This window comes from Sphingomonas sp. SORGH_AS_0438 (assembly GCF_031453475.1).
Taxonomy (GTDB): Bacteria; Pseudomonadota; Alphaproteobacteria; order Sphingomonadales; family Sphingomonadaceae; genus Sphingomonas.
The window spans coordinates 2,500,814-2,616,156 of record NZ_JAVIZS010000001.1; the positions used below are offsets into that span (position 1 = coordinate 2,500,814).

Sequence of the window (115,343 nt, forward strand, 5' to 3'; positions counted from 1 at the left end):
AAGGTGGTGCTGGTCTGCGGATAGGTGTTGAGCAGATAGGCCAGCTTCATCGCGTCGTCTCCGAACCCCGATGGCGCCGGCCACCCCTCATGTGCGATCGGCCGCCGGCAACGTCACTTATGGGGCGGCTGACCATGATCATGCCGGCACCGTTACAGAAGCGGGTCACGATCGCCAACCGCCAGATTGGTGCGACGCACCATAAAAGCGACCGGGGCGATCATGGTGCCGCCGGACGCCCAAAGGCCAATGCCGCCCGGCGCTTAGGCGTCTGGTCGAGCGGCTGGCCGGCATATTCGCGGATGCCCCAGGCACCGCCGCCGCCCGCCGGACCGGTCGCGCTGTACAGCACCATCAGGTCGCCGACCTTCGCCTTCCACGCCGCGATATAGTCGCGGTACAGCCGCTCCATCTCCGGCGAACGATTGACCTGCTGGACCCGCTCGCCGCCGCCCGGCGTGAAGTCGGTGACATGCTGCCCGGCCTCATAGGTGATCAGCCGCTTGCCACGGCCCCGCACCAGGTCGAGCGTCTTCCAGGCCTGTGCCAGCACGTTCGCCTGTCCCCGGCGCAGCGACGCCAGGCGTTCGGGCAGCGGCGCCGTCAACGCCTCCCCCTTGTCGTATAGGAAATAGGGCGCGATCGCCACCGCATCGATCGCGTCGGGCAGCCCGGGATACGCCAGGATCTGCTCGGTGACCCAGGGATTGACCGCCTGCGATCCGGCGACCCGGACCAGCGCCGCCGGCCGGTCGGCGAAGACCGTCGACCATATCCGCATCGTCGCGATCGTCTTCTGGCTGTACCGCTTCAACAGCGCCTGGAAGCCGTTGCTGTCGAGTCCGGTGGCGAGCCCCTCCTTCTGAATCTGGTGCGCCAGCGGGAAGGCATAGTTCCATGGCTCGTTCGCCAGCTCGACATAGGCGCGGTGCCCCGCCGGCAGCCGGTCATGGACCAGCTTCGCCATCCGGGTGACGTAGTCCGCATCCGCGTTCCAGGGGATGGTGAACCACGGGTCGGCATCCGCCGCCTTGGCCAGCGCCAGCATATGTTCCAGCGCGACGCCCCGCGACCGGCTGGTCTGGTCGATGCTGTCGGGCAGCACCCGGTCGGCCCAGGTCACCGTCTCCGGATTGGGATTGGCGGCCGACCAGTCGAGGAAGCGTATCACGCCGAACGGCTTCATGCTCTCGATGAGCTGCGGCGCGAAGACCTGGTCGCGCGGTGCGCTCTTCTCCCGGCAATCCAGGTCGCGCACCGGATCGGTCGCGCTCATGTTCGACAGGTTCACCCAGTTCCGGCTGTTACCCTCCGGCGGCGGGGCGGCGGGCCAGTCGAAGGTCAGGCTGTGGTTGCCGCGGAAGAAGTTCTTGGGATGGCCGCCCACGCCCACATCGCCGGTGCCCGTCCAGGTGCAGCGGATCGTCACCGACCGGCCGGTGAAGACCGCCGATGGCGGGGTCATGATCCGGGCATAGCTCTTGCCGGCCGGCACCTGGAGGACCATGCCCTGGCGATCGAGCGCGCTGTCCGGCAACTCCTGCCATTTGTCGCCGGTATCGACCCAGCGGCTGCCGGTCAGCAGGTTCATGAACGTATATTCGTTGGAATAATAATGGGCGGACGCCGGGTTGATGCCCAGCTCGAACCGCGCGCCCTTGGCCCGGACCCGAATCGGCACCGGCATGCGGCTGGGCCTGACAAGCCGTCGGACCGGTGGCGAACAGCGCCAGGCTCAGCCATGCGTAACGATAGGACTTGGTCATCCAGCATCTCCTGCCGGCGGCCCTGTGCGGTCCGCCCTGGCGATTGGCCCCTTGCGAGTCCTGCCTTCCCCGGAGAACCGGGGATCAATGGATGTGGAACAGCATCCGGATCACCCATTGTCCCACCCATCCGGTCGCGATGCCACCCGCCCCGGAGAGCAGGATCAGCAATTCGCGCGGTATGTCCAGCAACCGGTGGCGCGCCAGCGCGGTCCACCCGAATATCTGCGCCATCAACTCGATCGTGCCGACCACCCAGATCACGCCGATCGGCCCGGCATAATGATAGGCCAGGGCTCCGCCCAGCACGAGATAGCCGAGCCGGGCGACATTGGCGGTGAAGGTGTAACGCTGATGGCCGGTGGCGATCATCACCTCGTTGATCGACGAGCTGCTCATCATGAAGAAGCTGGAGATCGCCAGGATGCCCAGATAATGGCCCGCCTGCAGATAGCGGGGATCGTACAGCAGCTCGACGAGCAGCTGCGACACGCCGATCAGCCCGCCGACCGCGAAGCCGTAGAGCAGGGCCGGCTTCATCCGGGTCGCGTAGAATTCGGTCCGCATCCGCTCCGGCGCGCGGCGCGCGACCTCGGCCAGGCGGGGATAGAGGACGCGGCCGACATAGCCGCTGACCAGTCCCACCGGCGCCGCCGCCAGTCCCGATGCCAGCATGTAGAGGCCGAACATCGCCAGCGGGAAGGTCTTGGACAGGACGATCTTGTCCGCCTGGCCGATCACCAGCGTCAGCATCGTCGATCCGGTGATGAAGCGCGAGAATTTCCACATCTCGCGCACCCGCTCGCGGCTGTAGCGCCAACGCCGTGCCGAATCGGGGAACATCGCATAGCTGAGCCACATGGACAGGATCAGCGTCATGTTGTTGGCGATGATGATCGCCCAATAGTTGCGGAAGATCAGAGCCATGCCGATCGTCGCGGTCATGGTGAAGATCTGGGTGCCGATGTCGATCGCGCTCAACCGCTTGAGCTGGCGATTGCGCACCGCCGTCACGGTGCTGAGCGCGCTGCACCCCTCGAAGAAGAAGAGCAGCCCGCCGACCGCGATCGGCCAGTGCAGCTCCGGCTTGCCGAGGAACTGGGAGATCGGCCCCGCCAGCAGGAACACGCCCGTCGTCAGGAGCAGCGACCGGATCATCCGGAGCGTCCACACCTCGTCCAGGAAGGTCCGCTCGTTGCTACGTTCGTGCCGCACGACGAAGGCGACGATGCCGATATCGGACAACAGGCCGAAGGTGACCGCCACCGACGAGATGACGCCGATCACGCCGAACGCCTCCGCGCTCAGCATCCGCGTCAGGATCATCGACCCGACGACGCGAATCATGTTCTGGATCAGCATCGTGCCGACGACGATGGCGGTATCGCCGGCAATCATCTTGCGCGCGGCGTCGATCGCCCCGGCCGGCGACAGGCGGGGGATGAAGGCGGGGATCAGGAAGGAACGCACGGCTACGCCGCTACGCGCTTCGGCCGGCAATGGCCAGCGCATAGCTGTCCTGCCAGCGGCTTAACAGGTCGCGCCAGCGGAAGCCCAATGCCTCCGCCTTGGCGCGTGCGCGTGCCGACATCCGGTCGGCCGCCTCGGGATCGGTGGCGAGATGCGTCATCCCGTCGGCCAGCGCGGCGACCACCGCCGGCTCGCCGCCATCGGGCGCGACCAGCACCGCCTCGCCCTTGCTCAACAGTTCGCGTGGCCCGGCCCAGTCGAGGCACAGGATCGGCAGGCCCAGCGTCATCGCCTCCTGATAGGCGATGCCGTTCGCCTCGGCGAGCGCCGGCTGGAGCAGTCCGCGATACGCGCCCAGCCGGTCGTACATCGCCGGCCCCGGCGTCATCCAGCCGTGGAAGGTCACCCGCGCCGCCACGCCCAGATCGGCCGCCAGCCGTTCCAGCGCGCCGCGCTCCTCGCCATCACCGATGATGTCGAGCGTGACGCGCGGATCGCTCGCCGCCACCGCGCGGATCGCCAGGTCGCAGCCCTTATAGCCGACCAGCCGGCCAACATGGACGAAGCGGAAATTCTCACCCTGCTGGCGGAAGCGCGCACGATCGACCAGCGCGTCGGGAATACCCGAATCGAGCGTCGGCACAAACCGCCGGGGCGAACAGCCGGCCAGCCGCAGCGACCGCGCGGTGCGATCGCCCCCCGCGACCAGCAGCGTCGCGCGATGCTTGCCCCGGAAGACCCGGCCCAGCGTCCATTGCAGCGCCGCGATCACCGCCTGCTTGGCCCCGCTGGCGCGGGGATCGCGCGCGGCGAAGGCGGGCGGATAGGAGACGTTGCCGTTGAGCGGCCCGATCACCACCGGGAAGCCGGGAAAGCGGAAATAGGGCAGGACCGGCGAGATGGGCGAGGTGAAATGCACCAGGTCGGGGCGGAAGCGCGCCGCCACCGCCTGCGCCAGCCGATGCAGCTGCCAGGCATTGAGCAGCGCGAGCAACGGCCCCGCCTTCATCCGGAACAGGCGAACCTGGAGCGGCGTGTCCTCGACATAGTCGATCGCGAGCTCGGGATAGTCGCGCGCCATTTCGTCGCGGACCCGGGCATGGGCGACCTGGCGCACCTCATGCCCGAGCGCGCGCAGCTCCAGATGGATCTGCAACGCCTTCAACCCCTCGCCGCCCATGCGGCGCGAGATATTGGGCGCGACGAGCAGGATGCGTCGCCGCGCGCCGGACGCCGCCGCCGCCGGACCGGTCATCAGTTATAATAGTCCGAGTAGCCGCTGCCCTTGCCATAGCCATAGCCGTAGTCGCCGCCGGCAAAGCCCTTGATATAGCGGTTCAGGACCGTGCCGAAGCAGCGCACCGATCCCAGCAGCCGGCGCGAGTCGCGCACCTGCTTGGCGGTGGTGACGCCATCCTCGACGACCATGATATAACCGTCGATCATCTCGCTGACGATCATGCTGTCGTCATTGGCGAAGACCGGCGGCAGGTCGCACAGCACCACCGCCTGGCCCGGGATCGCGCGCATCGACGCGATCAGCCCCTGCAACCGCGCGCTGGCGAGCAGTTCGGACGAATGCACCCGTGCCTCAGCGGTGGGATAGAGGGTCAGCCGCTCGCCCTCGATACCCCAGGCGATGGAGGCGAGGTCGTCGACCTCGCCCGCCAGATATTCGGTCATGCCCTGCCGGACCGGGATGTTGAACCGTTCCGCGACCGAACCGCGCCGCAGGTCGAGATCGACCAGCACCGTCTGCAATTCGGGCAGCCGCGCCAGCGAGGCCGCCAGGTTGCTGGCGACGAAGGTCTTGCCGACCTGCGGCGTCGCGGAGGTGATGCCGATCACGCGCACCCCCTCGCCCACCAGCCGCGCGATCTGGGTGCGCAGCAGGTTGAACGGACGCGAACGCTGGTCGCGGCTGCGGAACCCCACGATCGCCTCGCCCAACTGGTCGGCCGGGATCATGTGCCGGGGCGTGACCGGCAGCGGCGAGGTCGTGGCGTTCGGGCTGGCACTGGCCAGGGGAACCGCCCCGGCGGCCGGAGACTGATAGTTCATCTGCTGTCCTTTAGCCCGTTAGCCGGCCATGACGGCCGGGTCGGCCGCCCGCTTGCGCCGGTGGAACCAGCGACGCTTCGACTGGGTCGAGTCCGAATCATCCCCGTCCATGTCCGGTGCGGGACGCCGGCCGGCGATCTGCGGGATGATGACCATCGGCGGCTCGCCCGTCACCGACTGGAGCGAGGCGACGCCGCGGATCGGCCGCATGATGAACTCGAGCACCAGGGCGATGCCCAGGCCGAGCGCCGCGCCGGCGACGATGCCGCCCAGCGCCAGCAACGGGCGGTTGGGCCAGGTCGGCCGGTCGGGCGCGACCGGGGGATCGATCACGCTCAACCGTTCGCCGCGCTGCTGCTCGGTGATCCGGGCACTGCCGCGCGCATTGATCAGATTGGTCTGCACCGTCTGGTAGTTGGTGCGCAGCCCGTCGGCCTTGGCCTGGAGCTGGGCGATCTGCTCGTTGACCGCCGGCGCCTTGGCCTGCGCATTGGCGAGCGCGGAGGTGCGCGCCGAATCATTGCTCATCGCCGCCTGGAGGCTGCTGATCGCCGCCGCGTTCGAGGCGATCTGGCTGCGGATCGCCGAATCGGTGTTCGACCGGGCGACACTGGCCGCGGCGAACTTGCGCGCCTCGGCCAGCCGCTGCCGCGCCGCCAGCACGTCCGGATGGGTATCCGAATAGACCGCCTGCGCCGCGGCCAGCTGCGCTTCCGCCGCCTGCACCGAGGGATCGCGGTCGGTGGCGTTGGCCTGCAGCTTCAACTGCGCCTGGAGCTGGGCATTCTCCCGCTGCAACCCCGCGATCTGTGCCTGATAGCCGCCGCCCGCACCGCCGCCCAGCATCATCATGCCGCCGGTCGACAGGGCCATGCCGTTGGCGGCCTTGATCGCCTCGATCTGCCGCTCGATCGCGTTGATCTGGCCGACCAGCCCGTTCGCCTGGTCCTGCAGGAACTCGACCGTGCCGGTCGCCGCCTGCGAGGTCTGGGCCGCATCCAGCTTCACCAGCCGCTCGACGAAGTCCTGCGCGACGACCTGGGCCTTTTGCGGGTCCGGATAGTCGAAGGTCAGGCTGAAGGCGATCGTATTGGTGCCGCCGGGGCCGGTCTGGATATCGGCGCTGACCGGCGACAGATTGGTCGCCTTGCGCATCTTGTCGATGACCTCGGACAGCGGCTTGGACGCGCGCTCATCGGGATAGAGATTGTTGTTCTCGATCAGCTCGATCAGGTCCGGCCGGCTGAGCACCTGCTGACGGATCTTGGCGATGCGCTGGTCGATCAGGCTGGTATTCTGCTGCTGCCCGACAAGCTGCGCGGGCAGTTCGGGCGATTCGACCAGCAAGGTCGCGGAGGATCGGTAGCGCGCCGGCAGCAGCACCGCCGCCGCCAGACCGACGATCGTGCAGAGCACGGTCGGCACGATGATCCACCACCGCCGCTGCCACAGGATGGAGGGCAGATAGGCGATCAGGTCGCCGCCGCCCTCGCTGCCGTCGGTGTCGGCGGAGTAACCCGAATATGCGTCGTTCATCGTTGTCCGCCCAAGGATAGGGTGAGACCCAGCCGCCCGAAGACGCTGTCACCGCCGGTGCTGCCACCGGCGGTTCGGAAGCCACTGGAGATGTGGCGATAGCCGGCCGAGGCCAGTGCCGACAGGTGGCGCCCCAACTGACGCTGGTAGCTGCCGTCGACCGAGGTGAAGTCCTGATTGGCCGGCAACACGCCCTCCGACAGGGCCGGCGTGCCGTTGGCGACGTGATTGTACCGCGCCGACGCCGAGACGGTCGACACCTCGCTCAACCGATAGCCCAATGTGGCGCCGGCCGTGGTCTGGGTGCGAACGCCGCCAAAGCCGGTCACGCTCGGCTCGCGCGAGGCGAAGAGACAGACATTGCCGCGTTCCGAATAGGTCCGGCACAGGGTGCCTTCCGCGGATACGGTCACCGAGGTGCCGCTGATCCGGTCGTGCACGATCGCGCCGCCCACCGCCGCGTTGAGCGTCCAGCGCGGCGACAGCGTGCGGTTATAGGTCAGGCGCGGCGTGAAGAAGGAGGAGGAGAAGCCGCGATCATAGTCGACGAACGTGGCCGACACCTGCACGCCGACCGACGACAGCTCGTTGATCGAGCGGCTGAACCCGGCATTCGCGCCATATTGCGTGAAATTGCCGAGCAGGATCGACTGGCGCTGCTCGCCCGGATAGGTCGAGCGCGAGGCGTTGACGCCGCCGAAGAGGCTGGTCCGCTCGCTGAGGAGATAGGAGGCGCTGGCGGAGGTGGAGAGCGTCTTGCGCCGCTGGCGCAGACCGATCAGGCCGATATCGCCGTCCACCGGGATCGTCACCACCGGCGCGGTGCCGATCGGCGCCGACACCACCGGCAGGCTGCCCGAACCGCTCGCGCCCGAACCGATACCCGAACCGGCCGCGCCGCCTGTGACCGGCACGACCTGGCCGATCGGCGCGAAATTGCCCGCACCGCCCAGGACCGAACTGTCATAGCTGGCGGCCACGTCGATGCCGGTCCGCGCGTCGAACTGCTTGTGGCCGTTCGCCGAGGCCTGATAGCCGTTGTTGCTGCCGTAGCGGGTGAAGAAATCCTGGCGGTTGTACGACCCCGCGATCACCGCCCGGTCGACACCATCGACGAAGGTGATCGACGGCATGACGTTCAAGGTCGTCGAGGCGCTGCCCTTCGCGCCACCGGCCCCCAGGAAAGGATTGCTGTCATAACCCACGCCGCCCGCCACGGTCAGCGCGGGGACCGTCCGGACCTGTGCGGCGACGCCGAGCGGCGCGACCGCCGCGCCGGTGGCGGCGACCAGCCAGAAGGACCGACGAATCACGGAACGACGACCGTGTCGCCGGCCTGGAGCACGGGCAGGCCCGCCAGATCGCGCTGGCTGGGATTGCCGCGCAGCGCGTCGGTCAGCCGCAGGCGGATCGGGGTCAGACCGCCGCCCTGCTTGCGCATGATCACCACGTCGTTGGTCTGCGCGAACTCGCTGGGACCGCCGGCAAGGCCGATCGCCTCCAGCACGTTGACATATTTACCCGGCGCGAAGGTGCCGGGCGAGCGCACCTTGCCCATCACCGAGAAGCTGAAGCCGCTGGGCGCGGTGATCGACACGGTCACCTGGGGCACCTGCTCGCGGAACTGGCTGGCGAGCCCGCGGGTGATCACCTGCTCCAGCTCGCTCGGCAGCTTGCCCGCCGCCTCGACCCGGCCGACCAGCGGGTAGGAGAAGCTGCCGTCGGGCAGCACCTTGACCACGCGGCGCAGGCGATCCTCGCCCCAGACATAGACTTCCAGCTCGTCGCCCGGATTGATCCGATAGGGAGCCGCCGTGCCGCTCTGCGCCGCCGCCGCCTTGCCCGCTTGCGCCAGTGCCGCCGTGCCGCCCGTGGTCGACGCAAGCGCCAGCACGAGCGCGCCAGACGCCCGCAACATCACCATCCTCATCGCGATCCCCTTCGACGCTTGTACCGGTACGGGCTTGCCTTACCCGCTCGACCGGGGAAAAGCCATATGGGACGGTGGATTGGGCTGACATGGCCCGGATAGGGACATATGCGCGATCTGACAGCTTTCAGAAAGAATTCAGCGCTATGGCCGCGCTTGCGCCGCCCGGGACGGCGGCGGACCGCGACGCCGGTGCTGGCGCTCGCACTGGCGCTGGCGGGGTGCCAATCCGCCAACGAACGCGCCGCCGCCGCCCAGGCCCAGGCGCAGCAGCTGGCTGCGATGGGCGATTATCGCGGGGCGCAGATCCAGTTCGACAAGGCAGTGCAATTGCGCGACAATTCGCCCGATCTGTGGATCGCGCGCGCGCGCAACCAGATCCAGCTCGGCAATTACAACGGTGCCTTCGCCTCGTTCCGCGCCGCGCTTGACCAGGATCGATCGAACCGCGAGGCGATCGACGCGCTGGCGCAGCTGTCGCTCGCCAGCAACGCGCTGGACGATGCGGGTCGCTATGCCGACCAGTTGCTCGCCATCGACCCCGGCAGCCTGAACGGCCGGTTGGTGCGGGCCACGGTGGCCCTGCGGCGCGGTCGGCTCGACGCGGCGGAGCAGATGAGCAAGGCGCTGCTCTCCGAACAGCCCGACCAGGAGGTGGTGCGCGTGCTGGCCAGCCGCATCGCCGAGCAGCGCGGCGACCTGAAGCAGGCGGTGGCGCTGATCGCGCCGATCTTCGCGCAAGGCGGCGGCAGCCCCGACCTGCGCCGACAGCTCGCCTCGCTCTACCAGCGCGGCTACGACACCCGCGCGCTGCTGGGCGTCGCCCGGCGCGAAGCGGACGCGCGCGCGACCGATCGCGACGCGCAGATCGCGCTGGCGCGGGTGCGGGTGCTGCTGGGACAGGACGACGCCGCCGCCACGACGCTGGCCACGCTCTACAAGTCCGATGCCGACGACGCGTTGCGCGACGCCACCGTGACGATGCTCGCCGACACCGACGTCGCGCCGGCCCGGCTGGCGGCGGCGCTGACGCGGATTTCCGCCCCCTCGCCCGCGCTGATGCTCGCGGTCGCCGAATATGCGGTCCGGCGGGAGGATTGGGCGACCGCGCGCCGGCTGCTGGCCACCTATGCCGGACAGGCGCCGACCGCCGCCACCACCGATGCGCAGGGGGCGCTGGCGGCGGCGCTCGCCGGATCGGGCGATGCGGCGAACGCCACCCGCCTGGCCAATGCGGTGCTGGCGTTCGACGAGGACCAGCCCATGGCCCTGACCGCGCGCGCCACCGCCGCCCTGGCGGGGGGGGACACGAATGCCGCGCTTCGCGACGCGCGCGTGATCATGCGCGACGATCCCGAATCGCCCTATGCCTATGCGCTCCTCGCCCGCATCTACCGCGCGCAGGGCGACACGCTGCTGGCGGACCGGACGCTGGCCGATGGCGCGCGGGCGGCGGTGGACGATTCGACGATGCTGCGGCTCTATGCGACGATGCTGGCCCAGCGCGACCGACTGGACGAGGCCTTGTCGCTGGCCCGCGCCTTCACCCTACGCAATCCGATGTCCGCCTCCGCCTGGGCGACCCGGCAGCGCCTGTGTCGCGCCGGGGGCGACGGCCCCTGCACGGCGCGAAGCACCGCCATCCTCGCCCGGCTGCACGGGCAGAGCGTATCGGTCCCGCCACCCCCGCCGGAGGAGACGACCGGCTCGCCGGATTATTCCGCGCCCCTATCCGACGACGGAGATTCGACACCATGACCCGGACCCGATTCATCGGCGTGGATTATGATCCGCTGACGCTGGACGACCTGCTCGAGCAGTTCGGCCAGCGCCCGGCCGAGGCCCGCTTCGCCTATCTGGTCACGCCCAATGTCGACCATGTCGTGCGCCTGCACGACCCGATGCCCGATGGCGATGCGGTCTGGGCCGCCTATCGCGGGGCGGAATGGTGCGTGTGCGACAGTCGCATCCTCGCCGCCCTCGCCCGGCGGCAGGGGATCACCCTGCCGGTCGCGCCCGGCAGCGACCTGACCGCCATGATCCTGGAGCGGCTGTGCCGGCCGGGTGACCGGATCGCAATCATCGGTGGCCGGGCGGAGACGGCCGAGCGGTTGCGGACGCGCTATCCGACGCTCGACATCGTCCATCATGCGCCGCCCATGGGGCTGCGCCGCAATGCCGCCGCGCTGGAGGCCGCCGCGCAATTCGCCGCCGGGACGGGCGCACGCTTCCTGTTCCTGTCGGTCGGCTCGCCGCAGCAGGAGCTGCTCGCCGCCCGCATCGCCGCACAGCCGGGCGCGACCGGCATCGGCCTGTGCGTCGGCGCGGCGATCGAATTCGTGGTCGGCGAGCAGACCCGCGCGCCCGAACTCGTGCAGCGCCTGCATCTGGAATGGGCGCACCGGCTGCTCGGCAATCCGCGCCGGATGTGGCGGCGCTATCTGGTCGAGGGGCCGCGCATCTTCCTGCTCGCGCGTCGCCACCGGTCGCGCGGCTGAACGAAAAAGGGGCGCGCCACGCGGCACGCCCCTTTTCCCGTCGTCGCGGGCGAAGCTTACTTCTTCGCCGCGCCGCCCTTGGCATCGGCGGGGGCGAAGCCCGGCTGATATTCGATCTTCGCGGCGGCGCGGGCCTGCTCGACCTGCTTCTTGGCGATGTCCGACACGGCCTGGCGGCGGATCGCCTCGGCCGCGATGCGACGGGCCTGGTCGCCATTGATCGGCTGGACCTGCGGCGCGCCCAGGACGCTGACGATCACGCGGCCATTGGCGGCGAGAACGAACGGCTCGCCGGCGGGCAGGCGCTTGATCTGCGCCAGCAGCTCCGGCGGCGTCGCGGCGGTGTCGAGCTGGCCCTTCTGGCGGGCGAACTGGATGCCCATCTGGGTCAGGCGCGCGGCCACCGCGTCGAGCGTATGGTCGGCCTCCAGCGCCTTCAGGCGCGACGCGTCCTCAGGCTGGGCGAAGACGATCTGGTCGGCCGGGTAGATGGTGCGGCTGGCGAACATGTCGGGATGCGCGGCGATATAGGCGTCGATATCGGTCTGGCTGGGCACCGGCACGTTCTTCGTCACCTGGTTGCCGAGCATCGAGATCATCAGCTCGTCGTTCATCCGGCGCTGGCGCTGGAGGAATTCGGGATCCTTGTCGATGCCGCGATCATGCGCCTGCTGGACCATCAGCTTGCGGTTGATCAGGTTCTGGAGCGCGGCGGCGCGCAGCGCGGTCTTGTCGCCGCCCTGGGGGGCGTTCTGCAGCTCGCTGTTGAGTTCGGACAGCGAGACTTCCTCGCCATTCACCACCGCCACGACCTGACCGGTCGCGGCGCGCTTGCACCCGGAGATCGAGACGGCGGCCGTCGCCAGCAGCGCGACCGTGATCATTTTGGAACGCATAACCTTCTTCCACTCCCCACCATCGTCCACTAACCGGGACGAAGCCTAGAAAATCTTACTGCAATGCCTGTACAGGCCGATTCGACGATTTGGAAGGAACGCCTAGATGCAGACTATCTACGATTGGGTTACGGTGGCGTTCTTCGCGGGCCTGGTCGTGCTGCTGCTCCAGCGCTCGATCGGACCAGAGGAATCCCAGGATTCCATGTATCATTATATCGCCCCGGCGCTGGGCTGTGCGGTGACCAATTGGCTGGGCAATAACGGTTACGACATCTTCGCCGTTCTCGTCTTCGTCGCCGCCCTCGCCTATACCTGGTATTTCCTGAAGCCCTTCGCGCGCGCCTGATCGAGGCGCGACCGGCCGGCCCGTCGCCCCGGGCCGGCCGCCGATCAATGCGGGCCGATCAGCATCTTGCGACCGGCGGGGCCGACCGTCTTCACCATCGTCTGGACGAAATGCGTCAGCGCCGCGACCGCTTCCTCGCGATCCTCGGCGATGACCGAGACGCGCGCGAGCAGGCCGTCGGGGATGTAGCCCTGTAGATTGGCCTTGGCCATGAACAGCCGCTGGTCGAACCAGCGGATCGGCATGTTCGGCCCGACGCGCGTCCAGTAGAAGACATATTCCCGCCGCGCGCCGCGATCCGCGACCAGGAAACGGCCATGGATCGCGAAGGACGGGTTGATCGGGATCGCCATCGCCTCATTGTCGAGGATGGTGAATCCGGCCGCCGGATAGCAGACCTCCGGCCGGTGGACCTGGAGCCGCCCTTCCTGCACGCTGCTATAGGCCAGCACCATCATCACCTGCGGACCGTTATCCTCCGCATAGATGCGGGTCAGCAACTGCTCGTAGAGGAAGCGCGACAGCTGGTCCTGCGGCGGCAGCACCAGGCCCGACGCGGTGACATAGGTCCAGGGCCCCACCTTGTCCGGGAAGAGCGCCGCGAACGACTTGTCGGTCATGCGCGCCACGCTGCGCCGGGGAACGTAGAGCTCCGACACCGCGACCGTCGCGCCCAGCGCCAGGCCGATCATCATCTTGCGGCGCGAGATCGGGTCGCCCTCGCGCACCGGCACCGCATTGGGCGCGGACTCCGGTCGAGCGACGGCGGGATCGAAGGGCGGCGTGGCGGCGCTGCTCATGCGGTCATCCAGCCCATGCGGGTGCCGATCATCGTCAATACCTTGTCGATCAGGAAGATGGTGAGCACCGACACCACGAACATGAACAGGCCGGCCGCTTCGTGCAGGAAGCCCTGCGCCACCGCTTCACCCGCATAATAGGTGAGCAGCACCAGGATCATCACGCGCAGGAAATTGGCGAAGACCGCGATCGGGAAGATCATCATGATCAGCAGCAGCGTATAGCGCCAGCTCGCATTGTGGCGGAGATAGACGTAGAAGCTGCCGATCGCGGTCAGGCTGATCAGCGAGTTAAGCCCGGCGCAGGCGGCGGCGATCAGCAGTTCGAACTGGCCGATATAGATGCTGACGCCCGAGGTCGCGACCGGCAGGCCGAGATTCGAGAGCAGCCCGACCACCGCCTTGGAGATGCCGAGCTTCACCGGCTGGGTCGCGATGTCGACGAAGGTGTCGGGGATCGGGATCAGGAAGATCGAGTAGAGGATCGGGAACCACAGCACGCCCAGCGTGCGCGCGCCGCCGACCGCATAGAGCACCGCGACCACCGCCAGATAGGCGGCGAGCCCGCGCACCTCCATCAGCCCGGTCACGCGCGCGGCGATATAGAGGAGCAGCGGCGGCGCCAGCGCCAGCGCCGCCGCCCAGGCCTTGGGCGGCACCGCGACGATCGCGGCGCGGCGGGCGCTGCGGGCGAAGATCCAGATCGCGGTGGCGAAGACGATCGGCGCATGCGCGGCCTGATCGGTGCCCCAGCCGCGCGACGCGACGTCGTACAGCGTCGGCGCGACCAGCGCGATGATCCCGAGCCAGAAGATCGGATTGCGGCGGAAGCGGTTCCAGACCAGCGTCGCAAAGGCGAGCAGGTCCGGATTCTGCCGGACGGGCGTGGCGCGCTTGCCTGTGGTGGTCGGGGCGGGCGCGGCGTCCCCGTCGTCGACGGGGGTGACCGGCATGGCGTGTGGCGACGAACTCAGATTCATAATCCCGGCAATCATGACCCAGCAAAAGTTAAGGGCGTCATTATGATCCGGAAGCGCCGGCGCGATCGATCGGGCGGGATGCTGTCCTGCCCACTGCCCACCGGCGTCGCCATCCTTCCCCTTGGGGGTCAATCTCTAAGGTCGCGGCCGCACCTTGGCAATGGCCGGCCCGTGCCCGGCCTGTCCCGTTCCGGCAGGGATCAAATCAATCTTCATCAATGGGTAACCATGATACCGACCGCTTCCTTTACGGCCGGTCGCGCATGGTCGGGCCATGCCGCTGCTCGTATCCCTGCGCCTGATTCCCCTGGTCGCCGCCGCGCTGGCGGGTGGGATATCCCCGGCGGGCGGCGTGGCGTCGAGGGGGCAGGCGCCATCCCAGGCCCTGCCGGCCGTGCGGGTCGCGCAGGATCGCGATGGCCTGTTCCGCCTCACCATAGCGGCCAATGGCACGGCGGTGCGCTTCGTCGTCGACACCGGGGCGAACGTCGTCGTGCTGACGCCGGAGGATGCCAGGCGGATCGGCGCGCAACCCCTGGCCGATACCGGCCAGCGTCTGCGCACGGCCGTCGGCGACTCGGCAATGGTCGAGGCGCGGATCGAGGAGCTGGTGATCGCCGGCCGCCGCCTGGGCCCGGTCCGCGCGGTGATCGCACCGGGCGCGCCCAGCTCGCTGCTGGGGCAGAATGTGCTGGGACAGATCGAATCGGTGACGCTGCGCGGCGATCGGCTGGAGCTTCGCTGAGCCGCCGACCGGTGTTCGGCTGCAAACACGCCAGTGGTCAAGCGAAGGCGTGTCGCCATGACCGCCGGACCATCACATGCGGGAGGCCGAGCGGATTATTTCTACGAGTCTCCCGCGCCTCCGATCGGGGGCGCGGTCCGGGCGGATCGGTCGGGCGGTCGCCCTGCCCTCAGCCGAACAGCAACCGACCGGCCGCGACGACCGCGATCCACGGCAGGGCCAGGCCGGTCAGGATGATGACGCCCCGGAACTTGCGCACGCTCTGCTCGAAGGCGTCGAGCGGCGGCGTCTCGTCGGCGGCATAGCGGATCATCTCCGGCGGGCCGAACGCGGCCGCGACCACCGTGCTCGGCGAGGATTGCAGCGCCAGCGGGTGCGAGGCGAGCGGCACGTCGAACCGGCAGCCATAGCGATCGCCCGCACGGCGCACGACCTGCGCGCTCTGCCGGCCGATCCCGGCGATGCCGAGCGACACCGACGCGCCGATCGGCAGATAGTCCGCGCAGGACATGCGGAAGCCGGTGACCGACAGCTGGTCGACCACCACGTCCAGCGGTCGCTGGTCCTGCCCGCGCAACGTCGCGTCGAGCTGGACCTCATGCCGTTCGGCGGTCCGGTTATCGTCTTCGCGGTACAGTTTCGCGGTCAGTGCCATCGCACGCCCTTTCCTACTAGGCCTGCAGCATTAGCCGCAGGCTGGTTAGGGCGCCGTAAAGCGCAAAGGTGAATCCGGCGGTAACCAGGACCGCCGGACTCCTTACATCAGGGCAGGGTCGGCTGCGCGACCGGCACCACCGGCAGCCACACCGCGCTCGCCCCGCCCGCGCCGCGCTGGATCGTCACCGTCGCCGCCTTATAGTCGGCCGGCTTGGCTAGGAAGATATTGGGCACATAGGTCTGTGGATTGCGGTCGTAGAGCGGGAAGAGCGACGACTGCACCTGCACCATGATCCGGTGCCCCGGCTGGAACACATGGTTCACCGTCGGCAGGCGGAAGCGATAGCGCTGGACCTTGTTGGCGGGGATCGGCGACGGCTTGGCGAAGCTGTCGCGGTAGCGGCCGCGGAAGATGTCGAGGCTGATCGGCAGTTCATAGCCGCCCTTCTTCGGATCGTCCGGCATGGTGTCGGGATAGACGTCGATCAGCTTGACCACGAAGTCGCCGTCCGTGCCCGTCGTCTTGGCGAAGACATCGGCGAACGGCGCGCCCGAGACCCGCAGCGGCTGGGTCAGCACCGGGGTCTGATAGGTCATCACGTCGGTCCGCCCGTCGACGCCGCGCTGGTCGCTGACCAGCCACGCGCCCCAACGGCCATCACCGAAATTCACCGGGCGCGGCAGATGCGGCACCGGCTTGGCGGGATCGGAGACATAGGAATCGCCGCCCGATGCCGCCGGCTCGAACCCCAGCCCGCCATTGGCCTGGAGATAAAGCGGCTTGAGCGGCGCCTCGCAGCCCGACTCGCAGGCCAGCGGCCAGTTGGCCAGCTTGTCCCAATGATTCTCGCCGGTATTGTAGATCAGCGCCTGGGGCGGGGTGAAGCGCGGCTGGCCGTCGCGCAGATACTGGTCGAAGAAGGGGAAGAGATATTTCTCGCGCCACTCCGTCGCGGTATCGCCGTTCCACTTGAAGTCGCCCAGCGACGAGCCGTCATAATTGGCCTGGCTGTGCCGCCACGGCCCCATGACCAGGAAGTTGTTGCCCAGCTTGCCCTTGGCCTTCAGCGCCTCCCAGGCGGTGATGGTGCCGTACATGTCCTCCTGGTCCCACAGCCCCTGCTCCCACATGGTCGGGACGTTGGAGGGATTGGCGGCGAGCAGCTTGTCGAGCGCCTGGCCCTGCCAATAGGCGTCATAGGCGGGATGCGAGACGAACCGGTCCCAAAAGGGCAGTTGATCGTACCCCGACCGCTTCGCCCAGTCGCCGGCCGACCCGGCGCGCAGGAACTGGGTATAGTCGTCATAGATGCCCGAGGGGGGCTCCTCGCCCGCGCCCTTGTAGCCGGTCTGCGACCCGATCCAGCCGATATTCGCCTGGCGGAAGGCGCCATAGTGGAACCAGTCGTCGCCGATCCAGCCATCGATCATCGGGCTTTCGGGCGCGGCGGCCTTGAGCGCGGGATGCGGGTGGAGCAGCGCCATCGCCACGGTAAACCCCTCATAGGAGGAGCCGACCATGCCGACGCGACCGTTGGACTCAGGCAGGTTGGCCTTCTTCACCAGCCAGTCGATCGTGTCATAGGCGTCGGTGGTGTGATCCACCTTGGTCGGGTTGAGCGGGCCGACCACCGGCCGGGTGACGACATATTCGCCCTCCGACCCGTATTTGCCGCGAATGTCCTGGAACACGCGGATATAGCCGTGGCGGACGAAGACCTCGTCGCCCTGCGGCAGCGTGGCGAGCATCGACGGGCTGTCGGCGCGCGAGGCGCGGCCGCTGGCATTATAGGGGGTGCGGGTCAGCAGGATCGGCGCGTCGGTCGCGCCCTTGGGGATGACGATGACGGTGTGCAGCTTCACACCGTCGCGCATCGGGATCATCACCTCGCGCTTCACATAGTCGTAGCGATCGGTCGGCGGCGTGAACTTCGCGGGGATGTCGCCATGGGCGGGCCAGCCGATCGCGCCGCCCTGGCCGGTCGCGGGCGACTGCTGCGCCGGCGCGGCGGCGGCGATCAATATCGTGGAGAGGCAAAGCAGCGAACGAAAGCGCATCGAACCGTCCCTTTGGGAAGACATTATGCCCTATTTGTGCCGGGCACCGGGACCCGTGGCAATGGGGTGTCGCGGATGATGTGATAAAATATCATTGGTCGCTCGGAGTGGTGGCTGGAATCCGTCCCCGCATGCGACGATGCGCAGCGCATGACCGAGCGTCGCATTCTCCCGATATCCTGTTCCCCGGCGAAGTCCGGGGCCCAGGTGGAAAGGCGGATGTAACGGAGCGCTGCGCGTTGTCACCAGCGTCCCCCAACTGGGCCCCGGCCTTCGCCGGGGATCAGAAAGGGCCAAGGACCTCAAAACCGCCAGATCATGTCCCGGCCAACCCGCCCCGAGCCATCGTTGCCCGCCGCATAGGGGCGAGCCGCATCGGCCATCGCCGCCCTATTCCGCCAGGTTCGCGAACATCCAGTCGTGGAACAGCCGCACCGGCTTGGTCTGGAAGGCGCGGGGGCGGCAGACGAACCAGTGGCTGTACGGGCTGGTCACCTCGATCTCCGGGAACAGCCGCACCAGCCGGGGATCATTGGCATGGTTATAGTGGCTGGCATGCATGAAGGCGACGCCCAGTCCCTGCGCCGCCGCCTCCAGCATCAGGCCGCCCGAATCGAACAGGTCGATCGCCTGCGGCTTGATGACGCCCAGCCCCGCCGCCACGCTCCACGCCCCCATCGTGTCGGGCATTTCGCGGTGCAGCAGGGCCGTCATCGATTCGAGCTGGCGGGGATGGGTGAGCGGGCGCGGCCCCTCCAGCAAGGCGCGCTGGCCGATGACATAGACCGAATTGCGGTCGAGCAGCTTGGAATAGAGTGCCGGATCGATGTCGCGCGCCAGCGCCACCACCGCGTCCAGCCCCTCGCCCAGCCGCGACACGCCATGCCCCGCCGTGTCGATGTCGAGATGGAGTTCGGGATGCGCCCGGCGCAACTCGCCCAGCTTCGGGAACAGCCGTTGCGCCGCGAACAGCGGCAGCACGCCCAGCCGCAGCCGCACCAGCTCCTTGCCCGCGGTCATCGCCTCGACCGCGTCGGACAATTGGTCGAGCACCGGCGCGATCTGGATCAGCAGCCGCTCGCCATCCTCGTTCAGCACCATCGCCTGGTGGCGGCGCGCAAACAGCGGCTTGGAGAGGAAGCGTTCCAGCGATTGGACACGCCGGCTGAGCGCGGGCGCGGACAGCGCCAGTTCCTCGGCGGCGGCCTTGATCGAGCCCAGGCGTGCGACCTGGACGAAGGCCTCGATCGACCCGAGTGGTGGCAACCTGCGCATAACCCTCTCTTATTCCGTTACCGATACCAACGATTGCCGATTTTGCAATTCTACCGTCTCTTTTCGCACTTGCAACATGGACGGTCGCAGCGCAAAAAGACCGTGCCTTTCAGGCATCCTCTCCTAAAAACTTTCACGAGCCGTGTCGTCTGACGCGGCTCTTTTTTTGCGTCCACGCCCTCTCGCAGGGGCGGAACCGGCTTCCTACCTTGCGCGCTTGCCCCGCAAATGGCGCGTGAAAGGATGATGATGGCCGATAGTGAGACCCCCGCGCGCAGGATCCAGGTCGCCAACAGCCGCCCCGAAGATTCGGGCCGCGGCCTGGCGCATCTGCCGCGCTCGCTGATGGCGACGCTGGGGGTGGGCGAAGGCGACGTCATCGAGATCGTCGGCAAGCAGTCGACCCCCGCCCGCGCGGTCGGCCCCTATCCCGAGGATGAGGGGCTGGAGCTGCTGCGCATCGACGGCCTGCAACGCGCCAATGCGGGTGTCGGCTCGGGCGATTTCGTCGAGGTCCGCAAGATCGAGTCGAAGCCGGCGACCCGCGTCGTCTTCGCACCGGCGCAGCAGAATCTGCGGTTGCAGGGCTCGTCCCAGGCGCTGAAGCGGACCTTTATCGGCCGCCCCTTCTGCCAGGGCGATGTGGTCGCGACCGCCGGCCATCAGCGGGTCGGCAACATGCCGCCGGGCGTGCAGCAGTTCATGAACGCGCCGGCCTATGCGCTGCAGGAAATCCGCCTCGTCGTGGTGTCGGCCAGCCCCAAGGGCGTCGTCCATATCGACGAGCATACCGAGATCGAGCTGCGCCCCGAATATCAGGAGCCGCAACAGACCCGCCGCGCCGACGTCACCTATGACGATATCGGCGGCATGGCGTCGACGATCGATCAGTTGCGCGAGATGGTCGAGCTGCCGCTCCGCTATCCCGAGTTGTTCGAGCGGCTGGGCGTCGAGCCGCCCAAGGGCGTGCTGCTCCATGGGCCGCCGGGCACCGGCAAGACGCGGCTGGCCCGCGCCGTCGCCAATGAATCGGATGCGCAGTTCTTCCTGATCAACGGCCCCGAGATCATGGGGTCCGCCTATGGCGAGTCCGAATCGCGGCTGCGCGAGATCTTTGAGGAAGCGAGCAAGGCCGCGCCCTCGATCGTCTTCATCGACGAGATCGACTCGATCGCACCCAAGCGCGGTCAGGTGCAGGGCGAGGCGGAGAAGCGGCTGGTCGCGCAGCTCCTGACGCTGATGGACGGGCTGGAGGCGCGCGCCAATCTGGTGGTGATCGCCGCGACCAACCGGCCCGAGGCGATCGACGAAGCACTGCGCCGGCCCGGCCGTTTCGACCGCGAGATCATCGTCGGCGTGCCCGACGAGCGCGGGCGGCGCGAGATTCTAGGCATCCATGCGCGCGGCATGCCGCTGGGCGACAAGGTCGATCTGGACGAGCTGGCGCGCACCACCTTCGGGTTCGTCGGCGCGGACCTGGCGGCGCTGGCGCGCGAGGCGGCGATCGAGGCGGTGCGCCGGATCATGCCCCGGCTCAACCTGGAGGAGCGGACCATCCCCGCCGAGGTGCTCGACACCCTGTCGGTCACGCGCGAGGATTTCCTGGAGGCGCTGAAGCGCGTCCAGCCCTCGGCGATGCGCGAAGTGATGGTGCAGGCGCCGACCACCCGCTGGGAGGATGTCGGGGGCCTCGACGCGGCGCAGGAGCGGCTGAAGGAAGGCGTGGAGCTGCCGCTGAAGGACCCGGACGCGTTCCGCCGCATCGGCATCCGCGCGGCCAAGGGCTTCCTGCTCTACGGCCCGCCCGGCACCGGCAAGACCCTGCTCGCCAAGGCGGTGGCGCGCGAGGCGCAGGCGAATTTCATCGCCACCAAGTCCTCCGACCTGCTGTCCAAATGGTATGGCGAGAGCGAGCAGCAGATCACCCGCCTGTTCGCCCGCGCCCGGCAGGTCGCGCCGACCGTGATCTTCATCGACGAACTCGACTCGCTGGTGCCGGCGCGTGGCGGCGGGTTGGGCGAGCCGCAGGTGACCGAGCGCGTGGTCAACACCATCCTGGCAGAGATGGACGGGCTGGAGGAGCTCCAGTCGGTGGTGGTGATCGGCGCGACCAACCGGCCGAACCTGATCGATCCGGCGCTGCTGCGGCCGGGGCGGTTCGACGAGCTGATCTATGTCGGCGTGCCGAGCGAGGCGGGTCGACGCCGCATCCTCGACATCCAGACCCAGAAGATGCCGCTGGCGGCGGATGTGGACCTGGACGTGGTGGCGCGGCGGACCGACCGGTTCACCGGCGCCGACCTGGGCGATGTGGTACGCCGCGCCGGCCTGGTGGCGCTGCGTCGATCGATCGGCGCACATCAGGTCGACATGAGCGACTTCGAGCAGGCCCTGACCGAGAGTCGCGCCAGCGTGACGCCGGAGATGGAGCGCGATTACGAACAGATCGCCGCCCGGCTGAAGCAGGATGCCGCCGCGATCCAGCCGATCGGCTTCGCCTTTCCCGACCGGGCGGGGTGATCGGACCGTCGAGACCTCCCCGTGCCCTGGCCATGGCCGGGCACGGGGATGGGTCCGGCGCTGTTGCGGCCGCTTGGCCGCCGCCGCGACCTCTCGGCCGAAGCGGGCCAGATCGGTAGCAGCGGTGCGCGGCTCGGCCATTCCCTTGCGATCTCATTGCGGGTAAGACGCACGCAGCGCTTGCTCCATGTCCGCGCGTTTGCTTACTCGCCGATACGGATAGGCCCCGTCATCGGTTTGAACATGCGCCGTTCCGGCAGCGCCGGCAAAGCCGCATGGACCGGCGTGCCAAGCTCCAACACGGCATCGAACCGCGCATCCGGATCGGCCGTCGGCACCAGTCCCGGCTTCGCCGCCTTGGCACGGCCGCCTGAATGACTGCCGCAACCGTCCTGCTCACACGTCCAGCTCGAGCCGCCATTATAGCCGACATCGACCGTCATCGTCGCGCCGCGTGGCATCAGCGAACCCGCCGTGTGGATCGTCATCCCCGGCCGCTCCACCGGCTTGCGCATCATGTGAACATTGCCCGCCAAAGCGATCAGCAATCCGTCGGGGCCGAGTGGAACCGCCTGCCAATTGCGCGCCATGATCGCGTCGCGGGCGATTCCCTGGGGCTTATCCTTGCCGACATCGCTGCAGACGACGCCACGGATCAGTCCCGCCTGCTTCAGGACCCGCAACCGCTCGAACAGGGTGAGGAAGGCCGTACTGCTGCGCCCGTCCTGCCACGTATCATGCCAGATCGGCAGGGTCAGCAGCACCGCCCGTGCCTTGGCATCGCCATTGGAAGCGAGGAAGGCATCGACCACCGGCTGATCATCCGACGAATATTCCACCGCGACCGTGACCGGCCGTCCGCTTCGCGCCGCTGCGCAGACCAGATCGGCAAAGGCGGCCGGCGTCTCCGCCGTGCCGTGGATCTCCCCGATCAGCAGATAGCGTATCGAGGGTCGCCACAGGGCCTCCGCGCCGGGCGGGACCGGGCATGATCCCACCGCACTTGCTGCCGCCAGAGCCAGTGCCGCCGCCATCAGCATCCGAACCTCCCCCAAGACCCAGTGGATGGCGTGACGCTATCACATTGCCAGCGCCATCCACAGCGCCATCGCCACCATCATGACATTCTCGGTCAGCGACACGAATCCCAGCGGGACATTGCCGCTGCCGCCGACACAGGCGCATTTCAGTTCGCGCCCGTCGATATAGACCGCCTTCACCACCGACACCGCGCCGATGCCGCCGATCGCCAGCGCCACCGGGATCGACAGCCAGGGCCATAGCCGCGCCAGCATCAGCGCCCCCGCGCCCAGCTCCAGCAGCGGATAGACATAGCCATAGGAAAGCCAGCGTCGCGCCAGCAGGTCATAGCCGAGGAACATGGTCGCGAACCGCTCGACATCCTGCAACTTGAGCATCGCCAGCAGCATCATCGTCACCGCGACGAACCGTTCCGCGCCGAGCGGGCCGATCGGCGACGCGCCGGTCAGGCCGTTGATCGCCAGCGCGATCAGCGCCGCCACCGCGAACACCGCCAGCACCGGGCGATAGCTGGTGGCGTTCGGATCGCGCACCGTCAGGCCGAAATGCCGACGCAGATCGTCATAGCCGCCGATCCGCCGGCCATCGATGAAGATTTGCGGGGTCGTCTTCACATCGTGGTGCGCCTTGAACGCCTCCTGCTCGGCCCGGCTGGTCAGCCAATGATCGTCGACCGCATAGCCCCTGCGGCGCAGCAGCGCGCGCGCCTTCAGCCCGAACGGGCAGACATGGGTCGGCATCACCATGCGATAGAGGGTGGCGACGGGGCGATCATTCGGCGTGGCGGGCATCAATCCGGTCCTTGGCTGGCACTGGCTCCGCCATCATATGGGGTGCGTACCATGGTACGGAGTCAAGCATGACCATCGGCGAACTCGCCCGCGCCGCCGGGCTGGGGGTGGAGACCATCCGCTTCTATCAGCGTCGCGGCCTGATCGGCACGCCCGCGCGGATCGGCGCAGGGCTGACCCAGGGCGTGCGCCGTTATGACGCGGCGCATCTACGGGCCTTGCGCTTCATCCGCTCGGCGCAGGCGGCGGGCTTCACGCTGGAGGAGATCGGCGAACTCCTGCGTCTGGACGCGACGCACGACCGCCCCCGGGCCCGCGCGCTGGCTGCCGACCGTCTCGCCGCGCTCGATCGCCGGATCGCCGAACTGGAGGCCGCCCGCGCCGCGCTGCGCCGGTTGGCGAAGGCCTGTGCGGTGAGCGAGGACGGCCCCTGCCCGATCCTCACCGCCTTCGACTGACGCCAAGGGTCAGGCGGCGGTCAAATCCAGCGTCTCGACACCGCCGACCGGAACACGGCGCTCAATCAGGCTGCCCACCGGCACTTGATAGCGCTGCCGCAAGGTCACGCGTTCGACCCGGTACATGCCGAACGCCCCCTTTCCACCCGGTGCCGGCGCGAAGCTGCTATAGACCCGCCCTTCCACCTGGCGGACGATCGATCGCGCCCAGGATTCCGCCCGCATGCCACGCAGGATTTCGACTTCATCGGTCCGCCCATCCGGCCGGATCCAGAAGCCGACATCCACCCATTGCACGCTGCTGACATCACTCGACAGGACCGGGATCGGGGTCACCAGTTGAAACCGGCTGGCCGCATTGTTCACGGTGGCGAGGTCCGTGAAGTCATAGGTGGGATTGACCACCAGCAAGGGCGTCTTGCGATAGCCTGCGCCGATGCTCTTGGACCGTCGCAGCATCTCTTCGTCGCTCAGGCTGGATGCGTCGAGCCGGAAGCGCATGATCTGGATCACGTCCGGCAGATCGCCAGTCCTGGCGGCGGGACGCGCGGCGATCTCGTCCAGCATCGCCCGTGCGGCCGTGCGATGGCCCATGGTCGCGGTCAGCCACGCCACCCGGATGGCGGCGACGGCGGCCATCTCCGCCTGACCGGCGCGCTCCGCCTGTTGCTCGGCCGCCTGGTAGGACAGCTTCGCCTGTCGATAGTCGCGCAGCTTGAACCACATATCGCTGAGCGCCATTATCTTTGCGATCACCGCCGGATCATCGGCGGGCAGATGATCGCGCAATATCCGGACCTGCTGCCGGGTGCCGCGGCGGAAGCCACTCTCGTCGCCCTCATGCAGCGAGACGGTGGCATAGGCCTCGTAGAGCGAGGAGACGAGCTTGGGGCTGGTCGCCTCATGCCGCCGATTGCGATCGATGGCGCGCGTCAGCAACAGCTTGGCCTTCAGATACTCCCCGTCGCGAAACAGCGTCTCGGCCGAAGCGATGGAGACCTGCGCATCCCGGCGCACCGTACACTGGCCTGCCTCGCATTGCCGGAGCGCCTGGGACAGGCGTTCGCCCTGAACCACGATGGCAGGTGCCTGGACCTGAGCGAGCAGCAGCAACAGGATCATTGGCCTATCTCCATGCAGCGGTCCGTCAAGCGTAACGGTATAATCTCACCCTATGGTTTCCGGCGCGATGGCACCAGTTCGGATAGGTGGTAGGTTCACAATGGACACGATTTCCGGCCCTCACGCGCGTCCGACAATCAGAAGGCGGTCCGGCCGATCACATTGCCCGCCGGGCCATAGCGGCAGACGACATAGTCGAAGGACGCGCTGCTCGCCATCGCGCAGCCGAGCGCGGTGGTCGAGCGCCAGACGATCTGGCTGTAATGGCCGACATCTTGCCAATGGCCGGTGATGCTGAACATCGGCGTGGGCTGGTTCACGAACAGCCGCGCCTCGTCCGTCCAGGCCGTCGCCATAGCGGCATAGTCATAGGCTCCGCGTGATCCGACCCACAGATTCTCGCCCTGCCCCCGCCGCATCGATGGTGGCGAGTGGCGGAAGACATCGGTCCGGGCCATATCCTCGGCATAGCTTCGCGCCGCGTCGGCGAGCGTCGCGTCCCAGGCGAGCGGCGGCACGCCGACCCGCGCCCGGGTCGCATTGTGCATCGCCAGCATCGTGCCGCGCAGGGGATCGTCGGCCAATGGCGCGACCGGCTGGACCGGGGCGGGCGGCGCGAGCTCCGCCGCCCAAGCGGCCGGAGCGATGGCGAAATCCAGGCTCGCCCATGCGAGCCCCGACATGATCAAATGCGAACGCACGACTTCCCCCAGCCTCCTGGCGGCCCCATAGCGGTGCAAGATGAACATTTTCCGAACGTATACGATGTCCGACGATCTCGCCCTCTATGTCCATTGGCCTTTCTGCGTCTCGAAATGCCCCTATTGCGACTTCAACAGCCATGTCCGCGCGAGCGTGGACGAGGCGGCGTGGCAGGACGCGCTGCTCGCCGACCTGGCCTATGAGGCGCAGGCGCTGCCGGGGCGGCGGATCGGATCGATCTTCTTCGGCGGCGGCACGCCTTCGCTGATGCCGCCCGCCACGGTCGCCGCCGTGCTGGCGGCGGCGGAGCGGCATTGGGGCTTCGCGCCGGATGTCGAGATCACGCTGGAGGCCAATCCCTCCTCGGTCGAGGCCGCCCGCTTCGCCGACATCGCCGCCGCCGGGGTCAATCGCGTATCGCTGGGTCTCCAGGCGCTGGACGACGAGGCGCTCCGCTTCCTGGGCCGCGCGCATGGCGTGGCGGAGGGTCTGCGCGCGGTGGAAACGGCGCAATCCGTCTTCGCGCGGGTCAGCATCGACCTGATCTACGCCCGGCCCGGCCATCGCCTCGCGGATTGGGAAGCGGAGCTGACGCGCGGCATCGCGCTCGGCACCGAGCATCTGTCGCTCTACCAGTTGACCATCGAGCCGGGCACGCGCTTCGCGACCGAGGCGCAGGCGGGGCGGCTGGTGATCCCCGATGGCGACACCGCCGCCGACCTGTTCGAGGCGACCCGCGCCATGACCGCCGCAGCCGGCCTGCCCGCCTATGAGACATCCAATCACGCCCGCCCCGGCGCGGAGAGCCGCCACAACCTGACTTATTGGCGGTACGGCGATTATGCCGGCGTCGGGCCGGGCGCGCATGGCCGGCGCGGCGGGCTGGCCACGGTGCGGCACAAGAAGCCGGAGAATTTCCTGAGCGCGGTCGCCCGCAACGGCCATGGCGCGCAGAGCGAGACCCCGCTCACCCCGCATGAACGCGCGACCGAGGCGCTGGTCATGGGCCTCCGCCTGCGCGAGGGGATCGACACGGCGCGGGTCGCGGCGCTGGCCGGCGGCACCGCGCCGATCGACGCGCGCGCGGTGGCGCGTCTCTCCGCCCAGGGACTGGTGGCGACGGAACCCGGCCGGTTGCGCGTGACCGAAGCGGGCGCGCTGCTGCTCGACGCGATCCTGACCGAGCTGGTCAGCGACGGCTGAGGTCGCGCGACGCTCCATGTCCGCGCCCTATCCCCCGAAGCCGGCCGGCGCGGGGGAGACGACGATGCTGCCGCCCGGGCGCACCTCCTGCACCTCCAGCGCGCGTTCGGCGACGCCGTCGCGGCCGAAGCGGAACGCGCCGTCGATCCCGGCGAACCCGTCCGGATCGCGCAGCTTCGCCTCCGGGAAGGGCCGGCCGGTCGCCCAGTCGCGCGAGATGCGCACGGTTAGCAGCACCGCGTCATAGCCGAGGCTCGACAGGCGATAGGGGGAGGCGCCGTAGCGCGCCCGGTACTTGATCGCATATTGGCGATAGAGCGTGTTCGACACCGAGGCATACCAAGCCCCGGCCAGCGCGGTCTTCGCCGCCAGGCCGTTTTCCGAATTCCACAATTCGGTGCCGAGCAGGTGCGTGCCCGCCCCGCTCGCGCGCTTGACGACGGGCGCGGCGACCGCCGCTACCGGGGCGCTGTCGGCGATCATCACCGCGTCATAGGGGGCCTTGGCGACCAGCCGCTGCGCCGCCGCGCCGACCGCCCCGGCCGCGCGGCCATAGGTTTGGAGCGAGACGACCTGCCCGCCCGCCCCCTCGACCGCGCGCAGGAAGGCGGTAGAGGCGCGCTCGCCATAGAGGCCGTTGGGCACCAGCCCCGCGAAGCTGGTGACGCCGCGCTCATGCGCATAATCGACGACGCGCGCGATCGACTGGGCCGGGACATAGCCCATCACATAGGTGCCCGGCCCCGCCACGCTGGTGTCGTTGGAGAAGGACAGCACCGGCACGCCCGCCGCGCGCGCGATCGGCGCGACCGCGCGGGCATTGTCGGCCAGCAGCGGCCCCAGGATCAGTTGCGCGCCCTCGGCGATCGCGCGGCTCGCCGCCGCCGCCGCGCCGCCGGCCGTGTCGTAATTGGTGATGCGGACCGACTTGGCCTGGGTGTCCAGCAGCGCCAGCATCGTCGCATTGGCGATCGAGCGGCCGACACCGGCATTGGCCCCGCTCAGCGGCACCAGCAGCGCGACGCGATTGCGCGCCTCGTCGCGCGGCAAGCCCGGCTCCACCCCGGCCGGGGGACGGACGACGGGCGCGGTCGCCTGGGGCGGCGGCGCGGGCGGTTCGACCCCGCGCGGCACCACCGTCGAACAGGCGCCGAGCAACGCCGCGGCGGCCAGCGCGAACCAGCGCCCGACACGCCCCCGTTGCAGCGACCCCGTCGCCTCTGCCATGTGCATCCCCATGTCTCCTCTTGAACCCGGACTCTACATCGTCGCGACGCCGATCGGCAATCTCGGCGACCTAAGCCCCCGTGCGGCCGACATTCTTTCGCGTGCCGACGTCATCGCCGTGGAGGACAGCCGCGTCACCGCCGGCCTCCTCCGCCATATCGGTGCGAAGCGCCCGATGGTTCCCTACCACGACCATAATGCCGAAGGGGTCCGACCCGGATTGATCGCGCGGATGGCGACGGAGGCGGTGGCTTTGGTGTCGGATGCGGGCACGCCGCTGATCTCCGATCCCGGCTACAAGCTGGTCCGCGACGCGCGCGCGGCCGGCCATGCGGTGGTGACGATTCCCGGCCCGTGCGCGGCGGTGGCGGCCCTGACGCTCGCCGGCCTGCCGACCGACCGCTTCCTGTTCCTGGGCTTCCTGCCACCCAAGGAGAAGGCGCGCGCCGATGCCATTGCCGAGGTGGCGGCGGTGCGGGCGACATTGGTCCTCTACGAATCCGGCCCGCGCCTGGGCGCTTGCCTGGCGACGCTGGCGGCGGTGCTGGGCGATCGCGAGGCGGCCGTGACGCGCGAGATCAGCAAGCGGTTCGAGGAGGCGGTGACGGGCACGCTGACGACGCTCGCCGACCGCTATGCCGACGCCCCGCCCCGGGGCGAGATCGTCATCGTCGTCGCGCCCCCCGGCGAGGCCCCGCCCGCCAGCGCGGAGGAAGGCGACACGGCGCTGGCCGAAGCCCTCACCCGCCTCCCCGCCGCCAAGGCCGCCGGCGAGGTGGCGAAGCGCCTGGGGCTGGACCGCAAGGCGCTGTATGCGCGAGCGCTGGCGATGAAGGCGGAGGGGTGAGGATGAGGAGCGCCCCCCCACAGAGCAATGACGCGGCGGCGCTATCCGCGCTGAGTGACGAGAGGATAGGGTTCCAGAAATGATCGACTATGTAAAACCATACGGATCGAGCGTTTATTCAGCGCCCCCTTGCAGCAACCTCATCAGCCATATCCATCTGGTTGTCATTTCGTAAACCGGACTCGACCCCGATACGATTTGGCATCGGTTGATTCTGGCTCACCTTCCATTTCCCTTCGATCCTCTCGATTGGGACTTCCAGTCCAATTATACCTTTCATCTGACTTGCAATGAAGTCTGCGGGAGCATCATCCAAGCTCCACGGATCGGCCCTCCCGCGCTCATGCGTCGATGTCAGTTCATCAATCTGGTCCCGCAGCCAATCTCGGCACTCGACCATCACCGGTGTGCCACGCACCTGCACGGTGACGTAATTCCAAGTCGGCACAACTTTCCCATGCTCTCTCTTGGTCGCGTACCATGAGGGGCTGATATAAGCCTGTGGCCCTTGGAAGATCGCCAATATCGGTGATCCCTCTTCAAGGTGCGCCACCTGCTCGTTCGCTTTGGCTAAATGTGCCCGTAGCATAATAGACGTTGGCTCAACCCGGAGTGTGAATGGTATGAGGTTAGCCATCAAACCCGACTTTCCATAGGTGACAAGCGTTCCAAGCGGATACGCCCGGATCGCTTCGTAAAGCACATCAGGACGGTTTTCACGAAAGACAGGAGGGCGGTACATAGACACTCCACATACGGCACGTGCTGGACACATTCTATGCCGCGCTTGTGCCGATCCGGCATTCCCTGAAACGCATTTTCGATGGGACGAAGCTCCGGATTGCTTAGCCAACCTCTACCTGTCTCTTGCGTCTTCCCGATTGATCGTTTCCGAAACGCCATAAAGCGGATGGAGAAACCAGACGGGATGCTTAGCCAGATCGTTCGGCTCTCACCGCAACTGGGGTACGCGCCGTTAAGCTGACGCGCGCGACCGTGCCTCTTGCCACCCGCCCCGCACCCCGCCACCCTGCACGCCATGCTCCGCCCTTCCCGCCCCCGGACCGCCGCGCACCGCCAGAAGGCCGAGTCCGCCGGCCGGCGGGGCGAGCGGCTGGCGGGGTGGTGGTTGCGGCTGAAGGGCTGGCAGGTGCTGGACCGCCGGGTCCGGACACCGGCCGGCGAGGTCGATCTGGTCGCGCGCCGGGGTTCGCTCGTCGCCTTCATCGAAGTGAAGACGCGCGCGACCGCCGCCGATCTCGACTGGGCGATCGACGAGCGCCGGCTGGCGCGGGTTGCGGCGGCGGCGGAGCTGCTGATGCCGCGCTATGCGGGGCCGGGCGACGATATCCGCGTCGACGTGCTGCTGCTCGCCCCCGGTTGCCGGCCGCGTCATATCGAGAATGCCTGGATCGGCGGCTGAGACGCGCCTACATCCCGCCGCCACAGCCCCAAGCCCGATCGGAGTGCCCATGTCCCTTTCCGTCGCGGTCCAGATGGACCCGCTCGCCGGCATCAACATCGCCGGTGACTCCAGCTTCGCGCTGATGCTGTCGGCCCAGGCGCGCGGGCATCGCCTGTTCCATTACGGGCCGGAGGATCTCAACTGGTCCGACGGGCGGCTGACGGCGCGCGCGCATCCGGTGACGGTGCAGCGGGTGGCGGGCGATCATTTCCGCTTCGACGCGCCCGTCCGCCTCGACCTGGGGGCCGAGGTCGACGTCATCCTGATGCGCCAGGACCCGCCCTTCGACCTGGGCTATATCACCGCGACGCACCTGCTGGAGCGGATCGCGGAGCAGACCCTGGTCGTCAACGATCCGCACAGCGTCCGCAACGCGCCCGAAAAGGTGTTCGTGCTGGACTATGCGCATTTCATGCCGCCGACGCTCATCACCCGCTCGCTGGAGGAGGCGCGCGCCTTCCTGGCGACGCATGGCGAGATCGTGGTCAAGCCGCTGCACGGCAATGGTGGCAAGGCGATCTTCCGTGTCGGTGCGGACGGGGCGAACCTGTCGGCGCTGATCGAGGTGTTCAACCAGACCTGGCGCGAACCGCACATGATCCAGGCCTTCCTGCCCGCCGTGGCCAAGGGCGACAAGCGAATCGTCCTGGTTGATGGCGAGGTGGCGGGCGCGATCAACCGCCTGCCCGGCGAAGGCGAGATCCGCTCCAACCTGGCGGTCGGCGGATCGGCGGAGAAGACCGAGCTGACCGACCGCGAGCGGGCCATCTGCGCGGAACTGGGGCCGGAGCTGAAGCGGCGCGGGCTGCTGTTCGTCGGCATCGACGTGATCGGCGGCGAGTGGCTGACCGAGATCAACGTCACCTCGCCGACCGGCATTGTCGCGATCGAGACGTTCGACGGCACCGATGTCGCTGGCATGATCTGGGACAGCATCGAAGCCAAGGTCGCCGCCCGGCGTTGAGTCGGGCATGACCGACTTCATCCTCGAATGGATCGCGCGCGGCGGCTATCTGGGCATCGTCGCCCTGATGGCGCTGGAGAATATCTTTCCGCCCATCCCCTCCGAGGTGATCATGGGGCTGGGCGGGATGGCGGTGGCGCGGGGGCAGATGCAGCTCGGCTGGCTGCTGCTCGCCGGCACGGTCGGGTCCGTGATCGGCAATTACTTCTGGTACGCGCTCGGCCGGAAGTTCGGCTATCGGGGGTTGAAGCCGTTCGTCGACCGTTGGGGGCGCTGGCTGACCGTCGACTGGCAGGATGTGGAGGCGATCACCCGCTTCTTCCACGATCGCGGCGGCTGGGTGATCTTCGTGTTCCGCTTCATGCCCAGCTTCCGCACGATCATCTCGCTGCCCGCCGGCATGGCGAAGATGCCGCGCTGGCGCTTCCTGGTCGCGACCAGCGCCGGGACGACGATCTGGAACATCATCCTGGCGGGCGCGGGCATCCTGCTCGACCGCAATTTCGAGCAGCTCGACCGCTATGTCGGACCGCTGGCGATCGCGACGATGGTCGCGGTGCTCGGCTATTATCTCTACCGGGTCGTCACCTGGAAACCGCGCGAGGAATAGGGGTCAGGTCACGCTGAGCCGAAGCGTAAAGAGAAGAATGGGTCCGCGCCTCCGCGGGGGAGCACCGTCTTCCCTTCGCAGCTTGGCGCGAACCGAAACACCGTAGAGCAGGACGACATCGAGCGGACCCAAGCCGTCATTGCGAGCGCAGCGAAGCAATCCACAGCCGCGCGCGTGACGCCCTGGATTGCTTCGCTGCGCTCGCAATGACGTTTCCAGGTCCAGTCATGTCATCGGGCTCTAGGCCCGAGGATGCGCATGGCGGTACACGTCGAGCAGATGCGCCGCGTCCACCGCCGTGTAGATTTGCGTCGACGACAGGCTGGCATGGCCCAGCAGTTCCTGGAGCGACCGCAGGTCCGCCCCGCGTCCCAGCAGGTGCGTCGCGAAACTGTGACGCAGCGCGTGCGGCGTCGTCCGCTCCCCGAGCGACAGCCGCGCCCGCGCGCCCCGGATCGCGCGGCGGATCAGCGTCGGCGACAGCGGGCCACCGCGCAGGCCCCGGAACAGCGCCGCATCCTTCGCCATCGCCCAGGGACATTGCGCGACATAGGCGTCGATCGCGCCCTTCACTTGCGCGAGCAGCGGCACGATCCGCGTCCGGCCGCCCTTGCCCTGCACCGTCAGCGTCTCGCCGAGCGGCAGGACGCGGCCGGTCAGCGCCATCGCCTCGCCGATCCGCAGGCCCGCGCCATAGAGCAGCAGCAGCAACGCCCAGTCGCGCGCCGCCATCCACGGCTCCAGCGCCTCGTCCGCCACCTCCTCCGCCAGCGCCAGCACATCGGCGGGCGCGACCGGGCGCGGCACCGATCGGGGCGCGCGCGGCGCGCGCAGCCGCGGCGGCTCGATCTCCGCCCATTCCAGGAACCCGCGCACCGCCGACAATTCGCGCGCGGCGGAGGCGTTGGTCAGCCCCTCCCCCCGTCGCGCGGCCAGATAGGCGCGCAGGTCGGCGCTGGTCAGCGCGGCCAGCCGGGTCGAGGTCACCGGTTCGCCCCAATGGTCGCGCAGGAAGGCGAGCAGCCGGTCGGCGGTGGCATGATAGGCGCGCACCGTATGCGTGGAGCGGCGGCGCACATCGGCGAGATGCGCGGCCCAGCGGGCGGCGAGCGGATGCGGGAGCGCGGGGGTCACCCGCCGCTTGTGCCAGTCCGCCGGCCGCCGCGCCAGCGCGGCGGCTTTCCGATCCGCGCCAAAACCCCCATATGGCCGGCGACATGTCCCGTGCCCGCGTCCTCCTGCTCAATGCCGCCCTGGGTCCGCTCGATTACCGCGTGCCGCATGGCATGGCGGTCGAGCCCGGTTCGATCGTCGTCGCGCCGCTCGGGCCCCGCCAGTTGCTCGGCGTGGTGTGGGAGCCGGAGCGGATGCCGTCCGAGGGCGAGGTCGGCGACAATCGCCTGCGCCCGCTGCTCGCCGCCGCGCCGGTGCCGCCGCTGGGCGATTCGCTGCGCCGGCTGGTGGAGTGGACCGCCGACTATTACCTCGCGCCCCCCGCCGCCGTGCTGCGCATGTGCCTGTCCTCCACCTCCGCGCTGGAGGGCGCGCGCAGCGTCACCGAATATCGCGCCACGGGCGAGATGCCCCCGCGCCTGACCCCGCAGCGCGAACAGGCGCTGGAGCGGATCGCCGACCGCCAGGGCCTGATCCGCGAACTGGCGACGATCGCGGAAGTGTCCGACGCGGTGATTCGCGGCCTGGTCAAGACGGGGGCGATCGAGGCGGTCGAGGTAGATATCGACAGCCCCTATCCCCGACCGGACCCCGATCACGGCGCACCGACCCTGTCCGATGACCAGCGCGCCGTCGCGGACGTGCTGGTCGCCAATGTCGATGCCCGCGCCTTCCAGCCGACCCTGCTCGACGGCGTCACCGGATCGGGCAAGACCGAGGTGTATTTCGAGGCGGTGGCGGAGGCGATCCGGCAGGGCCGGCAGACCATCGTCCTGCTGCCCGAGATCGCGCTGACCGAGCCGTTCCTCAAGCGGTTCCACGACCGGTTCGGCTGCGAGCCGGTGGCGTGGCACAGCGGCCTGCGCTCGACCCAGCGCCGCCGCGCCTGGCGCGCCATCGCCAGCGGCGAGGCGCTGGTGACCGTCGGGGCCCGCTCGGCCCTCTACCTCCCCTATCGCAATCTCGGCCTGATCGTCGTCGACGAGGCGCATGAGACGAGCTTCAAGCAGGAGGAGGGCGTGCATTACCACGCGCGCGACGTGGCGGTGATGCGCGGCCTGTTCGAGCGATGCCCGGTGATCCTCGCCTCCGCCACCCCGGCGATCGAGACGCGCCAGCAGGTCGAGCTGGGCCGCTATGCCGAACTGAAGCTGCCCGGCCGCTACGGCGTCGCCGAGATGCCGACGATCGAGGCGATCGACCTGCTCAGCCAGCCGCCCGAGCGCGGCCGATGGCTCGCCCCCAAGCTGGTCGCGGCGATGAAGGACCGGATGGAGAAGCGCGAACAGTCGCTGCTCTATCTCAACCGGCGCGGCTATGCGCCGCTGACGCTGTGCCGCAATTGCGGCCACCGCTTCCAATGTCCCAACTGCACCGCCTGGATGGTCGAGCATCGGCTGGTGCGCCGCCTGGCCTGCCACCATTGCGGCCATGTCATGCCGACGCCGCGCGCCTGCCCCGAATGCCAGGCGGAGGAATCGCTGGTCGCCTGCGGTCCCGGCGTCGAGCGGATCGCCGACGAGGTCACCGCCCTGTTCCCGGAGGCGAAGGTGGCGGTGGTCACCTCCGACACCATCTGGTCGCCGGCAAAGGCGGCGGAGTTCGTCGGGCGGATGGAGGCGGGCGATATCGACATCGTCGTCGGCACCCAGCTCGTCACCAAGGGCTATCACTTCCCCAACCTGACCCTGGTCGGCGTGGTCGACGCCGATCTGGGGCTGGAGGGCGGGGACCTGCGCGCCGCCGAGCGGACCTTCCAGCAGATCCGCCAGGTGTCGGGCCGCGCCGGGCGCGGAGCCAAGCCGGGCCATGTCTATATCCAGACGCACAGCCCCTCGGCCCAGGTGATGCAGGCGCTGGTGACGGGCGATTCGGATGCCTTCTACGCGGCGGAGACGGAGGCCCGGCGCGATGCCGGCGCGCCCCCCTTCGGCCGCTATGCCGCGATCATCGTCAGCTCGGAGGATCAGGCCTGTGCGCAGGAAACCGCCCGGCTGGTCGGGCGCAGCGCGCCGCAGGTGGAGGGGATGATGGTCTATGGCCCCGCGCCCGCGCCACTGGCGATGTTGCGCGGCCGCCACCGTTTCCGCCTGCTGGTCCATGCCCGCCGCGCGCTCGACGTGCAGGACGTGATCCGCGACTGGCTGGGTAAGCTCGACTGGTCGCCCAAGGCGCGGGTGACCGTCGACGTGGACCCCTATAGTTTCCTGTAAGGCGTCGCTCTCCGGCCGGGGCCGGAGCGCAGGGACCTACCGCCCCGTCAGCGTCACCCCGCCGGTGATCCCCGACGCCGCCCCCGGCGCCGCCTCGACCAGCAGCACGACGCGCCGCTCGCCCGTGCCGGCCGGCAAGGGCCCCTCGAACGGCGCGGGGGCGGCGGCGTCCTTCACCGCCACCTTGCGGCCGTCGACCCAGAGTTCGGCGCGGCCCGTCACCTCGGCGAAGCGCAACATGCCGCCCTCCGCCGCCGTGCGCCGCCACGGCGTCACCGTGCCGCGATAGAGCCGCCAGCGCCCCGCCGGATCGGCCGGCACCGCCAGGCTGCCGCGCTGAAACGCCCAGCTGTTATTGTCGCCATCCGCCGGGGCGAGGTCGGTCGCCGGCCGTTCGGCAAAGGCCGCCGAGCGTCGCCATTCGCGCAAGGCCTGGGCCGCCGGGGTGACCGGCACCTGCGCGCGCGGCGGCACCGCCAGCCGGTCGATCACCAGCCGCGCCGGCTTCAGCCCGTCCGCCTCGGCGCGCATCACGATCCGGCCACGTCCGGCCTCCGCTTGCAGGATCGCCTGCGCCAGGCCGTTGAACAGCGACCGCGCGCCGCCCTTTTCCGATTCATGGCTATTGGGATCGCCATTGCCGACGCCGATGATGGTCGCGCCCTCGACCGTGAATCGGGTCGGCAGGTTGGCGGTCGGCACGTGCCGGCCCCGCGCGTCGACCGCGTCGATCGTGACCGGCTGCACATCCTCGTCATCACCGGCCATCACCGTCCGCGCCGGGGTCAGGCGCAGCGCGACCGGCGGCCCCGACGTCTCCTGCGCCGCGCGCGCGACCTCCCGGCCGCCGCTCAGCGCCACCGCCTCGATCCGGCCGGGGGCATAGGGGACGGTCCAGACATTGCCCATCAGCCGGTCGACCGCCTGTGTGCCCAGGTCGCGGCCATTCAGGCGCAACCGCACCTGCTCGGCATTGCTGGCGACGAAGACTCGGATCGGCTGTCCCTCCTTCCCCGCCCAGTTCCAGTGCGGCGCTAGCCCGACCACCGGCGCATCGTCGGTCCAGGCGGCGCGGTGGATGTCGAACGCGGTCTTGGGGAAGCCGCACAGGTCGAGGATACCGAAGAAGCTGGAGATGGTCGGCCAGGCATAGGGCGTCGGCTCGCCATGATAGTCGAAACCGGTCCAGACGAAGCCGCCCGCCACGAACGGCCGGTCCATGATCGCCTTCCAGGTCGCGCGGTGCGTGCCGCCCCAGGAGGCGGCCTCGTCGTCATAGGAGGTGATGACGTGCTTCGCCGGGTCGCTGGCATAGGCGCCGCGCGTCTCGAACGCGCTGGTATCCTCCGAACTGGTCAGCGGCCGCTTCGGGTAGACGCGGTGGAACTTGTCGTAATCGCCCTGGTAATAGTTGAACCCGGTGACATCGACCACGCTCGACACATTGACCGGATCGAAGAAGCTGCCGTTCATCGCCGCCGTCACCGGCCGGCTGTCGTCCAGCTGGTGGACGGCATGGGCCATGCGCCGCACCATCTCCGCGCCCGCCTCGGTCCCCTGCATCGGTTCCTCGTTGAACACCGACCACAGGATGATGCTGGGATGGTTGCGGTCGCGCCGCACCATCCATTCCAGCTGCGCCGTCGTCTCCGGCGCGGGATTGAACTGGCGGTTCTCGTCCATCACCAGGAAGCCCATGCGGTCGCACAGGTCGAGGAACTCGGCCGCGGGCGCATTGTGCGAGCAGCGGATCGCGTTGCAGCCCATCGCCTTCAGCCGTTCCAGCCGCCAGCGGATCAGCGCATCGGGCACCGCCACGCCGACCCCGGCATGGTCCTGGTGCAGGCAGACCCCCTTCAGCTTCACCGATCGGCCGTTGAGGAAGAAGCCCTTTTCCGCATCGAAGCGGAGCGTGCGGAAGCCGATCGGGATGCGCCGCTCGTCGACGCCCATACCGTCCGCGATCACGCGGGTGACGACGCGGTAGAGGGTCGGCCGCTCGACCGACCAGAGCGTCGGCGTGCCGGCCGCCAGCGTCATGGTGGCGACCGCCTCGTCCAGCGCCGCGACCGTCGCCACGGTCGCGGCGGTGGCGAGGCTGCGGCCGTCGGGGGCGAACAGCTCCGCCTCGACCCGCACCGTCCGGGCCTCGCGCGCGACGCTGGACAGGGTGACCGCGACCGGCACCCGCCACTGCCCGTCCGCGCCCTGGCGGGGATCGCAATGCACGCCATCGGTCGCGATCGCGACGGGCGCGCGGCGGATCAGCCAGACATGGCGATAGAGGCCGGCGCCCTCATACCACCAGCCCTCCATCGCCTCCGCATCGACGCGCACGGCGATGACGTTCATCTCGTCGCCGAAGCGCGCGAACGGCGTCAGGTCGATGTTGATGCTGTTATAGCCGGACCAGTTATGCGCGACCAGGCTGCCATTGACCCAGATGGTGGCATGGGTGGCGATGGCGTCGAACTGCAACTCGATCCGCTTACCGCGATCCGCCGGATCCAGCCACAGCGTGCGGCGATACCAGCCGATCCCGCGCGGGCGATATCCCTGCGAGACATTGGCGGTTTCCACGAAGGGCTGGAACGAGGCCCAGTCGTGCGGCACGCGCACCGCCTGCCAGTCCGAATCGTCATAGGCCATCGCCGCCGCACCCGGCGCATTGCCCGCCTTGGCGAGCAGATAGGTCGCCTCGTGCGTCGTCGCGGGCGGCGGGACGATGTCGCCCGGATGGAAGAGCCAGCCGCGCTCCAGCAGGGTCCGGTCCGGGTCCTGCACCGCCAGCGCCTCGGGCAGCTCGCGGGACGGGGCCGGCATCGGCAGCGCGCCACCCTCCCCCATCGCCGGACCGCCCGGGGCGGCATCGCCGCGCCCCGCCAGGGTGAGAGCCCCCAGACCAGCACTGGCCGACAGAAGCTGCCGTCGATTCATGGCGTTACATCCCCCGGACGTTATAAATCATATATCCGATAATTCGGCCACGAAGTCATAGGCGTCGCCACGATAATAGGAACGGGTAAATTCGGCGGCTCGGCCATCTTTCAGGAATCCGCGCCGTTCGATCAGCAGGCCGGGCTGGCCATTGTCGACGCCCAGCATCTTGGCATGATCGGGGCCGAAGGGCACGGCGCGCAAGCGCTGCAAGGCCCGCACCGGGCGGCATCCGGACTTCTCCAGCGCGCTGTAGAGCGACTCCCCGACCGCGCCGACCGAGGGCAGGCAATAGCCCGCGATGGTCGAGAATTCGAGCGCCATGGGCTGGTCGTCGGCATAGCGGATGCGCTGGAACCGGAACACCGGCGCGCCCGGCGACAGGCCCAGCGCCATCGATTCCTCGGGCGAGACGGTGCCCGCCGCGCGCGAGATCCAACTGCTCGACGCCGACTTGCCGCGCGCCGCCATGTCCTCGGAAAAGGAGGAGAGTTTGGAGAAGCTCTTCTCCACCCGTCCCGCGACGAAGGTGCCGGCCCCGCGTCGGCGGGTGAGCAGCCCGTCCTCGACCAGCCCCTCGATCGCCTTGCGCACGGTGATGCGCGAAATGCCATATTCAGTCGCCAGGTCGCGTTCGGCGGGGATCGCCTCGCCCTGGGTCAGGACGTTGTTGCCGATCGCGTCGCGGATCAGCTGTTGGAGCTGGAGATAGAGCGGCGAAGGGTGATCCTCGCGAATCTGCCCGACCTGATCGGAGAATGCCATGCGTGTTCCAGTCCTTGCCATGTCGCCCGGCGACATCGTCGGACCCGCGCCACCGCCCCTCGAACGGCCGGTATGCTACAAGCGCGTCGGAACGGCAGCTTTGTCAAGACCTTTCCGGACCGATCCCGTGCCACCCGAGAATCGGACGATGCACAAATGCCGGGCTGACCTGTGTTGCGATCGTGAACCGGTTACAGTCCTTCGATGATATCAATGCGATACCGCGCACTCTCGTCGCAATCGTTACCGCCGGGCCGGCCCCTTGCAGATAATATCCTTACAAAACATTACTTTAGACCATTGCCGCACCCCTGTAATACAACCGTAATTTCGGATGGCGGAGTGGATACATATTGGTTATGTTACCGGCCGCACCCAATGGACCGACGCGACGATCGGCCGGGGGCGCGACCATCCGCCAGTCGCGGATGATGCAGGGCTTTTGGGGGGAGCGGCGCGACTGGCGCATCTCCGGATTTGGGGAATGCTATGCGCTTTCGGCATCTGATCTTGGTCACCACCGCCATGGCGGGCTTCGCGGGCACGGCCCATGCGCAGCAGACGCCGCCGCCCGAGACGTCCGCGAACAGCGAGACGCCGAGCGAGGCGAGCGACGACATCGTCGTCACCGGCATTCGCGGCAGCCTGCGCGAGGCGATCAACGTCAAGCGCCAGGCGAACGCCGTGGTCGACGTCATCACTTCCGAGGATGTGGGCAAGTTCCCCGACCGCAACGTCGCCGAATCGCTGTCGCACATCCCCGGCGTCAGCATCGACCGTCGCTTCGGCGAGGGCGAGAAGGTCGCGATCCTGGGCACCGATCCGGCGCTCAACCGCATGTTGCTCGACGGCCATGCGCTGGCCTCCGCCGATTGGGGCGGCAACGACAACGACCCCAGCAGCCGCACGTTCAACTATTCGCTGCTCGCGCCCGAGCTGGTCGACCGCCTCGAAGTGTACAAGTCGCCCGAGCCGCGGATCGAAGAAGGCAGCCTGGGCGGCACGGTGATCGTGCGCACCCGCCGGCCGCTCGACCTGCCGGCCAACTCGATCTTCGCCTCGGGCGGCTATTCGTACAACGACCGTTCGGAAAAGGGCAATGTCCGCGCGTCGGGCCTCTACAGCTGGAAGAACCGGAGCGAGACGTTCGGCATCCTGGGCGCGGTCACCTATGACAAGCAGAACCTGACCCGCGCGGGCGTCGAGTTCTTCGGCTATCAGAGCGGCGCCGATTTCTTCCAGAAGAACAGCGACGGCAGCGTGGTGCGCGACGCGTCGGGCCAGGGCGTCCTGAAGAACCCGAATGCGACCGTCACCGGCGGCAGCAAGAACGACCTGATCAACGCCGTCGCGCCGTTCGGCATCAACTACGCCTATTTCCAGCAGCAGCGCCAGCGCATGAGCGTGTCCGGCACGGCGCAGTTCCGCCCGACCGAACAGCTCACCTTCACGCTGAACGGCCTGCACATCGACGGCAACTACAATAACTACAGCCAGTCGATGTACACCATCCCGGTCGCCTGGACCGGCAATGTGCTGCAGACGGCGAACGTCGCGAACGGCGTGGTCAATTCGGCGAGCTTCGCCGCCGCGACCAACCAGAGCGCGCAGCTCGACACGCTGGTGCGTCACACCAAGCTGAAGACCGACAACATCAACTTCTTCGGCGACTGGGAAGGCGACAACGGCGCGAAGGTCAGCTTCGTGGGCGGCTGGTCGAAGGCGACGGGCGGTCGCAACCCGGAATATCTGTTCAACGTGCAGACCAAGCTGCCGTTCAGCTACGCCTTCACCAATAATTCGGCAGCGGTGAACTTCGTCGGCGATCCGACCAATCCGGCGAATTATTTCACCAATCCGAACAACAATCCGGCGCAGATCGAAGGGCGTCCGGTGATCGTCAACGGCACGCGGCTCAACGCCGCCCAGATCGGTGGCCTGGACTATAGCGTCACCACCGATCGCGATATCTTCGGCGGCTATGACGCGGTGATCCCGGTGTCGTTCGGCCCCTTCACCCAGTTGCTGCTCGGTTCTCGCGTGACCGAACATGTCAACCGCGTCGACGCACGCGGCATCAACACCTATCTGCAGAGCTCGAAGCTCGCATCGCAGCTTGGCGTCACCACGCTGGTGACCCCGGACGGCGTCTTCTCGGGCAGCGGCGGCACCGGCAACGCGACCCGCTATCTCAACCTGCCCGAACAGGCGGTGATCGACATCCTGGCGAATGCGATCAACAGCCCGCTCGTCAACAAGATCGGTGCGTCGACCCGCGTCAAGGAAACTGTCGCGGCGTCCTATGCGCAGCTCAACTTCGACCAGGGCGGCTTCCGCGGCAATCTGGGCGGCCGGCTGGTCTATACGCAGGACGTGTCCGACTATGCGCTGACGCTGAGCGGCGTGGTCAATCCGGTGCCGGTACCGACCCGCACCACGACCGATTATCTGAAGTTCCTGCCCAGCTTCAACATCGCCTATGAAGCCGGCGCGCATCTGATCTTCCGCGGCTCGGTGGCCAAGGTGATCTCGCGTCCGCGCTATCAGGATCTGGCGGCGGCGACCTCGCTCAACGACGTGACGCTCGATGGCGGCGGCGGCAACCCGAACCTGAAGCCCTATGAGTCGGTCAATTACGAGCTGACCGCGGAATATTATCCGCGTGCCGGCACGCTGCTGGCGGCGGAGCTGTTCCGTCGCGACATCAGCAACTACATCATCAACACCCGCACCAATGCCGAGTTCTTCAACTCGCTGCAGAACCGCCTGACGACCTATAGCGTCAACCAGCCGATCAACGGCGGCAAGGCCAAGGTCAACGGCGTGCTGGTGTCGGCGCAGAGCGAGATCTGGGCCGGCTTCGGTCTCCAGGCGAATTACAGCTATCAGGACAGCAGCACCTCGTCGGTCGACTCGAGCGGCGCGGAGCTGAACCTGCCGTACCTGTCGAAGCATACCGTGAACGTGATCCCCTATTTCGAGAGCGGGCCGTTCCAGGCGCGTCTGAGCTACAATTACCGCAGCTCCTATTTCCGCACGATCGGTCGCCTGAACTCGCGCGAGATGGTCGCGCCTTATAGCCAGCTCGATTTCTCGGCGAGCCTGAACCTGACCAAGGACATCTCGATCGCGGTCAACGCGCAGAACCTGCTCGACGAGACCTATCGCCAGTATAACGCCACCCCGGATCGCCCGACCGCCTTTTACAAGAACGGCCGGACCTTCGCGGCGAGCGCCACCTTCCGCATGTAATTCGGACCTCCCCTGCGGGACCGCACCGACACGGTAGGGTTCCGCCATATTCGGGCTCCGGCGTTCGCGCCGGGGCCCTTTTTTTGCGCGAGGGGATCAACGGCATGGACGCGGCCGTCCGGCTTCGTCATGATACCTGACCATACCAAAACGAAACCAGGGGGCCGGTCATGATCCGCAACGCGTCGCTTCTTCTTGCCACGACGTTGCTCGTGTCGGCCGCAACCGCCGGGGCGCAGAGCGCGCCGCTGCCCCTGGTCCCCATGCCGCAATCGGTCACCCGTGGCGCGGGCAGCTTCACCGTCAGCGATGGCGCGCGTGTCGGCACCCCCGCCGGTGACGCCGGGGCCGCCGCCGCCGCCCGGCTGCTCGCCGCGCATGTGAAGACGGAGCGCGGCCTGACCCTCGCCCCCGTCCAGGGCGATGCCCCAATCCGCTTCGTCCGCGATGCCAGCGTCACCGGGGCGGAGGCCTATCGGCTGGACGTCGACCGCCAGGGCATCCGCATCACCGCCTCGGGCGATCGCGGGCTTCTCTATGGCGCGATGACGCTGGCGCAGCTGATCAGCCCCGACCGCGCCTTCGGCAAGCCGGCGGTGGTGCCCGCGCTCGCCATCGCCGATGCGCCGCGCTTCGCCTGGCGTGGATTGATGATCGATCCGGCCCGCCATTTCCAGCCGATCGAATTCCTCTACGGCATCGTCGACCAGATGGCGGCGGTGAAGCTCAACACGCTGCATCTCCATTTGACCGACGATCAGGGCTGGCGGTTCGAGGTGAAGCGCTATCCGAAGCTGACCGAGATCGGCGCGTGGCGCACCCCCCCGTCGAGCGGCGGCGCGCCGGGCCCGCGCGTCGGCGGCTTCTACACGCAGGAGCAGTTGCGCGGGCTGGTCGCCTATGCGGCGGCGCGCGGCGTCGACATCGTGCCGGAGATCGACCTGCCCGGCCATGCCCAGGCGCTGGTCGCCGCCTATCCCGAGCACGGCGTCCTGGGCGACCGGCCGGCGGTCAGCCATGACTGGGGCGTCAATCCCTATCTCCTCAACCCGCAGGCCAAGAGCGTCCGCTTCATCGAGGATATTCTCGACGAGCTGATGGCGGTGTTTCCCGGCACCTATATCCATCTGGGCGGCGACGAGGCGGTGAAGGACCAGTGGGAACGCTCGCCCCAGGTGCAGGCGCAGATGCGGGGGCTGGGCCTCAAGACCGAGATGCAGATGCAGAGCTGGCTGATCGACCAGTTCGGCGCCTATCTGGCCGCCAAGGGCCGGCGACTGATCGGCTGGGACGAAATCCTGGAGGGCGGCCTGCCCGCCTCCGCGTCCGTCATGTCGTGGCGCGGCGAGAAGGGCGCGGTGGACGCCGCCAATCAGGGGCATGACGTGGTGCTGTCGCCCGCGCCGACCCTCTATTTCGACAGCCTGCAAAGCGACCGGGGCGACGAGCCGCCCGGCCGCCTGTCGATCCAGACGCTGGCCGATGTCTACAAATACGAACCGATGCCCGCCGGCATCGCCCCCGACAAGGCGCGCCATGTGCTGGGCGCGCAGGCGAACAGCTGGAGCGAGTATCTGGTCACCCCCTATCAGGTGCAGCATGTGATCTTCCCGCGCGCCGCCGCGCTGGCGGAGATCAGCTGGTCGCCCAAGGCGGCCCGCGACTTCCCCGGCTTTCTCGACCGGCTCCAGCCGCAGATCGCCCGCTGGCGGCGGTCCGGCATGGAGGTGGCGGACAGCGCCTTCGCGGTCGGCTATACGGTCCAGGGCAGCGCCGCCGACGCGTTGCGCGCGAACCGCGTGACGGTCGCGCTGGCGACCCAGGCGGGCGCGGGCACGATCCGCTACACGCTGGACGGCAGCGTGCCGACCGCCCGCGCGCGCGCCTATGCCGCGCCGCTGTCGCTGACGCCGGGCACCACGATCCGCGCCGCCGCCTTCGGACCGGACGGCGCGGCGCTGGCGACGGCGCGCGACTTCGCCACCAGCCGCGCCGCGCTGATGACGCGCGACGCCAGCCAGTTCACCGCCTGCCCGCTCGGGGCGCTCGGCCTGCGCGTGCCGCTGTCGTCGGAGGCGACGGCGAATGCGCCCGCCTTCAATGCCAATATCTTCGACACCTGCACCGCCTATCCGGCTGCGCCGCTGTCGCTGTCGGAGGGCTTCACGGTCGAGGTCGCGCGGCTGCCGCGCCACTATGGCCTGGCGCACGACGCCACGAAGGTCCGCCGGCATTACAATGTCACGCCCTATGGCGAGCTGGTCCTGACCGCCGGCTGCCCGGTGACGGACGGGCCGAAGCGGCCGGTGCTCGCCACCTTCCCGCTGCCCGATCCGGCCAGCGCGCCCAACCGCTTCCGCTTCACCGGCACGCTGCCCGCCGGCCTGGCGGATGGAGATATCTGCATGCAGTTCACCTCGCCGACATCGGACCCCTTTTATGCGGTCGAACGGATGCAACTGACGGAGCGCCGCAAGTGAGGCTGGGTCGCCTGCTCGGACAGGCCGCGCTGATCGTCCTGCTCGCCGCGCCCGCGCTCGCCGCCCCGCGCGACACGGTGTCGCTGGACACGGGCTGGCAGGTCCGGCTCGACCCCGCCGATGCCGGCGCGATCAAGGCGCATCCGCGAGAGGCGCGCTGGCTGCCCGCCTCGGTCCCCGGCAGCGTGCAGCAGGATCTGATCGCCGCGCATCGCGTGCCCGATCCCTTTACCGGCACCAATGAAGGCGCGATCCAGTGGGTCGGCCTTTCCAACTGGCAGTTCCGCACCAGCCTGACCGTCACGCCCGCGATGCTGGCGCGGGACCATCTCGACCTGGTGTTCGACGGGCTGGACACGTTCGCGACGGTGCGGGTCAACGGCACGGTGCTGCTGACCGGCGACAATGCGCACCGCCGCTGGCGCGCGGATGCCAAGGCGCTGCTCAAGCCCGGCGCGAACGAGGTCCTGGTCACGATCGCCTCGCCGATCCGCAACCTGCAACCGATGGTGCTGGCGGAGAAGAACCCGCTGCCCGGCGAATATGATTCCGCATTCGGCGACGAGCCCAAGGGCAAGCAGACCTCGCCCTATATCCGCAAGCCCAAATATCAATATGGCTGGGACTGGGGCCCGCGCATCGTCACCATCGGCCTGTGGCGGCCGGCGCGGCTGGAGGCCTGGGACGATGCCCGGCTCGACCGCTTCCGCGTCGCGCAGGAGGCGCTGACCGATGCCGAGGCGCGACTGACCGCCCATGCCACCGTCGTCGCCGACCGGGCCGAGACGGTGACGATCCGCGCGACCGTCACCACCCCCGATGGCCGCACCCTGACCGCCGAGCGGCAGGCGAGCGTCGCGGCGGGCCGCAACGATGTCAGCGTGCCCCTGTCGATCACCCAGCCGCAGCGCTGGCAGCCGGTCGGCTATGGCGCGCAACCGCTCTACACTGTCGCCGCGACGCTGGCGTCGAAGGGCGAGGTGGTCGACCAGGCCCGCCGCCAGATCGGCCTGCGCACCGTGACGCTCGACCGCAAGGACGGCGCGTTCGGCTTTATCGTCAACGGCACGCCGATCTTCGCCAAGGGCGCGAACCTGATCCCGTTCGACAGCTTCCCCGCGCGCGTCACCACGCAGACGATGCAGTCGCTGCTCACCGCCGCGCGCGACGTGAACATGAACATGATCCGCGTCTGGGGCGGCGGCTATTATCTGGACGACAGCTTCTACGAGATGGCCGACCGGATGGGCCTGATGGTGTGGCAGGACTTCATGTTCGGCGGCGCGGTCACGCCCCCCGACGCCGCGTTCCGCGAGAATGTGCGGGTCGAGGCGGACGAGCAGGTCGCGCGACTGGGCGACCATCCCTCGATCGTGATCTGGACCGGCAATAACGAAGTGCTGTCGGGCTGGGAGAACTGGTCCGACCGCAAGGCATATAAGAAGGCGATCGGCCCCGATGGGCAGGAGCGGATCGGCACCGGCATGGCGGTGCTGTTCGACCGGGTGCTGCGCGGCGCGGTGACCGCGAACAGCCCCGGCACCCCCTATATGCCCGGATCGCCCTCCAGCGATTATGAGGGGCCGGTGGATACCGACGCCAATGGCGACCGACATTTCTGGGATGTCTGGTCGGGCTCCAAGCCGGTCGAGAATTATCTCGATTCCTGCCCGCGCTTCATGTCCGAATATGGCTTCCAGTCGATGCCGGCGATGGCGACGATCCGGGGCTTCGCCGGCAAGGGGCGGCTCGTCGCCGACAGCGCGGTGATGAAGGCGCACCAGAAGTTCCTGGCCGGCGAGGGCAATGCCCGTCTGCAATTCTATATCGACCAGCGGCTGCGTCCCGCGAAGGACTTCGCCGACTTCGTCTATCTGACCCAGGTCAACCAGGCGCAGGCGATCGACCTCGCCGCCCGCCACCACCGCGCCTGCCGGCCGGTGACGATGGGCTCGCTCTACTGGCAGCTCAACGATGTCTGGCCCTCGATCAGCTGGGCGAGCGTCGATTATGACGGGCGGTGGAAGCTGCTCCATTATGCCGCGCGCCGCTTCTTCGCGCCGCAAGTCATCGTCGCCGAGCATAAGGACGGGGCGACGCGCGTGACCCTGGTGTCCGACGCCACCACGCCGACGCCGGCCCGCTGGCGGCTGACGGTGCGCGACATGGCCGGCGCGGTGCTGTCGACGCGCGAGGAGGCGGCGACGCTCGCCCCGCTGTCCGCCGCCACCGTCGCGACGCTCCCCGACGCGACGCTGTTCGGCGATGCCGCCCCGGCGCAAAGCTATGCGGTGGCCGAGCTGTTCGTCGGCGACCGGCGCGTCAGCCGCGTGCTGGTCGACCGGCTGGCACCCAAGGACATGGCCCTGCCCGACCCCGGCATCACCACCAGCTGGTCGGGCGACAGCGTGACGCTGACCGCGCGCAACCTGGCGCGGGACGTGATGCTCGATGTCGGCGCCTTCACCGGCGGCCAGCCCTCCGACAATGGCTTCGACCTGCTACCGGGCGAGAGCGTCACCGTCCGCCTGCCCGCCGCCGCGCGCAAAACCCTGACGATCCGGACCCTTGCCCGATGATGATGCTCGCCCTGCTGCTCGGCTCCGCCGACCCCGTCGCCGCCGCCGTCGCGACGATGACGCCCGAACAAAAGGCCGCGCAGCTGCAAAGCACCGCGCCCGCCGATGCGGCGGCCGGCCTGCCCGCCTATGACTGGTGGAACGAGGGGCTGCATGGCCTCGCCCGCAACGGTCCGGCGACCGTCTTCCCCCAGGCGATCGGCTTGGCGGCGACCTGGGACGTCGCGCTGATGCAGCGCGTCGGCACCGTCGTCTCGACCGAGGCGCGCGCCAAGTTCAACGCGAAGCCGGTGGACGCCGACCGGCGCATTTATGAAGGGCTGACGATCTGGTCGCCCAACATCAACATCTTCCGCGATCCGCGCTGGGGCCGGGGCCAGGAAACCTATGGCGAGGACCCCTATCTCACCGGCTCGCTCGGCGTCGGCTTCGTGCAGGGGCTGCAGGGGCCGGACCCGGCGCATCCGCGCGTCGTCGCCACGCCCAAGCATCTGGCGGTGCATAGCGGGCCGGAGGCGGGGCGCGACGGGTTCGACGTCGACCCCTCGCCCCGCGACGTGGAGGCGACCTATCTGCCCGCGTTCCGCCGCACGCTGACCGAGGGCAAGGCGCTGTCGCTGATGTGTGCCTATAATTCCATCCACGGCACGCCGGCCTGCGCCGACGGGCCGCTGCTCAACGACCGGGTGCGCGGGGCCTGGGGCTTCAAGGGCTTCGTGGTGTCGGACTGCGACGCGGTCGCCAACATCCACCTGTTCCACCATTACCGGCTGGACAGCGCCGCCGCCGCCGCCGCCGCGATCCGGGGCGGCAACGACCTGAACTGCGGCACCACCTATGCCGCCCTGCCCGAGGCGCTCAAGCGCGGGCTGGTGACGCCGGCCGAGGTCGATACCGCGCTGGTCCGCGTGCTGCGCGCCCGCCAGCAACTGGGCATCGCGTTCGGCGCGACCAGTCCCTGGAGCCGCATCAGGCCGAGCGAGGTCGCCACCCCCGCCCATCGCGCGCTGGCGCTGGAGGCGGCGCGCAAGTCGATCGTGCTGCTCCAGAACCGGGGCGACCGCCTGCCGCTCAAACCCGCCACGCGTCTGGCGGTGATCGGCGCGGATGCCGACGACCTGGGCGTGCTGGAGGGCAATTACCACGGCACCGCCATCGCCCCCGTCACCCCGCTGGCCGGCCTGCGCGCCAAGTTCGGCGCGGTGCGCTATGCGCAAGGATCGGTGCTGGCGGACGGCGCGGCGGTCGTACTGCCCGAAACGGCGCTGCGCGCAAACGGCCAGCCGGGCCTGACCGCGACCTACAGCATCGGCGGCCGGACGGTGCTGACGCGGCAGGAACGCCGCATCGACGTCAACATCAACCGCACCGCGCCCGCCCCCGGCCTGCCCGCGACCGGCTATGTCGCGCGCTGGATCGGCGAATTTGCCCCGCCCGGCCCCGGCCAGTACCGGCTGGTGCTCGACCAGGCGCAATGCTGGAAGGACTGCAAGACCCACGACACCGCGCGCGTGACGCTGGGCAGCAGGACGCTGCATGACGGCCCGTTGCCCAAGGGGCGCGTCGAGCTGACCGTCGACAGCGACGGGACCGCACAACCCTTCACGATCGAGCTGAACCATCAGTCGGAGGATGAGAGCTTCCGCCTGCTCTGGCTGCCCCCGGCCGAGCCGCTGATCGCGGAGGCGGTGGCGGCGGTGAAGGACGCCGATGTGGCGGTCGTCGTCGCCGGCCTGTCGCCCGACCTGGAGGGCGAGGCGCTGTCCGTCTCCGTCCCCGGCTTCGTCGGTGGCGACCGCACCGATATCGCCCTGCCGCTGCCGCAGCAGAGGCTGCTCGCCGCGCTCAAGGCGACGGGCAAGCCGATCGTGCTGGTGCTGGCGAGCGGCAGCGCGGTGGCGGTCGATCCCGCCAGCGCCGATTCGATCCTGTCGCTCTGGTATCCGGGCGAGTCGGGCGGCACCGCGCTGGCCGATGTGCTGTCCGGCGCGGTCAGCCCGTCCGGCCGCTTGCCGGTGACCATCTATCGCCAGACCTCGGACCTGCCCGCCTTTGTCGATTACGGGATGAAGGAGCGGACCTATCGCTACTTCACCGGCACCCCGCTCTGGGGCTTCGGCCATGGCCTGAGCTATGCGACCTTCCGCTACGGCCAGCCGAGTGCGCCCGCCAGCATCGCCGCCGGGCAGGACCTGACCGTCGAGACAGAGGTGTCCGCCACGGGTCCGCGCGGTGGCGACGAAGTGGTGCAGGCCTATCTGGTGCCGCCCGCCGCGACGGCTACGCCCGGCCTGACCGACCCGGTGCTGCAACGCCAGCTCGTCGGCTTCCGCCGCGTGTCCCTGGGCCAGGGCGCGCGGACCAGGGTGCGCTTCACCATCGATCCCCGGGGCATGAGCATCGTCGAGCGCGACGGTCGCCGCCATGTCGCGCCGGGCGCCTACCGGCTGTGGGTCGGCGGCGGCCAGCCGGGCGACGGGCCGGGCCAGTGGCTCGACTTCGCCGTCACCGGCACCGACCAGGATCTGCCGAAATGATCGTCTCGCGCCGTTCCGTGATCGCCGGCACCGCCGCGCTCGCCGCCACGCCCGCCCTCGCCGCCGCGAAGCCGGACTTCGCCAGCAAGCGCCCCGCCCCCGCCGACCGCCGCTTCATCAGCCGCGCGGTGGAGCGGGAACTGGCGCAGGTCTCCGCCCGGATCGGCGACGCCAAGCTGCGCTGGATGTTCGGCAACTGCTATCCGAACACGCTCGACACCACGGTGAAGATGGGGATGGCGGACGGCCGGCCCGACGCCTTCGTCATCACCGGCGACATCCCCTGCCTGTGGCTGCGCGATTCCGCCGCACAGGTGAAGCCCTATCTGCATCTGGCGAAGGGCGACGCCGATCTGCAACGGCTGTTCCGTGGCCTGATCGGCCGCCAGTCGCGCTCGATCCTGATCGACCCTTACGCCAACGCCTTCATGGAAGACCCCAGCGCACCGACCAATCTCGAATGGTCGCTGAAGGACACGACCGAGATGAAGCCCGGCGTCGCCGAGCGGAAATGGGAGGTGGACTCGCTCTGCTATGCGATGCGGCTGGCGCATGGCTATTGGCGCGCGGTCGGTGATCCGGCCCCGTTCGACGCGACCTGGGCGGCGGCGGCGCGGGCGATCCTGCGCACCTTCCGCGAGCAGCAGCGCAAGCATGGGCCCGGCCCCTACAGCTTCCTGCGCAGCTCGAACCGCAACATCGAGACGATGCCGCTGGGCGGCTGGGGCAATCCGGCGCGGCCCAACGGGCTGATCCAGTCGGGCTTCCGTCCCTCCGACGATTCCTGCCAATATCCCTATCTGATCCCGTCCAACCTGTTCGCGGTCACGAGCCTGCGCGAACTGGCGGTGGTCGCGAACGAAGCGCGCCACGATGCCGAACTCGCCCGCGAGGCGACCGCGCTGGCGGCGGAGGTGGAGGCGGCGCTGCGCCAGCATGGCACGATGCGGCTGCCGAACGGTGAGACGGTCTGGGCCTATGAGGTCGATGGCTATGGCAATGCGATGTTCATGGACGACGCCAATGTCCCGTCGCTGTCGGGCCTGGGCTATCTGGGCTGCGTGTCGATGACCGACCCGCTGTGGCAGCGGACGCAACGCGCGGCGTGGAGCGAGGCCAATCCCTATTTCTTCCGCGGCCGCGCGGGCGAGGGGATCGGCGGCCCGCATGTCGGCCTGCGCTGGATCTGGCCGATGTCGCTGATCGTCCGCGCGCTGTCCGCCACCGACAATGCGACGATCCGCGCCTGCCTCCGGACCCTGCGCGACACCGATGCCGGCACCGGCTTCATCCACGAGGCCTTCGACCAGGACGATCCGGCCAAGTTCACGCGCCACTGGTTCGCTTGGGCCAATGGCCTGTTCGGCGAGCTGATCGTCACCCTCGCGCACACCCGCCCGCATCTGCTCCAGGATTTCGCATGACCCAGCTGTCGCGCCGCTCGCTCCTGTCCTCCTCGGCGCTGGCCGCCTGCGCGCTGCCGTTGCCCGCTTTGGCCCGGCCGGCACAGGGTCCGGCGGCGGCGAACCTGTTCATCGGCACCGGCGGCCATGGCCATACCTATCCCGGCCCGACCCTGCCCTTCGGCATGGTGCAGCTCGGCCCCGATACCGATGTCGAGCGGTGGGACGCCTGTTCGGGCTATCACCGCACCGACACGTCGATCATGGGGTTCAGCCACACGCATCTGTCGGGCACCGGCATCGGCGACATGCTCGACGTCCTGGTGGTGCCGACCCGGGGACCGGTGAAGCTGCTGCCCGGCACGCTCGCCGCGCCGGAGACGGGCTATCGCCAGCGCTTCACCGACGAAGTGGCGGAGCCGGGCTATTATGCCGTCACGCTGCAATCGGGCGTCCGGTCCGAGCTGACCGTGACCGAGCGGACCGGCTGGCACCGCCACCGCTTCCCCCAGGGGCCGGGCCATATCCTGGTCGACCTGTCGCATCTGGTCCATGACAGTTCGGACAATCCGCCGCTCATCACTGACGCGACGCTGGCGATCGACGCGGACGGCACGCTGAGCGGCGGCCGCACCGTCCATCGCTGGGCCAAGGGGCGGCGCATCTATTTCGCGATGCAGGCGTCGCGCGCGCCCGACCGCATCACCCTGTATGGCGACGACGATGCCGAGCAGCCGGCCGGCACCCGCGCGGTCGCGGGCAAGCGGCTGAAGGCCATGCTGCATTATGATGATGCCGGCGCCTCGCCGATCCTGCTCCGCTGCGGCATTTCCGGCGTCGACGTGGCCGGCGCGCGCCGCAACCTGGCCGCCGAGGCGTCGCACTGGGATTTCGACCGCACCCGCCAAGCCGCGCAGGCGCGCTGGGCCGGGCATCTCGCCGCGGTGCAGGTGACCGGCGGCACCGCCGACCAGCGCACCATCATGGCCTCCGCCCTCTATCACGCGCAGCTTGCCCCGACGCTCTTCTCCGATGTCGACGGCCGCACGGTCGGGCTAGATCGCAAGGTCCACCAATTGCCCGCCGGCGAGCGCGCCTATTCGACCTATTCGACCTGGGACACGTATCGCGCGCTGCATCCGCTGCTGACCCTGATCGCGCCCGACCGCGTGCAGAGCCTGGTCGGCGACCTGATCCGCCAGACGCAGCAAAGCGCCTATGGCCCGCCGATCTGGCCGCTCCAGGGGGTGGAGACGGGGACGATGATCGGCTGGCACTCGCTGCCGATCCTGGCGGAGGCGCAGGCCAAGGGCATCCCGGGCGACTATGCCGCCGCCTGGCCCGCCATCGCCAGGCGCAGCTTCGACTGGTCCGCGCCCGATCTCGACAACAGCAAGGGCCGCGATCTTTACGACCGGCTGGGCTATGTCCCCGCCGATAAATGGAACGAAAGCGTCAGCCGGACGCAGGAATATGCCTATGACGACTGGGCGGCCGCGCATCTCGCCCGCGCCGCCGGACAGACGGCGGCGGCGGAGCGGTTGCGCAAGCGTTCGGGCAATTGGCGCAATGTCATCGACGGCAGGATCGGCTTCGCCCGCCCGCGCTTCGCAGATGGCAGCTGGTGGACGCCCTATGACCCCATCCAGCTCGGCCATATGCCCAAGCCCTGGTGGCGCGACTATACCGAGGCCAATGGCTGGCAGGCGACGTTCCTGAACCAGCATGACGTCTATGGCCTGATCGCGCAGATGGGCGGCGATGCGACGTTCGAGGCGAAGCTTGACGCGCTGTTCACCGCGCCCTCGACCCTGCCGGACAATGCGCCGCCCGACATCAGCGGGCTGGTCGGCCAATATGCGCATGGCAACGAGCCGGATCAGCACGCCCCCTATCTCTATGCCTATGTCGGCGCGCCCTGGAAGACGCAGGCGATGGTGCGGCGGCTGTGCACCGAGATGTACAGGAACGATCCCGACGGCATCATCGGCAATGACGATTGCGGGCAGATGAGCGCCTGGTTCGTGCTGTCGGCGCTCGGCTTCTACCCGGTCGATCCGGTCGAGGCGGTCTATGTCTTCGGCTCACCCCTGTTTGAGCGGGCGACCGTCCAGCTCGGCGGCGGGCGCACGCTGACGGTCGAGGCGCCGGGCAACGGGCCGGACACGCCGTACATTCGCGCGGTGCGCTGGAACGGCAAGCCCTGGACGAAGAGCTGGATCCGCCATGCCGAGCTGGCCCGGGGCGGCACGCTGACCTTCCTGATGGGCGCGCAGCCCAACCGCGCCTTCGGCCGCGCCAAGGCGGACCGGCCGCCGTCCAACGGCCATATGGCCGGCTGACATGGGCTGGGGGGCCGTGATGATGAGGGTAGCGGGAAGGCTTCTTCCCTTCTGTGCCCCGGCGAAGGCCGAGGCCCGGTCGGGGGACGGTCGTAATGAGGGACCGCGCTCCATTACCTGGGCCTTTCCAACTGGGCCCCGGCCTTCGCCGGGGAACAGCCTGGAATTGAGGGCTCGGCCATGCTGATCGCCGCCCTGTCCCTCGCCGCGTCCTGCGTCGCCACCGCCCCCGGCGGCGAGGTCGCGGCGGCGCTGCTCGAACGGCGGCTGGCGGAGCGGATCGACCGATGCGGCGACCTGCACGTGCTCGTGGCCCCGGCCACCCGGATCCGCGCCGCGCTGCCCGTCGCCCAGCGCCGCCGCTGGCGCATGCCGATCCTCGGCCGCGAGAGCTATGCGGTGCGCAGGATCGGCTCCACCATCGTCATCACCGCCCGCGACACGCGCGGGCTGGTGTACGGCGCAGGCTGGCTGCTGCGCCATCTGGACGTGGCGGACGGCACGCCCCGCCTCGCCGCGCCGGCGGACGTCACCCGGTCCCCCCGCTTCGCCACCCGGCTGACCCAGATCGGCTATCGTCCTAAGAACAACAGCTACGACGCCTGGACGCTGGCGATGTTCGAGCGGCGGATCGAGGATTTCGCGCTCTGGGGGGCGAGCGGCGTGCAGATCATCGCGCCGGTGTCCGACGACGAGGCGAGCAGCCCGCTCTTCCCCGCGCCCCCGCGCGAGACGCTGGCCGGCATCGCGCGCATCACGCATCGCCTGGGCCTCAACGTCGCGCTCTACTATCCGGAACTCGGCGACTATCGCAAAGCCGAACAGGTCGAGGCGGAGGTCGCAGCCTTTACCCGGGTGCTGGGCGACCTTCCCCAGGTCGACGCGCTCTACGTGCCCGGCGGCGACCCCGGCCATACCGATCCCGACCATCTCTTCCCGCTGGTCGCCCGGCAGGCGGCGGTGCTGCACCGGCGCAACCCGGCGGCACCCGTCTATATCTCCACCCAGGGATTCGATGCCGCCGGGCTGGACGCCTTCTACCGACAACTGGATCGGCAGCCGGACTGGCTGGCGGGCGTGTTCGTCGGGCCGCAGACGCGCGACCCGCTGCCGGTGCAGCGCCGGCGCATCCCCGGCCGCTATCCGCTGATCCTCTATCCCGACATCGCGCACACCATGCATGCGCAATTCCCGGTGCCGCAATGGTGGCCCGAATTCGCGCTGACCGAGGGGCGCGAGCCGATCAATCCCCGTCCCCGCGCCTATCGACTGATCGCCGAGCGCTTCCTGCCGCTGACCCAGGGGTTCGTGACCTATTCGGAGGGGGTCAACGACGATTTCAACCAGCTGCTCTGGTTCCAGCTCGGCTGGTCGCTCGCCGCCGATCCGCACGACATGGCGCGGCAATATGCACGGATGTTCATCGGCGACCCCGCCGCCGCCGCCCTGCCCTTCGCGCTGGAGGCGAACTGGACCGGCGATCCGGCGGCCAACACCGGCATCGACCGCACGCTGGCGCGGGCCGACCGAATCCGCCCCGCCCGCTTCGCCGACTGGCGGATCGACAGCCTGCGCTACCGGGCCGTCTATGACGCGATCGTCCGCCAGCGCACCATCGCCGCCCGCCAGCGCCCCGCGGCGGTCCGGGCCGCCCCCGATGCCGCCAGCGCCCGCGCCGCGCTCGACCGGCCGGACGGCGCGGCGGTCGCCCCGCTTCGCGCCCGGCTCTTCGCGCTCGCCGAGCGGCTGTGGCAGCAGGCGCGGCTGCAACTGAGCGTCACGCGCTACGGTGCGACCACGATCGAGCGCGGGGCCAATCTGGACCGAGTCGATGTCGACCTGTCCGGCCGCTCCGCGATGCTGGCGGCGCTGGCCAAGGGCTTCCCCCTGCCCGACCGCCGCCGCCGGGCGGAGGGCGCGCTCTACGACGATCTCGGTCGCCCGGATGCCGAGCCGCATCTGGTGCGCGGGGCCGGCTTCGCCGCCGATCCGCAGATGTACGACACGGCGATCGACGGCATCGCCGACCGCACGCCGGAGGATGGCTGGCCGCTCCCCGCGCTCGACTATGCGGAGGCGCTCTACGACCGGCCCATCCGGCTGCACTATGCCGGGCTGGACCCGCATCGCCGCTATCGCCTGGTCGCGACCTATGCGGGCGAGGATTACACCCTGCCGATGACGCTGACCGCCAATGGCCGCTACACGCTCCAGTCCGCCTTCGCCCGCACATCCAATCCGATGACGGTCGAGATCGCGATCCCGCCCGCCGCCACCGCCGGCGGCACGCTCGACCTCGCCTGGACCCGCCCGCCCGGCATGGGCGGCAGCGGGCGCGGCCATCAGGTCGCCGAGACCTGGCTGATCCCCGAACCCCTTTCCTCTCCCTCAACTGCCGGAGTGCCACGATGACCGACCTGTCCCGCCGTTCCCTGATCGCCTCCGGCATGGCGACCGGCATGGCCGCCGGCCTGGCCGGCCCCGCCGCCGCCGCGACCGGCGCGCCGCGTCCCTGGGGCGCCACGCCGTCGCCGCGCCAGCTGATCTGGCACAAGCGCCAGCAATATGCCTTCGTCCATTTCTCCATCAACACCTTCACGGGACGCGAATGGGGGCTGGGCGACGAGAGCCCCGCGCTATTCAACCCGACCGACTTCGACCCCGACCAGATCGTCGCGGCGGCCAAGGCGGGCGGACTGACCGGCATCATCCTGACCGCCAAGCATCATGACGGCTTCTGCCTGTGGCCGACGATGCTGACCGAACATTGCATCCGCAACAGCCCGTACAAGAACGGCAAGGGCGATGTGGTCGGCGAGATGGAGCGCGCCACCCGCCGCGCCGGCCTGTCCTTCGGACTGTATCTGTCGCCCTGGGACCGCAACCACGCCGAATATGGCCGGCCCGCCTATGTCGACTATTTCCGCAAGCAGATCGTCGAGCTTTGCACCCGCTACGGCAAGCTGTTCGAATTCTGGTTCGACGGGGCCAATGGCGGCGATGGCTATTATGGCGGCGCGCGCGAGACGCGGAAGATCGACGCGCCGCGTTATTATGAATGGCCGAAGACGATCGCGCTGGTCCACCAGTACCAGCCCGACGCCTGCACCTTCGATCCCCTGGGCGCGGACATCCGCTGGGTCGGCAACGAGAATGGCGTGGCGGGCGATCCCTGCTGGCCGACCATGCCGAATCATCCCTATGTCCAGTCGGAGGGCAATAGCGGCGTGCGCGGCGCGCCGCTCTGGTGGCCGGCGGAAACCGACGTGTCGATCCGGCCCGGCTGGTTCTATCATGCCGACGAGGACGCCAAGGTGAAGAGCCCGGCGCGGCTGGTGCAATTGTTCGACGAGTCGGTCGGGCGCGGCACCAACCTCAACCTCAACCTGCCGCCCGACCGGCGCGGGCAGCTGGCCGAGCATGACGTGGCGGTGCTGAAATCCTTCGGCGACGCACAGCGGGCCAGCTTCGCGACCGACCTGGCCCAGGGCGCGGTGGCGAGCGCCAGCCATGTGCGCGGCCCCGCCTTCGCCCCCGCCCGGGTGCTGGACCGGAACGACGACAGCTATTGGTCGACGCCCGATGGCGTGACGACGCCGACGCTGACGCTCGACCTGCTGCCCAACCGGCCGTTCGACCTGATCCGCCTGCGCGAATATCTGCCGCTCGGCGTGCGCGTGACGCGCTTCGCGGTCGAGGCGGAGATGGACGGCCGCTGGCAGCGGCTGGCCGAGCATGAGTGCATCGGCGCGCAGCGGATCATCCGCCTGCCCCGGCCGATCAGCGCGCGCCGCCTGCGCCTCGTGGTGCTGGAAGCCCCGGTCTGCCCGGCGATCAGCGAAGTGGCGCTGTTCCGCTCGGTCGCGCCGGTGCCCGTCGCGCCGCCCGCTGCGCGCGAGGACCAGGTGCTGACCGGCAAGGGCTGGACCGTGGTCGCCGCCTCCGCCCCCGGGGCCGAGGCGGTGCTGGACAATAATGTCGCCACCGCCTGGACGACGCCCGCGCCGACCGCCGCCGCGCCCGCGACGCTGACGCTCGACCTGGGGCAGGCCCGCGATCTGGCCGGCTTCTCGCTGACGCCCGAGCGCAACCCCACGCCCAACGCCGCCCCGCCGCGCGGCTATCGCGTGGAAACGAGCGTCGATGGCCGGGCCTGGACGGCGGCAGGCGAGGGTGAATTCCCCAACATCGCCTATGCCCTGGCGACGCAGCGCATCCCCTTCCCCGCCCCGCGCCGCCTCCGCTACCTGCGCTTCACCTTCGCCGCGACCGCCGTGCCGGCCGCAAAGATGGCGATCGCCGATATCGGCGCATTCGCGGGATGACGCATTCCTCCCCGCGCAGGGGAGGAATATCGGGCCGTCAGAACCAGGCGCGGACGCCCAGCACCAGCGCCGCGCCGCCCGCATCCTCACCCCGCCCGCGCGCGTAGCGGGCGGTGGCGCCGGTGCGGCGCTCCCAGTTCACCCCGACATAGGGCGCGAACTCGCGGGCGAATTCATAGCGCAGGCGCAGGCCCGCCTCCGCCGTCGACAGCCCGGCCCCGATGCGGCGGCCGGGCATGTCCTGCGCGGCGAGGTTGAACTCGACGCGCGGCTGGAGGATCAGCCGCTGCGTCACGCGCTGGTCGTACCAGCCCTCGACCCGGCCGAGCAGCTCGCCGCGATCCGACAGGAACAACGCGCCCTCCACGTCGAACCAATAGGGGGCCAGCCCCTCGACGCCGACCACCGCATAGGTCCGCCGCGCGCCGGCGCCCAGATCCTGGCGCAGGCCGGCCTGCAGGTTCCAATAGGGATCGACGCTGCGCGAATAGAGCGCCTGCACCTCCGCCGTCTCGACCCGGCCGCGGAACGCGCCCTCGCCCTCGCTGCGCACCACCAGCCGGTGGATGTCGCCGCCGAACCAGCCCTCGCCGTCCCAGCGATAGGAGTCGCGACCGGCGCGCGGCGACACCTCCGCCAGGTTGAACAGGATCTGGCGGAAGGCCATGCCGCCATGCTCGCGCCGCATCGCCCGGTCGGCGGCGGCCATCGCGGCGGGGTCGTAGAAGCGGTCGGCGGCGCGGTCGGTCGGGGCCGGCGGTGGCGGTGCGTCGCCGGCCGGCTGGTCGGTGCCGGCCGGCTGGTCGATGCTGGCCGGCGGGGCGGCCTGCGGCTGGGGCGTGCAATGCCCCATCGCTTCATGCTCCGGCGGACAGGACGGGTCGGCACTGGCGGGCCGGTCCTGCGCCATGCCGGGCATCGCGTTCATGTCGTGCTGCGGCGGCATCGCGGCCAGCAGGAGCATCGCCCCGATCACGCCGCCGCTCCCGCCGCGTCCGGGCGGACGGTGACGACCTGCATCATCCCGGCATGCATGTGATAGAGGAGATGGCAGTGGAACGCCCAGTCGCCCAGCGCATCGGCGGTCAGGTCGAAGGTGGCGGTGCCGCCCGGCGCGACGTTGATCGTGTGCTTGCGCGGGGCATGATCGCCATGCCCCGTCACCAGTTCGAAGAAATGGCCATGCAGGTGGATGGGATGCGCCATCATCGTGTCGTTGACCAGCGTCACGCGCACCCGCTCGCCCTGGCGGAGGGGGATGGGCGCGGTGACGGCGTTCATCTTCACCCCGTCGAACGCCCACATATAGCGTTCCATATTGCCGGTCAGGTGGATCTGGAGCTGGCGCGTGGGCGCGCGGACATCCGGATTGCGCGCCAGCGCGACCAGGTCGGTATAGACCAGCACCCGGTGGCCGGCATCGGCCAGCCCCTGGGGCGGATCGCCCATCCGGTCCATCGGCATGGGCGACACGGTCTGCACCACGACCGTCTTGGGCAGGCCGGGCGCATTGGCGAAGTCGCGCATCTTGTGGCTCATCGCCGGCATCGTCCCGCCGTCGGCCGGTGCGCTGGTCGGGGCGCCGGGCGTGCAATGCCCCATCGCCGCATGCTCGGGCGGACAATCGGCGGCGGCCGGCCGGTCATGCGTCATCGCACCATGATCCATGGCCCCATGATCCATGGCCCCGTGATCCATGCCCGCCATCGCCCCCATCCCCATGTCGGTCATGGTGGCGAGCGGCCGGCGACGGAGCGGCGGCACCGGCGCGGTCAGGCCGGCGCGCGGCGCCAACGTCCCGACCGCCATGCCCGACCGGTCCCACGCCTCCGCGACCAGCGCATAGGCGCGCGGCTCGGCCGGGCGGACCAGCACGTCATAGGTCTCCGCCACCGCGATCTGGAGTTCGTCGACCGTCACCGGCCGGACATTCTGCCCGTCCGCCTGCACCACCGTCATCGTCAGGCCCGGCAGGCGCACGTTGAAATTGGTCATCGCCGACGCGTTGACCAGCCGCAGCCGCACCGTCTCGCCCGGCCCGAACAGCCCGGTCCAATGGTCCGCCGGGCCATGGCCGTTGACCAGATAGGTATAGGTCGATCCGGTCACGTCGGACACGTCGCTGGGGTCCATCCGCATCCGGCCCCAGTCGATCCGATCCTTGAGCTTTTGGTCACGGCCGGCGAGCAGGCCCGCCAGCGTCTGCTTCTGGTAATTGAAATAGCCGCCCTGCTGCTTCAGCTTGGCGAAGATGCGGTGCGGATGCATCGCGCTGTGATCGGACAGCACCACGACATGCTCGCGGTCGCTGCGCACCGGATCGGGGCCGGCGGGGTCGATCACGATCGGGCCGTAATGCCCCATCTGCTCCTGCAACCCGCTATGGCTGTGATACCAATAGGTGCCCGACTGGATCACCGGAAAGTCGTAGGTGAAGGTCTTGCCCGCCGGGATGCCGGGAAAGCTGATCCCCGGCACGCCGTCCATCTGGAAGGGCAGCAACAGCCCGTGCCAGTGGATCGAGGTCTCCTCGTCCAGCGCATTGGTGACGGCGATCCGCACCCGCTGCCCCTCACGCAACCGGAGGAGCGGCGCGGGCGAGCCGCCATTGATGCCGATCCGGTGCGCCGGCCGGCCGTCGATCATGCCGTGCAGCGATTCGACCCGCAGCGCGATCTCCTCGCCCGACAGGCTCGGCAGCGGCGCGGCGATCCCGGCGGAGACGGCGCGTGCCCAGCCGGGCACCATCGCCGCACTGCCGCCCAGGGCAGCATCGCGAATAAAATGTCGGCGGGAAAACAGGGTCATCGGACGGATCGATCCTCGGTACGCTACCGGCAGCGCCCGCCCCCCTAGCCCGGCGCACCTGAACGCGGCCATGCCACAGGACGGCCCCGTTCGATAGAGACTGGCCCGCTCCGGCCCCGGATTGTAGATCGTACCCCGTGCGAATCGCGATCATCGATACCAGCACCACGCGCGCCGCGATCATCTCGGAGGGGCTGCGCGAGGCGGGGCTGACCGACCTGGCGGTGATCGATCCCGCCGGGCAGCTGGTCGCGCAGGTCGAGGCCGCCGCGCCGGAGGTCGTGCTCATCAACCTGGAAAATCCCAGCCGCGACCTGCTGGAGGATTTTTTCGCCATGTCGCGGGCGCTGGCGCGGCCGATCGCGATGTTCGTCGACCAGTCGGATGCGGCGGCGACGATGGCCGCGGTCGATGCCGGCGTCTCCGCCTATGTCGTCGACGGCCTGGCCAAGCAGCGCATCCAGCCGATCCTGGAACTGGCGATCCGCCGATTCCAGGCTTTCTCCCGGCTCCAGGCCGAACTGGCCGAGGCGAAGACCGCGCTTGCCGACCGGCAGGTGATCGACCGGGCCAAGGCGATCCTGATGAAACGGCGGAACCTGGACGAACCGGCCGCCTATGCGCTGCTGCGCGGCCATGCGATGCAGTCCAACCGGCGCATCGCCGAGGTGGCGGAGGCGATCGTGACCAGCGACGCCGTGATGGGAGGGCTGTGATGGGCCGCGAGACGTTCCGCATCGGCTTCCTGCCGCTGGTCGATGCCGCGCTGCCGATCCTGGCGCACGAACTGGGCTTCGCGGCGGCCGAGGGGATCGCGATCCAGCCGGTGCGCGACCTGACCTGGGCGACGGTGCGCGACCGGCTGCTCTATGGCCATACCCGATGCCGCGCATCTGGTCGCGCCGCTGGCGATCGCGACGACCCTGGGCCGGGGCCGACCGGCGGTGCCGCTGGCGGTGCCGTTCGTACTGGGGCTGAACGGCAATGCCATCACCCTGTCGACCGCGCTGGGCGAGGCGTGCGGGCTGGGCGCGGGACTGGGCGATCCGGTGACGCTGGGCGCGGCGCTGAAGCAGGTGGCGGCGGCGCGCCGCGCGGCCGGGCGGCCGATACGCCTGGGCGTGGTGCATCGCCATTCCAGCCACAACTATATGCTCCGCTACTGGCTGGCGCAGGTCGGCATCCGCCCGGACGAGGATGTCGTGATCGCGGTCACCAGCCCGCCCTTCGCCGCCGATGCGCTGGCAACGGGCGCGATCGACGGCATCTGCGTGGGCGAGCCGTGGAACTCGATCGCGGTCGATCGCGGCGTCGGCCGCATCGCGCTGGCCAGCGCGCAGGTGTGGCGGCGCGGCGTCGAGAAGGTGCTGGCGCTGACCGCCGCCACCGCCGCCGAACGGCCGGAGGCGGTCGCCGCCCTGGTCCGCGCGCTCCACGCCGCCGCCGCGCATTTCGTCGCCCCCGGCACCGCCGGGGAGAGCGCGGAAATCCTGGCGCGCCCCGAATATCTGGACGCGCCGGTCGATGCGATCCTGCGCGCGATCACCGATCGCATCCGGGTGGTGCCGGGCGGCGAGCCGATCCATTATCCTGACTTCATGTTCCAGTATCGCGAGGCCGCCAACTTCCCGTGGCGCAGCCAGGCGGCGTGGCTCTACACCCAGATGATCCGCTGGGAAGGCCAAGCCTTCGACGGGCAGGAGGCGGCGGCGGCGATGGCGACCTTCCGCCCCGACCTGTACCGCGCCGCGCTCGCCGGATCGGGCGCGGTGCTGCCCGGCGCCAGCTCCAAGCTGGAGGGCGCCTTGGGCGAACCCATTGCCGCCGGCTCGACCCAGGGTCGGCTGATGCTGGGCAGCGACCGGTTCTTCGACGGACGGGCCTTCGATCCCGACGACATGCCGGGCTATCTGGCGGGACTGCCCTGACCCATTGCGCTCCCCGCCAGGGGCGGAATGGGTGTCCCCGGCGCAAACAACCCCCGCCGCGAACGATCCGCCCTCCCCAAGCCCGCGCCGCTGTGCCACACCCGCGCACAAGGCGCGCCCGCCGCCGACCGCCGGGCATCATGACGCAGGTCGGACTTCGGCCTGCGGGGTAAGGAGCTTATGTCGCCGTTTCTCGGACTGGCCGCGGTGCTGGTGCTCGTCATCGCCAACGGCTTCTTCGTCGCCTCGGAATTCTCGCTGGTCGCGGTGCGGCGCAGCCGGGTGGCGGAGCTGGTCAATGCCGGGCGGATGAACGCCAAGGCCTTGCAACGCGCGATCGACCAGCTCGACGCCAATCTCGCCGCCACGCAGCTCGGCATCACCATCTCGTCGCTGGCGCTGGGCTGGATCGGCGAGCCGGCACTGGCGCATCTGGTCGAGCCGATGCTCGCCGGCCTGCCCGCCGGCCTCGCCGCGGGCGGTTCCCATGCGGTGGCGGTGGCGATCTCCTTCACCGTCATCACCGCGCTCCACATCGTGCTCGGCGAACTCGCCCCCAAGAGCCTGGCGCTCCAGCGCAGCGAGCGGACCGCGCTCTGGGTGGTGCGGCCGCTCGCCGTCTTCCTGTTCGTGCTGCGCCCGGCGATCGGCGCGCTCAACGGCCTGGGCAACCTGGTCCTGCGGCTGTTCGGCCTGCGCCCCGGCACCGGCGAGGAGGCGCTGCATTCGCCCGAGGAGCTGAAGCTGCTCGTCGCCGCCAGCCACGAGGCCGGCCTGCTCAACGAGGCGCAGCAGGAGGTGGCGGAGCGCGTCTTCACGCTCGGCGACCGGCGGATCGTCGACATCATGACCCCGCGCCGCGACATCGACTGGATCGACGCCGATGCCGGGCCGGAGATGGTCCTCCAAGCGGTGCGCCGCTCGACCCACGAACAGTTGCTGGTCGGCCAGGCCGATCTGGACGAGCTGCGCGGCATGATCCTGAAGAAGGATCTGCTCGACCAGGCGCTGGACGGCGGCGCGATCGATCCGCTGGCGGTGGTGCGCAAGCCGCTGATCGTCCATGAGGCGACGCCGATCGTCCGCGTGCTGGAACAGTTCAAGCGCTCGCCCGTGCGCCTGGCGGTCATTATCAACGAATATGGCAGCGTCGAGGGGCTGGTGACGCAGACCGACCTGCTGGAGGCGCTGGCCGGCGAGCTGGCGGAGGATGAGGACGGGCCCGATCCCGCCATCGTCCGCCAGGACGACGGATCGCTGCTGATCGACGGGCTGGTGTCCGCACATGACGGCTATCGCCTGCTGCAATGGCGCGACGAGCCGACCGATGCCGATTACCACACCATGGCCGGCTTCGCGCTCGCTCGCCTGACCCATCTGCCCGTGCCGGGCGAGACGTTCGAGCATAATGGCTGGCGGTTCGAGATCGTGTCGCTCGACGGGCGGCGCATCGCGCAGCTGAAGGCGACGTCGCTCGATCCCGACCAAACCGTGGAGTGATGCTGCACCTGCGAAAAGGGGCTTGCGCGGCCAGCACGAATCAGGCAGCCTGTGGTCGTCCGGCAATGGCGTCGGACACGAGATAGCAGCGAACGCCTCTCCAGCGCCGGGGAGGCTCCCGCTGACCGGACCGAGGCCGTCACGGCCCCGCACCCGGATGGAGGCAACGAAGCCGCCAGGACGTGATCCCGAAAGGGTCGCCGTCCTGGCGGCTTTTTTCATTTCCGGCCCGCGCGGCCGAGGGGGACAGCATGGCGACGATGATGTGGAACGATCCGAAGGAGGAACCCGCGACCGGCTTCTGGGCGAGCGGCCATACGCCGACCCTGATCGCCGCCTTTCTCTATTTCGACCTGGCCTTCATGGTCTGGGTGCTGCTCGGCCCGCTGGCGCCCGACATCGCGCATGCGCTGGCGCTGACCCCGGCGCAGAAGGGGCTGATGGTCGCGGTGCCGACGCTGGCCGGCGCGGTGCTGCGCGTCGTCAACGGCCTGCTGGTCGACCGGATCGGGCCGAAGCGGTCGGGCGCGATCAGCCAGATCATCGTCATCGCCGGCCTGGCCAGCGCCTGGATGCTGGGCGTCAGCAGCTTCGCCGGCACGCTGGCGCTGGGCGTGATCCTGGGCTTTGCCGGGGCCAGCTTCGCGATCGCATTGCCGCTCGCCAGCCGCTGGTATCCGCCCGAACACCAGGGCAAGGCGATGGGCCTGGCCGGCATGGGCAATTCGGGCACGGTGCTGGCGGCCCTGTTCGCCCCCGCGCTCGCCAAGCTGTTCGGCTGGAACGCGGTGCTGGGCCTCGCCTGCATCCCGCTGACCATCGTGTTCGTCGTCTATCTGGTCCTGGCCAAGGACGCCCCCAACGCCCCCGCCCCGCGCCGGCTGGCCGAATATCTGCAACCGCTGCGCCAGGCCGATGCCTGGTGGCTGATGGGCTTCTACGCCGTCACCTTTGGCGGGTTCGTGGGGCTGGCGGCCAGCCTGCCGCTCTATTTCACCGAACGGTTCGGGCTGACCACGGTGCAGGCCGGCTATGCCACGGCGGCCTGCGTCTTCGCCGGGTCGCTGGTCCGGCCGATGGGCGGGGCGCTGGCCGATGCGATCGGCGGGGTGAAGGCGCTGATGGCGGTGTTCGCCGCCGCCGCCGTGACGCTGACCGGCGTGGCGATCGCCGATGGCTTCGCCGCCTCGCTCGCGCTGTTCGTCCTGTCGATGCTGGCGCTGGGGACCGGCAACGGCTCGGTCTTCCAGCTGGTGCCGCAGCGCTTCGCCGCCGAGATCGGCGTGATGACCGGGCTGGTCGGCATGGCGGGCGGCATCGGCGGCTTCTACCTCGCCTCCTCGCTCGGCCTCGCCAAGCAATGGACCGGCAGCTTTTCCCTCGGTTTCCTGATCTTTGCCGCGCTGGCCGTCGTCGCCCTGGCGGGCCTGGCGCTGGTCAAGGCCCGGTGGCGCCGCGATTGGGCGACCGCCGGAACCGTGCGGATCTGATCGATGCGCCTGGCCCCTTCCCTACTCCTGTCGGCGTCGCTCCTCGCCGCCCTGCCGGCCGCCGCGCAGACCGTGACGCTGACGCCGCTGGCGGAGGCCCGGCTGCGCTGGGAGCGGGTCGACCAGGGCGACCTGCCCCGCCGCGCGGACGCGGTCACCGCCCGCGTCCGCACCGGGATCGCGGCGACCGCCGGCCCCTGGTCGGCGCTGGCCGAGGCGCAGGGCAATCTGGCGATCGTGCCCGACTATTTCGACGGCGTGCATCCCGACGCCACCCGCCCGCTGGTCGGCGATCCGCAGAGCATCGGCCTCTACCGCGCGCAGGTGCAGTACAGAACCGACGCCCTCATCCTGACCGCCGGGCGGCAGCGGATCGCACTGGACGACGAACGCTTCGTCGGCACCGCCGCCATCCGCAACAACGGCCAGACGTTCGACGCGGTGCGCGCCGAGCTGGTGCCGGTGAAGGGCGTGAAGGCGGACCTGAGCTATGTCTGGGGCGTCCGCACCGTCTGGGGGATCGACGGCACTGGTGCGCGGCCGCGCTCGATCGGCGGCAATAACGTACTGGCCAATCTGGGCTGGGCGACGCCGATCGGCACGCTGACCAGCTTCGCCTATCTGATCGACGCGGACGAGGCGACGCTCCAGGGCTATCGCCTGTCGAGCCAGACCTATGGCGCGCGGCTGGCGGGCAGCCGGCCGCTGGGCACGGCCAGGATCGCCTATCAGGCCAGTTGGGCGCGTCAGTCCGACTATCACCGCAACCCCAACGACTATGCGGCCGATTACTGGCTGGCCGATGTCGCGCTCGACCTGAACGGCCCGCGCCTGGGCGGCGGGTACGAAGTGCTGGGCGCCGATCGCGGCCAGGCGCTGGCCAGCTTCCAGACGCCGCTATCGTCGATCTTCAAGTTCCAGGGCTGGGCCGACAAGTTCACCACCACGCCCGCGGACGGCATTCGCGACCTCTATGCCAGCACCGGCTGGGGCTGGAAGCAGGTCGGCCCGGTCAAGGCGCTCGGCCTTTCCGCCATCTGGCACCGGTTCGAGAGCGACCGGCTGGTCCGCCACTACGGCAACGAGATCGACCTCCTCGCGCAAGGCAAGGTCGGCCGCACCACCGCGTCGCTCCGCTACGCCGATTATCAGGCCGATCGCTTCGGCACCGACACCCAAAAGCTTTGGCTGCAACTGGACTGGACCATCTGATGGAACACCGCCCCGTCGTCGCGGCGACCGATACCCGCGAACGCCTCATCGTAATCGGCAACGGCATGGCCGGCTGCCGCGCGGTCGAGGAATTGCTGGCCCGCGATCCCGACCGCTACCGCATCACCATCTTCGGCGCCGAGCCGCTGGTGAACTACAACCGGATCATGCTGTCGCCGGTGCTGGCCGGCGAGAAGACGTTCGACGAGATCGTCATCAACGGCCATGACTGGTATGCCGATCACGGCATCGCGCTGGTCAGCGGCGATCCGGTGACGGCGATCGATCGCGACGCGCGCACCGTCACCACGCGCGGCGGTATCGTCACCGGCTACGACCGGCTGCTGATCGCGACCGGCTCCGACCCGTTCATCATCCCGGTGCCCGGCCACGACCTGCCCGGCGTCATCAGCTTCCGCGACATGCAGGATGTCGAGCATATGCTCGCCGCCGCCGAACGGGGCGGCAGCGCGGTGGTGATCGGCGGCGGCCTGCTGGGGCTGGAGGCGGCGCATGGCCTGTCGCTCCGGGGCATGACGGTCACCGTCCTCCACCTGATGCCGACGCTGATGGAGCGGCAACTGGACGAGGCGGCGGGCTGGCTGCTGAAACAGGCGCTGGAGGCGCGCGGTCAGACCGTGCTGACCGGTGCCGACACCGCCGCGATCCTGGGCGACGGCAGAGTCGAGGCGATCCGCCTGAAGGACGGGCGCGAGATCGCCGCCGACCTGGTGGTGATGGCGGTCGGCATCCGCCCCTCGGTCGCGCTCGCCCGCGCCGCCGGGCTGGAGGTCGGGCGCGGCATCAAGGTCGACGACCATATGGTCACCTCCGATCCCCGCATCCTGGCGGTCGGCGAATGCGTCGAGCATGACGGACAGGTCTATGGCCTGGTCGCGCCGCTCTGGGACATGTGCCGCAGCCTCGCCGATGCGCTGACCGGCGCACCGTCCGGCTATCGTCCCACCGCCACCGCGACCAAGCTGAAGGTCGCCGGGCTCGACGTCTTCTCGGCGGGCGATTTCGGCGGCGGCGACGGCGCGGAGGATATCGTGCTGCGCGACGCCGCGCGCGGCATCTACAAGCGCGTCGTGGTCAAGGACGACCGGATCGTCGGCGCGGTGCTGTATGGCGATACCGCCGACGGCAACTGGTATTTCGACCTGCTGAAAAAGGGCGAGAGCATCGGCGACATCCGCGACGCGCTGATCTTCGGCCAGGCCTTCGCCTCGGGAGGGGGGCAGGCGGACCCTAAGTCGGCCGTTGCGGCGCTCTCCGACACGGCGGAGATCTGCGGCTGCAACGGCGTCACCAAGGGCCAGGTCGTCTCGTGCATCGCCAAGGGCGCGCACAGCCTCGACACCGTCCGCGCCACCTGCAAGGCGTCGGCGAGCTGCGGCTCGTGCACCGGGCTGGTCGAGACGCTGCTCGCGCTCACCCTCGGCGACGAGGTGGAGGCGGGCCAAAAGACGATGTGCAAATGCACCAGCTTTGGCCATGACGATGTGCGGCGCGAGATCGTCGCTCAAGGGATGCGCTCGATCCCGGAGGTGATGCAGAAGCTGCACTGGTCGACGCCCGACGGCTGTTCCTCCTGCCGCCCGGCGCTCAATTACTATCTGCTCTGCGCCCTGCCCGGCGACTATGTCGACGACCAGCAGAGCCGCTTCGTCAACGAGCGGATGCACGCCAACATCCAGAAGGACGGCACCTATTCGGTGGTGCCACGCATGTGGGGCGGGATCACGTCGCCAAAGGAACTGCGCGCGATCGCCGATGTGGTCGAGAAGTTCAACGCGCCGATGGTCAAGGTGACCGGCGGCCAGCGGCTCGATATCTTCGGCATCAGGAAGGAGGATCTGCCCGCCGTCTGGGCCGATCTGAACGCCGCCGGGATGGTCAGCGGCCATGCCTATGGCAAGTCGTTGCGCACGGTGAAGACCTGTGTCGGCTCCGAATGGTGCCGGTTCGGCACGCAGGATTCGACCGGGCTGGGCGTCAAGCTGGAGCGGGCGACCTGGGGGTCGTGGATGCCGCACAAGTTCAAGATCGCGGTGTCCGGGTGCCCGCGCAACTGCGCCGAGGCGACGATCAAAGATTTCGGCGTGGTCTGCGTCGACAGCGGCTACGAACTCCATGTCGGCGGCAATGGCGGGATCAAGGTCCGCGCCACCGACCTGCTCTGCAAGGTCGCGACCGAGGCGGAGGCGATGGAGATGTGCGCCGCCTTCGTCCAGCTCTACCGCGAGGAGGCGCGCTATCTGGAGCGGACCGCGCCGTGGATCGAGCGGGTCGGGCTGGCCTACATCCAGTCGCGCCTCCTGCCCGACGAGGCGGCACGCGCCGAACTCGCCCGTCGCTTCTTCCATGCGCAGAGCTTCTCGCAAGACGATCCCTGGGCCGCGCGCGTCGCCGGCCAGGAGCGCGAGATGCATGCGCCGATGGCGCGCTTCACCCCGCAGGAGGAAATGGCATGACTGGCGAGTGGCTCGATATCGGCTGGGTGAACGAGATCCCGGTACGCGGCAGCCGCACGGTGCAGGTCGAGGGCGGCGACGACATCGCCATCTTCCGCACCGGCGAGAACAAGGTCTTCGCGCTGCGCGACCGCTGTCCGCACAAGCATGGCCGGCTGAGCCAGGGCATCGTCCATGGCGGCGCGGTGGCCTGCCCGCTGCACAATTGGCGCATCTCGCTGAGCACCGGGGAAGCGCTGGGCGAGGACAAGGGCTGCACCCCGATCGTGCCGGTCCGGATCAGCGGCGGCCGCGTGCTGATCTGCCGCGCCTCGACGCTGAAGGCGGCAGCGTGATGGTCGTCCGGTTCCTCCCCCGCACGGCGAGGACGCGGTGACCCCCATCGACACCACCTGCGCCTATTGCGGTGTCGGCTGCGGCATCCGCGCGACCGTGACCGGCGACCGTCAGGTGCGGATCGAGGGCGATCCCGATCACCCCGCCAATCGCGGCAGGCTCTGTTCCAAGGGCACGCATCTGGGCGAGACGGTCGGGCTGGAGGGTCGTCTGCTCCACCCCATGATCGGCCGGCGGCGCGCCTCCTGGGACAAGGCGCTCGATCTCGTCGCCAGACGCTTCCGCGACACCATCGCGCGCCATGGCCCCGACAGCGTCGCCTTCTACGTCTCGGGCCAGTTGCTCACCGAGGATTATTACGTCGCCAACAAGCTGATGAAGGGGTTCATCGGCTCGGCGAACATCGACACCAATTCGCGCCTGTGCATGTCGAGCGCGGTGGCGGGGCAGACCCGCGCCTTTGGCGAAGATGTGGTGCCGGCGAGCTACGACGATATCGACACCGCCGACCTGATCGTGCTGGTCGGCAGCAACACCGCCTGGTGCCATCCGATCGTCTATCAGCGTATCCGGGCGCGCTGCGACGCCGGTGCGAAACTGGTCGTGATCGACCCGCGCCGCACCGAGACGGCGGAACAGGCCGATCTGCACCTTGCCATCCGGCCGGGCAGCGATGTGGCGCTGATGAACGGCGCGCTTGCCTGGGCACGGGCGGCGGGGGTGGTGGACGAGGCGTTCCTGGCCGCCTCGGTCGCGGTGCCGGAGGAGTTCTGGGCGGCGCTGGACCAGGGCAGCGACCTGTGGTCGGTCGCGAGGACCTGCGACGTCGCGCCGGGTGACCTGCGCCGCTTCTACGAGATGTTCGCCGCCACGCCGCGCACGGTCACGCTGTTCAGCCAGGGCATCAACCAGTCGACCGCCGGCACCGACCAGGTCAATGCGATCCTCAACCTGCACCTCGCCACCGGCCGGATCGGCAAGCCGGGGGCCGCGCCCTTCTCGATCACCGGCCAGCCCAATGCGATGGGCGGTCGCGAGGTCGGCGGGCTCGCCTCGACGCTGGCGGCGCATATGGACTTCGCGCCCGACAATCGCGCGCGGGTCCAGAGATTCTGGGCCTCCCCCGCCATCGCCGCCAGGCCGGGGCTGAAGGCGGTCGACCTGTTCCGCGAAGTCGGCCAGGGCCGGATCAAGGCGCTGTGGATCATGGCGACCAACCCGGCCGTGTCGATGCCCGATGCCGGATCGGTGCGCGACGCGCTCGCCGCCTGCCCCTTCGTGGTGGTCAGCGACGTGATCGCGGAGACGGATACGTCCGTCCATGCGCATGTCCGCCTGCCCGCCGCCGCCTGGGGCGAGAAGGACGGCACCGTCACCAACAGCGACCGCACGGTCAGCCGCCAGCGCGCGCTCTTCCCCCTGCCCGGCAACGCGAAGCCGGACTGGTGGATCGTCAAGGAGGTCGGCCGCCGCATGGGCTGGAAGACCGCCTTCGCCTATGACCGGCCGGCCGAGATCTGGCGCGAGCATTGCCGCCTGTCCACCTATGAGAATGACGGCGCCCGCCTGTTCGCGCTACCCGGCCGGTCGAGCGGCGGCAATGCGGACTATGACGCGATGCAGCCGTTCCGCTGGGGCGGCACGCCCTTTGCCGATGGCCGCTTCCCGACGGCGGACGGCCGGGCGCGGCTGGTGCCGGTCGTGCAGAAGGCGATTCCCGCGCCGCTTCGCGACTGGCCGATGACGCTCAACACTGGGCGCTATCGCGACCACTGGCACACGATGACCCGCACCGGCCTCGCCCCCAAGCTGGCGCGGCATCGCGAGGAACCGCTGGTCGAGGTCCATCCCGACGATGCCGCGCGGCTAGCGCTGGCCGATGGCGGACTGGCGCGGGTCGGCACGCCGCAGGGCGAAAGCCTGTACCGCGTATCGGTCGTCGCCAGCCAGCGGCCGGGCGAGCTGTTCGTGCCGATTCACTGGACCGATCGCACGGCGACCGGCGGCCGCACCGGCCTGTTGCCGCGACCGCTGACCGATCCGCATTCGGGCCAGCCGGGCTTCAAGGCCAGCCCCGCCTGCATCGCCCCGGTCGCGACCCGCTGGCGCGGATTCCTGATCCTGGCCGGTGAGGCGGCGCATCGTCCCGACTGCCTGTGGGCGACCCGGATCGCGGTGCCGGCGGGCACGCTGTGGGAGCTGGCCGGCGACGGCGACGCCGCCGCGCTCGACCGGCTGCTGCCGGCGGGCGAGCGGATCGAGGCGGTCGATGCCGCGCGCGGCACCCGCCGCGTCGCGATCCTGTCCGGCGGCCGGCTGGTCGCGGCGCTGTTCGTCACCGAGGCGGGGCAGTTGCCGACCCGCGACTGGCTGGTCGCGCAGCTATCCGAGGCCCAGGCCGCGCCGACCCTGCTCGCCGGGCGGGCACCGGGCGCGACCGTCGATCGCGGCGCGGTGCTGTGCGTCTGTTTCGACCTGGGCGTGAAGACGATCCTGGCCGCGATCCGCGACCAGCAGCTTGCCGATGTCGCCGCGATCGGCGCGGCGATCGGCGCCGGCACCAATTGCGGGTCGTGCCGCCCCGCCCTGGCCCGCCTGCTCGCGGAGGAGACCATCCATGCAGCCTGACGATTTCCCCGCCGGTTCGGTCTGGCTGGTCGGGGCCGGTCCCGGCGATCCCGAACTGCTCACGCGCAAGGCCGAGCGGCTGATCGCAACCGCCGACATCGTCTTCTTCGACGCGCTGGTCGGCCCGGCCGTGCTCGACCTGATCCCGTCCGGCACCGAGCGGGTCGGCGTCGGCAAGCGATCGGGCCGCCATTCCAAGGACCAGGGCACGATCGACGCGCTGATCGTCGCCGCCGCCCTGTCCGGCCGGCGGGTGGTGCGGCTGAAGGGCGGCGACCCGTCGATCTTCGGTCGCTCGACCGAGGAGATCGATGCCTGTCGCGCGGCGGGCATCGCCGTCCGCATCTGCCCCGGCATCACCGCCGCCAGCGCGGCCGCCGCCTCTGGTCTCGCCTCGCTGACGCTGCGTGGCCTGGCGCGGCGGCTGACGCTGGTGACGGCGCACGCCCGCGCTGGTGAGCCGCTCGACCTCGACTGGTCGGCGCTCGCCGCCCCCGATTCGACGCTGGCGGTCTATATGGGTCGCGCCGCCGCCGGCGAGGTCGCGGGCGAACTGATCAAGGCTGGGCTGGCGCCCGACACGCCGGTGATGGTCGCGGTCAACGTGTCGCTGCCGGGCGAGCGGCTGATCCGCGGCCGGCTCGACGCGCTCGCCTTCCTGGTCGAGGCGATCAGCGACGGCGATCCCGCCTTGCTGCTGATCGGTCAGGCGATGGGCGTGGCCGCGCCCCGGACCGGGGACCGGATCGCCGCGCTCCAGCCGCTGGTCCTGTGAGGACGGCGCGCGGGGCGATGAACCCAGCCCCCCTCCGCTCGTTCGGCAGGCGTGAAATCCGCCCAAACCTTTGACGCGAAAGCCCTTCGCCCGTGGCTGCCGCGCCGGCTGCTGGTCACCCGCAGCGCGCGCGGCTTCGATCATGGCCGCCATGTCATGGCCCGTGCCGCCGCGCTGGGCGTCGCGATCGTCGAGCTTCCGGCCGACCGGATCGCGCTCGACCTGCCCGACGATCCCCGCCGCGCCTATGCGGAGGCCAAGGCGACGCTGGCGCTGGTCGTCGCCCCGCCGTCCAAGCGTCGCCTGCAACCCATCGCCCCCAGTGCCGACTGGCGCGTCGACCTGGCGGAGGGGTGCCCGGCGCATTGCAGCTATTGCTATCTCGCCGGGTCGCTCAAGGGCCCGCCGATCACGCGCGTCTATGCCAATCTCGACGAGATCCTGGACGGCCTGCCCGCCTATCTGGGCCAGGGACAGATCACCAGCCGCAACCGCGACCGCGCGGCCGAGGGTACGACGTTCGAGGCGTCCTGCTACACCGACCCGCTGGCGCTGGAGGCGCTGACCGGTTCGCTGTCGGCGGCGATCGCCTGGTTCGGGCGGTGGCAGGTCCCGGCGCAGCTCCGCTTCACCAGCAAGTTCGCCGATGTCTCGGCGCTCACCGGTCTCGACCATCACGGGCGCACGCGGATGCGCGCCTCGATCAACCCGCGCGCCTTCGCCCGGTTCGAGGGCGGCACCGCGCCCGTCGCCGCCCGGCTGGTCGCGCTGCGACAGATGGCGCTGGCCGGCTATCCGGTCGGGCTGACCATCGCCCCGATCATCGCCGCGCCCGGCTGGGAACAGGCTTATGGCGAGCTGATCGACCAGGCGGCGGCGCAGTTGGCCGACATCCCCGCACTGGACCTGACGATCGAGTGCATCACCCATCGCTTCACCACGGGGTCGAAGGCGGTGCTGGACAGCTGGTATCCCGGCTCCGCGCTCGACATGACGCCCGCCAACCGGACCACCAAGCGCACCAAGTTCGGCACCGAGAAGCAGGTGTACGATACCGCGACGATGCGGTCGCTGCGCGGCTTCTTCGAGGCGCGTTTGGGCCGGGTGCTGCCGATGGCGCGACTGCTCTATTGGACCTGACCTCCCCGGCTCGGCTAGACGGGGGGCAAAGTTTCAAAGGAGACGATTGCGATGACCGCATCCTATGACGCACGCCTGGGCCTCTATATCGCCGGGGAATGGCTGGGGACCGAGGGGCGCGAGACGCGCGACGTGCTCAACCCCGCCACCGGCCAGGGCCAGGCCGAACTGCCGCTCGCCACCGCCGCCGATCTCGACCGCGCGCTGGAGGCGAGCCAGCGCGGCTTCCTGGCGTGGCGCGCCACCCCGCCGGAGAAGCGCGCCGCGATCCTGACCCGCACCGCGCAATTGCTGCGCGAGCGCGGCGACCAGATCGCGCGCATCGCGACGCTGGAACAGGGCAAGATCCAGGCCGAGGCCAAGGGCGAGGTCGCCTTCGCCGCCGCCCTGCTCGACTTCCACGCCGCCGAGGGGCAGCGAGTCTATGGCCGCGTCCTGCCGCGCCCGTCGGGCAGCCGCAGCCTAGTGCTGCACCAGCCGGTCGGCCCGGTCGCGGCCTTTTGCGCGTGGAACTTCCCCGTCATGAACGTGGTGCGCAAGATCGCGCCGGCGCTGGCGGCGGGCTGTTCGATCATCATCAAGCCGTCCGAGGAGACGGCGGGCAGTGCGGTCGAGGTGATGCGCTGCTTCCAGGATGCCGGCCTGCCCGGCGATGTCGCGCAATGCGTGTTCGGCGTGCCCGACATGGTGTCGCGCCAGCTGCTCGCCTCGCCGATCACCCGCAAGCTGAGCTTCACCGGCTCGGTGCCGGTCGGCAAGCAGCTGATGAAGCTAGCGGCGGACACGATGATGCGCACCACCATGGAGCTGGGCGGCCATGGCCCGGTGCTGGTGTTCGACGATTGCGACCTGGACAAGACGGTCGAGACGCTGGTCGCGCACAAGTTCCGCAATGCGGGCCAGGTCTGCGTCGCGCCGACCCGCTTCCATGTGCAGGACGGCATCTACGACCGCTTCGCCGCCGTCTTTGCCGAGCGGACGCGCGCGCTGAAGATCGGTGACGGCCTGGACGCGGCCAGCCAGATGGGCCCGATGGCCAATGCCCGCCGGCCCGACGCGATCGCCGAGCTGGTCGGCGACGCGACCAGCCATGGCGCGCGCCTGCTCGCGGGTGGCGAGCGTGGCGGCGATGGCGGCTTCTTCTTCCAGCCGACCGTGCTGGCCGATGTGCCGACTGCCGCGCGCGCGATGAACGAGGAACCCTTCGGCCCGATCGCGCTGCTCAGCCGCTTCGGCAGCGAGGAGGATGCGATCGCCGAGGCCAATCGCCTGCCCTTCGGCCTGGCGGCCTATTGCTTCACCGAGAATGGCCGTCGCCAGAACCGGCTGGGCGATTCGATCGAGGCGGGGATGATCGCGATCAACAATGTCCGGCTCAGCTATCCGGACAGCCCGTTCGGCGGGATCAAGGATAGCGGCCATGGCAGCGAGGACGGGCCGGAGGGCATCATGGCGCATCTAGTCACCAAGACCGTGCATATGAGCTGATCGAACGCGGCCTGAGGTGGCGCACGCCTCCCCCCGGCTGGGAGGCGTGCGCGGGATCTCGATCCATCCATCTGATTCAATTAGATAAACCAACAGGAACCGCGATCCGTCCGTACCGGTTGCCCCAGCATGGCGGGGTCATCCCGCATGGGAGACGCGCAATGAGCGACCAATCGGACACCCCGCACCTCTACGGCACCGCGCCGGGATCGGAGAGCAAGCAGGGCAAGGCGGGCCACACCCTCGCCCCCGACCAGCAGGCGCCGACCGAACAAAGCTATGCCCATCAGATCGCGCTGACGGACGGGACCATGGTGACGGTGGAGGAAACCTCCGGCATCGCCTTTGCCGAGAGCGACCGACAGGTCGGGCGTGCCGCACCGCCAGCGGACGACCGGCCGGCGGATGTGACGGCCCCGGCCACCGGCACCCCGCCCTCGACCACGCGGCAGGTGGTGCTGGGCGCGGCGCTGGGCGTTGGGGTCGGCCTGCTCGCCAATCTGGTGCGCAAGGCGGCGGTGCAGGCGCCGACCGTGCTGGCCGGCCGCTGGGACAAGGCGCTCGCCGCCGAGCATCGCGCCGCGCTGGCGATCTTCGACCTGATCGAACAAACCGACGAAAAGGATGCGGCGCGGCGCACCCTGCTGCTGACCCAGTTGAAACATGCGATCGGCAAGCACGCCTTCCAGGAAGAGAACAGCATCTATGCGATGATGCGGGACCTGGAGATGACCGAAGCGGCCGATCATCTGAATCACGAACATGGCTATGTGAAACAATATTTCTTCGACCTGGGCGAGATGCCGCGCGACGATCCCGCCTGGCTGCCCAAACTGCGCGCGTTCCGCTCGATGATCGAGACGCATATGCGCGAGGAGGAGGACGACCTGTTCCCCCGGATGCGCGAGTGGCTGACCGGCGACCAGAACCGCCATCTCACCCGGCTGATGCACCGCGAGGGGCTGAAACTCGCCTGACGCCTATCAGGACCAGAGCCGGCGCAACCAGCCCCGCGCCGGCTCCGGCCCCAGGGCGGCGCGCCGTTCGGCATAGCTGGCGGCGAGCCGCTCATGCGCCGCCTGCGCGACCGCCGTCGTCGCGCGCCGCGCCAGTCGTCGCTCCTGTGCGATGCGACGCTCCAGATAAATCCTCTCCATGCCCGTCTCCTGCCCGTCGCCGGGATTAGGTAAAGTATACAACCCGACCTAATCCGATCGGCTCCGAAAACGGAAATGTAGTATCTCGTAAACTCTAATACGGTTGAGTCCTCCCGTAATCAAAGCGTGAGTCTGCTAGTAGATCACCCCGGTCACGGCACCTCTTCGCTTTATATCTATTATCGCGATACGGTAATTCGCGACGGGAGGACAGTCATGGCAGCCCAGATCATCGTCAAAGCCACCGGCAAGGCAAGTGAAGCCGCGAGCAACAGCATCGAACTCGACGCGCCCAGCGTCGTGCGGCTCGATGTCGACCAGAGCCAGGTCGCCAATCTGGAACGGGCCGGCGACGATCTGGTGGTGCGGCTGACCGACGGCCAGGCAATCCGCGTCGAGCAGTATTACGTCCAGAACAACGGTGTCGGCAGCGACCTGGTGCTGCGCGACGGCGCGCAGCGCCTGTGGCTGGCGCATCCGGAGGTGGCCGGGGCCGGCCGCTTCACCCTGCTTGGCGAGCTGAACGACCTGGTCGCAGCCGGCGGCGCGGTGGCGGCGGCGGGCGGCGGCGGCTTCGTGCTGCCGGCGGTGCTGGGCCTGGCGGGCGCGGGCGCGGCGGGCGCGGTGGTGTCCGCCGGCGGCGGCGGTGGCGGTGGCGGTGGCAATGTCTCCGCGCCGCTCCCCTCGGCCGATACCCAGCCCCCCGGTCGCCCGACCGCGATCTTCACCGGCAACGGCGCCAACCTGTCGGGAACGGGCGAAGCCGGCGCGACCGTGCAGGTGCGCGGGTCCGACGGCAGTGTCGTCGGCACCGCGACGGTCGGCAGCGACGGCCGCTTCACCGTGCCGCTGACCCAGCCACAGGCCAATGGCCAGACCGTCATCGTGTCGCAGAGCGACGCGGCCGGCAATGTCTCGACCAGCACGACCGTCGCCGCGCCCGACCTCACCGCGCCCGGCGCGCCGACCGCCGGCCTCCAAGGTAGCGGCGCGATCGTCAGCGGCACGGGCGAGGCCGGCGCGACCGTCACGATCCGCGACGCCGCCGGCCAGCCGATCGGCACCGCGACCGTCGATGCGCAGGGCAATTACGCGGCGACGCTCGCCACGCCGCAGGCCAATGGCGAGACGCTGACCGTCACGCAGGGCGACGCCGCCGGCAATATCTCGCCCGCCGCCACGATCATCGCTCCCGACACCACTGCCCCGGCCGCACCGACCGCCAGCCTCGACAATGGCGGCACCACCGTCAGCGGCATCGGCGAGATCGGAGCGACCGTCACCGTCCGCGACGCCGCCGGCCAGCCGATCGGCACCGCGACCGTCGATGCGCAGGGCAATTACACGGCCACCCTCGCCACGCCCCAGGCCAATGGCGAGACGCTGACCGTCACGCAGGGCGACGGCGCCGGCAATATCTCGCCCGCCGCCACGATCATCGCTCCCGACACCACTGCCCCGGCCGCACCGACCGCCAGCCTCGACAATGGCGGCACCACCGTCAGCGGCATCGGCGAGATCGGAGCGACCGTCACCGTCCGCGACGCCGCCGGCCAGCCGGTCGGCACCGCGACCGTCGATGCGCAAGGCAATTACACGGCCACCCTCGCCACGCCCCAGGCCAATGGCGAGACGCTGACCGTCACGCAGGGCGACGGCGCCGGCAATGTCTCGCCCACCGCCACGATCATCGCGCCCGACACCACCGCCCCCACCGCGCCGAGCGCGGGCGTCAGCGCCGATGGCACGATGGTCAGCGGCACGGGCGAGGCGGGCGCGACGGTGACCATCACTGGGTCTGCCGGCCAGCCGATCGCCACCGCGATCGTCGCGGCGGATGGCGGCTATAGCGCGACGCTGCCGGCCGGCACGTCCGATGGCCAGATCCTGTCGGTGACGCAGCGCGACGGCGCGGGCAATGTCTCGCCCGCCACCGATGCCGCGACGCCCGATCTGGTCACGCCGGCCACCCCGGTCGCGACGCTCGGCCCGGATGCCGCCACCCTGTCCGGCACCGGCGAGGCGGGCGCGACGGTCACGGTACGCGATCCCGCCGGCACGGTGATCGGCACCGGCCCGGTCGGCGCGGACGGCCATTGGACCGTCCCCCTGCCGACCCCGCGCCTGGAGGGCGAGACGCTGACCGTCGTCCAGCGCGACGCAGCCGGCAACAGCTCCGCCGCCGCGCCGGTGGTCGCGCCCGATCTCACCCCGCCCGCCGGCCTGACCGCCACGATCGGCGATGGCGGCGCGATCGTCAGCGGCGCGGGCGAGGCAGGCGCGAGCATCAGCGTGCGCGATCCGGCGGGGACGCTGATCGGCACCGCCATCGTCGGCGCGGACGGACGTTATGTCGCGCCGCTGTCGCCCGCCCAGACCAATGGCGAGACGGCGCAGGTGACCCAGGCCGATGCCGCCGGCAACGTCGCCGCGCCGGTCGCGGTCACGGCCCCCGACACGACGCCGCCCGCCGCCCCCATCGGCACGCTGTCGGCGGACGGCGCGATCCTGACCGGCATCGGCGAGCCCGGTGCGACCGTCACGGTACGCGCCGCCGATGGCACACTGCTCGGCCGCGCATCGGTGGCGGCGGATGGCGGCTTCGTCGTGCCGCTGGCGAGCGCGCAGGCCAACGGCCAGACGATCCGCTTCGACCAGGCGGATGCCGCCGGCAACGTCTCGCCGACCGTGCAGGCCGTCGCCGCCGACATCAGCGCGCCCATCGGGCTGATCGCGACGGTCAGCATCGACGGCACCCTGGTGACCGGTCGCGGCGAGGCGGGTGCGACCGTCACCGTCCGCGCGCCCGACGGCACGCCGATCGGCACCGCGCTGGTCGGCGCGGACGGCCTCTATGTCGCGCCGCTCAATCCGGCGCAGGTCGATGGCCAGGTGTTGCAGGTGACCCAGGCCGATGCGACCGGCAATATCTCCCTCCCCGCCGCCCCGATCGCGCCCGACCTGACCGCGCCCGCCGCCCCCGTCGCGGCGCTGGCGGCGGACGGCGCGAGCGTCAGCGGCACCGGCGAGGTCGGCGCGCTGATCGTGGTCCGCGCCAGCGACGGCAGTCCGCTGGGCAGCGCCGTGGTCGGCGCGGACGGCCGCTATATCGCCCCGCTCGTCCCGCCACAGACCAATGGCGAGGCGCTGATCGTGACCCAGGCGGATGCCGCCGGCAACCTCTCCCCCGCGACGCCGCTCCTCGCCGCCGATACGAGTGCGCCGGTCGGCCTGACCGCTGCCGTCAACGTCAATGGCACGATCGTCGGCGGCGTGGCGGAGGCGGGCGCGACCGTCACCGTGCGCGATTCCCTGGGCGCACCGATCGGCACCGCCGTCGCCGCCGCGAACGGCGCTTATGCGGTGGTGCTGACCGTGCCGCAGACCAATGGCGAGACTGTGCAGGTGACCCAGGCCGATGCCGCCGGCAACGCCTCCGGCCCCACCCCGGCGCTCGCTCCCGATCTCACCGCCCCCGCCGCGCCGGGGCTCGGCCTGAACGCCATCGGCACCGAGGCGAGCGGCACCGGCGAGATCGGCGCGACCGTCATCCTGCGCGACGCGACCGGCACCGAGATCGGCCGCGCGGTGGTGGATGCCAATGGCGCCTATACGGCGACGCTGACCCCGCCCCAGGCCAATGGCGGCCTGGTCAGCGCGACGCAGGCGGATGCGGCCGGCAATATCTCGCTGCCCGCGACCCACGCCGCGCCCGATATCACCGCGCCCGCCGCACCGGCCGCGACGCTGGACGCGACCGGCGCGGTCGTGACCGGCACCGGCGAGCCCGGCGCGACGGTGACGGTGCGCGACGCGCTGGGCAATCCGCTGGGTAACGCGCTGGTCGATGCGAACGGCGCCTATGCGGTCACGCTGGCGACGGCGCAGATCGACCGGCAGTCGCTCAGCGTGATCCAGGCCGATCCCACCGGCAACCCCTCCCCCGCGACATCGCTGACCGCGCCCGACCTGACGCCGCCGCCGGCCCCGGTCGGCACCATCGCCCCGACCGGCGGCAGCGTCGCCGGCACGGGGGAGGTTGGCGCGACCGTCACCGTCACCGATCCGGTCGGGCGCGTGCTGGGCAGCGACATCGTCGCGGCCGATGGCCATTTCACGGTCACGCTCGCCACCCCGCAGACCAACGGCCAGGTGCTGACGCTGACTCAGGCCGATGCCGCCGGCAATATCTCGCCCGCCAGCCTCGCGGTCGCGCCCGATCCAGTGCCCAATGATTCGCCGCCGGCCCCAAGCGCGGTCGTGACGGCGGACGGGCTGATCGTGTTCGGCACCGGCCAGGTGGGCGCGACCATCACCGTCTATGGCGCCGGCGGCGTGGCGATCGGCAATGCCATCGTCGATCCGCTGGGCCACTACGCAGCCGTGCTCGATACGGCGCAAGTGAATGGCGAGCGCTTGCACGTGGTCCAGGCGGATGCGGACGGCGATGTGTCGCCGCCCGCCACCGCGACCGCGCCGGACCTGACCGGCCCGCTCGCCCCGACCGCCGCGATCGACGCGGCCGGCCTGATGGTGACCGGCACGGGCGAGGCAGGCGCGACCGTCACCGTGCGCGACGCGGCCGGCCATTCGCTCGGCAGCGCGACCGTGCAGGCGGGTGGCGGCTATAGCGTCGTGCTGGCGACCGTGCAGCGGGACGGCGAGTCCCTGTCGGTCATCCAGGTCGATGCCGGCAACAACCCCTCGCGGCCGGCCACCGTCATCGCGCCGGACCTCACCGCACCCCCCGCCCCGCTGGGCGCCGTCGCGACCGATGGGCTGAGCGTCACCGGCACCGGCGAGGCCGGCGCGACGGTGACGGTGCGCGACGCGGGCGGGGCGACGCTGGGGACGGCGCTGGTCGCGGCCGATGGCGGCTTCACGGCGGCGCTCGGCACCGCACAGCTCAACGGACAGCCGCTGGTCCTCAGCCAGAGCGACGCCGCGGGCAATGCCTCGCCGACGACCGGCATCCTCGCGCCGGACAGCACGCCGCCCGCCGCCCCGCTCGCCACGGTCGATGCGAGCGGCACGCTGGTGGCCGGTATCGGCGAGGCGGGGGCGACCGTGACGGTGCGCGACCCGGTGGGCGCGCTGCTGGGCACGGCGACGGTCGGGAGCGACGGCCGCTTCGTGGTGGCGCTCGCCACGCCGCAGGGCAATGGCGAGCGGTTGCAGGTCGGCCAGGCGGATGCGGCGGGCAATGCCTCGCCGGTCGTCACCGCCGCCGCGCCCGACTTCACCGCGCCCATCGCGCCGCTGGGCCAGGTGTCGGGCGACGGCACGCAGCTGATCGGCACCGGCGAGCCGGGCGCGATCGTCACCATCGCCGGCGCCGGCGGGCTGACGCTGGGCTCCGCGACCGTGGACGGCGATGGCCGCTTCATCGCGACGCTGGGCATCCCCCAGGCCAATGGCCAGCTGCTGACGCTGACCCAGGCGGATGCCGCCGGCAACATCTCGCCCGCCACCCAGGCGGTCGCGCCGGACATCACCGCGCCGATCGGCCTGAACGCGGTGGTCAATGGCAGCGGCACGCTCGTCTCCGGCACCGGCGAGGCGGGTGCGCTCGTCACCGTACGCGATCCAGGCGGGGCGGTGGTCGGCACCGCGACGGTGGCGTCGAACGGCAGCTATACGGCGCTGCTCACCACGACGCAGGCCAATGGGCAGCTCCTGCACGTCACCCAGGGCGATGCGGCGGGCAATGTCTCCCTCCCTCTGCCCGTGCGGGCGCCCGACCTGATCGCGCCGATCGCCCCGACCGCCATGGTCGACGGCACCGGCACGAGCGCCACCGGCAGTGGCGAGGCCGGCGCGACCGTGCGGATCACCGATCCCGCCGGCGCGGTGATCGGCATTGCCACGGTCGGCGGCGACGGCCTCTACACCGCGACGCTCACCATGCCGCAGGCGAACGGGCAGTCGCTGGGCGTCGTGCAGAGCGATGCGGCGGGCAATGCCTCGCCCGGCATCCGCGTCACCGCGCCCGACATCACGCCGCCGGCCGCGCCCGACGCGACGATCAACCCGGCCGGCACCGTGGTCGCGGGCAGCGGCGAGCCGGGCGCGACCGTCGAAGTGCGCAATGCCGGCGGCACGGTGATCGGCAGCGGGCTGGTCGGCGCGGGCGGCGGCTATTCGATCGCGCTGACCAGCGCGCAGGTGTCGGGCGAGGCGCTGAGCGTCAGCCAGCACGATGCCGCCGGCAACGGCTCGCCCGCCGTGGCGATCACCGCGCCGTTCGACATCTCCGCCTTCGACAACAGCGCCACCGCCGCCATCGACCTGCGGCCGGTGGAGACGCAGCGCGCGCTGGGCAGCGCCAGCTACACCGCGCTGGTGTCGCTGGGCCTGGTCAACGTCAATGCGCAGGTGCTGGCCATCCCCAATGTCCAGTTCACCGTGCAGGCGGGGCACCGGCTGGATGCCAGCTTCACCTATGACGCCACGCTCAACCTGGGGGTCGCCAGCGGCTATTCGGTGGTGGTGCAGCGGTTCGACGGCGCCAATTGGGTGGCGCTGCCGGGCGGGTCGGGGGCCGACTCGCTGCTCGCGCTGGGACTGCTGAACGGCAATCTGGTCGGCACGGCCGATGATCTGGGGCCGGGCACCTATCGCGCCTTCGTCACCTTCGACAATACGCTGGGCGTCGGGCTGCTCGGCGGCCTGTCCGTTACGGGCCAGGACCGGGACTTCACCGATGTCGCGGCGGCGACCCCTGCGCCGACCAACGGCAATGTCATCACCGATCCCGGCCCGGACGGCGCGGTCGACCGGGTCAGCCCGCAGACCGCCGTGCGCAGCGTCACGGTCGGCGGCACGACCACGCTGGTCGGCGGCGACGATACGGTGGTGGTCGGGCAATGGGGCCGGCTGGTGATCGATCCGGACGGCAGCTACACCTATACCCCCAATGCCGATGCCGCCGCGATCGGCCATACCGACCGCTTCACCTACACCTTGCTCGACGCCAGCGACGGTGAGGTGGAAAGCGCCACCCTGTCGGTGCGGATCGGCAGCCCGGACATATTCGGGGCCCCGCTGGCGGTGAACGACAGCGCGGTGGCGACGGCGAGCTTCGCCAACCAGGTCACCACCATCCCGGCCGCGATCGACGCCAGCTTCGCCACCCCGACCGCCATCGCCCTGACCGGCACGCAGACCGGCCGCGTGACCGACAGCTTCACGGTCGAGCCCAACGCGACCGCCAGCGTCACCCTGTCGGCGGTGGTGGCGCCGGGGCTGGGGCTGCTGCCCGGCTATACGATCAGCGTCACCAATGCGGCGGGCGTGGAGGTCGGCCGGACGCAGGGCACGGCGCTCGCCGGGCTGCTCGGCAGCGGCGTGTCGCTGACGATGAACGGGCTGGCGTCCGGCACCTATACCTACACCGTCACCAGCCCCAACACGCTGGGTGTCGGCTATGGCACCAGCGTCTATGTCGCGGAGACGGTGACGCATCTCGACCGCTATGTCCTGACCGGCGCCACGACGGTGCAGGGCGAGTTGCTTGGCAACGACGTGCCGGGCAGCAGCTTCCCGGGAGTGAAGATCCTGTCGGGTGGCACCTATGTCGAGGTGGGCGAGACGCCGCTGACCATCGCCGGCGCGCATGGCACGCTGACGATCGACGAGACCGGCCATTACAGCTATCAGCCGAGCGCGACCCTGGCCTATGCGGCGGTCGATCCGGTCGATAGTTTCAGCTATCAGCTGGTCCAGCCCGACGGGCAGGTGTCGACGGCGCGGCTCGACGTGGCGGTCGACATCAACAATGGCACGGCCCCGGTGCTGCCCGCGGCCGCCACCACCTTCATGGTGCTGGCCCCGGAACAGGATGTCGTGTCGCTGTCGCTGACGGCGGCGCATGGCACCGATGCTCCCGCCGCCACCGATGCCGCCACGACCGACCATCATCTGGCGCAGGCGATGCTCACCTTCGACTATATCGCCGGCCAGAGCAGCGTCGAGGAGGTGCTGGGCCATTATCTGGATGCGCATGGATCGACCGACACGACCGGCCATGATGCCTCCGGCGCGACGGTCGCGGCGGTGGTGACGAGCGACCCGGCCACGACGATGCCGGTCGACGATCCGCTCGCCTATCTGGCGGTGTCGATGACGCATGAGGATGAGCGGCTGACGATGCTGCACAGCGTGTGAGGATACCGGCCGCGCATCCCTCCCCACCACCCCGGCGCGTACCGGGGTGGTGGGTAGAACATGGCATCATCCCTGACCGAACGCTCCGCAAACGGAGTCGATAACCGGCCGCAACCCTATGGTTTAAGGCAATTATTTCTCGGATTTTAAGCATGTCCTGCGATCCCGTCCCCACCACGGAAAAGGATTTCGGACGACATGTTTCGATGGCAGCGATGGGCTGGTACGACAGCCGCGATCCTGTCCCTGGCGTCGATCGGGCAGGCCGCCGCGACGACCGAGCCGGTGACGTTGCCCGGCGCGATGCGCGAGATGCTGGCCTGGCATCCGGGCATCGCCCAGGCCGCCGCGACGATCGATGCGCGCGATGCGGAGGTGGAGATCGCGCGCGCCGGCTATCTGCCCCGGATCAGCGCCGGGCTCGGCAGCGGCTATGACAATCGGCTGGGGTCGAGCTGGCGGCCGCGCCCGCAAGTCTCGGCGTCGCAGATGCTGTTCGATTTCGGCAAGGTGTCGAGCGCGGTCGATGCCGCACGCGCCGGCACCCGCATCGGCCGCGCCGACCTGCTGCTGGCGGTGGACGGGCTGATCCGCGACACCGGCTATGCGGTGGTCGAGCTGCAACGCAATGTCGCGCTGCGCACGGTCGCCAGCGAACAGCTGGAGCGTATCCGTGCGATTAGCGCGCTGGTCGGCAACCGCTTCGCCAAGGGGGCGACGACCCGGTCCGATGCGCTCCAGGCGCAGTCGCGCGTCGCGGCGGCGGAGGCGACACTGGCCCGCATCGATGCCGAGGAGCGCCGCTGGGCCAGCAACCTCGCCTTCCTGCTCGGCCGCGACGCGCCGCCCGCCGCGATCGATACCGACATGCCCGACTGGCTGTCGCGCAGCTGTGACGAGACCGCGATCGACTGGGACGGGGTGCCCGCCGTGATGCGCGCAGACGCGGAGAAATCCCAGGCGGATGCCGACCTGCGCCGCAACCGTGCCGGCCGCATGCCCACGGTCGCGCTGGCCGGCGACGCGGCGACGGACGTGACCGGCCCGCTGTCCAACCGCAGCGCCTATAGCTTCGGCCTGAGCGTCACCAGCGACGTGTTCGGCGGCAATGCGGTACGCGCCCGCGTGCGCGGCGCCAGCGCCGCGGTCAGCGCAGCCGAGGCCGGGGCGCGGCAGGCGCGGCTGGAGACGGGCCAGCGGCTCGCCGAGGCGCAGCAGCAGATCGTCAGCCTGTCCGCGCTGCTCGACACGCTCGCCGCGCGCCAAGGCGACATGGTGGAGACGGGCAAGCTCTATCGCCTGCAATATCTCGACATGGGCACGCGCACCCTAGTCGACCTGCTCAACGCCGAACAGGAATTGCAGCAGGCGCGCTTCGATTCGGTCAACACGATGCACGACCTGCGCCGGCTGCAGCTCGACTGCCTCTATTATTCCGGCCGCTCGCGCGATGCCTTCGCGCTGACCGGCACCCGTTTTCGGGGAGTGACGCTGTGACCGCGCCCTTTCGCATCGACGACAGCCATGCCGGCCTCCACGCCTGGATCGACCTGTTCGGGCAGGTCGCGCGCCATTACCGCATTCCCCCTGCCCGAACAGCGCGCCCGGCTCGCCGGCCTGTGGCACGGCACGGCGGACGAGGAGGCGCGCATCGCCACGGTGGCGCGCGCCGCCGGCCTGTCGGTCCGCTTCGTCGCGCCTGAGGGGGCGAAGCTGTCGAGCTGGCGGCTGCCGGTGATCGTCACGCTCGCGGGCGGCGAGCTGGCGCTGGTCACCGCGATCGACGGTACGGGCGACGCGCATTATTCGGTCGCGGGCGAGGGCGGCCTGTTCAGTGCCCGACCCGTCGCCGAACTGCTGGCCGCCGCCGAGCGGATCGTCGTCCCCCGCCCCGCCCGCTCCGCGCAGGACGTGCGGGTCGACACCTATATCCGCCCCTATCGCGAGCATTGGCTGCGCAGCACGCTGTTGCAGGATGCGCGCGGCTATGGCCCGGTCGCGATCGCCTCGGTCGTCACCAACTGCCTGGGGCTGGCCGGCGTGCTGTTCTCGATGCAGGTTTATGACCGGGTGATCCCGGCCCAGTCGATCCCGACGCTGGCGATCCTGTTCCTGGGCGTGCTGCTGGCGACGGTCTTCGATTTCCTGCTGCGGCGGATGCGCGTCTCGATCACCGACATCCTGGGCAAGCGCACCGACCTGCGCCTGTCGGACCAGGTGTTCGGCCATGCGCTGCGCGTCCGCAACCGGGCGCGGCCGACCTCCACCGGCACCTTCATCGCCCAGCTACGCGACCTGGAGCAGGTGCGCGACATGCTGACCTCCACCACCGTCGCGGCGGTGGCGGACCTGCCCTTCTTCCTACTGTTCCTCGCCCTGCTCTGCATGATCGGCGGGGTGCTGGCGCTGGTGCCGCTGGTCGCGGTCGTCCTGCTGCTGGCGCCCAGCCTGATGGCGCAGCGCCGCCTGCGCGCCCACGCCACCGAGTCGATGCGCGAGACCTCGCTGCGCAACGCGCTGCTGGTCGAGGCGGTGCAGGGCATCGAGGATATCAAGACGCTCCAGGCCGAGGACCGCTTCCAGCGCCAGTGGAACCATTGCAACGCGGTGGCGGGCGAGGCGCAATTGCGCCTGCGCGGGCTGACCGCCAGCCTGTCGACCTGGGCGCAGAGCGTGCAGAACCTGGTCTATGCCGGCGTCATCCTGGTCGGTGCGCCGCTGGTGATCGCCGGCGACATCACCACCGGCGCGCTGGTCGCGACCTCGATGCTGGCCAGCCGGATGATGGCGCCGATGGGCCAGGTGTCGCACCTGCTCGGCCGCTACCAACATGCCAGGGTCGCGGCGCAGAGCCTGAACCAGATCATGGCGCTGCCCGTCGACCATCCGGAGGCGGAGCATCGCATCCCCCTGCCCGTGGTGCGCGGCGGATTCCTGCTCACCGGTGCCGCGTTCGGCTATGCCGATCCGCCCGCCCCGCCCGCTTTGTCGGTGGCGCGGCTGGAGATCGCACCGGGCGAGCGGATCGCGCTGCTGGGCCGCAACGGCGCGGGCAAGTCGACGCTGCTCCAGGCGCTGTCGGGCATGATGCCGCCGCTGTCGGGCGAGGTGCTGATCGACGGGCTGGCGCTGCACCAGGTCGATCCCGCCGACATCCGCCGCGACGTGGCGCTGCTGACCCAGACCAGCCGGCTGTTCCACGGCACGCTGCGCGAGAACCTGACCATGGGGGCGCCGCACGCCACCGACGCGGCGATCCTCCAGACGCTGGCGATGGTCGGCGCGACCGAGTTCGTGCGCCGGCTGCGCGAAGGGCTGGATTACAGGATCCTGGAGGGCGGGCGCGGCCTGTCCGGCGGGCAGGTGCAGGCGCTGCTACTCGCCCGGCTGCTGCTGCGCGACCCGCGCGTGCTGCTGCTCGACGAACCCACCGCGGCGATGGACGAGATGGCCGAGCGGCGCTTCATCGACGCGCTGCGCGACACCCGCCGCGACCGGACGCTCGTCATCGCCACCCACCGGATGCGCGTGCTCGATCTGGTCGATCGCGTGATCGTGATCGACGAGGGCCGCATCCTGCTCGACCAACCCAAGGCCGCCGCGCTCGACGCGATGCGGGCCGCCGCGCGGAGCACCGCCGCATGACCAGCCTGTCCTCCGCCGCCCTGTCCTTCGACGACGATAGCGGCCAGCGCCTGCTCGCCGCGCGCCGCATGACCTGGATCGTGGCGGCGCTGTTCGTCGTCGCCCTGCTCTGGGCCTGGGCCGCGACGCTGGACGAGGTGGCGACCGGCCAAGGCCGCGTCGTGCCCACCACCCACGACCAGGTGCTGCAATCGCTGGAGGGCGGCATCCTGAAGCGGATGCTGGTGCGCCAGGACGATATCGTGAAGCCCGGCCAGGTGCTGGCGCAGCTCGACCCGACCCAGGCCGGATCGACCGTGGAGGAAAGCGCCGCCAAATATCGCGCCGCGCTCGCCAGCCAGGCGCGGTTGCAGGCGGAGGTGAATGGCACCGCCCTGCGCTTCCCCGCCGAACTGGACGGCTTCCCCGCGCTCAAGGCCGAGCAGCAGCGCCTGTTCGAGACGCGGCGCGCCAGCCTGTCCGCCTCGACCGGGCTGATCGACCAGTCGCTGGCGCTGATCCGGCGCGAGGAAGGGATCGGCGAATCACTGATCGAGGTCGGCGCGGCGAGTCAGGTCGAGGTGCTGCGGCTGAAGCGGCAGCGCGCCGACCTGGACCTGAAGAAATCCGATCTCCGCTCGCAATATCTGGTCGAGGCGCGGCAGGACCTAGCCAAGGTCAGCGAGGAGGTGGAGGCCCTGGCCCCGGTGGTGCGCGGCCGGTCCGACACGGTGCAGCGGCTGACCCTGCGCTCGCCGGTACGCGGCGTGGTCAAGAATATCGAGGTGTCGACGGTCGGCGGCGTCATCGCGCCGGGCGGCAAAGTGATGGAGATCGTGCCGCTCGACGACCGGCTGCTGATCGAGGCGCGCATGGCGCCGCGCGACATCGCCTTCATCCGGCCGGGCCAGCGCGCCAGCGTCAAGGTCACGGCCTATGACTATGCGATCTTCGGCGGGCTGGAGGGCGAGGTGAGCAGCATCTCGCCCGACACGATCCGCGACGAGGTCAATCCCGACCTCTATTACTACCGCGTGTTCGTGCGGACCAGGTCGGATGCCCTGGTCAACAAGGCGGGGCGGCGTTTTCCGATCGTGCCGGGCATGATCGCGACGGTCGACGTCCACACCGGCACCAAGACGGTGCTGCAATATCTGCTGAAACCGCTGAACCGCGCGCGGGAAGCAATGCGCGAACGATGAACCCAGTAAGCCATTGAGATACAATCAATGTGGATGCGATAGATTAGGCCCGGGTAAGGTTTCGGAAAGCATTTCTCGACAAAAAATCTTTAACGCAACCAAGGCTTTAGGGTCGAATACCATGTCCACTCCGCTGACGGCCGATGCCTTGGCACGGCTCGGCACCCCCTCTACCGGCACACCGCGCACCCTGCTCGACATGGCGCGCCAGACACAGGCGATGCGCACCACCGTCGCGGCCTTTTTCCCGCGCGACATCTTTCGCGATTCCGCCTGGGACATGATGCTGGCGATGTTCGTCGCCGGCGAGGAAGGCCGGATCCTGTGCGTCAAGCAGGTCATCCTGGTCTCCGGCGAGACCTCGACCAGCGCGCTGCGCCGGATCGACCGGCTGGCGGCCGCCGGGCTGATGGCGCGGCGGGTCGATCCGTCCGATCATCGCCGTGTGTCGGTGACGTTGACGGTGAAGGGGCATGACGCGATGGCGGCGATGCTGCGCAGCCTGTTCGTCATCGGCGATCGGCCGGGCCGGGCCGGCGCATCGCCCCAGGGCTTCCTCCCCGCCCATATGGCTGGTCTGCGCGACTGAGATGCGGTCAGGCGCTCTGCCGCAGCCAGTCATATCCGGGCAGCGACACGATGGTGGACCCCGGGATGGACGCCGGGGTCGAGCCTGCACCGAAGCCCGGGCCGGTCGTGCCGCCCGCCGGCTGGGACTTGCGCTCCGCCTTGCGCAGGCGCAGCGCGTCGTCGGCCTGCTGGAGCAGCGCGTCGAGCAGCGGCTCGGCCGTATCGTCCAGGCACCAGCCGACGCTGGCGCCGATCACGATCTCGCGTCCGTCGAGCGCATAGGGTTCGGCCAGGTCGCGTTCCAGCCGCCGCGCCATCGCCGCCACCTCCTCCTCGTCGCGCACCGCCGTCTGCACGACGACGAACTCGTCGCCGCCCAGCCGCGCGGCGATGTCGTCGCCCCGGATATGGTCGCGCAGCCGCCCCGCCACCGCGCGCAGCAGCGCGTCGCCGGTCGGATGGCCGAGCCGATCGTTGACCGGCTTGAAATCGTCCAGGTCGAGATAGTGGATCGCCACCCGCTTGGTCCGGAACCCCTCGGTGCAGAGCCGATCGAACCGCTCCGCCAGTTCCAGCCGATTGGCCAGGCCGGTCAGATGGTCGCGGCGGGCAAGCGCGGCGAAGCCGTGGCGCTTGGCGGTCGACATCGCTTCGGTCCGATAGCGGCGGAGCAGGCTGCGCATCCCGCCCGTCAGGAAGCCGGCGAGCGCGATCGCCGAGGCGATATAGGCCGGATCGCTCTGGAAGAGCAGCACCGCGACGGTCGGCAGCACCGCGACCAGCAGGCTGGCGACCGCGATCCGGGGGCGCAGCGCCGTGCCCGCCGCGACGCCGGCGGCATAGCCGACGACCAGGATGCCCGCCAGCGTGTGGAGCGTGGCGTCGGGCAACTGCATCGTGCGTGCCACGAACAGCCCCAGGATGATCGCGAAGACGACATAGCTGATCGCGAAGCGCCGCTCGATCACCACCGCCGCCGCATGGTCGATCGCGCCGGCATCGTGGCGCATCCGGCCGCTGAACAACAGGGTGATGCGGACCAGGCTGGACAGCACGCCCCCCGCCACCAGGACCGCCGCCACCGGGTCCTGCGTCCGCTCCACCACCAGCATCCCGGCCATCAGGAACAACAGGCTCATGATGACGGTCGGCACGCGGGTGGCGAACAGGCTCGACACCAGTTCGACATAGGTGGCATCCGGCAGGCGGCCGGACGCGATGGCGGACATTTCGTGGGGCACGGCCGGACGCTACGCTCCAATCGTAAACGATCGGTAACGAACCACCATTATTAATCTAGTGCAAGGTCGATTTGCCTATCGGGGCTCCCGCCTACCCTGCGCGAGCCCCGATCCACCGCTTACCAGTTCACGCCGACCCGCGCGTAGAGATAGCGGCCGTTGAAGCCGAAGGGCGAGTAATAGGGAAAGCCCAGCGTGCCGGTCGAATTGTTCGCGGCGATCGTCCGGTCGGGATAGACGTCGAACAGGTTGCTGACGCCCAGACCGATCTGCGCGCCCTTGGGGGCGGCGTAGCGCAGTTCGAGATCGGTGATCGCGTGGCGGCCGGTATGGACGTCGGCGGCGGGCGTCGTGCCAGGCTGGTTGACGTCGCCATAATAGGTGACGCGGGCCAGCGCTCCCAGCCGCTCCAGCGACCAGTCGACCGTGCCGGTCACCTTCTGCTGCGGGGTGCCGTCCTCCAGCGTCAGAATGCGGCTGCGCGCGAACAGCGTCGGCGCGGGGTCGAGCGTCGCGGTGGAGGTGGGCACCCGCGTGACCTTCACGTCGTTGATATTGCCCGCCAGCGTGAAGTCGAACGCGCCCGCTTCCTGGGTCCGCCAGCGATAATGCGCGACCAGGTCGATGCCCTTGGTCGTCGTCGCCAGTCCGTTGAGGAAGAAGCGCGCGGCGCTCGCCCCCGTATTGGTGGCGGCGAGCAGCTGCGCGATCTGCGCATTCACCGCCGCGGTCGAGCCGGTGGCGGAGATATTCTCCGACAGGCCGATCTGGTTGCGGATATGGATGCGATAGGCGTCCACCGTCAGGTCGAACCCGCCGAAGCGGATCACCGTGCCCGCCGACAGGTTGGTCGACTTCTCCGGCTCCAGCGCCAGGCCACCCAGCGCCGTGCCGACCGTGCTGGTCGACGGGAAGGTGCCGGTCAGCACCGGCACGCCATTGGTCACGACCGAGGCGATCTGCGTGAAATATTGCTGCTGGAGCGACGGCGCGCGGAAGCCGGTGGAGGCGGTGCCGCGCAGCGCGATCCAGTCCGCCAGGTCGTAGCGGGCGGAGAATTTGCCGGTCGCGGTGGTGCCGAAGTCGGAATAATCCTCGGCCCGCCCCGCCAGGCCGAGCAGCAGCTTGTCGGTCACCTGCGCCTCGACATCGACATAGATGCTGCCGTTGCGGCGGCTGCGCTTGGTCTCGTTGAGCGGCGAGAAGCCGCCGAACCCCTGTGCGCCCGGCGCCACGGTTGTGCCCGCCGGGATGCCGGTGACGGTGCCGGCCGGCGCATAGCCATAGGAGGCCGGCTCGCCCGCGCTGATCTTATAGCCCTCGCGCCGCCCCTCGATGCCGAAGGCGAGGTTGAGCGACTGGAACACGTCGAACTTGCGAGTCACGTCCAGCCCGGCGACATATTGGTCATAGGCGACCGAGCCGGCGCGGAAGCTGCGCGGGGTGGCCGTGCCATAGGCATAGTTGGCGGAATCAAGCGTGCGGAAGTCGACCGTGTTGCGGCCATAGCTGAACGACAGGTCGACGTTGAAGCCGCCCAGGTCGCCGCGCAGGCCGGCCGCCGAGTTGATGTCCTTCGACCGGGTGTTGATGATCGGCAGGAAGCCGTTGGGCAGGCCGGCCCGGTCGAGCAATGCGGCCGAGGCGGCGGTGCGGATGCGCGGGAAGGCCGCGCCCCGGCTGTCACGATCCTGGTAACCGCCGAACGCGTAGAGGCTGATGCTATCCGTCAGCGAGGTGCCGGCATTGACATAGCCGGTATATTGCTCGGTCTCGGGATCGCCATAGCGGCCGGTGACGCGGCGCGGGGTGACGCGCGTGTCGAGATCGGCGCGGTTGGTCGGCTGGCGCTTCAGATACTCGCCCGAAATCGTCAGGAAGCCGTCACTGCCGAAACCGATGCCCTGCCATGCCGAGACGGTGACGGTCGGCTCGCCGGTGACGTGGCGGCTGTTGTTCGCCGTGTCGACCTGGGTGTCGTAGAAGCCGTAGACGACCTGCGCGCCGCCGCCCGAGCGCGCCTCGCGCAGCCGCAGGTTGACGACGCCGGCGATCGCGTCGGAGCCATATTGCGCCGATGCGCCGTCGCGCAGCACCTCGATCCGGTCGAGCGCGACCGTGGGGATGGTGTTGAGGTCGACCGCCGCCGAACCACGCCCGACCGTGCCGTTGGTGTTGAGATTGGCGGAGGTGTGGCCGCGAATGCCGTTGATCAGCACCAGCGTCTGGTCCGGCGCCAGGCCGCGCAGCGTCGCCGGGCGGATCGCGTCGGTCGCGTCATTGGCGGAGGGCCGCGGGAAATCGATCGACGGCGCGATGGCGGACAGCGCCGCGCCCAGTTCGGTCGTGCCCTGGCGTTGCAGGCTCGCGCCGCTCAGCACGTCGACCGGCGACACGCTGTCCAGCCGGCTGCGCCCCTCGACGCGGGTGCCGGTGACGATGATGTCGCCGCCCTCGTCGCCGGTGGTCGCGGCATCGGCGACGGGCGCGGCCTGCGCCTGTTCCGTCCGCGCCTGCTCGCTCGGGGCGGGAGGCGTCTGCGCGGCGGGCGCAACGATCGCCGCGGTGCTGAGCAGAAGCTCGCTGATCATGGGGTAACCCTTTTACTTATTGGAATTGCCACCGCCAATCCTGGCAGACAGACTGTCCTTCTATCCCGCCGGGCCCCGGCCTGCCGCCAAGAAAAACTTGGTCCCGCCAATGCAGAGTCTGCCGCCGGAAAGGGAACCCGCGCCCGGAACCCATGTAAATGGCGCTTGCGAACCGACCGGCGGCATATAGGAACGGCGACGTGACCGACCTCCCCCATCCCTCGCCCGACGGGCGACGCGACGCGACCGCAGGGTGCGACGACTCCGCCGACATCCGCATGGCGGCGCTGGCGCGCTACAGGATATTGGACAGCGCGCGGGAGGCGGTGTTCGACGAGATCGCCGCGCTGGCCGCCTCCGTGTGCGAGGCTCCGATCGCGGTCATCAACTTTATCGACCGCGACCGTCAGTTCTTCAAGGCCGAGGTCGGGCTGGGCGTGGACAGCACGCCGCTCGAAACGTCGCTCTGCGCCCATGCGCTGCTGGAGGAGGAGTTCCTGCTGGTGCCCGACACCACGCAGGACGCGCGCTTTGCCGGCAACCCGCTCGTCACCGGCGCGCCCCACCTGCGTTTCTATGCCGGCGCCCTGCTGCGGACGCCGGAGGGCGTGGCGATCGGCACGATGTGCGTGCTCGACCATCGCCCACGCAGCCTGACCGACCCGCAGATCCGCACGCTGCGGGTGCTGGCGCAGCATGTGATCGCCCAGCTGGAGCGCGGCCTTGCCTATCGCAAGGCGACGCTGGCGGAGGCGCGGCAGCGGGCGATCGTCGACAATGCAGTCGACCTGGCGATCGTCACCATCGACCGCGACGGCATGGTGATGGAATGGGGCGCGGGCGCGGACCATGTGTTCGGCTGGCGCGAGGCGGAGGCGGTCGGCCGTCACGCCGGCTTCCTCTTCACGCCCGAGGATCGCGCGGTGGGCCGCTTGCACCAGGACATGGTGGCGGCGGATCGCGCCGGCCGCGCACTGGCCGATCGCTGGCATCTGACGCGGAACGGCCGTCGCCTGTGGTCCAGCGTCGAGCTGACCCCGCTGGCGGGGCGCGACGGGCAGCAGCTCGGCTATGTGCTGGTGGTGCGCGACCGGAGCGAGCAGCACCGCGTCGACACCGCGCTGAAGGTCGCGGAACAGAGCCTGCGCTGGGCGCAGCAGGCCGGGCGGCTCGGCCTGTTCCAGGTCGGCGAGGATGCGATCCTCCACGCCACGCCGGAATTCTGCCGGATGTTCGGCCTGCCGCCGAGCGCGACGCTGCCCGTCGCGACGGTCATGGCGCTGATCCTGCCCGAGGATCGCGCCGTGGCCGCACCGCTCTGGACCGTCCGGGGCAGCGCGGGACATGCCGTCCAGCAGGAGGTCGAATATCGCATCCGCCGCGCCGAGGATGGCGCGGTGCGGTGGATCGCGCATCGGGGCGAGCGGCTGCACGACGCCGAGGCCGACAGCGACCGCATCGCCGGCGTGGTGCAGGACGTGACCGAGCGGCGCGCGGCGGCGGACACGCTCGCCCGAAGCGAGCAGCGCTATCGCGCGCTGTTCGAGGCGATCGACGACGGCTTCTGCATCATCGAGTTCTTCGACGGCCCGCATGGTCCCTTGAGCGACTATGTACATGTCGAGGCGAATGCCGGCTATGAGCGGCATTCGGGCATCGCCGGCATCGTCGGCCGCACCCTGCGTGACCTGGCGCCCGATCAGGCCGATGACTGGATCGCGCTCTATGGCGAGGTGCTGCGCACCGGCGAGCCGATCCGCTTCGAACGCTATTTCGAACAGGCCGGCCGGCATGTCGAGGTGTCGGCGGCACGGGTCGAGCCGGCCAGCCGCCGCCAGGTACTGGTCATGTTCCGCGACATCGAGGCGCGCAGGGTGGCGGAGGTGGCGCTCCGGGCGAGCGAGGCGCTGGCACAGGAGAATATCGAGCGGGTCCAGCTCGCCCTGTCGGCCGGCGCGATCATCGGCACCTGGTTCTGGCACCTGCCGACCGACAGGTTCACGGTCGACAAGGCCTTCGCCATCGCCTTCGGCCTGGACCCGGCGCTTGGCCGCGAGGGGTTGAGCCTGGCGCAGGTCGTCGAGACCGTCCATCCGGACGATCAGGCCGGGCTGGCGGAGGCGATCAACGCCGCCATCGCGCGCGGCGGCCCCTATGCGCATCAATATCGCGTCCGCCGCGCCGACGGCCGTTACTATTGGATCGAGGCGAACGGCCGGGTCGACCATGGTGCCGATGGCACGCCGCTCTTCTTCCCCGGCGTGCTCCTGGATGTCGAGGAACGGCGCGCGGTCGAGAAGGAGCTGGATCGCACCACGGCGGCGCTGCGCGCGCTGACCGAGACGCTGGAACAGCGCGTTGCCGAACGTGGCGCCGAGCTGATGAAGACCGAGGAGCAGCTTCGCCAGGCGCAGAAGATGGAGGCGGTCGGCCAGCTGACCGGCGGGCTGGCGCATGACTTCAACAATCTCCTCGCCGGCATGTCGGGCGCGCTGGAGATGATCGGCACCCGGCTGGGCCAGGGGCGGCTGGGCGATGTCGATCGCTATCTGATCGCCGCGCAAGGCGCGGTGAAGCGGGCCGCCGCCCTCACCCACCGGCTGCTCGCCTTTTCGCGCCGCCAGACGCTCGATCCCAAGCCGACCGACGTCAATGCGCTGATTTCCGGCATGGTGGAGCTGATCCAGCGCACTGTCGGCCCCGCCATCACGCTGGAAACCGGTCAGACGGCCGGATTGTGGACCACGCTGGTCGATGCCGGACAGCTGGAGAATGCGCTGCTCAACCTGTGCATCAACGCACGCGACGCGATGCCGGACGGCGGCCGGATTCGGATCGAGACGGCGAACACCTGGCTCGACCGCGAAACCGCCCGCACCCACGACATGCCGGAGGGCCCCTATCTGTCTCTGTCCGTCACCGACAGCGGCACCGGCATGAGCCCGGAGGTGATCGAGCGGGTGTTCGAGCCCTTCTTCACCACCAAGCCGATCGGCCAGGGCACGGGGCTGGGCCTGTCGATGATCTACGGCTTCGCCAAACAGTCGGGCGGGCAGGTGCGCATCCAGTCGGAGGCCGGCATCGGCACCGTCGTCCGCCTCTATCTGCCGCGCTATGACGGCGAACTGATGCCCGAGGCGGAGAATGAAACCGCACGGATACGCAACCGGACGGGCGACGGCGAGACGATCCTGGTCGTCGACGACGAGCCGACCGTGCGGCTGCTGCTCGCCGATGTCCTGGAGGATCTCGGTTACGGCGTGGTCGAGGCGGCGGACGGCATGTCGGGCCTGCGCCTGCTCCAGTCGGACATGCGGATCGACCTGCTGATCAGCGATATCGGCCTGCCCGGCGGGATGAACGGCCGCCAGATGGCGGAGGCGGCCGAGGCGCACCGGGCGGGGCTGCCGACCCTGTTCATCACCGGCTATGCCGAGAATTCGGTGATCGGCAGCGGCCTGCGCGCGCCGGGGATCGAGGTGATGACCAAGCCGTTCGCCATCGACAAGCTGGTGACCCGAGTCGCCGAACTGATCGCGCAGGGCCGCACCGCCGCCTGATCGCGGCGGTCAGCGGTCCCGCTTGGCGGCAGGGGGCGACGCATCGGGCCCGCCGATCGCATCGAGGCGCTCGATCAGGTCGGCGAAACTGTCATCCTTCTCCACCGGGAACACGCGTTTGAACCCGCTGCCGAGCACGTCCAGGTCGCGCTGGGTCAGCAATCCGATCGCGACGATCTTTTCCACCACTGGCTGCTCCTTTCAGGGCGACAAACCGACAGCGGGGCGAAAGGTGCCGCGCTTTGTGACGGCTTGGTGAAGCGGACGGCGCGCCGGGGGTTACCGGCGGCGGCGACGGGCGCTAGGACCGATCGCCATCGGGCGTGATCGTGGAGGAACGGATGACCGGACGGCGGATCGGATGGACGGGCGCGATGGCCTCGACCGCGCTCTTGCTGGCGAGCTGCGCGCACCGCCGCCCGGCGGAGCCGCTCCCGCCGCCGCCGGTGGTCGAGCCGACCCCCGCCCCCACCCCCGCGGCACCGCCGCCGGAGACGATCAACAGCCATCTCGGCGAGCAGGAGGCGCTGTGGCATGTCCGCGCCGCGCTCAACGTCGCGGCGCTCAGCTGCGGGCGGACCGCCGCCGGCGCGACGCTGACGCCCGACTATAACCGCCTGCTCCTCCAGCGGAAGACGGTGCTCGCCGCCGCCTATCGCGACGAACAGCAGCGGTTCGACGCGGCGCCCGGCGGGCTCGACCATCACATGACCCTGCTCTATAATTATTTCGCCAAGCCGGGCACGCAGGCCAATTTCTGCCCGACGGCGGCGGCGGTCGCGACCGAGATGACGGCGCTGCCCGCCGATGCGCTGGCGGCGGCGGCCGGCCCCGCATTGGCGCGGTTGGAGGCGGCGCTGTTCGCCCCGCCGCCGCCGCCGGCCGTGCGCATGGCCGCCGCACCGGTCGCCGCCGAAGCCCTGCCGGCCGGCGACTGGCGAATCCAGATCGGCGCGTTCACTGGCCACGCCCGGGCGGAGGCGGCCTGGGCGCTGGCGCGCGACCGGGTGCCGTCACTGGGCAAGTTCCAGCCGCGCTTCGATCCCGTTCCGAACAGCCCGCTGGTGCGCGTCCAGATCGGACCTGCGGCGGACCGCGCGGGCGCGGTGGCGCTGTGCGCGGCGGCGGCGGCCGGCGGCTTCGACTGCCTGCCGCTCGCCGCCCCACGCCCCGCCAAGCCCTGATCAGCCGGCGGCCAGCACCGCCTCCACCTCCGCGACGCTGAGACCGAACGCGCCCGCCAGGCCGGCGACTGACGCGCCGCGCTTGGCAAGGGTGCGGATGCGATCCTCGTCGACGACGGTGCGATAACCGCGCGTGTCGCGTTCCTCGGTCGGCATCCCCGTGCGCGCGATCGCCCCGGTCGAGCGGCGCCGCCGCGGCGCGGCCGGCTCCTCCGCCGCAACGGTCGCCGCCGCCTCGCGCCGGACGGCCGCGCGCGCTTCCTCCTCGACCCGGCGGGCGGTACGTGCCGCCTCGCGCGCCTGCGATGCGGCGTCGCGGGCGGCGGCCCGCGCCTCGATCCGCGCATCGGCGGAGGCCGCACGCTCCTGCGCCCGACGTTCGCGATCGGCGGCGCGCGCCGCTTCGCGATCGTTCGCCCGCACCCGCAGGGCCGCCGGTTTTCTTCCCCAACTGTCGTCCATCATTCCTCTTCCATCACACCGTTCCGCAACGGGGCTGACATCCGCCGCCGGGCGGCGTACAGGGCGGCGCTTATGTCCCGCAACTCGAACCGCACCAAGGCCCGCGCCGCCGCGCGTCTCGCCGCCGTCCAGGCGCTCTATCAGCTTGAGATGGAGGGCACGGCGATTCCCGTGCTGCTGCACGAATTCCACCAGCACCGCCTGGGCGCGGTGATCGAGGATGTGGAATATGCCGATGCCGAGGTCGATTTCTTCGACGACCTGGTCAAGGGCGCCCAGGCGCGCGCCGGCGAGATCGACCTGCTGATCGAGGCGAAGCTGGCCAGCGGCTGGACGCTGGCGCGACTCGACAAGCCGATGAAGGCGATCCTGCGCGCCGGGACCTATGAGCTGCTCGCGCGCAAGGACGTGCCGACCGGCGCCGTCATCAGCGAATATGTCGATGTCGCCCACGCCTTCTACGAGCGGCGCGAGGCCGGCTTCGTCAACGGCCTGCTCGACGCCATCGCCAAGTCGGGCCCGCGCGCCTGATCCATGGCGGAGGTCGTCAACCTGAACCGCGCGCGCAAGGCGAAGGCCAGGGCGGCGGCACAGGCGACGGCCGCCGCCAACCGCGTCGTCTTCGGCCGCACCGGCGCGGAGAAGCGCGCGGCCAGGGCTGAGGCGGAGCGCCAGGCCCGGGCGCTCGACGGCGCGAAGCTGGACGATTGAGCCGCTCCCTCCCCTGCCCGCGATGACGGAGGCCGAATTCCTCGCCGGCCTGCGCGCGCTGCCGCTGCATCCCGGCGCACGCGACCTGCGCGACGATGCCGCGACGTTGGGCGACCTGGTGCTGACCACCGACACGCTGGTCGAGGGGGTGCATTTCCTCGGCACCGACCCGGCCGAAGATGTGGCGTGGAAGCTGCTGGCGGTGAACCTGTCCGACCTGGCCGCCAAGGGGGCGGTGCCGGAGGGGGTGCTGCTCAACCTGCCGCTGGGCGGGGATGGCTGGGACCGGGCGTTCCTCGCCGGGCTGGCAGGGGCGCTGGCGACGTTCGACACGCGGCTGATCGGCGGCGACACGGTGTCGCTGCCAAAAGGCGCGCCGCGCGTCCTGACCTGCACAGCCATCGGCCGCAGCGGGCGCGCGCCGGCGCGGAGCGGCGCGCGCCCGGGCGACCGCCTGTGGGTGACGGGCACGATCGGCGATGCCGGCCCCGGCCTGGCGGCGGCGCGGGGGGAGATCGACAGCCCGGCCTTGCGCAACGCCTATCGCCGGCCCCGCCCCCGGCTGGCGGAGGGACGCGCGCTCGGGCCCTTGGTGACGGCGATGGCGGACGTGTCGGACGGGCTGCTGATCGACGCGGCGCGCATGGCGGCGGCGAGCGGCCTGGCCGTCACGGTCCGACTGGAAGCGGTGCCGTTGTCCGCTGCCTATGGTGCCGTGCGCGGTACGGATCGCGCGGCGCGATTGGCGGCGGTGACGGCGGGGGACGATTACCAACTGCTTTTCGCCCTCCCCGCAGCGGTGGAGCCGCCGGTGGCCGCGACCTGTGTCGGCGCGTTTGCGGCCGGCGCGGGCCTGACGCTGACGGACGGTGGCGAGTCGCTGCCCCTGCCCGATCGATTGGGCTGGGAGCATGATGGCGGGGCCACTTTGGCGCACTGAGGTCACACGGAGGCGCGGCGCGCTTCTCCCATGATCCCGAAGACGATTGCCGGACTTCCACGCGCGTAGCTCGGGCTCCTACCGTCGCAGCAGCACGGACGATATTTCGCAACCTCCCCCTGTCGCGGGACGGGCACAGCATGGTTGCACCCCGCGCCAATCGGCGTAGCTTCGCCGGCGACGGGCGGCCCATGACGGTGCGCCCGCGATCAGGAGGGACGAGTATGACGGCAGTCTATCTCGCCATGATCTGCGGCGGGATCGCCGTGCTTTATGGCATCGTCACCAGCGGGCAAGTGCTCCGCCAATCGCCGGGCGACGCCCGGATGCAGGACATCGCCGGCGCCATCCAGGAAGGCGCCAAGGCCTATCTGGGCCGCCAATACACCACCATCGCCGTGGTCGGGATCGTCGTCGCCATCGTCCTGGCGGTGACGCTGGGCTGGCTGTCGACCCTGGGCTTCGCGATCGGCGCGATCCTGTCGGGGGTCGCCGGCTATGTCGGCATGACCATTTCGGTGCGCGCCAATGTCCGCACGGCGGAGGCCGCCCGCACCTCGCTCCAGGCGGGGCTGACCACCGCCTTCCGCTCGGGCGCGGTGACGGGGATGCTGGTGGCGGGACTGGGCCTGCTCGCGATCGCCGTCTTCTTCTGGTATCTGGTCGGTCCCGCCGGCTATGCCCCCAATGACCGCATCATCGTCGAGGCACTGACCGCGCTGGCCTTCGGCGCGTCGCTCATCTCGATCTTCGCGCGGCTGGGCGGCGGCATCTTCACCAAGGCGGCCGATGTCGGCGCGGATCTGGTCGGCAAGGTCGAGGCCGGCATCCCGGAGGACGATCCCCGCAACCCGGCGGTGATCGCGGACAATGTCGGCGACAATGTCGGCGATTGCGCCGGCATGGCCGCCGATCTGTTCGAGACCTATGTGGTGACGTTGGGCGTGACGATGATCTCGATCGCGCTGCTGGTGCGGGCCGATGCGGGCGAACTGCTGCGGCTGATGAGTCTGCCGCTGATCGTCGGCGGCGTGTGCATCCTGACCAGCATCATCGGCACCTATATGGTGCGGCTGGGCCGGAACGGCTCGATCATGGGCGCGCTCTACAAGGGCTTCTGGACCTCGGCGCTGCTCGCGGTGCCGGCGATCTTCGCCGCCGCGCACTATACGCTGGGCGACCTGAACGCGGTGATCGGCAATGCCGGCTTCCTCGACGCGGTCAGCGACGACCTGACGCAAGGGGGCGCCGCCGCGGCGACCGGGCCGGGCTTCACCGGGATGGACCTGGTCTGGTGCATGGTGATCGGGCTGGCGGTCACCGGGCTGATCGTGTGGATCACCGAATATTATACCGGCACCGCCTATCGCCCGGTCCGCTCGATCGCGCGGGCCAGCGAGACGGGGCACGGCACCAACGTGATCCAGGGCCTGGCGATCAGCCTGGAGGCGACGGCGCTGCCGACGCTGGTGATCGTCGTCGCGGTGGTCGCCACCTATCAGCTCGCCGGCGTGATCGGCATCGCCTTCGCCGCGACCGCGATGCTGGCGCTGGCGGGCATGGTCGTCGCGCTCGACGCCTATGGCCCGGTCACCGACAATGCCGGCGGCATCGCCGAGATGGCCGCGCTGCCCGACGAGGTGCGCCAGCGCACCGACGCGCTGGATGCGGTCGGCAACACCACCAAGGCGGTGACCAAGGGCTATGCGATCGGCTCGGCCGGGCTGGCCGCGCTGGTGCTGTTCGGGGCCTATACCACCGACCTGTCGACCTATTTTCCGGAGGTGGAGGTCGATTTCAGCCTGTCCAACCCCTATGTCATCGTCGGCCTGCTGCTCGGTGCGCTGCTCCCCTATCTGTTCGGCGCGTTCGGGATGACGGCGGTCGGGCGCGCGGCGGGCGCGGTGGTGGAGGAGGTGCGCGGCCAGTTCCGCGACGATCCCGGCATCATGCTGGGCACCAGCCGGCCGCAATATGGCCGTACCGTCGATCTCGTCACCCGCGCCGCGATCCGCGAGATGATCATACCCTCGCTTCTGCCGGTGCTGTCGCCGATCGCGGTCTATTTCATCGTGTTGCTGGTCGCGGGCCAGGCCAATGGCTTCGCCGCGCTGGGGGCGATGCTGCTGGGCGTGATCGTGTCGGGGCTGTTCGTCGCGCTGTCGATGACCTCGGGCGGCGGTGCCTGGGACAATGCCAAGAAATATATCGAGGACGGCCATCATGGCGGCAAGGGATCGGAGGCGCACAAGGCGGCGGTGACCGGCGACACGGTCGGCGACCCGTACAAGGATACCGCCGGTCCTGCAGTCAACCCGATGATAAAGATCACCAACATCGTCGCGCTGCTGCTGCTGGCGGTACTGGCGACGCGGGGCGGATGATCGATACCTCCATTATGGTGGCATTTCAGATCAACTTGTCAGCCGATGCTTTGATCGATTAGCATGACTTCATGCCGGGCGGGGGCCCGGTATGGGGGATGATCATGACAGGTATCGGGCGTGGTGTCGCATGTGCGGCGTGGTTGCTGGCGGCATCGGCGATGGGGGGCAGTGTTCCGGCTGGCGCAGCGTCGGATCAGGCCGTTGCCAAGGACGCCGGCGCAGGTGCCAAGGACGGGCCGGTTCCGGTCGAGGCCTTTGCCGCCCTGCCCGCGATCGACGAGCCCAAATTGTCGCCCGACGGCACCCGCGTCGCTGGCAAGATGGCGATCGACGGCACCCAATATCTGATGATCACCCCGGTCACGGGCGGCGCCGACACCAAGCCGTCGGTGGTCAAGGTGGGGCCCACCGTCGACATCAACTGGTGGCGCTGGGTCAGCGACGGCTGGCTGGCGGTCGGCCTGGGCTCGCAGGACATGGTCTATGGCACCGAGATCTACGTCACCCGCGTGATCGGCCTGTCGGCGGACGCGAAGGTGATGAAGCGGCTGGACTGGGAGAAGAGCGGTATCCGCGCCGACGACGTGCTGTGGACCGCCCGCGACGGCAGCCCGCGCATCCTGCTGGCCAAGCAGACCGGCATCACCTCCGAAATGGATTTCTGGCCGAGCGTCTATGAGTATGACCTGTCCACCGGGCGCGGGCGACGGATCGTCAGCGGCGTCGCCAATGTGTGGGACTGGTATGCCGATGGCGCCGGCCAGGTCCGTATCGGCTATCGCCTGGACGACAGCTCGCGCAAGGCGACCCTGCTCTACCGCGCCAACAACGGCGAGACCTTCCGCACCATCGCCCGCGCCGATCGCAAGAATAACGAGAGCTTCGTCACTCCGGTCCTGTTCCGGGCCGATGGCAGCGCGATCGGCATCGACGACAGCGATGGGCATGACACCGCCTATGAGATGTCGCTGCCCGACCTGAAGCTCGGCAAGACGCTGTTCGCGACGCCCGGCTACGACATCGCCTCGGTCATCCCCAATCCGGCCGGCGACGATGTCGCGGGCTATGCCGTCGACGACCATTATTACCACAGCGAATGGACCGACCCGGCGATGCACGAGGTGCAGGCGGCGATGGACAAGGCGGTCGGCAACGGCCGGCACGCGCATATCCTGTCGTGGAGCGCGGATCGCACCAAGCTGCTGGTCTCGGTCGGCAGCGCGTCACAGGCGGGCATCATCTATTATTTCGACACCGGGTCCGGCCGGATGCAGCGCCTGTCCTGGGCGAACCCGAAGCTGCAGGGCCGCATCCTGTCGCCGGTCCGCACCATCCGCTATCCGGCGCGCGACGGCACCATCATCGAGGCGGTGCTGACCCTGCCCCGGGCGCGCACGGCCAAGGCGCTGCCGATCATCATATTGCCGCATGGCGGCCCCTTCGCCCGCGACGATGAAAGCTGGGACTGGTGGACGCAATATCTGGCGGAGCTGGGCTATGCGGTGATCCAACCCAATTATCGCGGCTCGTCCGGCTATGGCCGCGAATTCGCCAAGAAGGGCGAGGGGCAATGGGGCCTGAAGATGCAGGACGATCTGGACGATGCCCTCGCCTGGGCCGTGAAGGAGGGGATCGCCGATCCCAAGCGTGCGTGCATGGTCGGGGCGTCATACGGCGGCTATGCGGCGATGCGCGCGGCCCAGCGCGGCGGCGGGCTGTACCGCTGCGCCATCTCCTATGCCGGCGTGTCGGACCTGGCGGCGATGCGGGCCTATGACGGGCAGTTCCTGTACGGCCGCACGCGCGGCGACTGGCTGAAGAAACAGGCGCCCGATTTCCGCTCGGTGAGCCCTCGCTTCGGCGCCGCCGCCTTTTCGGTGCCGATCCTGCTGGTCCATGGCAAGGCGGACAAGCGCGTGCCGGTCAAACAGTCGCGGATGATGGCCAGCGCGCTGGAGGATGCGGGCAAGCCGTTCGAATATTTCGAACAGCCGCTTGCCGACCATCATTTCACCCGCAGCGAGGATCGGCTGACTTTTCTCCAGCGGATGAAGGCGTTCCTGGATCGGCACAATCCAGCCTGAGGGGTGACGCGCCTGGCTTTGCCCTTCACATCATCGCGGTGGAGGTCGGGGTCCACTCCCCGCACGTCTCGCCTAAAGTGCAGACATCCGCGAAATGGAATCCGGCGTGCGCGGGATCCTTTCAACAATCGCCCCCGTGCTCCTGCGGACGCAGGAGCCCAGGGTTATGGATACCCAAGAGGCGTTGCTTCGCCTGGCCATAGGCTCCTGCCTTCGCAGGAGCACGAGCCCGTCCGGCCTGTTCGCTGGAGCAGGATGACATCGGGTTGACCCAAGCCGTCATTGCGAGCGCAGCGAAGCAATCCAGGGCGTCACGCGCGCGGCTGTGGACCGCTTCGCTGCGCTCGCAATGACGGGTCCAGATCAAGGTCACGTCATCGGGCTCCAGACGCCCGCGAAGGTTGCGCCTTAACCGGCATGCTGAGGCGGGTGATACAGAGCAACGGACCCCACCGGGGTGAGGCCCGTGCAGGTAACCCGCCCGCTCTAAGCCGGCCGTTACTCCTTGCCGCTGCCCGGTTCGGCCATCTTGCGATGCTGTTCCGCCAGCACGCTGGCCGGCGTGATATTGGCGAGCGTGCCTTGCAGCTTCGTCTTCCAGCCCGAGAAGATCGACGCCTCGCCCTTCATCAGCGCGCTCCAGCCATCCTTGGCCACGTCGACCGGATCGCTCTTGCTCTCCGACTGGCCGACCGAGGTGTCGAGCATGTCGCCGCGCGCAAAGAACTCGGTGTCGACCGGTCCGGGCTTCAGCGTGGTAATGGTGACGCCGTCCGATTCCTTCAGCTCGTTGCGGATCGCATCGCTGAAATAGTCGATGAACGACTTGGACGAGTTATACACCGCCTGGAACGCGCCGGGAATATAGCCGGCGATAGAGCCGGTGATCAGCACCTTGCCTTCGTTCCGCGCCACCATCGGCTTCAGCGCCTTCTGGAGCAGATAGAGCGTGCCGGTGATGTTGGTGTCGATCACCTTTCGCCACTCGTCGACCGACTGGTCTAGGAAGCCATGGCCCAGGCCCCGCCCGGCATTGGCGCAGAGGATGTCGACCTGCCGCCCGCCGGCGGCGTCGAGCAAGGCGTCGACGCCCTCCAGCGTCGACAGGTCCGCCTCCACCGCCTGCACCTCGGTGCCGAACTGGCGCAGGTCCTGTGCGGCGGACTGGATCAGGGGCTCGTCAGCGACGATCAGCAGGTCGTAGCCATCCTGTGCGGCGAGCGTCGCCAGTTCGAAGCCGATGCCGGTCGAGGCGCCGGTGATGATCGCGAATTTATCAGCCATGTCGATCTCTCCTGTTTTCAACCCTGGGCCATGCCGGGTTTCAGCACGATCTTGGTCACGTCGTTCTGCTGGTCGTGGAACATCTTATAGCCCTTGGGCGCGTCCATCAGCGGCATGCGGTGCGAGATCAGGAACTCGGTGTCGATCTTGCCTTCCATGATCGCGTTGAGCAGGCCGGGCAGGTAATGCTGCACATGGGTCTGGCCGGTCTTCATGGTCAGCCCCTTTTCCATGAAGGCGCCGAGCGGGAATTTGTCGACGAAGCCGCCATAGACCGCCGGCATGGAGACCCGCCCGCCCTTGCGACAGGCGATGATCGCCTGGCGGATCGAATGCGGCCGGTCGGTGCCGAGGAAGGTCGATGCCTTGATCTGGTCGATGACATTGTCGACGAACAGTCCATGCGCCTCCAGCCCGACCGCGTCGATCACCGCATCGGGACCGATGCCGCCGGTCATCTCCATCAGCGCCTCATAGGTCGCCGTCTCCTCGAAGTTGATCGTCTCCGCGCCGAAGCGCTTGGCGAGCGCCAGCCGGTTGGGGAAATGGTCGATCGCGATCACCCGCTCCGCGCCCATCAGGAAGGCGGACTGGACCGCGAACAATCCGACCGGGCCGCACCCCCAGACCGCGACCGTGTCGCCCGGTTCGATCTGGGCATATTCCGCCGCCTGCCAGCCGGTCGGCAGGATGTCGGACAGGAACAGCACCTTGTCGTCGTCGACCCCGTCCGGGATCACGATCGGGCCGACATCGCTGAACGGCACGCGGACATATTCCGCCTGACCGCCCGCATAGCCGCCGGTCATGTGGCTATAGCCGAACAGGCCCGACATGGGCTGGCCGTAGAGCGTCTGCGCGATATCCTGATTGTCGGCGGGCAGGCCGTTGTCGCAGGCCGAATATTGGTGCTTGCCGCAATGATAGCAGCTACCGCACGCGATGGTGAAAGGCACCACCACGCGCTGCCCCTTTTTCAGCGTCGACTTCGGCCCGACCTCGACCACCTCGCCCATGAATTCATGGCCCAATATGTCGCCGGCCTTCATCGTCGGGATATAGCCGTCATAGAGATGCAGGTCCGACCCGCAGATCGCGGTCGAGGTGACCTTGATGATCGCGTCGCGCGGATTGACGATCTCGGGATCGTCGACCGTGTCCATGCGGACGTCGTGCTTGCCGTGCCAGGCCAGGGCTTTCACAGTCCCATCTCCTCGAACTGCTTGGGATTCATCGCCGGGGTGGCGATTTCGCCCGTTTCCATCAGTTGCTTGAACCGGCGCAGGTCGCGGCGCGCCTGGATCGCGGGTTCGCGCTGGAACATCTTGGCGATGATCTTGCCGATAAAGCCGGCGGGCGGATCGTAGAGGATGGTGGCGGACACCACCGTGCCGCGCGCGCCCGCGTCGCGGAAGGTGACATGGCCGCTGTTCGGCACGTCCGCCCCCTCTTCCGAGGCCCAGGCGATAACGCTGTTCGGCGCCTCGTCGGTGATCCGCGCGGTCCATTCCACCGTGGTGCCGCCAGGCGCCTTCACCACCCAATGCGATCGCTTTTCGTCGAGGATGTCGATGCGGACGACATTCTCCATGAAACTCGGCAGGTTGGAGAAATCGCGGAAGAAGGTGAACAGCTCGCCGACCGGCCGGTTGATCGTCACCGACCGGGCCACGACCTGGTCGCCCTTCGCCTCCGGCAGCTCTTGGGCGAACTGCTCGGCCGCGTCGCCGGACTTGGCCGTTGCCGGCGGGGCATCGTCCCTCGCGCTATCGTCAACCATAACGGGTGCCTCTTTGGTTGGGGTTGGTCCAAGAAGCGCATCTCCACCGCCCCGGTTCCCGGCTAAATCCATGGAAAGCGTGGATTTGGCTGATACATATCAAAGCGTCGGGCCGTGTTCGGCGAAGGCTTTGCCCCGCCCGCCCACTGGCCTATATCCTCGGACAAGAGATGAGCACCGCGACCCCCCTGCTGCCGCCGGCCGACTGGCGCGACTTCCTGGCGCTGACCAAGCCCCGGGTCATGACGCTCGTCGTCTTCACCGGCCTGTGCGGGATGCTGGCCGCGCCGGTCGGCATCCACCCCGTGCTGGGCTTTACCGCGATCCTGTGCATCGCGCTGGGCGCGGGCGCGGCGGGGGCGCTCAACCAATGGTATGAAGCGGATATCGACGCGATCATGCGCCGCACGCAGAAGCGGCCGCTGCCCGCCGGGCGGATGGACCGGCAGTCAGCGCTCCATTTCGGCGTGGGTCTCGCCAGCTTCTCGGTCATCCTGATGTTCGTCGCGGTCAACTGGACGGCGGCGGCGATCCTGGCGGTGTCGATCCTCTTCTACGTGCTGATCTATACCGTCTGGCTGAAGCGGCGGACGCCGCAGAACATCGTCATCGGCGGCGCGGCCGGCGCCTTTCCGCCGCTGATCGGCTGGGCGGCGGCGACCAACCAGGTCGCGCTGCTGCCGTTCCTGATGTTCATGCTCGTCTTCCTGTGGACGCCGCCGCATTTCTGGGCGCTCGCGCTGTTCGTGAAGACCGATTACGCCAATGCCGGCGTGCCGATGCTGCCGGTCGTGGCGGGCGAGCGGGTGACGCGGACCCAGATCGGCCTCTACACCATCCCGATGGCGGTGGCGGCGGTGCTGCCCTGGCCGCTGGGGCTGACCGGCGCGGTCTATGGCTGGACCGCCAGCATCACCACCGCCGTGTTCGCGCTGTTCGCCGCGCAGGTCGCGCTGCGCCAGACGGGCGCGGAGGACCGGATGACGCCGGAGAAGCGGCTGTTCAGCTATTCGATCCTCTATCTCTTCGTGATCTTCGGCGCGCTGGTCGCCGATCGCTGGCTGCTGGCAGGAGGAAGCGCATGACCCCCGACGAACAGGATCTGGTCCGTCGCCGCCAGCGGTCGCGCGCGATCGTGATGGCGGTGCTGCTCTTCGCCTTCGTGCTGCTGGTCTTCGGCATCTCGATCGCCAAGATCCAGGCGGGGATGCCGCATTGAGCGACCCCACCGCCCGCACGCGCCGCACCGCGCTGTTGGCGGTGCTGGGCATCGCCTTCATGACCGGTCTGGCCTGGGCCAGCGTGCCGCTCTACCGCCTGTTCTGCCAGGCGACCGGGCTGAACGGCACCACTGGCCGCGGCCTCGCCGCGCCGGGGGCGGTCGACCGGCAGGTCCGCGTCGATTTCGACACCAATGTCAGCCCCAAGCTGGCCTGGCGCTTCGTGCCCGAAAGCCGGTTCGACACGGTGGCGGTCGGTGCGCGCGACATGGCCTTCTTCAAGGCGACCAACACCAGCGGCCAGCCGCTGACCGGCACCGCCACCTTCAACGTCCAGCCCGCGCAGGCCGGCAAATATTTCAAGAAGATCCAGTGTTTCTGCTTCACCGAGCAGACGCTGAAGCCCGGCGAGACGGCACGGATGCCCGTGATCTTCTACATCGACCCGGCGATGCTGACCGATCCCGACGCCGCCGACATCCAGACCATCACCCTGTCCTATACCTTCTACCCGGCCGAACAGGGCCGGACGGCGGGCTGATCCCTCGGTCGGACTGACGTAAGCGCCGATCCGACCGGTCGGCGGCCGTCCGTCCGCACGCCCTCATCCCCTATTGTTCTGTCCGGCGGACGACCCTAGGATGGCTGCAAAAGATAGACGGGGACAGGATTATGGCAGGCGCCAAGAACCACGATTATCATATCCTTCCGCCGAGCATCCTGCCCCTGTTCACGTCCTTTTCGGCGTTGGCGATGGCGGCGGGCGCGATCATGTGGATGCATGGCGGCCATGTCGACAAGCCCAATGGCGGCGGCTGGATCTTCATCATGGGCACGATCGCCGTGCTGTTCGCCATGTACAGCTGGTGGGCGCAGGTGATCCACGAGGCGCATCAGGGCGACCACACCCCCGTCGTCCAGCTCCATTTCCGCTATGGCATGATCCTGTTCATCGCCTCCGAAGTGATGTTCTTCGTCGGCTGGTTCTGGGCCTATTTCGACTTCGCGCTGTTCCCGACCGCCATGACCTTCGTCGACGGCCAGGTCGAACGCGCCGCCGAGGGCGCGACCGCGATCGCCGCGCAATGGCCGCCCAAGGGGCTGGAGGTCATCAACGCCTTCGAACTGCCGCTGCTCAACACGCTGATCCTGCTGACCTCGGGCACCACCGTCACCTGGGCGCACCATGCGCTGATCCACAACCAGCGCGGCGGCGAGAAGACCGGCCTGTGGGGCCTGCTGGGCGTCGGCAATCGCGATGGCGTGCTCAAGGGCCTGTGGCTGACGGTGGCGCTCGGCCTGCTGTTCAGCAGCATCCAGGCCTATGAGTATGCGCACGCGCCCTTCCCCTTCAAGGGGATCAACTATGGCGCGTCCTTCTTCATGGCGACCGGCTTCCACGGCTTCCACGTGCTGGTCGGCACGATCTTCCTGATCGTCTGCCTGATCCGCGCCTATAAGGGCGACTTCACCCCCCGCCAGCATTTCGGCTTCGAGGCGGCGGCCTGGTACTGGCATTTCGTCGACGTCGTCTGGCTGTTCCTGTTCGTCACCATCTATGTCTGGGGTGGCTGGGGCGCGCCGGTCCACGGCGGCTGATCCGGCATGAGGGGGCGGGCGCGATGACCGACGATCCTGTCCCCACGCCACGCGAGGTCGGCGCACCGACCATCGTCCAGGCGGGCATGAAGGGCCTGTGCCCGCGCTGCGGCGAGCCGAGCCTCTATGCCGGATTGCTGCGCTTCCGGGACCGTTGCGGACGCTGCGGGCTGGACTTCACCCGCTTCAATGTCGGCGATGGTCCGGCCGCCTTCCTGACGCTGATCCTGGGCGCGCTGGTCGTGGGGCTGGCGATCTGGTTGCAGGTGAAGGTCGAGCCGCCCTGGTGGGTGCATGTCCTGCTCTGGGTGCCGTTCATGACGGTCGCGACCATCCTGTCGCTGCGGGTCGCCAAGGCGATGCTGCTCTGGGCCGAATTCCGCAATGCCGCGCGCGAGGGGCGGATCGACCCGTGAGGCGCGTGCCGGTGCTATCCACAATGCTGGTCACGCTGGCGGTGGCCGCGATGATCGCGCTCGGCCTGTGGCAGTTGCTCGACCGTCGGCCGCAGAAGCTCGCCTTCCTCCAGCAACTGGCGGCCAATCCGACGCGGCCCGCCATCCCCTTTCCTGCCCGTGCCGACGAGCGCCTGCTGTTCCGCCGCGCCACCGGCCGATGCGCGCCGCCGGTGACGATCCGGCTGGCGGGCGCGGGCGCGGCGGGGTTTCGGGCGATTGCCACTTGCGGGGGCGGTGCCACACCGATGATGGCGCAGCTCGGCACCACCCGCGATCCCAATGCGCACCCGGTCTGGGGCGGCGGCATGGTCGCCGGCTATATCGGCCACGCCCCCAGCGGCCAGTCGCTGATCGGCGCGGCGCTGAACCCGCAGCCCATCAGGCTGATGCTGATCGCCGCCGAGCCGGTCGCCGGGCTGGCGGCCAATCCGGCCCCCGATCTCGAATCGGTGCCGAACAACCATCTTGCCTATGCAGTGCAATGGTTCCTGTTCGCCGGCGTGGCAGTGGTGATCTACATCCTCGCCTCGCGTCGCAAAGGATCGCCGTCGAAATAATCTTTCCGCCCTCGTTCAATGCCCTACCCGCCATAGCTCGCAAAGCCGCACGGGACTCGACCATTTCTTAACCTGTGTTTCACCGGTGAACGGCAGGGCGAGGCGATGCGTCGTGTCCGCCCATCGTTCCGTTCGGTTCAACGCGTGTTGGCCCTGGCACGGGATCGGCGCGGCGTGGCGGCGATCGAGTTCGCCTTGTGCGGGTCGGCCTTTTTCGCGCTGATGATCGCGATCCTGGCGACCGGGCTGACGCTGTTCGCGCAACAGACGCTCCAGACCGTCGCCGACCAGATGGCGCGACAGGTGCTGACCGGCAAGACGACGATCGCCGGCGTCGACGCGGACGGGTTTCGGCGGCAGGCCTGCGATCGCCTGCCCCCCTTCCTGTCCTGCACGCGGCTGATGGTCGATCTTCGCCGCGCCGATGCCTTTGCCGACGCCGATGTCGCCGCGCCGACAATCCGATTCGACGACAAGGGCCGGGTCACCAATGAGTGGCGGTTCGAGCGGGTCGCGCCGGGCGACGTGGTGGTGTTGCGGATCCTCTATCTGTGGCCGGTGCCGGGCGGGCCGCTCGGCGTTTCGCTGGCCGACAGCGGACCGGGGCAGCGCCTGCTGATCGGCACGCAGATGTTCAAGGCCGAGCCCTTCGCATGAGCCGCCGCGACGCCCCCGCCATGCTCCGCGTGGACCGTCGCGGCGCGGTGCTGGTCGAGTTCGCGCTGGTGCTACCGCTGATGGTGATGGTCTATCTTGCCATCGTTCATCTGGTGCTCGCCGCCGGCTGCGATCGGCGGGTGGCGATCACCGCGCGGGCGATGGCCGATCTGGTGTCGCAATATGCGCTGCTGTCGCCGGCGACGCTCGACACGATCCTCGTCGCCTCGGGCCAGATGATGACGCCGTGCGCCGGAACCGCGGCGACGATCCGCGTGTCGCAGGTGACGATCGACGACAGGCTCGCCGCGCGCATCGTCTGGAGCGACGCCGATCCCCGCCATCGCCCGGACAGGGTCGGCCGCCGGATGACCCTCGCCGAAATCCCGGCGACGCTGCGCGTGCCCGGCACGTCGCTCATCTATAGCGACGTATCCTATGACTATGATCCCGGGCGCTGGCTGCCCGGCCCGATCCGGCTGCGCCAGTCGATCATCATGATGCCGCGCCGGTCGCGCAGCGTCGTCCTGTCGGACGGTTGAGGGGAGCGGGGGGATGCGCGGCCTGTCCGACCTGATCCGCGACCGTCGCGGCGCGGTCCTGATGATCTTCGCGCTGGCGCTGCCGGTGCTGGTGTTCGCCACCGGCATGAGCCTGGACTATGCCAATGCGATGCGCATCCAGACGCGGCTGGCCGCCGCCGCCGACGCCGCCGTGCTGACGGCGACCAGCCGGACGCTGATGGACGCGCCGAGCGCCGTCGCCGAGCGACGCGCCCGCGACGTGTTCCGCGCGACGGCGGGACTGATCCCGGGCCTGCGCTTCGATCCCAATGCGGCCAGCGACCTGGCGATCAGCGTGTCCGACGACACCCATGACGGCCAGTATCGCCGCGCCACCATCCGCTTCAGTGGCTGGTCGCGCACCTATTTCGGCGGCATATTGGGGATCGCCGAACTGGCGGTGAACGGATCGGCCGGATCGATGGCCAAGCGTCCGCCGGACATCGACTTCTATGTGATGCTCGACACGTCCAGCTCGATGGCGCTGCCCACCACCAGCGCGGGCATCGCCCTGATGCGGGCGAAGACAAAGGATGTGGACCCGTTCAACCCCAGGGGATGCGCGTTCGCCTGTCACCAGATCGATCCGGACAAACCCAGGCTGGTCGACCGGGACGGCAAGAAGATCGACTATTACCAACTGGCCCATGACAACGGGATCGAACTGCGCATCGATGCCGGCAAGCGGGCGATCCTGGACCTGCTGGGGGATGCCCAGCGGGAAAGCCGGGTGAACGGCGCGACCTATCGCTTTTCCGTTTCCACCTTCGACCGGGCCAGCGACTTCCGCAACGTCGCACCGCTGACCGACGACTATGCCCTTGCCAGGGCCGGGACGTCGGCGGCGACCATCATCGCGGTCGATACCAGCCAGGCGCATTTCGACCGGCAGACCGAGCATGAGGGCGCCCTTCAGCGGCAGATGGAACGGATGCCGGCGCTGGGCGGGACCGGCAGCGGCCAGACCGGCGACACGCCGCAGGCCTATGTGATGTTGATCACCGACGGGATGCGCGACGAGGAGATCAATGGCCGCCAGTTGGGATCGATGATCCAGACCGCCTGCTCCGCGATCAAGGGCCGGCGCATCAAGATCGCGATCCTCTACACCACCTATCAGGAGGAGTCGGTCAACTATCACGACTGGTCGATCGCCAACATCATCCCGTTGCTGCCCATGCTGCGCCCCGCGCTGCAACAATGCGCCTCCAGCGACCTGATGTTCGAGGTCGGCACCGACGGCGACATCTCCGCCGCACTCAACGCGCTGTTCCAGAAGGTGATCGCGACCTCACGCCTGACCGATTGAGGCCGCGTCAGCCGCGACTCAGCCGGATCAGGCGACCCTGCGAGTCGCCACCATCCTCCAGCAGCCAGATCGCACCGTCAGGCCCCTGCTCCACCTCGCGGATGCGCGCGCCCATGTCCCACTGGTCGCCCTTGCTCGCCTGCTCGCCGGACAGGTGGATGCGGAGCAGCGCCTGGCTCGACAGGCCGCCGACGAACGCATCGCCGCGCCATTCCGGGAACATCGCGCCCGAATAGATCATCAGGCCGGACGGCGAGATGGACGGGTTCCACCAGACC

The 115,343-nt window shown here is 69.5% G+C and carries 87 protein-coding genes (2 of these 87 running past the window's edge); 53 read left to right on the top strand and 34 right to left on the bottom strand.

All coding sequences use genetic code 11. The features are described 5' to 3' along the window. From QE452_RS11730 to QE452_RS11765, 8 genes are all read right to left on the bottom strand, one after another. On the bottom strand, positions 1 to 50 hold the beginning of the coding sequence (locus QE452_RS11730) for a glycosyltransferase family 4 protein (RefSeq protein WP_309657689.1). It extends 1,162 nt beyond the left edge of the window; only the first 50 of its 1,212 coding nucleotides appear in the window; the start codon lies at positions 48 to 50; its stop codon lies beyond the left edge, outside the window. A 170-nt stretch (positions 51 to 220) separates the two neighbouring features. Then, positions 221 to 1,687 (bottom strand): hypothetical protein, encoded by a 1,467-nt coding sequence (locus QE452_RS11735; protein ID WP_309730071.1) that lies wholly within the window; start codon positions 1,685 to 1,687, stop codon positions 221 to 223. Between the two features lie 163 nt (positions 1,688 to 1,850). Then, positions 1,851 to 3,236, bottom strand: a complete 1,386-nt coding sequence (locus QE452_RS11740; RefSeq protein ID WP_309657687.1) for an oligosaccharide flippase family protein — start codon at positions 3,234 to 3,236, stop codon at positions 1,851 to 1,853. A 10-nt stretch (positions 3,237 to 3,246) separates the two neighbouring features. After that, on the bottom strand, positions 3,247 to 4,491 hold the full coding sequence (locus QE452_RS11745) for a glycosyltransferase family 4 protein (RefSeq protein ID WP_309657686.1): 1,245 nt from the start codon (positions 4,489 to 4,491) through the stop codon (positions 3,247 to 3,249). Then, a complete protein-coding gene (locus tag QE452_RS11750; RefSeq protein WP_309657685.1) occupies positions 4,491 to 5,297 on the bottom strand; it encodes a CpsD/CapB family tyrosine-protein kinase in 807 nt (268 codons plus the stop codon). The genes QE452_RS11745 and QE452_RS11750 overlap by 1 nt, the downstream gene beginning before the upstream one ends. Before the next feature lie 18 nt (positions 5,298 to 5,315). Continuing rightward, complete coding sequence (locus tag QE452_RS11755) at positions 5,316 to 6,833, bottom strand: Wzz/FepE/Etk N-terminal domain-containing protein (protein WP_309657684.1); 1,518 nt, start codon at positions 6,831 to 6,833, stop codon at positions 5,316 to 5,318. Then, the gene (locus QE452_RS11760; protein WP_309657683.1) at positions 6,830 to 8,146 is read right to left on the bottom strand and encodes a hypothetical protein; all 1,317 of its coding nucleotides are present in this window, start codon (positions 8,144 to 8,146) and stop codon (positions 6,830 to 6,832) included. Before QE452_RS11760 ends, QE452_RS11755 begins: the two co-directional genes overlap by 4 nt. Beyond that, on the bottom strand, positions 8,143 to 8,751 hold the full coding sequence (locus QE452_RS11765) for a polysaccharide biosynthesis/export family protein (protein WP_309657682.1): 609 nt from the start codon (positions 8,749 to 8,751) through the stop codon (positions 8,143 to 8,145). Before QE452_RS11765 ends, QE452_RS11760 begins: the two co-directional genes overlap by 4 nt. A gap of 168 nt (positions 8,752 to 8,919) precedes the next feature. On the opposite strand from QE452_RS11765, the gene QE452_RS11770 reads away from it, so the two are divergent. Next, positions 8,920 to 10,521, top strand: coding sequence for a tetratricopeptide repeat protein (locus tag QE452_RS11770; RefSeq protein WP_309657681.1), 1,602 nt, complete (start codon positions 8,920 to 8,922; stop codon positions 10,519 to 10,521). Further along, positions 10,518 to 11,261 carry a WecB/TagA/CpsF family glycosyltransferase gene (locus QE452_RS11775; RefSeq protein ID WP_309657680.1) on the top strand — a complete coding sequence of 248 codons (744 nt, stop codon included), beginning with the start codon at positions 10,518 to 10,520 and terminating at the stop codon, positions 11,259 to 11,261. Before QE452_RS11770 ends, QE452_RS11775 begins: the two co-directional genes overlap by 4 nt. A gap of 56 nt (positions 11,262 to 11,317) precedes the next feature. Here QE452_RS11775 and QE452_RS11780 read toward each other — a convergent pair whose 3' ends face one another. Next, positions 11,318 to 12,157, bottom strand: coding sequence for an EpsD family peptidyl-prolyl cis-trans isomerase (locus QE452_RS11780; RefSeq protein ID WP_309657679.1), 840 nt, complete (start codon positions 12,155 to 12,157; stop codon positions 11,318 to 11,320). 106 nt (positions 12,158 to 12,263) lie between these two features. Between QE452_RS11780 and QE452_RS11785 the strand changes: the two genes are divergently transcribed. Next, positions 12,264 to 12,506: an XrtV sorting system accessory protein gene (locus QE452_RS11785; RefSeq protein WP_125992841.1), complete on the top strand. Its 243-nt coding sequence runs from the start codon at positions 12,264 to 12,266 to the stop codon at positions 12,504 to 12,506. A gap of 44 nt (positions 12,507 to 12,550) precedes the next feature. Here QE452_RS11785 and epsI read toward each other — a convergent pair whose 3' ends face one another. Both epsI and xrtV read right to left on the bottom strand, forming a co-directional pair. Continuing rightward, a complete protein-coding gene (gene epsI / locus QE452_RS11790; RefSeq protein WP_309657678.1) occupies positions 12,551 to 13,306 on the bottom strand; it encodes an exosortase-associated protein EpsI, V-type in 756 nt (251 codons plus the stop codon). Continuing rightward, complete coding sequence (gene xrtV / locus QE452_RS11795; protein ID WP_309730074.1) at positions 13,303 to 14,259, bottom strand: exosortase V; 957 nt, start codon at positions 14,257 to 14,259, stop codon at positions 13,303 to 13,305. Before xrtV ends, epsI begins: the two co-directional genes overlap by 4 nt. A 301-nt stretch (positions 14,260 to 14,560) precedes the next feature. Between xrtV and QE452_RS11800 the strand changes: the two genes are divergently transcribed. Further along, positions 14,561 to 15,031: a TIGR02281 family clan AA aspartic protease gene (locus QE452_RS11800; RefSeq protein WP_309657676.1), complete on the top strand. Its 471-nt coding sequence runs from the start codon at positions 14,561 to 14,563 to the stop codon at positions 15,029 to 15,031. 169 nt (positions 15,032 to 15,200) lie between these two features. On the opposite strand, the gene QE452_RS11805 is transcribed toward QE452_RS11800, so the two are convergent. The 3 genes from QE452_RS11805 to QE452_RS11815 form a co-directional block, all read right to left on the bottom strand. Next, positions 15,201 to 15,686: a PilZ domain-containing protein gene (locus QE452_RS11805; protein WP_309657675.1), complete on the bottom strand. Its 486-nt coding sequence runs from the start codon at positions 15,684 to 15,686 to the stop codon at positions 15,201 to 15,203. Between the two features lie 107 nt (positions 15,687 to 15,793). Next, on the bottom strand, positions 15,794 to 17,746 hold the full coding sequence (locus QE452_RS11810; RefSeq protein ID WP_309657674.1) for a CocE/NonD family hydrolase: 1,953 nt from the start codon (positions 17,744 to 17,746) through the stop codon (positions 15,794 to 15,796). 390 nt (positions 17,747 to 18,136) lie between these two features. Beyond that, positions 18,137 to 19,021 carry a LysR substrate-binding domain-containing protein gene (locus QE452_RS11815; RefSeq protein WP_125992835.1) on the bottom strand — a complete coding sequence of 295 codons (885 nt, stop codon included), beginning with the start codon at positions 19,019 to 19,021 and terminating at the stop codon, positions 18,137 to 18,139. Positions 19,022 to 19,270: 249 nt separating this feature from the next. Here QE452_RS11815 and QE452_RS11820 point away from each other — a divergent pair, with 249 nt between their 5' ends. Beyond that, positions 19,271 to 21,541, top strand: coding sequence for a CDC48 family AAA ATPase (locus tag QE452_RS11820; RefSeq protein WP_125992834.1), 2,271 nt, complete (start codon positions 19,271 to 19,273; stop codon positions 21,539 to 21,541). Positions 21,542 to 21,744: 203 nt separating this feature from the next. Here QE452_RS11820 and QE452_RS11825 read toward each other — a convergent pair whose 3' ends face one another. Further along, positions 21,745 to 22,581 carry a hypothetical protein gene (locus tag QE452_RS11825; protein ID WP_309657673.1) on the bottom strand — a complete coding sequence of 279 codons (837 nt, stop codon included), beginning with the start codon at positions 22,579 to 22,581 and terminating at the stop codon, positions 21,745 to 21,747. Between the two features lie 39 nt (positions 22,582 to 22,620). Continuing rightward, positions 22,621 to 23,373, bottom strand: coding sequence for a glutaredoxin (locus QE452_RS11830; RefSeq protein ID WP_309657672.1), 753 nt, complete (start codon positions 23,371 to 23,373; stop codon positions 22,621 to 22,623). Positions 23,374 to 23,441: 68 nt separating this feature from the next. Here QE452_RS11830 and QE452_RS11835 point away from each other — a divergent pair, with 68 nt between their 5' ends. Beyond that, on the top strand, positions 23,442 to 23,831 hold the full coding sequence (locus QE452_RS11835) for a MerR family transcriptional regulator (RefSeq protein ID WP_309657671.1): 390 nt from the start codon (positions 23,442 to 23,444) through the stop codon (positions 23,829 to 23,831). A 9-nt stretch (positions 23,832 to 23,840) separates the two neighbouring features. Here the strand turns inward: QE452_RS11835 and QE452_RS11840 are convergent, their stop codons facing one another. Together QE452_RS11840 and QE452_RS11845 are read right to left on the bottom strand one after the other, a co-directional pair. Then, positions 23,841 to 24,953, bottom strand: a complete 1,113-nt coding sequence (locus QE452_RS11840) for a hypothetical protein (RefSeq protein WP_309657670.1) — start codon at positions 24,951 to 24,953, stop codon at positions 23,841 to 23,843. A gap of 137 nt (positions 24,954 to 25,090) precedes the next feature. Further along, the gene (locus QE452_RS11845; protein WP_309657669.1) at positions 25,091 to 25,636 is read right to left on the bottom strand and encodes a CAP domain-containing protein; all 546 of its coding nucleotides are present in this window, start codon (positions 25,634 to 25,636) and stop codon (positions 25,091 to 25,093) included. A gap of 82 nt (positions 25,637 to 25,718) precedes the next feature. On the opposite strand from QE452_RS11845, the gene hemW reads away from it, so the two are divergent. Continuing rightward, entirely contained in the window at positions 25,719 to 26,858 is a 1,140-nt protein-coding gene (hemW, locus tag QE452_RS11850; RefSeq protein WP_309657668.1) for a radical SAM family heme chaperone HemW, read from the top strand. Positions 26,859 to 26,885: 27 nt separating this feature from the next. Here the strand turns inward: hemW and QE452_RS11855 are convergent, their stop codons facing one another. Beyond that, complete coding sequence (locus tag QE452_RS11855; RefSeq protein WP_405052765.1) at positions 26,886 to 28,091, bottom strand: penicillin-binding protein activator; 1,206 nt, start codon at positions 28,089 to 28,091, stop codon at positions 26,886 to 26,888. Between the two features lie 4 nt (positions 28,092 to 28,095). Here QE452_RS11855 and rsmI point away from each other — a divergent pair, with 4 nt between their 5' ends. After that, positions 28,096 to 28,932 (top strand): 16S rRNA (cytidine(1402)-2'-O)-methyltransferase, encoded by an 837-nt coding sequence (rsmI, locus tag QE452_RS11860; RefSeq protein ID WP_309657666.1) that lies wholly within the window; start codon positions 28,096 to 28,098, stop codon positions 28,930 to 28,932. A gap of 118 nt (positions 28,933 to 29,050) precedes the next feature. On the opposite strand, the gene QE452_RS11865 is transcribed toward rsmI, so the two are convergent. Continuing rightward, positions 29,051 to 29,674: an FMN-binding negative transcriptional regulator gene (locus QE452_RS11865; protein WP_309657665.1), complete on the bottom strand. Its 624-nt coding sequence runs from the start codon at positions 29,672 to 29,674 to the stop codon at positions 29,051 to 29,053. A 297-nt stretch (positions 29,675 to 29,971) separates the two neighbouring features. On the opposite strand from QE452_RS11865, the gene QE452_RS11870 reads away from it, so the two are divergent. The 3 genes from QE452_RS11870 to QE452_RS11880 are packed head-to-tail and all read left to right on the top strand — an operon-like array spanning position 29,972 to position 31,971. Next, the gene (locus QE452_RS11870; protein ID WP_309657664.1) at positions 29,972 to 30,355 is read left to right on the top strand and encodes a YraN family protein; all 384 of its coding nucleotides are present in this window, start codon (positions 29,972 to 29,974) and stop codon (positions 30,353 to 30,355) included. 49 nt (positions 30,356 to 30,404) lie between these two features. Continuing rightward, complete coding sequence (gene gshB, locus QE452_RS11875; RefSeq protein WP_309657663.1) at positions 30,405 to 31,361, top strand: glutathione synthase; 957 nt, start codon at positions 30,405 to 30,407, stop codon at positions 31,359 to 31,361. A gap of 7 nt (positions 31,362 to 31,368) precedes the next feature. Continuing rightward, positions 31,369 to 31,971: a DedA family protein gene (locus tag QE452_RS11880; RefSeq protein ID WP_309657662.1), complete on the top strand. Its 603-nt coding sequence runs from the start codon at positions 31,369 to 31,371 to the stop codon at positions 31,969 to 31,971. A gap of 240 nt (positions 31,972 to 32,211) precedes the next feature. On the opposite strand, the gene QE452_RS11885 is transcribed toward QE452_RS11880, so the two are convergent. After that, the gene (locus QE452_RS11885) at positions 32,212 to 33,105 is read right to left on the bottom strand and encodes a tyrosine-type recombinase/integrase (protein WP_309657661.1); all 894 of its coding nucleotides are present in this window, start codon (positions 33,103 to 33,105) and stop codon (positions 32,212 to 32,214) included. An 83-nt stretch (positions 33,106 to 33,188) separates the two neighbouring features. Here QE452_RS11885 and QE452_RS11890 point away from each other — a divergent pair, with 83 nt between their 5' ends. Then, positions 33,189 to 35,357 (top strand): primosomal protein N', encoded by a 2,169-nt coding sequence (locus QE452_RS11890; protein WP_309657660.1) that lies wholly within the window; start codon positions 33,189 to 33,191, stop codon positions 35,355 to 35,357. Between the two features lie 36 nt (positions 35,358 to 35,393). On the opposite strand, the gene galA is transcribed toward QE452_RS11890, so the two are convergent. Continuing rightward, positions 35,394 to 38,294, bottom strand: a complete 2,901-nt coding sequence (gene galA / locus QE452_RS11895; RefSeq protein ID WP_309657659.1) for a beta-galactosidase GalA — start codon at positions 38,292 to 38,294, stop codon at positions 35,394 to 35,396. Between the two features lie 27 nt (positions 38,295 to 38,321). Then, positions 38,322 to 39,059: a GntR family transcriptional regulator gene (locus QE452_RS11900; protein ID WP_184113473.1), complete on the bottom strand. Its 738-nt coding sequence runs from the start codon at positions 39,057 to 39,059 to the stop codon at positions 38,322 to 38,324. 489 nt (positions 39,060 to 39,548) lie between these two features. On the opposite strand from QE452_RS11900, the gene QE452_RS11905 reads away from it, so the two are divergent. The 8 genes from QE452_RS11905 to QE452_RS11940 all read left to right on the top strand — a co-directional run bounded on the left by QE452_RS11905 (position 39,549) and on the right by QE452_RS11940 (position 57,977). Further along, positions 39,549 to 42,311, top strand: a complete 2,763-nt coding sequence (locus tag QE452_RS11905; protein WP_309657658.1) for a TonB-dependent receptor — start codon at positions 39,549 to 39,551, stop codon at positions 42,309 to 42,311. A 170-nt stretch (positions 42,312 to 42,481) separates the two neighbouring features. Beyond that, entirely contained in the window at positions 42,482 to 44,791 is a 2,310-nt protein-coding gene (locus QE452_RS11910; RefSeq protein ID WP_309657657.1) for a family 20 glycosylhydrolase, read from the top strand. Next, the gene (locus QE452_RS11915; protein WP_405052766.1) at positions 44,788 to 47,370 is read left to right on the top strand and encodes a glycosyl hydrolase 2 galactose-binding domain-containing protein; all 2,583 of its coding nucleotides are present in this window, start codon (positions 44,788 to 44,790) and stop codon (positions 47,368 to 47,370) included. Before QE452_RS11910 ends, QE452_RS11915 begins: the two co-directional genes overlap by 4 nt. After that, positions 47,367 to 49,907, top strand: a complete 2,541-nt coding sequence (locus tag QE452_RS11920) for a glycoside hydrolase family 3 C-terminal domain-containing protein (RefSeq protein WP_309657656.1) — start codon at positions 47,367 to 47,369, stop codon at positions 49,905 to 49,907. Before QE452_RS11915 ends, QE452_RS11920 begins: the two co-directional genes overlap by 4 nt. Next, positions 49,904 to 51,331, top strand: coding sequence for a glycoside hydrolase family 125 protein (locus QE452_RS11925; protein ID WP_309657655.1), 1,428 nt, complete (start codon positions 49,904 to 49,906; stop codon positions 51,329 to 51,331). Before QE452_RS11920 ends, QE452_RS11925 begins: the two co-directional genes overlap by 4 nt. Next, positions 51,328 to 53,652, top strand: a complete 2,325-nt coding sequence (locus tag QE452_RS11930; protein WP_309657654.1) for a GH92 family glycosyl hydrolase — start codon at positions 51,328 to 51,330, stop codon at positions 53,650 to 53,652. Before QE452_RS11925 ends, QE452_RS11930 begins: the two co-directional genes overlap by 4 nt. A 180-nt stretch (positions 53,653 to 53,832) precedes the next feature. Continuing rightward, positions 53,833 to 56,064 (top strand): hypothetical protein, encoded by a 2,232-nt coding sequence (locus QE452_RS11935; RefSeq protein ID WP_309657653.1) that lies wholly within the window; start codon positions 53,833 to 53,835, stop codon positions 56,062 to 56,064. Next, positions 56,061 to 57,977, top strand: a complete 1,917-nt coding sequence (locus QE452_RS11940; protein ID WP_309657652.1) for an alpha-L-fucosidase — start codon at positions 56,061 to 56,063, stop codon at positions 57,975 to 57,977. The genes QE452_RS11935 and QE452_RS11940 overlap by 4 nt, the downstream gene beginning before the upstream one ends. A gap of 37 nt (positions 57,978 to 58,014) precedes the next feature. On the opposite strand, the gene QE452_RS11945 is transcribed toward QE452_RS11940, so the two are convergent. Both QE452_RS11945 and QE452_RS11950 read right to left on the bottom strand, forming a co-directional pair. Next, the gene (locus tag QE452_RS11945; protein WP_309657651.1) at positions 58,015 to 58,941 is read right to left on the bottom strand and encodes a copper resistance protein B; all 927 of its coding nucleotides are present in this window, start codon (positions 58,939 to 58,941) and stop codon (positions 58,015 to 58,017) included. Positions 58,942 to 58,949: 8 nt separating this feature from the next. Next, positions 58,950 to 60,785, bottom strand: coding sequence for a copper resistance system multicopper oxidase (locus QE452_RS11950; protein WP_309657650.1), 1,836 nt, complete (start codon positions 60,783 to 60,785; stop codon positions 58,950 to 58,952). A gap of 137 nt (positions 60,786 to 60,922) precedes the next feature. Between QE452_RS11950 and QE452_RS11955 the strand changes: the two genes are divergently transcribed. From QE452_RS11955 to QE452_RS12010, 12 genes are all read left to right on the top strand, one after another. After that, the gene (locus QE452_RS11955) at positions 60,923 to 61,501 is read left to right on the top strand and encodes an ANTAR domain-containing protein (protein WP_309657649.1); all 579 of its coding nucleotides are present in this window, start codon (positions 60,923 to 60,925) and stop codon (positions 61,499 to 61,501) included. A 153-nt stretch (positions 61,502 to 61,654) separates the two neighbouring features. Continuing rightward, a complete protein-coding gene (locus tag QE452_RS11960; protein WP_309730077.1) occupies positions 61,655 to 62,713 on the top strand; it encodes a CmpA/NrtA family ABC transporter substrate-binding protein in 1,059 nt (352 codons plus the stop codon). Positions 62,714 to 62,893: 180 nt separating this feature from the next. After that, positions 62,894 to 64,213 carry a hemolysin family protein gene (locus QE452_RS11965; protein ID WP_309657647.1) on the top strand — a complete coding sequence of 440 codons (1,320 nt, stop codon included), beginning with the start codon at positions 62,894 to 62,896 and terminating at the stop codon, positions 64,211 to 64,213. 251 nt (positions 64,214 to 64,464) lie between these two features. Next, on the top strand, positions 64,465 to 65,703 hold the full coding sequence (locus QE452_RS11970) for a nitrate/nitrite transporter (RefSeq protein WP_309657646.1): 1,239 nt from the start codon (positions 64,465 to 64,467) through the stop codon (positions 65,701 to 65,703). Between the two features lie 3 nt (positions 65,704 to 65,706). After that, a complete protein-coding gene (locus tag QE452_RS11975) occupies positions 65,707 to 66,915 on the top strand; it encodes an alginate export family protein (RefSeq protein ID WP_309657645.1) in 1,209 nt (402 codons plus the stop codon). Beyond that, positions 66,915 to 69,392 carry a nitrite reductase large subunit NirB gene (nirB, locus tag QE452_RS11980; protein WP_309657644.1) on the top strand — a complete coding sequence of 826 codons (2,478 nt, stop codon included), beginning with the start codon at positions 66,915 to 66,917 and terminating at the stop codon, positions 69,390 to 69,392. Before QE452_RS11975 ends, nirB begins: the two co-directional genes overlap by 1 nt. Beyond that, complete coding sequence (gene nirD, locus QE452_RS11985) at positions 69,389 to 69,727, top strand: nitrite reductase small subunit NirD (protein ID WP_309657643.1); 339 nt, start codon at positions 69,389 to 69,391, stop codon at positions 69,725 to 69,727. The genes nirB and nirD overlap by 4 nt, the downstream gene beginning before the upstream one ends. Before the next feature lie 37 nt (positions 69,728 to 69,764). Then, entirely contained in the window at positions 69,765 to 72,356 is a 2,592-nt protein-coding gene (locus QE452_RS11990) for a molybdopterin-dependent oxidoreductase (RefSeq protein WP_309657642.1), read from the top strand. Continuing rightward, entirely contained in the window at positions 72,346 to 73,131 is a 786-nt protein-coding gene (gene cobA / locus QE452_RS11995; protein WP_309657641.1) for a uroporphyrinogen-III C-methyltransferase, read from the top strand. Before QE452_RS11990 ends, cobA begins: the two co-directional genes overlap by 11 nt. Before the next feature lie 51 nt (positions 73,132 to 73,182). Then, the gene (locus QE452_RS12000; RefSeq protein WP_309657640.1) at positions 73,183 to 74,271 is read left to right on the top strand and encodes a spore photoproduct lyase family protein; all 1,089 of its coding nucleotides are present in this window, start codon (positions 73,183 to 73,185) and stop codon (positions 74,269 to 74,271) included. A 51-nt stretch (positions 74,272 to 74,322) separates the two neighbouring features. Further along, positions 74,323 to 75,759 carry an NAD-dependent succinate-semialdehyde dehydrogenase gene (locus QE452_RS12005; RefSeq protein WP_309657639.1) on the top strand — a complete coding sequence of 479 codons (1,437 nt, stop codon included), beginning with the start codon at positions 74,323 to 74,325 and terminating at the stop codon, positions 75,757 to 75,759. A gap of 161 nt (positions 75,760 to 75,920) precedes the next feature. Then, the gene (locus QE452_RS12010; protein ID WP_309657638.1) at positions 75,921 to 76,736 is read left to right on the top strand and encodes a hemerythrin domain-containing protein; all 816 of its coding nucleotides are present in this window, start codon (positions 75,921 to 75,923) and stop codon (positions 76,734 to 76,736) included. Between the two features lie 6 nt (positions 76,737 to 76,742). Here the strand turns inward: QE452_RS12010 and QE452_RS12015 are convergent, their stop codons facing one another. Beyond that, entirely contained in the window at positions 76,743 to 76,916 is a 174-nt protein-coding gene (locus QE452_RS12015; RefSeq protein ID WP_309657637.1) for a hypothetical protein, read from the bottom strand. A 216-nt stretch (positions 76,917 to 77,132) separates the two neighbouring features. Here QE452_RS12015 and QE452_RS12020 point away from each other — a divergent pair, with 216 nt between their 5' ends. From QE452_RS12020 to QE452_RS12040, 5 genes are all read left to right on the top strand, one after another. Next, entirely contained in the window at positions 77,133 to 85,082 is a 7,950-nt protein-coding gene (locus QE452_RS12020; RefSeq protein ID WP_309730080.1) for a BapA/Bap/LapF family large adhesin, read from the top strand. 198 nt (positions 85,083 to 85,280) lie between these two features. Next, positions 85,281 to 86,579: a TolC family protein gene (locus tag QE452_RS12025; RefSeq protein ID WP_309657635.1), complete on the top strand. Its 1,299-nt coding sequence runs from the start codon at positions 85,281 to 85,283 to the stop codon at positions 86,577 to 86,579. Positions 86,580 to 86,606: 27 nt separating this feature from the next. Further along, a complete protein-coding gene (locus tag QE452_RS12030) occupies positions 86,607 to 88,727 on the top strand; it encodes a type I secretion system permease/ATPase (RefSeq protein WP_309730083.1) in 2,121 nt (706 codons plus the stop codon). Continuing rightward, complete coding sequence (locus QE452_RS12035) at positions 88,724 to 89,908, top strand: HlyD family type I secretion periplasmic adaptor subunit (protein WP_309657633.1); 1,185 nt, start codon at positions 88,724 to 88,726, stop codon at positions 89,906 to 89,908. Before QE452_RS12030 ends, QE452_RS12035 begins: the two co-directional genes overlap by 4 nt. Before the next feature lie 121 nt (positions 89,909 to 90,029). Then, a complete protein-coding gene (locus tag QE452_RS12040) occupies positions 90,030 to 90,497 on the top strand; it encodes a MarR family transcriptional regulator (RefSeq protein ID WP_309657632.1) in 468 nt (155 codons plus the stop codon). A 7-nt stretch (positions 90,498 to 90,504) separates the two neighbouring features. Here QE452_RS12040 and QE452_RS12045 read toward each other — a convergent pair whose 3' ends face one another. Next, positions 90,505 to 91,707, bottom strand: coding sequence for a GGDEF domain-containing protein (locus QE452_RS12045; protein ID WP_309730086.1), 1,203 nt, complete (start codon positions 91,705 to 91,707; stop codon positions 90,505 to 90,507). A gap of 131 nt (positions 91,708 to 91,838) precedes the next feature. Further along, the gene (locus QE452_RS12050) at positions 91,839 to 94,310 is read right to left on the bottom strand and encodes a TonB-dependent receptor (RefSeq protein WP_309657630.1); all 2,472 of its coding nucleotides are present in this window, start codon (positions 94,308 to 94,310) and stop codon (positions 91,839 to 91,841) included. A gap of 200 nt (positions 94,311 to 94,510) precedes the next feature. On the opposite strand from QE452_RS12050, the gene QE452_RS12055 reads away from it, so the two are divergent. Then, positions 94,511 to 97,870, top strand: coding sequence for a PAS domain S-box protein (locus QE452_RS12055; RefSeq protein ID WP_309657629.1), 3,360 nt, complete (start codon positions 94,511 to 94,513; stop codon positions 97,868 to 97,870). 9 nt (positions 97,871 to 97,879) lie between these two features. Here the strand turns inward: QE452_RS12055 and QE452_RS12060 are convergent, their stop codons facing one another. Further along, positions 97,880 to 98,056, bottom strand: coding sequence for a hypothetical protein (locus QE452_RS12060; protein ID WP_309657628.1), 177 nt, complete (start codon positions 98,054 to 98,056; stop codon positions 97,880 to 97,882). Positions 98,057 to 98,211: 155 nt separating this feature from the next. On the opposite strand from QE452_RS12060, the gene QE452_RS12065 reads away from it, so the two are divergent. Next, a complete protein-coding gene (locus QE452_RS12065) occupies positions 98,212 to 99,054 on the top strand; it encodes an SPOR domain-containing protein (protein ID WP_309657627.1) in 843 nt (280 codons plus the stop codon). Here the strand turns inward: QE452_RS12065 and QE452_RS12070 are convergent, their stop codons facing one another. After that, positions 99,055 to 99,516, bottom strand: a complete 462-nt coding sequence (locus QE452_RS12070; RefSeq protein ID WP_309730089.1) for a hypothetical protein — start codon at positions 99,514 to 99,516, stop codon at positions 99,055 to 99,057. 72 nt (positions 99,517 to 99,588) lie between these two features. Here QE452_RS12070 and nusB point away from each other — a divergent pair, with 72 nt between their 5' ends. From nusB to QE452_RS12095, 5 genes are all read left to right on the top strand, one after another. Next, the gene (gene nusB, locus QE452_RS12075) at positions 99,589 to 100,047 is read left to right on the top strand and encodes a transcription antitermination factor NusB (protein ID WP_309657625.1); all 459 of its coding nucleotides are present in this window, start codon (positions 99,589 to 99,591) and stop codon (positions 100,045 to 100,047) included. Between the two features lie 3 nt (positions 100,048 to 100,050). After that, positions 100,051 to 100,227, top strand: a complete 177-nt coding sequence (locus tag QE452_RS12080) for a DUF4169 family protein (RefSeq protein ID WP_309657624.1) — start codon at positions 100,051 to 100,053, stop codon at positions 100,225 to 100,227. A gap of 22 nt (positions 100,228 to 100,249) precedes the next feature. Next, on the top strand, positions 100,250 to 101,167 hold the full coding sequence (gene thiL / locus QE452_RS12085; protein WP_309657623.1) for a thiamine-phosphate kinase: 918 nt from the start codon (positions 100,250 to 100,252) through the stop codon (positions 101,165 to 101,167). A 224-nt stretch (positions 101,168 to 101,391) separates the two neighbouring features. Beyond that, on the top strand, positions 101,392 to 103,551 hold the full coding sequence (locus tag QE452_RS12090; RefSeq protein WP_309657622.1) for a sodium-translocating pyrophosphatase: 2,160 nt from the start codon (positions 101,392 to 101,394) through the stop codon (positions 103,549 to 103,551). 161 nt (positions 103,552 to 103,712) lie between these two features. Then, positions 103,713 to 105,638 (top strand): S9 family peptidase, encoded by a 1,926-nt coding sequence (locus tag QE452_RS12095; protein WP_309730092.1) that lies wholly within the window; start codon positions 103,713 to 103,715, stop codon positions 105,636 to 105,638. Positions 105,639 to 106,136: 498 nt separating this feature from the next. Here the strand turns inward: QE452_RS12095 and QE452_RS12100 are convergent, their stop codons facing one another. From QE452_RS12100 to QE452_RS12110, 3 genes are read right to left on the bottom strand one after another with little or no spacing between them, the layout of a single operon-like run. Continuing rightward, positions 106,137 to 106,922, bottom strand: coding sequence for an SDR family NAD(P)-dependent oxidoreductase (locus QE452_RS12100; RefSeq protein ID WP_309657620.1), 786 nt, complete (start codon positions 106,920 to 106,922; stop codon positions 106,137 to 106,139). 17 nt (positions 106,923 to 106,939) lie between these two features. Continuing rightward, the gene (locus QE452_RS12105; protein WP_125992788.1) at positions 106,940 to 108,124 is read right to left on the bottom strand and encodes a zinc-dependent alcohol dehydrogenase; all 1,185 of its coding nucleotides are present in this window, start codon (positions 108,122 to 108,124) and stop codon (positions 106,940 to 106,942) included. Continuing rightward, on the bottom strand, positions 108,121 to 108,702 hold the full coding sequence (locus tag QE452_RS12110; protein ID WP_309657619.1) for an SRPBCC family protein: 582 nt from the start codon (positions 108,700 to 108,702) through the stop codon (positions 108,121 to 108,123). The genes QE452_RS12105 and QE452_RS12110 overlap by 4 nt, the downstream gene beginning before the upstream one ends. Positions 108,703 to 108,872: 170 nt before the next feature. On the opposite strand from QE452_RS12110, the gene QE452_RS12115 reads away from it, so the two are divergent. The 9 genes from QE452_RS12115 (at position 108,873) to QE452_RS12155 (ending at position 115,065) form a co-directional block, all read left to right on the top strand. Then, a complete protein-coding gene (locus tag QE452_RS12115) occupies positions 108,873 to 109,787 on the top strand; it encodes a heme o synthase (protein ID WP_309657618.1) in 915 nt (304 codons plus the stop codon). Beyond that, the gene (locus QE452_RS12120) at positions 109,784 to 109,921 is read left to right on the top strand and encodes a hypothetical protein (protein ID WP_184111427.1); all 138 of its coding nucleotides are present in this window, start codon (positions 109,784 to 109,786) and stop codon (positions 109,919 to 109,921) included. The genes QE452_RS12115 and QE452_RS12120 overlap by 4 nt, the downstream gene beginning before the upstream one ends. Beyond that, the gene (locus tag QE452_RS12125; protein ID WP_309657617.1) at positions 109,918 to 110,463 is read left to right on the top strand and encodes a cytochrome c oxidase assembly protein; all 546 of its coding nucleotides are present in this window, start codon (positions 109,918 to 109,920) and stop codon (positions 110,461 to 110,463) included. The genes QE452_RS12120 and QE452_RS12125 overlap by 4 nt, the downstream gene beginning before the upstream one ends. A 131-nt stretch (positions 110,464 to 110,594) precedes the next feature. After that, entirely contained in the window at positions 110,595 to 111,521 is a 927-nt protein-coding gene (locus QE452_RS12130) for a cytochrome c oxidase subunit 3 (protein ID WP_309657616.1), read from the top strand. A 23-nt stretch (positions 111,522 to 111,544) separates the two neighbouring features. Further along, a complete protein-coding gene (locus tag QE452_RS12135) occupies positions 111,545 to 111,937 on the top strand; it encodes a DUF983 domain-containing protein (protein ID WP_309657615.1) in 393 nt (130 codons plus the stop codon). An 11-nt stretch (positions 111,938 to 111,948) separates the two neighbouring features. After that, positions 111,949 to 112,536: an SURF1 family cytochrome oxidase biogenesis protein gene (locus QE452_RS12140; protein ID WP_309657614.1), complete on the top strand. Its 588-nt coding sequence runs from the start codon at positions 111,949 to 111,951 to the stop codon at positions 112,534 to 112,536. A gap of 144 nt (positions 112,537 to 112,680) precedes the next feature. Continuing rightward, positions 112,681 to 113,193: a pilus assembly protein gene (locus QE452_RS12145; protein ID WP_309730094.1), complete on the top strand. Its 513-nt coding sequence runs from the start codon at positions 112,681 to 112,683 to the stop codon at positions 113,191 to 113,193. Further along, positions 113,190 to 113,735: a pilus assembly protein gene (locus QE452_RS12150; RefSeq protein ID WP_309657612.1), complete on the top strand. Its 546-nt coding sequence runs from the start codon at positions 113,190 to 113,192 to the stop codon at positions 113,733 to 113,735. Before QE452_RS12145 ends, QE452_RS12150 begins: the two co-directional genes overlap by 4 nt. A gap of 13 nt (positions 113,736 to 113,748) precedes the next feature. Then, a complete protein-coding gene (locus QE452_RS12155; RefSeq protein WP_309657611.1) occupies positions 113,749 to 115,065 on the top strand; it encodes a pilus assembly protein TadG-related protein in 1,317 nt (438 codons plus the stop codon). Between the two features lie 7 nt (positions 115,066 to 115,072). Here the strand turns inward: QE452_RS12155 and QE452_RS12160 are convergent, their stop codons facing one another. Beyond that, on the bottom strand, positions 115,073 to 115,343 hold the end of the coding sequence (locus QE452_RS12160; protein ID WP_309657610.1) for a PQQ-dependent sugar dehydrogenase. 926 nt of this gene lie beyond the right edge of the window; 271 of the gene's 1,197 nt are visible here — the last part of the coding sequence; its start codon lies off the right edge, out of view; its stop codon occupies positions 115,073 to 115,075.

What these genes read in the sequence shown, in the direction of transcription:
- QE452_RS11735 (WP_309730071.1), bottom strand. Translation starts at nt 1,687, where the DNA reads ATGCCGGTGCCGATTCGGGTCCGGGCCAAGGGCGCGCGGTTCGAGCTG.
- QE452_RS11745 (WP_309657686.1), bottom strand. Translation starts at nt 4,491, where the DNA reads ATGACCGGTCCGGCGGCGGCGGCGTCCGGCGCGCGGCGACGCATCCTG.
- QE452_RS11750 (WP_309657685.1), bottom strand. Translation starts at nt 5,297, where the DNA reads ATGAACTATCAGTCTCCGGCCGCCGGGGCGGTTCCCCTGGCCAGTGCC.
- QE452_RS11755 (WP_309657684.1), bottom strand. Translation starts at nt 6,833, where the DNA reads ATGAACGACGCATATTCGGGTTACTCCGCCGACACCGACGGCAGCGAG.
- QE452_RS11765 (WP_309657682.1), bottom strand. Translation starts at nt 8,751, where the DNA reads ATGTTGCGGGCGTCTGGCGCGCTCGTGCTGGCGCTTGCGTCGACCACG.
- QE452_RS11775 (WP_309657680.1), top strand. Translation starts at nt 10,518, where the DNA reads ATGACCCGGACCCGATTCATCGGCGTGGATTATGATCCGCTGACGCTG.
- QE452_RS11780 (WP_309657679.1), bottom strand. Translation starts at nt 12,157, where the DNA reads ATGCGTTCCAAAATGATCACGGTCGCGCTGCTGGCGACGGCCGCCGTC.
- QE452_RS11785 (WP_125992841.1), top strand. Translation starts at nt 12,264, where the DNA reads ATGCAGACTATCTACGATTGGGTTACGGTGGCGTTCTTCGCGGGCCTG.
- epsI (WP_309657678.1), bottom strand. Translation starts at nt 13,306, where the DNA reads ATGAGCAGCGCCGCCACGCCGCCCTTCGATCCCGCCGTCGCTCGACCG.
- xrtV (WP_309730074.1), bottom strand. Translation starts at nt 14,259, where the DNA reads ATGCCGGTCACCCCCGTCGACGACGGGGACGCCGCGCCCGCCCCGACC.
- QE452_RS11800 (WP_309657676.1), top strand. Translation starts at nt 14,561, where the DNA reads ATGCCGCTGCTCGTATCCCTGCGCCTGATTCCCCTGGTCGCCGCCGCG.
- QE452_RS11805 (WP_309657675.1), bottom strand. Translation starts at nt 15,686, where the DNA reads ATGGCACTGACCGCGAAACTGTACCGCGAAGACGATAACCGGACCGCC.
- QE452_RS11810 (WP_309657674.1), bottom strand. Translation starts at nt 17,746, where the DNA reads ATGCGCTTTCGTTCGCTGCTTTGCCTCTCCACGATATTGATCGCCGCC.
- QE452_RS11815 (WP_125992835.1), bottom strand. Translation starts at nt 19,021, where the DNA reads ATGCGCAGGTTGCCACCACTCGGGTCGATCGAGGCCTTCGTCCAGGTC.
- QE452_RS11820 (WP_125992834.1), top strand. Translation starts at nt 19,271, where the DNA reads ATGGCCGATAGTGAGACCCCCGCGCGCAGGATCCAGGTCGCCAACAGC.
- QE452_RS11825 (WP_309657673.1), bottom strand. Translation starts at nt 22,581, where the DNA reads ATGCTGATGGCGGCGGCACTGGCTCTGGCGGCAGCAAGTGCGGTGGGA.
- QE452_RS11830 (WP_309657672.1), bottom strand. Translation starts at nt 23,373, where the DNA reads ATGCCCGCCACGCCGAATGATCGCCCCGTCGCCACCCTCTATCGCATG.
- QE452_RS11835 (WP_309657671.1), top strand. Translation starts at nt 23,442, where the DNA reads ATGACCATCGGCGAACTCGCCCGCGCCGCCGGGCTGGGGGTGGAGACC.
- QE452_RS11840 (WP_309657670.1), bottom strand. Translation starts at nt 24,953, where the DNA reads ATGATCCTGTTGCTGCTGCTCGCTCAGGTCCAGGCACCTGCCATCGTG.
- QE452_RS11845 (WP_309657669.1), bottom strand. Translation starts at nt 25,636, where the DNA reads ATGTCGGGGCTCGCATGGGCGAGCCTGGATTTCGCCATCGCTCCGGCC.
- hemW (WP_309657668.1), top strand. Translation starts at nt 25,719, where the DNA reads ATGTCCGACGATCTCGCCCTCTATGTCCATTGGCCTTTCTGCGTCTCG.
- QE452_RS11855 (WP_405052765.1), bottom strand. Translation starts at nt 28,091, where the DNA reads ATGCACATGGCAGAGGCGACGGGGTCGCTGCAACGGGGGCGTGTCGGG.
- rsmI (WP_309657666.1), top strand. Translation starts at nt 28,096, where the DNA reads ATGTCTCCTCTTGAACCCGGACTCTACATCGTCGCGACGCCGATCGGC.
- QE452_RS11865 (WP_309657665.1), bottom strand. Translation starts at nt 29,674, where the DNA reads ATGTACCGCCCTCCTGTCTTTCGTGAAAACCGTCCTGATGTGCTTTAC.
- QE452_RS11870 (WP_309657664.1), top strand. Translation starts at nt 29,972, where the DNA reads ATGCTCCGCCCTTCCCGCCCCCGGACCGCCGCGCACCGCCAGAAGGCC.
- gshB (WP_309657663.1), top strand. Translation starts at nt 30,405, where the DNA reads ATGTCCCTTTCCGTCGCGGTCCAGATGGACCCGCTCGCCGGCATCAAC.
- QE452_RS11880 (WP_309657662.1), top strand. Translation starts at nt 31,369, where the DNA reads ATGACCGACTTCATCCTCGAATGGATCGCGCGCGGCGGCTATCTGGGC.
- QE452_RS11890 (WP_309657660.1), top strand. Translation starts at nt 33,189, where the DNA reads ATGTCCCGTGCCCGCGTCCTCCTGCTCAATGCCGCCCTGGGTCCGCTC.
- galA (WP_309657659.1), bottom strand. Translation starts at nt 38,294, where the DNA reads ATGAATCGACGGCAGCTTCTGTCGGCCAGTGCTGGTCTGGGGGCTCTC.
- QE452_RS11900 (WP_184113473.1), bottom strand. Translation starts at nt 39,059, where the DNA reads ATGGCATTCTCCGATCAGGTCGGGCAGATTCGCGAGGATCACCCTTCG.
- QE452_RS11905 (WP_309657658.1), top strand. Translation starts at nt 39,549, where the DNA reads ATGCGCTTTCGGCATCTGATCTTGGTCACCACCGCCATGGCGGGCTTC.
- QE452_RS11910 (WP_309657657.1), top strand. Translation starts at nt 42,482, where the DNA reads ATGATCCGCAACGCGTCGCTTCTTCTTGCCACGACGTTGCTCGTGTCG.
- QE452_RS11920 (WP_309657656.1), top strand. Translation starts at nt 47,367, where the DNA reads ATGATGATGCTCGCCCTGCTGCTCGGCTCCGCCGACCCCGTCGCCGCC.
- QE452_RS11925 (WP_309657655.1), top strand. Translation starts at nt 49,904, where the DNA reads ATGATCGTCTCGCGCCGTTCCGTGATCGCCGGCACCGCCGCGCTCGCC.
- QE452_RS11930 (WP_309657654.1), top strand. Translation starts at nt 51,328, where the DNA reads ATGACCCAGCTGTCGCGCCGCTCGCTCCTGTCCTCCTCGGCGCTGGCC.
- QE452_RS11935 (WP_309657653.1), top strand. Translation starts at nt 53,833, where the DNA reads ATGCTGATCGCCGCCCTGTCCCTCGCCGCGTCCTGCGTCGCCACCGCC.
- QE452_RS11940 (WP_309657652.1), top strand. Translation starts at nt 56,061, where the DNA reads ATGACCGACCTGTCCCGCCGTTCCCTGATCGCCTCCGGCATGGCGACC.
- QE452_RS11945 (WP_309657651.1), bottom strand. Translation starts at nt 58,941, where the DNA reads ATGCTCCTGCTGGCCGCGATGCCGCCGCAGCACGACATGAACGCGATG.
- QE452_RS11950 (WP_309657650.1), bottom strand. Translation starts at nt 60,785, where the DNA reads ATGACCCTGTTTTCCCGCCGACATTTTATTCGCGATGCTGCCCTGGGC.
- QE452_RS11960 (WP_309730077.1), top strand. Translation starts at nt 61,655, where the DNA reads ATGGCCATACCCGATGCCGCGCATCTGGTCGCGCCGCTGGCGATCGCG.
- QE452_RS11965 (WP_309657647.1), top strand. Translation starts at nt 62,894, where the DNA reads ATGTCGCCGTTTCTCGGACTGGCCGCGGTGCTGGTGCTCGTCATCGCC.
- QE452_RS11970 (WP_309657646.1), top strand. Translation starts at nt 64,465, where the DNA reads ATGGCGACGATGATGTGGAACGATCCGAAGGAGGAACCCGCGACCGGC.
- QE452_RS11975 (WP_309657645.1), top strand. Translation starts at nt 65,707, where the DNA reads ATGCGCCTGGCCCCTTCCCTACTCCTGTCGGCGTCGCTCCTCGCCGCC.
- nirB (WP_309657644.1), top strand. Translation starts at nt 66,915, where the DNA reads ATGGAACACCGCCCCGTCGTCGCGGCGACCGATACCCGCGAACGCCTC.
- nirD (WP_309657643.1), top strand. Translation starts at nt 69,389, where the DNA reads ATGACTGGCGAGTGGCTCGATATCGGCTGGGTGAACGAGATCCCGGTA.
- cobA (WP_309657641.1), top strand. Translation starts at nt 72,346, where the DNA reads ATGCAGCCTGACGATTTCCCCGCCGGTTCGGTCTGGCTGGTCGGGGCC.
- QE452_RS12005 (WP_309657639.1), top strand. Translation starts at nt 74,323, where the DNA reads ATGACCGCATCCTATGACGCACGCCTGGGCCTCTATATCGCCGGGGAA.
- QE452_RS12010 (WP_309657638.1), top strand. Translation starts at nt 75,921, where the DNA reads ATGAGCGACCAATCGGACACCCCGCACCTCTACGGCACCGCGCCGGGA.
- QE452_RS12015 (WP_309657637.1), bottom strand. Translation starts at nt 76,916, where the DNA reads ATGGAGAGGATTTATCTGGAGCGTCGCATCGCACAGGAGCGACGACTG.
- QE452_RS12020 (WP_309730080.1), top strand. Translation starts at nt 77,133, where the DNA reads ATGGCAGCCCAGATCATCGTCAAAGCCACCGGCAAGGCAAGTGAAGCC.
- QE452_RS12025 (WP_309657635.1), top strand. Translation starts at nt 85,281, where the DNA reads ATGTTTCGATGGCAGCGATGGGCTGGTACGACAGCCGCGATCCTGTCC.
- QE452_RS12030 (WP_309730083.1), top strand. Translation starts at nt 86,607, where the DNA reads ATGCCGGCCTCCACGCCTGGATCGACCTGTTCGGGCAGGTCGCGCGCC.
- QE452_RS12035 (WP_309657633.1), top strand. Translation starts at nt 88,724, where the DNA reads ATGACCAGCCTGTCCTCCGCCGCCCTGTCCTTCGACGACGATAGCGGC.
- QE452_RS12040 (WP_309657632.1), top strand. Translation starts at nt 90,030, where the DNA reads ATGTCCACTCCGCTGACGGCCGATGCCTTGGCACGGCTCGGCACCCCC.
- QE452_RS12045 (WP_309730086.1), bottom strand. Translation starts at nt 91,707, where the DNA reads ATGTCCGCCATCGCGTCCGGCCGCCTGCCGGATGCCACCTATGTCGAA.
- QE452_RS12050 (WP_309657630.1), bottom strand. Translation starts at nt 94,310, where the DNA reads ATGATCAGCGAGCTTCTGCTCAGCACCGCGGCGATCGTTGCGCCCGCC.
- QE452_RS12065 (WP_309657627.1), top strand. Translation starts at nt 98,212, where the DNA reads ATGACCGGACGGCGGATCGGATGGACGGGCGCGATGGCCTCGACCGCG.
- QE452_RS12070 (WP_309730089.1), bottom strand. Translation starts at nt 99,516, where the DNA reads ATGGACGACAGTTGGGGAAGAAAACCGGCGGCCCTGCGGGTGCGGGCG.
- nusB (WP_309657625.1), top strand. Translation starts at nt 99,589, where the DNA reads ATGTCCCGCAACTCGAACCGCACCAAGGCCCGCGCCGCCGCGCGTCTC.
- QE452_RS12080 (WP_309657624.1), top strand. Translation starts at nt 100,051, where the DNA reads ATGGCGGAGGTCGTCAACCTGAACCGCGCGCGCAAGGCGAAGGCCAGG.
- thiL (WP_309657623.1), top strand. Translation starts at nt 100,250, where the DNA reads ATGACGGAGGCCGAATTCCTCGCCGGCCTGCGCGCGCTGCCGCTGCAT.
- QE452_RS12090 (WP_309657622.1), top strand. Translation starts at nt 101,392, where the DNA reads ATGACGGCAGTCTATCTCGCCATGATCTGCGGCGGGATCGCCGTGCTT.
- QE452_RS12095 (WP_309730092.1), top strand. Translation starts at nt 103,713, where the DNA reads ATGGGGGGCAGTGTTCCGGCTGGCGCAGCGTCGGATCAGGCCGTTGCC.
- QE452_RS12100 (WP_309657620.1), bottom strand. Translation starts at nt 106,922, where the DNA reads ATGGCTGATAAATTCGCGATCATCACCGGCGCCTCGACCGGCATCGGC.
- QE452_RS12110 (WP_309657619.1), bottom strand. Translation starts at nt 108,702, where the DNA reads ATGGTTGACGATAGCGCGAGGGACGATGCCCCGCCGGCAACGGCCAAG.
- QE452_RS12115 (WP_309657618.1), top strand. Translation starts at nt 108,873, where the DNA reads ATGAGCACCGCGACCCCCCTGCTGCCGCCGGCCGACTGGCGCGACTTC.
- QE452_RS12120 (WP_184111427.1), top strand. Translation starts at nt 109,784, where the DNA reads ATGACCCCCGACGAACAGGATCTGGTCCGTCGCCGCCAGCGGTCGCGC.
- QE452_RS12130 (WP_309657616.1), top strand. Translation starts at nt 110,595, where the DNA reads ATGGCAGGCGCCAAGAACCACGATTATCATATCCTTCCGCCGAGCATC.
- QE452_RS12135 (WP_309657615.1), top strand. Translation starts at nt 111,545, where the DNA reads ATGACCGACGATCCTGTCCCCACGCCACGCGAGGTCGGCGCACCGACC.
- QE452_RS12150 (WP_309657612.1), top strand. Translation starts at nt 113,190, where the DNA reads ATGAGCCGCCGCGACGCCCCCGCCATGCTCCGCGTGGACCGTCGCGGC.
- QE452_RS12155 (WP_309657611.1), top strand. Translation starts at nt 113,749, where the DNA reads ATGCGCGGCCTGTCCGACCTGATCCGCGACCGTCGCGGCGCGGTCCTG.